The organism is Herminiimonas arsenitoxidans (assembly GCF_900130075.1).
Taxonomy (GTDB): Bacteria; Pseudomonadota; Gammaproteobacteria; order Burkholderiales; family Burkholderiaceae_D; genus Oxalicibacterium; species Oxalicibacterium arsenitoxidans.
On the sequence record NZ_LT671418.1, the window covers coordinates 3,684,816 to 3,784,322 of the forward strand.

The following is a 99,507-nucleotide window of genomic DNA, read 5'->3' on the forward strand; positions in this document are numbered from 1 at the left end:
TAGTGGAGAGTGGCAAACGAGGCATATCTTGCATCGCTAAAGTGACGGCACGATGACATCCCGTGTTCTGATCAAACTGTTTAGCGATGTTTTCATTGCGTCTTGTATGCGGTGTTTTATTGCGAGTGTGCAGCCGGCATGACTTTCGCCCATGGTGCTGCGACATCATGACGTCGCTCGAACTGCTCTATCTCCGGTAATAACTGCATGGTTGCACCGACCATATCCAGACCTTCGATAATCATCTTCTTGTGACGTGCGGCCAGAGTGAACGGGAAGATGTGCGTGGCGCTGCTCAGTGTCATCGCATGCAGATCGATCTTCAGATGAGTTTTGCCTTGTTCGATGTCCGATAAGAGCGCTGCGATTTTTTCCTGTTCCAGCACGATCAGCAAGAGACGATTGTTGAGTGCATTGCCGAAGAAAATTTCGCCATAACTTGGCGCCACGATGGCTTCTATGCCAAGTTGTTGCAAACCCCATACCGCATGCTCACGGCTGGAGCCGCAGCCAAAGTTGGGGCCGCCGATCAGGAAGGTGCTTGCACTGAAGGCTGGCTGATTCAGGACGAAATCTTCTTTCGGACTGCCATCAGGATGAAAGCGCAGGTCGTATAGAACACCTTTGCTCAAGCCAGCCTTGTCGATGATGCGCAAGAATTGCTTGGGCATGATTTGATCGGTATCGAGATTGTCGATCAACAGCGGTGCGGCAACGCCTTCTATCAATGTTTTATCAGACATGGTTATTCTCCAATTCGCGTACGTCCGAGATGCAACCTGTAATGGCGGCAGCAGCAGCCATCGCCGGGCTCATCAGATGGGTACGGCCATCGCGCCCCTGACGTCCTTCAAAATTACGGTTGGTGGTTGATGCACAACGCTCACCAGGACTGAGTACGTCATCGTTCATCGCCAGGCACATAGAGCAACCCGGTTGTCGCCATTCAAAACCGGCGTCGATAAAGATATCCGCCAAGCCTTCCTGTTCTGCCTGGCGACGTACTGTGCCGGAACCCGGCACGATCATCGCGCGCACGCTGGATGCGACATGCTTGCCTTTGACGATGGCTGCGGCGGTACGCAAATCTTCGATACGTCCGTTGGTGCATGAGCCGATGAAGACGCGATCTATCGGCAAGCCGATAAGCGATGCGCCGGCGGATAGCGCCATGTATTGCAGCGCGTTGCGTGTGGATTGATCTTCCTGTGTATTTGGAATAGCACCGTTGATAGGAATCGCTTGATCAGGGCTGGTGCCCCAAGTCACATACGGTGCGACTTCGTCAGCAAGGAAGTGATGTTCAGTCTCAAACGATGCTGCAGCGTCAGAATAAAGTTCAGCCCAATCCGTCATCGCTTTGGAGAATTCTGCGTCGCTGAGTTCAGGCGCATGAGTCTTGATGTAAGAGAAGGTTGTTGCATCCGGTTGTATCAGTGCTGCGCGTGCGCCAGCTTCAACTGCCATATTGCACAGTGTCATACGTGCTTCTGCCGACAGCGCTTCTATTGTCGTGCCGCAGAATTCAACCGCGTAGCCACGCGCACCTTGCGCGCCTATGCGGCTGATGATGAGCAAGACCAAATCCTTGACTGATGTGCCGACAGGTAACTGACCATCAACGCGTATGCGCATATTGTCGGCAAGTCGATACACCAGTGTTTGCGTCGCGAGGATGTGCTCGACTTCAGAAGTGCCGATGCCGAAACCCAATGCACCCAAAGCGCCGTAGGTTGTCGTGTGGCTGTCGCCGCACAGCACTACCATGCCCGGACGTACCCAACCATGTTCAGGCGCAATGATGTGTTCGATGCCTTGTTCCGCATCATTCGTGTCCAGCAAGGTGATGCCGAATTCTGTGCAATTTTTTTTGAGGTTGGTCGCTTGCAGTGCAGAAGGCGGATCGAAGATCACACGCTGTCCCACATTTACTGGATGCGTCGGAATGATGTGAGAGACAACCGCCAGTTGCTGATGTGGCCGCAAGACGGTACGACCTTTTTCACGCAGTCCCGCAAAAGCTTGCGGGCTGGTGTATTCATTCATGATGTGCAGGTCGACATAGAGCAAAACATGCTGCTCATCCAGTTTGCTGACTGTATGCGAGTCCACTAGTTTTTGATAAAGCGTGCGCGATGACATGAGAATTTCCAGTGGTAATCAGTTGGCGAGGAAGGGCAGAACTTCGTCCAGCAAGAGCTGTGGCTCATCTTCCGGTATGTAGTGACCACAATCGAGTGCATGACCGCGCACGTCGCTAGCAAGGAGCTGCCATTCTTCCAGCGGTTTGAAGCATTGTTCGATCACGCCATGTGCGCCCCACAAAGCGAGCATAGGACATTGAATCTTGTTGCCATCAGCCAGATCCTTGCGCTCATGATCCAGATCGATAGTGGCGCTGGCGCGATAGTCTTCGCATATGCCATGTATGGTCGCAGGGTCACGCAGACAGCGCAGGTATTCAGCGTAGGCTTCTGGCGTGAATGGCTTCATGCCGGCGCTGCGGCCAGCGATGGTGTGCTTCAGGTATTCCTCTGGATGCGAGTTGACCAGCGTTTCCGGGAAAGGAGTCGGACGTGTCAGGAAGAACCAGTGGTAGTAAGCGGTGGCAAATGCACGATTGGCTTTTTCATACATCGCCAGTGTCGGTGCGACATCGAGCACGACCAGTTTGGTGATAATTTCAGGATGATCGAGTGCCATGCGATATGCAACGCGGCCGCCGCGATCATGTGCCATCAGCAGAAACTGGTCGAAACCTAGTTTTGCCATCAGCGCAATCTGATCTTCGCCCATTACGCGTTTGGAGTAATTGCTGTGATCTGGCAAGCCGACAGGTTTGTCACTATCGCCGTAACCGCGCAGATCGCTCGCAATGACGGTGAAATGCTGGGCTAATGTTTCCGCAACCTTGTGCCAAATGACGTGCGTTTGTGGATGGCCGTGCAGCAAAAGTAGGGCAGGGCCGCTGCCGCCTTTTACATAGGCGATCTTGACGCCGTTCACTTCTGCTGTTTGTCGTTCGAATCCTGGAAACATGTCTTGCTCCTTTATTGACCCACTTCTATCTTGGTCTGAATTGTATAACTGTTAAACGAGCATATAATTCATCTTTATTGAGTCTATTGTTTCTTTAAATTGAATAATGAATGATCTTTCCGATTTGGCATTTTTCTCGATCCTGGTAAAGCAGGGCAGTCTGGCTGCTGTGGCTAGAGAGCTGGGCGTGACGCCACCAGCAGTCACCAAGCGCCTGGCCAATCTGGAACAGAGACTGGGCGTGCGCCTGCTGAATCGCACCACGCGCACCATGAGTGTGACCCATGAAGGCGAGATTTATCTGGCGGAAGGCGCGCGAATACTGTCCGAGATAGAAGAGTTAGAGCGCACAGTCAGTCGCAGCCGCGCTGTGCCCAAGGGTTTGTTGCGCATCAATGCGACGCTGGGCTTTGGCCGTAAGCACATCGCGCCGGCGGTTTCAGACTTTATTGAGAAATATCCTGAAATCGAAGTCCAGTTGCAGTTGTCTGATAGACCTCTGAATCTGGCCGATCAAGCCTTCGATGTCGGTATCCGCATCGGTGAGATGCCGGATGCTCGCATCATCGCGCGCAAGATTGCGTCCAATCGACGCATGTTGTGCGCCGCGCCTTCTTATTTAAAGCGCAACGGCGTGCCTTCCGCACCCAAAGATTTGCAAAAGCATCAATGCATAGTCTTGCGCGAGAACGACGCAGCTTATGGCACATGGCATCTGCATCGTGGCAAACGGCAGGAAACCGTCAAAGTGCGCGGCGTCGTCAGTAGCAATGATGGCGAAACGACTTTGGCCTGGGCGCTGGCCGGTCACGGCATTTTGATGCGTTCGCAATGGGATGTGGCGGCTTATCTGCGATCCGGGCGTTTGGTTGAAGTGCTGGATGATTGGTTGCTACCGCCATCGGATATCTACGCGGTTTACCCGGAGCGCCTCAATCTCTCCGCCAAGGTGACGGCTTTTGTCAATTTCATCAGTGAGCGCTTTCAATCCCGTATCGGCGAGCAGGGCGATCCTTGGTAGGGCTTTTTGCCATAACGGCGCAAACGTAGGGCTAGTTTGCCGGTAATCGCACAATTTGCCGGTCTGAAGGGCCTCAAATCCTTTAAAATAGCGGCCTACTCCGAGATTACCTATGTCCATTTCAACTACCCAAGAAATCGTTACAGAATTGCGTGCAGGTCGCATGGTGATTCTGGTCGATGAAGAAGACCGCGAAAACGAAGGCGACCTGGTGCTTGCCGCCGAGTTCGTCACGCCGGAAGCGATCAATTTCATGGCCAAATTTGGCCGCGGCCTGGTGTGCCTGACATTGACGGAAGAACGTTGCGATCAGCTTGAGCTGACGATGATGACGACACGTAATGGCACATCCTACGGTACTAATTTCACGGTATCGATCGAAGCGGCTGAAGGCGTGACGACGGGTATTTCTGCCGCTGACCGCGCCAAGACCATCCAGGTTGCCGTTGCCAAAAATGCCAAACCTACAGATATCGTGCAGCCGGGTCATATTTTCCCGTTGAAAGCCCAAAAGGGTGGCGTGCTAATGCGTGCCGGCCATACCGAAGCTGGTTGCGACTTTGCCGAATTGGCTGGCTTGACGCCCGCTGCGGTGATTTGCGAAATCATGAAGGACGACGGCACGATGGCGCGTCTGCCGGATTTGATTGAATTTGCAAAAGAACATGATTTGAAGATAGGCACGATAGCCGATCTGATTCACTATCGCAGCCAGAACGAATGCATTGTTGATCGCGTTGGTGAACGCACGATGGAGACGGTCTACGGCAGCTTCCGTACCGTTTTGTATCGCGACACGCCTAGCGGCGGCGCACACTTGGCGCTGGTGCATGGCGATATAGCAACAGATAAAGAAACCTTGGTGCGTGTGCATCAGCCGGTTTCCATCCTGGATTGGCTGGAAACCAAGGCAACGACGCACTCATGGAATCTGGCTTCGGCGATGGCTGCCATCAAGCAATCCGAGCGCGGCGTGATGGTCTTGCTCAATTGCGAAGAATCCGCTGATGAATTGTTTGCGCAATTTGAGGCATTGGCCAATCCTGATGTGCGTCCACAGCAGCGTGCGGCACACATGGACTTGCGTACCTACGGTATAGGCGCGCAGATCCTGAAGGATTTGTCGGTCGGCAAGATGAAGCTACTGGCTAATCCGCGCAAGATGCCATCGATGGCAGGTTTCGATCTGGAAGTAACCGGTTATCAGGCAACGCCAGAGAATTGAGCAGTCGTTCAGTTTTGTTGCAGTTGTACTAAAGAGAATCATTTGAATTAAACGCGCAGTCGCGCAAGAAGGGGAACACCATGACAGTTGGCGCCTACGATATGAATTTGGCAGGACAAGGTTTGCGCATTGGTATTGTGCAAGCACGTTTCAATCAAGATGTTTGTCACGGCTTGCTGGCATCATGCCTGGCCGAGTTGAAACATCTGGGCGTTGAAGACGAAGATGTCTTGCATGTCACGGTGCCTGGCGCACTGGAAATCCCGCTGGCCTTGCGCAAAATGGCAGAAACGCTGCAGTTCGATGCGTTGATCGCCATTGGTGCTGTCATTCGCGGCGAGACTTATCACTTTGAACTGGTATCGAACGAATCCGGCGCAGGCATCACGCGCGTGGGTCTCGATTTCGGTTTGCCGATTGCCAATGCAGTATTGACCACCGATACCGATGAGCAGGCTGAAGCGCGTATGGAAGAAAAAGGCGCGGATGCAGCACGCGTAGCGGTCGAGATGGCGAATCTGACGATCGCGCTGGAAGACTTGGCTGACGCAGCTGATAACCAGGAATAATTTTTAGCTGCTGTGTGATTGCAGCATATGTATTGTTATTAACCCTTTATGCGCGTTTTGCTTCTATATATGAAGGCGCGCTGTTTGTGAGCCATGACCCAAAAAACCGACCACGCTAATCCGAGCAAAAATCGCACGCCGCGCCACCGCGCACGTGAATTTGCCTTGCAAGGCCTGTATCAATGGCTGTTGAATAACGAAGATGTACGCGTGATTGAAACGCATATCCGTCAAGCCCACGGTTTCGACAAGGCGGATGCCGAGCACTTCGATGCTTTGTTGTACGGCACTGTTAAGCAAGTAACCGAATTGCGCGCTGGCCTGGCACCACTGATCGATCGCGAAATCTCGCAATTGTCACCAGTGGAACATGCAGCTTTGCTGATCGGCGCTTTTGAATTGAAGAACCACATCGAGATCCCATACAAAGTTGTCATTAACGAAGCGGTGGAATTGACCAAATCGTTTGGCGGTATCGACGGACACAAGTATGTAAACGGCGTGCTGGATAAATTTGCCATCGGCGTACGTGAAGTTGAAATCAACGCCGGACGCAGATCCTGATTCGATAATCTGTTTTTACGCAGTCTGAAAGACCTGCCGCCACCTGATCTCCGGTTTCATCAAGCCTAGCTTGAGACGGATGCAGGTGGCGGTTTTCATTGAGGAATTCGCTTGTCTTCGCATCTCACACAACTCGCTTCTCGTCTCGATAACATCGCGCCTTTTCATGTCATGGAACTGGCGAAGATGGCGGCCGACCTGGAGCGGCAAGGGCGCCACATCATACACATGGGCATAGGCGAACCGGACTTTACCGCTGCGCAGCCGGTGATAGAGGCGGCGACACGCGCGATGGCCGAGGGTAAGTTGCAATATACGTCGGCGACTGGCTTGCCGGAATTGCGCGCTGCCATCGCTGAACATTACCGTGCGGTCTACGGCGTGGAAGTCGCGCCATCGCGCATCATCGTGACGGCTGGCGCATCGGCTGCCTTGCTGCTGGCCTGCGCTGCTTTGGTGGAAAAAGGCGCGCAAGTGTTGATGTCTGATCCGTCTTATCCGTGTAATCGTCACTTTGTTGCTGCTTTTGATGGTCAGGCGAAGATGATTGCCAGCGGTCCTGAGCACCGTTTTCAACTATCCGCCGAAATGGTGGCGCAGAATTGGTGTGAGCAGACGTGCGGCGTCTTGCTGGCATCGCCATCGAATCCGACTGGGACTTCAATCACTGAAGATGAGTTGCGTAAGATCGTTGCGACCGTGCGGGAGAAGCAGGGCTTCACCATCGTTGATGAGATTTATAACGGCTTGCGCTATGATGCCGCGCCGTTCTCTGCCTTGTCCTTGGGTGAAGACGTGATCGTGATCAACAGCTTTTCCAAGTACTTCAATATGACGGGTTGGCGACTCGGCTGGCTGGTGGTGCCAGAAGCTTTGGTGCAGCCTATCGAGAAGCTGGCGCAAAACCTGTTCATTTGTGCGTCCAGTCTGGCGCAGCACGCAGGATTGGCTTGCTTCGAACCGGCAGCGCTGGCGATTTATGAAGAGCGTAAGGCAGAGTTTCAACGTCGACGTGACTATATAGTGCCGGCGCTAGAAAGCTTGGGCTTCAAGGTACCGGTGATGCCGGATGGTGCTTTCTATGTTTACGCCGATTGCAGCGCCTTGTCGGATGATGCGGATCGCATGACGGTGGATATATTGAACGAGGCGGGCGTGGTGATCGTACCAGGCTTGGATTTTGGGCCGTCTACGGCGCATCAGTATGTGCGCGTGTCGTATGCGACTTCGATGGAAAACTTGCAGGAAGCGGTGGCGCGAATGCGAACCTTCTTCGAAGGACGCGCTGCGCTAAAAGCACAGGCATAAAAAAAGGAGCCCTAAGGCTCCTTTTTTACGAAGGTGGTTTGTTTCACAGTGAAGTGAATTTTTCGCCATCTTGTCCGCTGCGAACTTCCAGTGCAGCAGATTTTTCTTGCGGTACTGTTGCTGGCTGAGCTTTTGGCGTAGCGCGGCTTGCCATCGTGGCAAAGGCCGATACACGTTTGCCGGCTGCAACAGCTTTCAGGCGGTCGTACTCGCCCAGGACTTTGGCACCGTAACCAGCGTCGTTATCCATGGCAGCTGCGCCCACATAGCGTTTCAAGCCTGCTTCAACCGAGCCGCCGCGTGCGACGTACTCTTTCAGGATCAGGGAGCCGACACGGATGTTGGCAACCGGATTCAAGGCAGCTTGTGTGCCACCCATTTCAGCAAACTTGTCATGATGCACTTTAGACATGACTTGCATCAGGCCTTGTGCGCCGACCGGGCTTTCCGCAAACGGGTTAAAGCGCGATTCGATTGCCATCACAGCCAGGATCAACAGCGGATCGAGGTTGATTTCCTTGGCGGTCAAATACGCAGCAGATACCAGCATATTGGTCGCATCGTTAGCTACGCGGTAGCGCTTGGAGATCCATTGCGTTACACGTTGCTGCTGGATGTCGGTGCCCAGCATCGCGGTATTGGCTACTGGTGTATCCGATTCGACGGCTGCCGAGGCAGGATCGTCCATCAGATTCGCCATAGGCGGCATGTCTTCATCCGATGGTGTGGCAGCTACGGCATCCGAGAACGGCGAGATAGCCTGGATTTTTTCCGCGACTTCCGGTTTGAAGAACATCAAGGCCAGTGTTGCGATTGCTGTCAGGCCCAGTGCCATCAATGCGTGGCGTGCGGTAGTGATGACTTTATTGTTGGTGGTGCGCATTGCATTCGAATGCGCGATCACCTGTCGTGCTGATTGCTTGGCGGCTTTACGCATCGCCGTGTTGATTCGATTTAACATTAAAAACTCCAGGATTGACGCGGCAAATAGAAGGCTCCACTACAAAACAAAAAAATTATTCTGTAGAACCCTGCACATGCCGTGAATCAGAGAAATCGTTTGCAGTCGCTTGGCGTACGGCAAACGTCGGAGTTGATTACTTTCAGGGTCGCGCACTATGCAGCGGTGCCCTTGGCAAACAACTTTTTCGGGGAGAAGGCGAGATGCCTTTTGAAAACACTCCTAAAATGTCATGTGGGACCCCGATCCCGTGAAATGAAGAGTGTTTCTTTTCTGGCCGGTTTGGTGTTCCAATACGGGGCCTGCTCTTCAAGTTGTGCGGATTGTAGGAGGCGGTTTATATCAAGTCAATACTATAAAAATAGATTTCTATAACTTATAAGTATAACGTTTTTGCCTCTGAACAAGTAAAAGCCAACAGAATCAAGTACTTGGGTGTTTTCTTTGAATAATCAAGTCCAATGTGCAAAAAGACGAAAAAAATATGAAATATTCTGATTTACGCGACTTCATTTCTCAATTGCAACAAATGGGCGAACTTAAGCGCATAAACGTGCCGGTTTCGCCTTATTTAGAGATGACGGAGATCTGTGATCGCACTTTGCGTGCAGAAGGACCTGCGCTGTTGTTCGAGAAGCCGACGGGGCACAACATCCCAGTGCTCGGTAATCTCTTTGGAACACCGCATCGCGTTGCGCTCGGTATGGGCGCGACGGACGTCAGTGAATTGCGCAAGATCGGCCATGTATTGGCAATGCTGAAGGAGCCGGAACCGCCTAAGGGTTTCAAGGACATGATGGGTTTGGGTTCGCTGGTGAAATCCTTGTGGGACATGGCACCCAAGGAGCAGCGCAGCGCCCCTTGTCAGGATATCGTGTGGGAAGGTAATGACGTGGATCTGGCGCGCCTGCCGATACAGCATTGCTGGCCGGGCGATATTGCGCCTCTTATTACATGGGGTTTGGTCATTACCAAAGGTCCGCACAAGAAGCGTCAGAATCTGGGTATATATAGACAGCAGGTAATCGGTCGCAATAAAGTCATCATGCGCTGGCTGGCACAACGCGGTGGCGCATTGGACTTCCGCGAGCACAGCATTGTTAACAAGGGCAAGCCATATCCGATCGCGGTCGCGCTTGGTGCCGATCCCGCTACTATATTAGGAGCAGTGACACCGGTGCCGGATAGTTTGTCCGAATACCAGTTCGCCGGCTTGCTGCGTGGCAGTCGGACTGAGTTGGTCAAGGCGCTGGGTAGTGAGTTGCGGGTGCCGGCTTCGGCCGAAATCGTGCTGGAAGGGCATATCTATCCAGACGAGTCGCATCCATCTGGCTATGAGCATGCACTGGAAGGTCCTTATGGCGACCATACCGGTTACTACAATGAACAGGATTCCTTCCCGGTCTTCACTATCGATCGCATTACGATGCGGCGCGATCCGATTTATCACTCGACCTATACCGGCAAACCGCCGGATGAGCCGGCTGTGTTGGGCGTGGCGTTGAATGAAGTGTTCATTCCTTTGCTGCAAAAGCAGTTTTCTGAAATCCTCGATTTCTATCTGCCGCCAGAAGGTTGCAGTTACCGGATGGCAGTGGTGCAGATGAAGAAGGCTTATCCGGGCCATGCCAAGCGCGTGATGTTTGGCGTCTGGAGCTTTTTGCGCCAGTTTATGTATACCAAGTTCATCGTGGTGGTCGATGAGGACGTCAATATCCGCGACTGGAAGGAAGTGATCTGGGCGATTACGACACGTGTCGATCCGATTCGGGATACGACGCTGGTCGATAACACACCTATCGATTATCTGGACTTTGCCTCACCGGTGAGTGGCTTGGGCAGCAAGATGGGCATAGATGCGACAAACAAGTGGCCGGGTGAAACCGATCGTGAATGGGGTCGCACGATCACGATGAGCGATGACGTGAAGAAACGCGTCGACCAGATCTGGCAAGAGTTGGGTATCTGATAGCAAAGATCGCAGCTTGCGTTGGGCAGTGAATAATGGTGCTTCTATATCTATATAGAAGCACCATTATTTTTTGAGTCGTGGTGCTGATCTTGCCCGGCGTGCCTCATGGAAAATTTATAAATCCATGCATTCTCAGAGCACAGACATCGCCTTTGCTGTTAAAATTCGTGTCGGCGGGCCCCTGCGCATTGTGGCATGGCCAACCTGGTCAGGTCGGGAACGAAGCAGCCACAGCCATTTCCTGCAAGTGCCGTAGACAAGGCTCGCCTCTTTCTGTCTCTATATATAACAGCTGCTGTTAAGTATTTCCCCACCGGCACTGCAATCCACCTTATTTCAAGACTGCGCTTCAATCAGCCAGCAGATTGCTTTTCATCTGACGCATCACTTGCGTACTGCTTTTAATATCCTCAACCGACAATCCCTGCATCATCTCCGCACGCAATTGCCTCGATAATTTTTCTATAATCTGAAGCTGCTCGTTGGCTTTTGGTGTCAAGACGGCATATTTGTGTCGCTTATCGCTCGCAGAGGTAATGCGCTGTATCCATTCTTTCTGTTCCAGCAAATCAAGCAGGCGTACCAGGGTAGGGCTTTCAATCCTGAGTTTGCGTGCCAGTTCGCGTTGGATCAGGCCGGCGGGATGTCTTTGTAATTGTATGAGTACCTGCCGGGTCGACAGATTCAGGCCGAATGGTTTCAGCCGTTTGTTCATCTGATAGCGCCACGCGCGCGAGATGTCGCCTATGGTCTGTCCCAATTCGAGCTGATAATCGGATAAATCGTAAGGCTGGTCGGGATTCATTTGTGGGGCGGCATGTTAAGCTTACTGGTTAGTATAGCTAACGAATTGATGCTTGGTAACGTTAAACTCCCGCATGCACTTTTCGCATTTACTTTATAACTTGCCGCCGGAAACGGCTGGCTCAGGATAAGCAGTCTCTATGCAAGCAAGAAAAAAATATCTGTGGATAGGTGCCGGCATCGTGGTGATAGCAGGTGCCGCCTATCTGGGACTGGGCAGCAAGGCGGAAAAAGGCAAGTCCGGTGATGGCACGCAATCGGTGAAAACCGTGATCGCCACGCAAAAAACCATACCGATTACGGTGACTGCCAATGGTTACGTGACTGCGGTCAGTACCGTCGATGTACGCCCGAAGGTACAAAATATCGTCCGCACCATACACGTCAAGGAAGGCCAGTTTGTCAAAGCCGGGCAACTCTTGTTTACGCTAGATGAACGCAGTGACCAATCCAATGTGGCCAGAACATCGGCACAACTGGCGGCGGGGCAGGCCGAGCTAGCCGATGCTGAGCAGATATTGAAACGTAATCAGGATTTGCTGTCGAAAAATTTCGTGTCGCAGGCCGTGGTGGATACTGCACGCAACAAGGTCGAAGCGCTGCGCAATACGACGCGGGCGAACCAGGCGGCAATCCAGTCGAGTGCTGTTGCCTTGAGCGACAATCAGATCAAGGCTGGTATTTCCGGTCGTATCGGCGTCATCAATGTGCATCCGGGCAGCCTCGCACAACCGACAGGTACCGTGATGGTCACCATCGTGCAGATCGATCCGATCATGATTAGCTTTACCTTGCCGGAGCGCGAGTTGATGAATATTCGCGCGACTTATCCGCAAGGAAATGCGCCGGTGCAGGCGCAATTGCCGGGACAGGAAGTCTTGACCGGCAAGCTGACCTTTATCGACAACCTGACCGATACGCAAAGCGGCACCATACGCATGAAGGCGCAATTTGCGAATGCTGACCAAAAGCTGTGGCCGGGCGCTTATGTCAATGTGAGTCTGGTGTCGCGCGAAGTACCGAATGCGGTGCTGGTACCGGCGCAGGCAGTGGTGACCGGACCCGTGGATAAATTGCTCTACGTGGTGCAGCCGGATGACACCGTGAAGGAACAAAAGATAGAAGTGCTGGCGATTGAAAACGGCCAGGCTGCAGTCTCTGGAGTAAGCGCCGGTAGCCGTGTGGTGGTGGAGGGAACCAAGAACCTTAGACCCGGCACCAAAATCCGCGAAGTAAAGAAAGAAGTGCTGCCGACGCCAGTAGCGCCGACTTGAATTCATGCCTGACTGTGGTCAGGCATTTTATTAAGCACATAGTGCAATACCTTCCTCCCATGACCTTGCCTGGGCAAAATACATAGTGAATATTTCCGAACTTTGCATACGCCGGCCAGTCATGACTGTGTTGCTCTCGATCGCAGTGGTCGTGCTCGGCGCTTTCTGTTATTTCAAATTGCCGATTGCGGCACTCCCTAGTTACGACACACCAGTCATTAACGTCACCGGTTCCTTGCCGGGTGCTAGTCCAGAAGTGATGGCGGCGTCGGTCGCTACGACACTGGAAAAACAATTCTCGACGATTGCGGGTTTGGCGACTATCAGTTCAAGTAGTACGCAGGGCAGCACCTCGATCACCTTGGAGTTTGACCAGAACCGCGATATCGATGCTGCTGCGGTCGATGTACAAGCAGCGCTCTTGCGTGCGCAACGCAGCCTGCCGATAGAAATGACAGCCTTGCCGGCTTATCGCAAAGTCAATCCGGCTGATGCGGCGATTCTCTTGCTGGCCCTGACTTCACCTTCGCTGTCCTTGTCGGAGTTGAACGACTATGCAGAAAACCTGATCTCGCCTTCGCTCTCGACCATCAATGGTGTGGCGCAAGTGCTGGTGTATGGGCAGCGTCGCTATGCGGTACGCGTCAAGGTCAAGCCGGATGAATTGGCAGCACGCAATATGACGCTGGATGAGGTTGCATTGTCCTTGCGCGCATCGAATGCGAACTCGCCGGTCGGTGTGCTGGATGGCACGCGCCAGACGTTGACGCTGCAAGCCAACAAGCAGTTGCGTAATGCAGAAGCCTTCAGCAATCTGGTCATCAGTAGTCGTAACGGCCAGACTACGCGCCTGAAGGATGTTGCGGTAGTAGAGGACAGTGTTGAATCGACCAAGAGCGGCAGTTGGGTCAATGGTGAGCCGTCTATCGTGCTGGCTGTACAGCGTCAGCCGAATGCGAATACGGTGGCGGTGGTCGATGCAGTGAAGCAGACTTTGCCGCAGTTCAAGAATCAAATGCCGGCTTCCATCAATGTGCAGGTTTTGAATGATCGATCCGTTTCCATCCGCGAAGCGATACATGATGTGAAGCTCACTTTGTTGCTGACGATCGCCTTGGTGGTGCTGGTGATTTTCCTCTTCCTCAAACGTTTGTCGGCGACCGTGATTCCAGTCTTGTCATTGCCGATTTCATTGATCGGTTGTTTCGCTTTGATGTATTGGCTGGGTTACAGCCTGGATAATATTTCGCTGCTCGGCATCACGATTGCAGTGGGCTTGGTGGTCGATGATGCGATCGTCATGCTGGAAAATATCGTCCGTCATATCGAAGACGGCATGGAACCGCTGGCCGCTGCGCTCAAGGGTTCACGTGAAGTCAGCTTCACGATTATTTCGATTTCGATTTCGCTGGTCGCGGTATTCATTCCTATCTTCTTCATGCCGGGCGTGATCGGTTTGCTGTTCTATGAATTTGCCGCTGTTGTGTCACTGGCGGTGATGGTATCGGCAGTGATGTCACTGACATTGGTGCCTATGCTGTGCAGCCGCTTTCTCAAGCATGAGACGCAGGCCGAGCATGAACAGGAAAACTGGTTGAGCCGCTCGTTTGAAAAACTCTTTAATCGGGTTTTGCAGGCTTATACGAATGGCCTGGACTGGTCGCTCGCACATCGCAAGATCATCTTGATGGTCGCAGTCGGCACTTTCCTTTTGACTGCAGTGCTCTTCATCACGATACCGAAAGGTTTCTTCCCGACTGAAGATATCGGCCAGATCAGCGTGACGATAGAAGGGCCGGAAGACGCGTCTTATCCGACCATGGTGAAACTGGTGTCGGCGGCGGCAGAGATCGTGCAAAACGATCCTAACGTAGCGACCACGACTTCACGTACGCGCGACAGCAATGTCGGCAATATGTTTATCGGCCTCAAGCCGCGCAGTGAGCGCGAATCCATGGATAAAGTCTTGCGCGATTTGCGCCGCAAGGTGAGTGGCATCCCGGGTTTGTCGGTGTATATGACGCCGGTGCAAAACTTGCGCCTCGGTGGCCGCAGCAGCAAGAGTCAGTATCAATATGTATTGCAAAGTGTGCGCGCTGACGAGTTGAATAGTTGGGCGGAAAAAATGCAGGCGCGCATGCGTGCTGATAGGGCTTTCATCGACGTCACCAGCGATTCACAGCTCAAGGGTTTGCAAGCGGTGGTGAATATCAATCGCGATCGTGCGAATGAAGCCGGCGTCAGCATTCAGGATATTCGTACCGCTTTATACAGCGCGTATGGCGATCGCCAGATATCAACGATATACACCAGCAACAACAGCTACTACGTCATCATGCAGGATATGAATGTCGGGCAGCAGGACGAAGCTGACCTGAACAAAATCTACCTGCGCAGCAAGACTGGCGTGCTGGTGCCTTTGCTCAGCCTGGCAACAGTAGAGCGTACCGCTGGACCGATCTCGGTCAATCATCAGGGACAATTGCAGGCGGTGACTATTTCCTTCAATCTGGCTCCCGGTGTACCACTCGGTGAGGCTACTGGAAAAATCGACCAGATCAGGAGTCAGATTGAACTGCCATCCAGCATCATTACTTCGTATGCTGGTGATGCGGCGGTATTCCAGTCCTCACAAGGTAGTCAGGTCGCTTTGCTGCTACTTGCAATCGTCGTGATTTATATCTTGCTCGGTGTGCTGTATGAAAGTTACATCCACCCGATCACAATTCTCGCCGGTTTGCCGTCTGCGGCAGTCGGTGCCTTGCTGACGCTGCGGATATTCGGTTTTGAACTGACGATGATTGCGACCATCGGTATTCTGTTGTTGGTTGGTCTGGTGAAGAAGAACGCGATCATGATGATTGACTTCGCACTGGAGGCACAGCGTAATCAAGGGATGACGCCGGCTGAGGCTATCCGTTCGGCCTGTATCTTGCGCTTCCGTCCCATCATGATGACGACGATGGCAGCGGCGGTTGGTGCATTGCCGATTGCATTGGGTTTGGGCGCTGGTGCCGAATTGCGCCAACCTCTTGGTTTAGCGGTGGTGGGCGGCTTGATGGTGTCGCAAGTGATTACCTTGTTTATTACGCCGGTGATTTATCTGTTCTTCGATAAATTCAGCGGTGATGGTCCCTTGCAGATTACGCCGGAACATGAATTGGCCAGTCGCTAAAATCAGACCGGCCAGGCACGAGCAAGAATTTCCTGTTGCAGTACCGATGGCGCGAGCGCATCGCTGAGTGTGCCAAATACGCGGCCACACTCAGCATCCAGTCTGCTATCGATAAATGCTTCGGCAATCGCCGGCGGTGCAGTTTGTAACATCAGGCAAGCTTGTGCCGTCAGCACCAAGCGTTGCGCAAAACGGCGTGCCAGCATCTCTTGTTGTGATGGCGACGCCTTCAAATCGCTGCGTAGTTCCGCTATACGCTCACGCAAGCCGGCATGTTCAACTGCTGTGTCGAGCAGAGATTCCAGTAGCAGGTTAAAGCTCTCCGGTTCTTTGGCAATCGCACGCAACACATCCAGAGACATCACATTGCCGGAACCTTCCCAGATCGAATTGACCGGCGCTTCGCGATACATGCGCGCCATAGGTGCATTTTCGACATAGCCGTTGCCGCCCCAGACTTCCATGCACTCGCCGGTAAATTCCAGCGCGCGTTTGCATGTCCAGAATTTGGCAGCCGGTGTGATGATGCGACGCCATGCGCGTTCCAGTGGATCATCCGGTGATTCAACCGCGCGTGCCAGACGCAGCATCAACAAGGTTGCTGCTTCGCTTTCCAGCGATAGATCTGACAAGACGTTTTGCATCAAAGGCTGTTCAGCCAAAGGCAGGCCGAATGCGCTGCGGTGTCGTGCATGATGTATCGCCTGTACCAAAGCATTGCGCATCAAACCTGCGCTGCCGATTACGCAATCGAGCCGTGTGTGATTGGCCATTTCTATGATGGTGGGTATGCCGCGTCCATCTTCACCAACCATTACGCCATAGGCATCCTGGAATTCCACTTCGCTGCTGGAGTTGGAGCGATTTCCCAGTTTGTCTTTCAGTCGTTGTATCAAGATTGTGTTCTTGCTGCCATCAGGACGCCAGCGCGGTACGAAGAAACAGGACAGACCGGCATCGGTGCGCGCCAGTACCAGATGCGCGTCGCACATTGGTGCTGAGAAAAACCATTTGTGTCCGGTCAACGCATATTCGGCACCGCGTCCGCTGCCATTCAGCGGCCGGGCGACGGTCGTGTTGCTGCGGACATCGGAGCCGCCTTGTTTTTCCGTCATGCCCATGCCGATCAGCATGGAATTTTTTTGCGCTAGCGGCAGATCGCGTACGTCGTGTTCGCGGGAAAACAGTTTTGCTTCTAATGTGGAAAACAGCTTGGTTTCCTTTTGCAGCAAGGGAATAGCGGCAAAGGTCATCGTGATCGGGCACAAGGAGCCGGATTCGACCTGTGCTTGCAAGTAATAAGCAGCAGTACGTGCGATGTGCGCGCCGGCTCGTGGTTGCGACCACGGCATTGCGTGCAGATTCTCGCGACGTTGCATGGCGAGCAATTGATGCCAGCTGGGATGAAATTCGACGGCGTCTATGCGATTGCCGAAGCGATCGTGGGTTTGCAGTTCGGGTAGGTGATGATTGGCGAGTTGGCCGAGTTGCAATGTTTCCTGCTTGCCTAGTTGTGCGCCCAGACGAATCAAATCCTGTTCAAACCAGGCGGCTTGTTCGCGTTGTACGCTGGTGACCAAGGCCTTATCGCTTGTGTACAGGTTGTAATCGTGCAGATCGGGTGCTTGATTGCTGACTTCATGGGTAGGCCATTGCATGGAAAACTCCTTTGCCGGCTGACGCTGCATACAGTTGCAAGATGGTTCAGTCTATAACCAGGTGCTGTCTGACGCCAATTTTTAATGGAGCGAGCCATAAATAGCCATTTATGGCTAGTCTGAACAGCTATTTTTTGGCGGATTAGCGCGCTCTACAGCGAGAAAGAATGAACACTGTAAATCCGGTGCCGGTGTCAGGTAAAATGCGGTTTGCCCTTATTCACGAACGGCCCTATGTCATATCAAGTTCTTGCCCGTAAATATCGTCCGAAAAGCTTCGACACTCTCGTCGGGCAAGAGCACGTCGTGCGAGCCTTGACGCATGCGCTGGATAATCAACGTCTGCATCATGCCTATCTGTTCACAGGTACACGCGGTGTTGGCAAGACCACGCTCTCGCGGATTTTGGCCAAATCGTTCAATTGCATAGGCCCGGACGGTAATGGTGGCATTACGTCAACGCCTTGCGGTGTGTGTGATGCATGCGTCGCGATTGATGCCGGCCGCTTTGTTGACTATATAGAGATGGATGCCGCGTCGAATCGCGGTGTCGATGAAATGGCGCAGCTACTGGAGCAGGCGGTGTACGCACCGTCGAATGCGCGCTTCAAGGTCTATATGATCGATGAGGTGCACATGCTCACCAACCATGCGTTCAACTCGATGCTGAAAACGCTGGAAGAGCCGCCGGAACACGTCAAATTCATACTGGCAACAACCGATCCGCAAAAAATTCCGGTCACCGTCTTGTCACGTTGTCTGCAATTCAATCTGAAACAAATGCCGCCCGGCCATATCGTCTCGCATCTGGACAATATCCTCGGGCAGGAAAATATCGAATTCGAAACACCTGCGTTGCGTTTGCTGGCGCAAGGCGCACACGGCTCCATGCGCGACGCCTTGTCATTAACTGATCAGGCGATTGCCTACGCCGCCGGTAAAGTCACGCTGGATGCAGTGCAGGGCATGTTGGGTGCGCTCGATCAATCCTTCTTGATACGCTTGCTCGATGCATTGGCTGAGAAAGATGGCGCGGGTTTGCTGGCAGTTGCTGATGAGATGGCAACACGCAGCCTGTCATATAACGCAGCCTTACAGGACCTGGGTTCTTTGTTGCATCGCATAGCCTTGGCCAAGACGGTGCCGGCTGCAGTACCCGACGATCTGCCGGAATACGATGACGTGCTGCGATTGGCCGCGCTGTTCGATGCAGAAGAAATACAACTGTTTTACCAAATTGCCGTGCATGGCCGTAATGAATTGGGCTTGGCACCGGATGAATATGCCGGCTTCTCGATGACCTTGTTGCGCATGCTGGCTTTCCGTCCGGGCTTTGGTCCGGCCGAAGCCAAACCTGCCGTCGCTGCTGCTCCTGCGGCACGTCCGGCTGCAACGGCAAGTCCAGCAGCGCCGGCACCAACTGCTGCCGCACCAGCTGCACGCTTGAGCGCAGCACCGCAAGCAGCCAGCACCAGTGCACCGGTTGCTCGCCCGACAGGAGCGATGAGCCCGGCGCGTGCTGCGCTGGAAGCAGCGCGTGCCGGCGTCAAGGGTGCTGCACCATCGGCACCTGCAGCGCGTGCGCCAGTTGCGCCTCCAGTTCCGGCCGCTCCTGCTGCTCCGGTGGCAACGGCAGTGGTAGATAGATCGCCGTCCATCGATATGGCACCGGCACCACCGTGGGATGATGAGCCGCCGTTTGCCGGCAGCAATGGTGAGCAAGAGTTTTCCAGCCCTGTGGCTCAAAAAAAAACTGAACCGGAATCTGCCGCAGTAGCAGAACCCGTAGTAATGCCAGCACCTGTGGTGGAAGCGCCGCGTGTTGCACGTGCGTTCACATTGCATCCGGTAGAGAGCCTGAAATGGGATGGCAACTGGCCTGCGCTGGCGGCTATCTTGCCGGTGCGTGGCGTCGCGCAACAATTGGCTTTGCAGAGCGAATTGCTCAAATGCGGACCAACTCCCGAGAGCGCGCAGATTACCTTTGACTTGCTGGTGGCGGTAGATGTCTTGCTGGCTAATGGCAGTGCAGAAAAATTGACGACTGTATTGTCCGAACATTTTGGCCAAACCATACGCGTGCAAACCACGATAGGTGCCGTAGAACACACCGCCAGTGCAGCTGCGATGGCAGACCGCGCCGAGCGGCAACGTGATGCAGAACAATCGATGCAGGAAGATCCCTTCGTACAAAAACTGATGCGTGAATTCGGTGCGACCATCGTGCCGGGATCGGTCAAGCCGGTTTGATCACGCAGAACTATCCATTTCTTCAATCCGAATTATTTAAAGGAGCAACATCATGATGAAAAACCAATTGGCTGGCCTGATGAAGCAGGCGCAAGCAATGCAAGACAACATGAAAAAGATGCAAGAGCAGTTGGCATTGATTGAAGTCGAAGGTCAATCTGGCGCAGGCTTGGTCAAGATCGTCATGTCGTGCAAAAACGATGTGAAACGTGTGTCCATCGATCCATCCTTGCTGGCTGACGACAAAGACATGTTGGAAGACTTGGTTGCTGCAGCATTCAACGATGCAGTGCGTAAAGCAGAAGCGACATCGCAAGAGAAAATGTCCGGTGCAACTGCTGGCATGCCTTTGCCTCCTGGCTTCAAAATGCCTTTCTAAGATTTAATTTTCGTAGCCTGTTGAAAGAAGCCGCTTTTTGAAAACGCCATCCAGTCTCGATTTTTTGACCGAAGCATTGCGCCGCCTGCCGGGTGTAGGCCCTAAGTCTGCGCAACGTATGGCGTATCACTTGATGCAGCACGACAGAGATGGCGCTGCCATGCTCGGTCGTGCCTTGTCGCAAGCGGTGGAGAAGGTGCAGCACTGTGCGATGTGCAATACCTTCACCGAACATGCAGTATGCGAAACTTGTCTTGATGCGGAACGCAATCCAGCCTTGTTGTGCGTGGTCGAAACGCCGGGCGATCAATTGATGATCGAACAGACGTTGACGTTCAAGGGCCTGTACTTCGTATTGATGGGACGTTTGTCGCCGCTCGATGGTATAGGTCCCAAAGATATACATCTGGAAAAATTGATCGGTCGTGCCACTGATGGCATCGTGCAGGAAGTCGTGCTGGCGACCAATTTCACCAATGAAGGTGAGGCAACTGCGCATTACATCAGCGAGACGCTGAAAGCGCGCGGCTTGAAAGTCAGTCGTCTGGCGCGTGGGGTGCCGGTTGGTGGTGAGCTGGAATATGTCGATGCCGGCACAATCGCACGTGCGATGCTGGATAGACGTACGACCTAATACCTAATGCCTGTAATATCGTCGTCATCAGGCGTCGATAGCATAGTTTGCAAACGGTACTACAGCTTGATGTTTCATCTTTTATAAAGGTGATCGCAATGTTTACCCACTCTCCAGAAAATCAAAGTTGGTTGCGCGCAAAATGGCAAACGCTGGTGACTTCAGTTTCTGCCGATCGTGCGGCATCCGATGCGGTATGGGATGAATTGATCCGGCATTATTCTGAGCCACATCGTACTTATCACAATCTATCGCATGTCATGGTCTTGCTACGCTATGCAGAAGCCCATCGCCATCAAATCAATCGACCAGAAATAGTGGAATTCTCTATTTGGTTCCACGACGTGATTTACGATACGCATCTGAAAGACAATGAACGGCGTAGTGCGGAATGGGCGCGTCGAGCCATGATTGCAATGCAAATCGATGAACACCATATTCCGCCAGTCATGGAATGCATCATCGCCACCGAGCGACATGAAATTACCTCGCCGCGCATCGTTGATCTGCCCTTGTTCCTCGATATGGATCTCACTATTCTTGGTGCAAAAGAAGCTGTCTACAAGGAATATAGCGAAGTCATACGGGCTGAATACAGTTGGGTGCCGATAGAGGAATATCGGATCGCGCGTGGTAAATTTTTGCAGCGCTTTCTGGAACGACCATCCTTATTTTTTACACCGACCATGGCAGCAACGCTTGAACATCAAGCGCGCTTGAATCTCGAGTCCGAATTACGCGAACTTGCACATATCTAAAAACACATGAAGAAAACAGCATCATCCGGCCCTTTGGCCGGCATCAAGGTTCTGGAGCTGGGCACATTGATCGCAGGCCCATTCTGCTCGCGCATGCTGGCAGAATTTGGCGCAGACGTTATCAAGATCGAATCGCCGGATGGCGGCGATCCAATTCGTCAATGGCGCGTATTGAAGGATGGCACTTCGTTGTGGTGGTCGGTGCAGTCGCGTAACAAGAAAAGTCTGACCTTGAATCTGAAAGATCCACGCGGACAAGAGATAGCCAAGAAGCTGGCGCTGGAAGCAGACATCATCATCGAGAATTACAGACCCGGCGTGCTGGAAAAATGGTCGTTAGGTTACGAACAATTGAAGGCGGAAAATCCGGCAACCATCATGGTGCGTCTATCCGGTTTCGGTCAGACCGGACCGTTGAAAGATCAGCCGGGCTTTGGCGCGATAGGTGAGTCGATGGGCGGATTACGTTATGTCTCCGGCTTCCCGGATCGGCCACCATTGCGTGTTGGGATTTCCATAGGCGATTCGGTGGCTGCTTTGCATGGCGTCATAGGCGCGATGATGGCGTTGCGTCATCGTGATACAACCGGCGGCCGTTGGAACGGCAAGAACGGCGATGAGTTGGTTGCTGGGCAAGGTCAGATGATAGATGTGGCTTTGTATGAAGCAGTGTTCAATATGATGGAATCGCTGGTGCCGGAATACGATTACGCAGGCGTGGTACGTGAACGTACTGGTGGTGCTTTACCTGGCATCGTGCCATCGAATACCTACAGGACTGGTGATGGTGAAAACATCGTGATCGCCGGCAATGGTGATGCCATCTTCAAGCGTTTGATGCTGGCGATGGGACGCGACGATCTGGCTAACGATACTCAGTTGGCACGCAACGATGGCCGTGTGCCACGTACTGCAGAGATAGATGCAGCAATACAAGCATGGTGCGCGACGCAGACTATAGCAAGCGCGCTTGAAATATTGCAAAAGGCCGATGTGCCGGTGGGTAAAATCTATTCGATACGCGACATGATGAGTGATCCACAATTTCTTGCGCGCAAGATGTTTGAGCAGCATGCATTTGCAGACGGCACACCTATCAAGCTGCCTGCCATCACGCCTAAATTGTCCGAAACGCCGGGTGAAACAAAATGGCTGGGCCCAGCTTTGGGTGAGCATACGGATGATGTATTACGCACACTGGGTTATGATGATGCGGGCATTGCCGAATTAAGACGCGACGGCGTAGTCTAAAAACGCCGCGAACAGAGGACGACATGAATAAAAATTTCTTTAAGCAGTTTGCCATTGCTTTGGTGCTTTTCTTACTTGGCTACTGGACGTTTAACGGTTTGCTTTTTAACTGATTTCCTCAATGGCAGAGCACACTCTATGTGTTCCTGTCTTGTTGAAACAGGATGATTTTTGTGTTGTCATGCTAATGAAGTAAATTCGCAAGGGAACTTCGCCGTATTGGTTTTATCGTAGCAAAGCTGTTTGCAGTATAGATTTCCATCGACTTTCCGATTTTTTCAAAGGAGGTACATCGTGGGTATTCTCAGTACTATTTTCAGCAAGATATTTCCATCCTCACACGCCGCTCCGGCTCCATCTACACCTGCGGCAACTACATCAGCAGCGCCTGCAGCACCAGCCACACCGGCTCAACAAGTCGATGTGGAAGCCATTCTGAATGGCTTGGCACAAAAAAATCCACAGAAGCTGAACTGGAGTACTTCTATTGTCGATTTGATGAAGCTGCTGGATATGGATAGCAGTCTGACTGCTCGCAAAACTTTGGCGCAAGAGTTGAATTACACCGGCGATACCAACGATTCGGCATCCATGAATATCTGGTTGCACAAGCAAGTGATGATCAAGGTATCCGAAAATGGTGGCAAGGTGCCGGATGCATTGAAGCACTGATAAGTTAGTTTTTATAAAAAATGCGGATCGTGTTTCACTGATGAAGTGAAATACGATCCGCATTTTTCATTCAAGGCAGGAAGAGCATGATTCGTGTCTTCTGCTTAAAGAATTTATTCTGTTCTTTCAAATACCCGCTCTATACGTTTGTCAGGTACCAGCCACAAGATAGCAACCAGCACATAGATGCTGATGGAAATCCATTCAAACCAGAAGGCAGCTGGAATGGCGATGGCATACAGAACGGGTGATATCTTGCCTTTCCAGTCCTTGCCAATCGCACGTTGCAAGAGAGAGTTCTTTCCTTGAGCGGAGATGATCAAACGTTCAAGCACCCAGTAGGCAAGGGAAGACATGAGCAATATCACGCCATAAATTGCCGACGGCATGGCACCGAAATGGTTTTCGCCCATCCAGCCAGTGACGAAGGGAATTAGCGATAACCAGAAAAGCAAATGCAGATTAGCCCATAGCATTGCACCACTGACCTTTTCAGTGGTGTGCAACATGTGGTGATGGTTGTTCCAGTAAATGCCGAGATAGATAAAGCTCAATACATAACTCAGAAATACAGGAATGAGCGGTTTGAGAGCTTCGATACTTTCGCCGTGAGGCACTTTCAATTCCAGCACCATGATGGTGATGAGTATGGCGATGACACCATCGCTGAATGCTTCGACCCGACTTTTTCCCATACTTGCCTCACGTTTTTAAGGGAGTGACCTTTTGTAAAAACTGCCAGCAAGTAAGACGGAAGAACGTAGCGTCTTCCGTCGCTTGGATTATTTCAACGCTTCAACCAATTTATCCAGTTTCACTGCATCCACACAGAATGCGCGTATGCCTTCAGCCAGTTTCTCAGTGGCCATTGCATCGTCGTTCAACATGCTGCGGAAGGTTTTTTCATCCAGCGTGAGTTTCTGGAGATCTGCATTTTTTGCTTCTGCCGGCACGAGCTTGCGTGTCAGCGGTGCATCGGATTCGGCTAGCTTCTGTAACAATTCCGGGCTGATAGTCAGCAGATCGCAGCCGGCCAGTTCGACGATTTGCGAAGTATTGCGGAAGCTTGCACCCATTACTTCAGTGGCGTAACCGAACTTGCGGTAGTAGGTGTAGATGCGTTTAACCGATTGCACGCCAGGATCGTCCGCGCCGGTGTAGTCGGTACCGTTCGATTTCTTGTACCAGTCGTAGATGCGGCCGACGAATGGCGAGATCAGTTGTACGCGTGCATCGGCGCAGGCAATGGCTTGCGGTAAGGAGAACAGCAGAGTCAGATTGCATTGTATGCCTTCTTGTTCCAATACCTGTGCGGCACGTATGCCTTCCCATGTCGATGCGATTTTGATCAGCACGCGATCGCGCGAGATGCCCGCTTCTTCGTACAGACGGATCAGCGTGCGGCCTTTTTCAATGGAGCCTTCAGTATCGAAGGACAGGCGTGCATCGGTTTCGGTTGAGACACGACCAGGAATGACTTTGAGGATTTCTTGCCCAAACGCGACTAGCAGATGGTCAATAATTTCGTTGGTGCTTTTGCCGGCATGGTCGCGTGCGACCTTTTCCATGATGGGCTTGTACTCATCCTTTTGCACCGCCTTCAGGATCAGCGATGGATTGGTTGTTGCATCTTGCGGTGCAAATGCCTTGATCGATTGAAAGTCGCCCGTGTCGGCAACGATAGTGGTGTATTGCTTCAGTTGTTCGAGTTGGTTCATGGCGCAATAGTGAGTTGTCTAGGAATGATCGGTATTGACACTCTTATTGTACGCAATGTTTCTGCATCTTTGCTGACACTAAAGAAAGCTAATTTTTCAGTGGTGCTTGCAGGAAGGAATCGAATTGCAGGTCGAATTTTTGTAGCGCTTTTTGCGCGTTGACCATTTTCTTGCGACGCTCAGGGCTTAAGCGTAGTGCCAGTCCGACTGCAAGTATGTCGATCACGACCAGATGCGCGAGGCGTGCAGATATCGGTGTGTAGGGGTCGGTGTGGAAGTGCAGGTCGATAGGAATCAATATCGTCGCCAACTCTGCCAATGGTGTGCCACTGGGTGCGAGAACGATGATGGCAGCTCCTGAACTACGTGCTAGCTGTACGCTGCGCAGCAGGGAGAGACTGCTGCCGCGCTGCGAGATGGCGACCACGACATCGCCTTTTTTCAACAAGGATGCGGCGATGCTGTGTATGTGCGGATCGGAGTAGGCGACCGTCGGTACGCCGGAACGAAAGAATTTGTGTTGTGCATCGGCAGCGATGATACCGGATGTGCCCTGACCATAAAATTCGATTGTGTTGGCGTTGCCTAAAACCTGCAGCGCTTTTTCGATAGCGTTGGCATCCAGACTGTTGCGCAGATCGAGCAAGGTGTTGATCGAGCGATTGCACACCTTGTCGACGATATCTGCCGCCATGTCTTCCAACATGGGTGATTCGCCAGTGCCGGGCGAGAGTGCCAGACCTTGCGCCAGCTTCAGCTTGAATGCTTGCCAGCCATCAAAGCCTATGGCGCGGCAAAAGCGCACGACCGTTGGTTCTGATACCTCGGCTTTTTTTGCCAATGCGGTGATGTTTTCTGCAATGGCGAGTTCGGGTTGTTCTAATACGGCGAGTGCGACTCTTTTTTCCGATTTGGAAAGTGAGTCGTACTGTGTGCGTATTGAATCCAGCAGCATGCGGGTGTACTCCGCTTATTCCGGCAAAGCTTCTTCGCGCCACTGCAGGCCGTCGCGGCCGATCAGCGCGCTCGATGCGGCTGGCCCCCAGGTGCCAGCTGCATACGGAAGTGGTTCGTTGCCGTCTTGTTCCCAGTGGCGCAGTACAGGCTCGACCCATTCCCACGCTGCTTCCAGTTCATCGCTGCGCATGAACAGCGTCAGTTGACCGCGCAATACGTCTAGCAGCAAGCGCTCGTAGGCATCCATGCGTGGTGCTTTGAAGGTCTCTGCAAAATCGAGTTCGAGTTCGACCGGTTTCAGACGCATGCCGTCGCCGGGTGTTTTTGCCATCAAGTTCAATTGTAGGCCGTCATCTGGTTGCAGACGAATGACCAGACAGTTCGGCTGGAAGCTGCTGGTCGATTGCGCAAAGATGGAGTGCGGAATTGCCTTGAAGCGCACGACGATTTCTGCCAATTGATCGGCCATGCGTTTGCCGGTACGCAAATAGAAGGGCACGCCGGCCCAACGCCATGTATCGATCTCGGCTTTGACTGCGACGAAGGTTTCGGTATTCGAATCCGGGTCGGAATTTTTTTCCTGTCTGTAACCGGGAACAGCTTTTCCATCGACATGACCTGCGCGGTATTGACCGCGGATGATGTTCTTGGCCAGTGCGTTTTGCGTGAATGGCTTTAGTGAGCGCAATACCTTCAGCTTTTCGTCACGGACTGCGTCAGGTGTAACAGATAGCGGCGGTTCCATTGCGACGATACATAGCAATTGCAGCAAATGATTTTGCAGCATGTCACGCAAGGCGCCAGATGTTTCGTAATAGCCCATGCGATTGCCGACGCCGATTTCTTCCGCGATCGTGATCTGTACATCGGAAATCCATTCGCGGCGCCACAGTGGTTCGAACAACACATTGCCGAAGCGCAGTGCGAGTAGATTTTGTACCGCTTCCTTGCCGAGGTAATGATCGATCCGGTAAATCTGCGATTCTTTGAAGACCAGGCTGACTTCCTGATTGATCTGTTTGGCGCTGGCGAGATCGCGGCCTAGCGGTTTTTCCAGAACGACGCGGGAATTCTCGGTTGCCAATCCACGTGCGGATAGATTGTGGCAAATCTTGGCGAACAGGGTAGGCGGTGTCGCGAGATAAAAGACGCGTGTGAGCGCAGGATTATCGCGCAAGGCATCATTCAGCGTTTGATAGGTATCAACATTGCTCGCATCCAGCGAAACGTATTTGATACGGGCGCAGAATTTTTCCCATACCGCTGGCGTTAAGGTTTTTTCGTTGATATGCGGCTTGGCATTTTCATTTAGCGTATTAACAAACTCTTCCTGGCTCCAGCTATGGCGACCGACGCAAATGATCTGTGCCGCAGGAGGCAAATCCCCGGCGCGGTCACGAGCATACAGCGCAGGAATGAGTTTGCGCATCGACAGGTCGCCGCCGCCGCCAAACAAGACAAGATCAAAATCGGTGAGAGCCATGGTAGTGAAGAAGGTTGTATGAGTAAGTGTTCGTTAGAACGTTATTGTTTGTTTTGTAGTGCAGTCTTGGCGCGTGCAATCAAACCATTGGTCGAGCTATCGTGTGTCTCAGGTTTTGTTTGATTACTCAATTCGGCCTGAATGTTTTTTGCCAGTATTTTGCCCAGCTCAACACCCCATTGATCGAAACTGTTAATACCCCAGATTGCGCCTTGTACAAACACCTTGTGTTCATACAGTGCAATTAACGCACCCAGTGTGCTCGGGGTTAACGCATCCATCAAAATAGTGTTGCTTGGGCGATTGCCGCGGAAGATGCGATGTGGCAGCAGTTTTTCGATTTCTGCTGCTGGTAATCCTTGTGCCTGCATATCGGCGCGTACTTCATCGGCATTTTTGCCGCGCATAAAGGCTTCGGATTGCGCGAAGCAATTGGCCAGTAACAAGACCTGGTGTTCTTTCATCGTATGCGATGGTGTCAGCGCAGCGATGAAGTCGACCGCCATGATGTCGGTGCCTTGATGCAGCAATTGGAAATAGGCATGTTGGCCATTGGTGCCGACATCGCCCCAGATAACTGGGCAGGTTGCGACTTCTACTTTTGTACCGTCAACCTGAGTGCTCTTGCCATTGCTTTCCATTTCCAGTTGTTGCAGATAACCGGGGAATAGACGCAAATCCTGATGATAAGGCGCGATTGAAATGGATGTGCTGCCGATAAAGTTACGGTTCCAGATGCCGATCAAGGCGAGGATGACAGGCAGATTTTTTTCCAGTGGCGCATCTTGGAAGTGCTGATCCATGGCATGCGCGCCAGCAAGAAATTCTTTGAAGTGTTCGATGCCTATCGAGAGTACTAGTGCCAGGCCGATAGCAGACCACACTGAATAGCGGCCACCCACCCAATCCCAGAAAGGAAACATATTTTCTGGTGCGATGCCGAAGGCTTTTACTGCATCCAGATTGGTAGAAACGGCGACGAAGTGTTTGGCGAGATCTGCCTCACTCGCGTGCTTCAAGAACCATGCGCGTGCTGATTGCGCATTCATCATGGTTTCTTCGGTATGGAAACTTTTGGAAGCGATGATGAATAAAGTCGTAGCGGGGTTGACGCGCGACAAAATGGCATCCAGATCATGCCCGTCTACATTGGAGACGAAATGCGTGATCAGGCGAGGGTGTGCGAAGGAACGTAGTGCCTGGCATGTCATCTTTGGACCAAGGTAGGAGCCACCTATGCCGATGTTGACAATGTCGGTAATCTCGCGACCATCGAAGCCGCGCCATTCGCCGGAACGCACGCGTTCGGCAAACACGCCCATCTGATCCAGTACAGCTTGTATATCGGGGACGATGTCCTTGTTGTCCAGCATCAGCTTTTCGTTACGCGGTTTGCGCAAGGCAGTATGCAGGACTGCACGGTGTTCTGTGCGATTAACTTCTTTGCCGGCGAACATGTCGTCACGTAGCGCCTCTACCTGCGTATCGCGGGCGAGTGCGTACAGCAATGTCATAGTCTTGTCATCGACAATATTTTTGGAGTAATCAAGGAACAGACCTGCGCCTTCAGTGGATAATTTGGCGAAGCGAGCAGGGTCCTGTGCAAACAAGTCACGGACTTGTCGGTCTTTGGTCTCGGTGTGATGCTGTTGCAGCGCCTTGAAGGCGATGGTGGCAGTAAGCGGTATGCGCATGGGCAGTAGATGCGATCTAAGGTTGGTTGAAACTATACATCAATTTATGGTAATTTCACTACAAATAAATTTACTGTGAGCAATGCAAACAACGAATGTGCATGGCCGATTATTTGTAGCACGCCTGTAACGGATACTTGTTCCGATGGAAAGTTCAATCGAATGTCACATTTCGATGGTTTGTAATGAAACGGTCATTGAGTGAATTTCTTGCGCGATAAGGAGTCTTACGTTTTCGCAGGAAAGTAAAAGATGATGGTAGTTCGATACAATTTGTTGTAGTAAAATTTCAAAACTGTTTTTCAAGGAATTTATATGTCGCTCCATCCTGTTGTGACTGCCGTAACCGCAAGGATCGTAGAGCGTAGCCGGCCTTATCGCACTGCTTACCTGCAGCGTCTGGAACATGCGCGTCAAAAGGGTGTGCAGCGCAGTACACTTTCCTGCACCAATCTTGCCCACGGTTTTGCTGCGTTTCCGCAGAACGACAAGCTGGTGCTGAAGCAGCAAACCAATCCATCCATCGCGATCATCTCTGCCTATAACGATATGTTGTCGGCGCATCAGCCGTTTGAGCGTTTTCCACAAATCATCAAGGATGCAGTGCGCAAAGCGGGTGGTGTTGCGCAATTTGCCGGCGGCGTGCCTGCGATGTGCGACGGCATTACGCAAGGTCAGCCGGGTATGGAGTTATCGCTGTTTTCGCGCGATACGATCGCCATGTCTACTGCGATCGCCTTGTCGCACAATATGTTCGATGCCGCCTTGTATCTCGGCGTATGCGACAAGATCGTGCCGGGACTAATAATCGGCGCATTGCACTTCGGACATTTGCCAGCGGTATTTGTGCCGGCTGGACCGATGACGAGCGGCATGTCGAACCCGGAAAAAGCCAGAATACGTCAACTGTATGCACAAGGGAAAATCGGGCGCGATGCCTTGTTGGACGCAGAAGGGCAGTCGTATCACGATGCCGGCACCTGTACTTTCTACGGTACAGCTAACAGTAACCAAATGTTGATGGAAGTGATGGGCCTGCATTTGCCAGGCGCTGCCTTCATCACGCCGAATACACCTTTGCGCGATGCCTTGACCGCAAGCGCAGCACAACGCGCGGTAGAAATCAGTGCACAAGGTAAAACTTACACACCTATCGGCCGTTTGGTCGATGAAAAGGTCATCGTCAACGCCGTCGTAGCCTTGCTCGCGACTGGTGGTTCTACCAATCACACTTTGCATCTGGTCGCGATGGCGAAGGCGGCTGGGATAGTGATCGATTGGGACGATTTCGATGCCTTGTCTAGTATCGCGCCTTTGGTTGCACGTATTTATCCGAATGGCGACGCCGATGTGAATCACTTCCATGCTGCAGGCGGCACCGGCTTCGTAATCCGTGAATTATTGGATGCAGGTTTATTGCATGACGATGTGACGACGATTCTTGGCCGTGGTTTGCGTGCGCATGCGACCGAACCATTCTTGCAGGATGACAAAGTAATCTGGAAATCTGCGGCAGCGGTCAGTGGCAATACAGATGTGTTGCGCACTGCAGGTCAGCCATTTTCGACGGATGGTGGCATGAAGCTGATGTCAGGCAATCTCGGTCGTGCGGTGGTGAAGGTATCGGCCGTCAAGGTGCAGCATCGCATCGTGGAGGCGCCGGCCATCGTGTTCGATTCGCAAGAAGCTTTCATGCATGCTTATCAGGCCGGTGAATTGAATCGCGACTTCATTGCCGTATTGCGCCATCAAGGCCCACGCGCGAACGGTATGCCGGAATTGCATGCGCTGACACCAGCGTTAGGCAGTTTGCAGGATGCGGGACGCCATGTCGCCTTGGTTACCGACGGTCGCATGTCTGGTGCTTCGGGCAAAGTGCCGGCAGCCATTCATGTATCGCCGGAAGTATTGGCTGGCGGTCCATTGGGACGTGTGCGTACTGGTGACATCATTCAATTGAATGCGGAAACCGGCGTGCTGCAAGCGCTTGTGCCTGAAGCAGAATGGGTGGCTCGCGGTGCAGAACCGGCTGACCTATCGCAAAACGAAATCGGTATGGGACGTGAGTTGTTTGCGATGTTCCGTCACTCAGTAAGTGCTGCAGAGGAAGGGGCAACAACCTTTGGTCTGCCACCACCTTTGTTGGAAACTGACGAGGACAAAACGAGCAATACGCTTGCAGTGCCGGACGATGAACCGTTTGTCGATGAAGATAGTTTGATTGAGCGCCCAATAGGAAACTGACATGAATCTGCTGGAAATAATGCGTGCCTCGCCGGTCATCCCGGTCATTGCCATCGATGATTTGAAGCATGCAGTGCCGCTGGCGCGTGCGCTGGTTGCAGGCGGCATACGCGTATTGGAAGTGACTTTGCGTACGCAGCACGGTTTGGCTGCGATCCGCGCAATTGCAGAACAAGTGCCGGAAGCTATTCTTGGTGTGGGGACTTTGACGCGACGTGAAGATTTTGTGGCCGCACGTGATGCTGGTGCGGTTTTTGGTGTTTCGCCGGGATTGACGATGGAGTTGATCGAAGGTTCACGTTCTAGTGGTTTGCCTTTGTTGCCGGGCGTGATGACACCGTCGGAAGTAATGTCGGCACGTGAAGTCGGTTTTCATCAATTGAAGTTGTTTCCTGCTGTGCCGGCTGGTGGCGTCGGGATGCTGAATGCGATTGCTGGGCCGTTGCCGGATGTGTTGTTTTGCCCGACGGGTGGGATTTCGCAGGAGACTGCGGCGCAGTTCCTTGCATGTAAAAATGTCGCGTGTGTGGGTGGGTCTTGGTTGACGCCTAAGGATGCGTTGGCGGCTGGGGATTGGGCGAGGGTTGAGGCCTTGGCGAAGGCGGCTTCTGGGTTGAGGTGATGTTTAGGGTGTTTTGATAAAGAGGCCGCTTTGAGCGGCTTTTTTATTGGTGTTTGATTTTGGTTTGTTTTTGTTGATGTGGTTCTTTCTTCGAGTTGGCTCAGCATGCCGGGGGTAGCCCGGCGGCTACTCACTTTCTTTGCTTCGCCAAAGAAAGTAAGCAAAGAAAGGCGACCGCGGAGCCGCTGCCCTTCGGGTTCCCGTTTGCGCAGAACAAAAAATGGGAAGTGAACGAAACTCGCTAACGCTCAGACAACGTTCACTTCTTTATCCATTTTCTGCCCCACACAAACGGCAGCGTCAGAGCGGACTTACTTCTACAGCCTCTTTGAGTCATCTATCTAGTTTGAATTTACAAGGCTGTTGTCGTTCCGCATGTGACGTTGCCAAGACAAGCCATCGTCTGGCGGAGTACGGGCGCAAACATGTTTGAGCGTAGCGAGTTGGTTTGCGCCCTCGACTGATGATGGCTTGCCTTGGGTACCCGCTTTAGCGGGCAGCGGCTTCGCGGTCGCCTTCTTTTGCTTACTTTTCTTGGCGAAGTAAGAAAAGTGAGTAGCTGCCGGGCTACCCCCGGCAATCCAACTCTCCAAGGAGAGAGAACAGCATCAGCAATAAAAAGAAGAAAATCTCCCTAAAATCCAGCATAGACACATCTTTCATCTATGTGTAAGGTTTAACCATCAGCTGTACGTTCCACGCCCATCCGTCGTCAATAAAAACAATCCGGGGCCACCCTATGCATGGAGCTGAATTCATTCAGGATCTGGCAGTGATCATGCTGATCGCCGGCATAGTCACGATTTTGTTCCATCATTTCAAACAGCCTGTCGTCCTTGGCTACATTCTTGCTGGCGTGATCATAGGCCCGCATACACCACCTTTTGAACTGATTCACGACGACAGGACGATCAAGATCGTGGCTGAGCTTGGTGTCGTGTTCTTGATGTTTTCTCTTGGCCTTGAATTCAATCTGAAAAAACTGAGTAGCGTCGGTGTGACTGCTTTCATCGCGGCATTTGGGGAAATCGTTCTGATGACCTGGATAGGTTATGAAATCGGGCAGTACTTCAAATGGAATACGATGGATTCGCTGTTCCTTGGTGCGATGCTGGCGATTTCTTCGACGACGATTATCGTCAAGGCGCTGGATGAGTTGGGAATGAAGAATGAGCGTTTTGCTCAGCTTATTTTTGGCATTCTGATCGTGGAAGACATTCTGGCCATCGGCATGATTGCGCTGTTGTCTGGTATCGCAATGAATGGTTCGGTCGATGCCGGCGACGTGTTCGTTACTGTCGGCAAGCTATCACTTTTCATGATCGTGGCACTGGTGCTGGGCTTGTTGATGGTGCCGCGCTTGTTGGCTTATGTAGCGAAGTTCAAGAGTAATGAAGTTTTCCTGATCACGGTGCTGGGTTTGTGTTTCGGTTTCTGTCTGCTGGTTTTGCAATTGGAATACAGCATTGCGTTGGGTGCCTTCATGATAGGCGCGATCATGGCAGAGGCGCGGCAGTTGCATTTGATTGAGCGCTTGATTGCACCTATCCGCGATATGTTCAGTGCCTTGTTCTTCGTCGGTGTGGGTTTGTTGTTCAATCCTACTGTGTTGGTAACGTATGCATTGCCGATTGCCTTGATCACGGTCGCGGTTGTCCTCGGTAAGGTATTTGCCTGCGGACTCGGTACCTTTGTTGCCGGTAACGATGGCAAGACTTCGCTGCGTGTTGGTATGGGTTTGTCGCAGATTGGAGAGTTCTCTTTCATCATTGCATCGCTTGGTTTGACCTTGCAGGTCACCAGCGATTTCCTGTATCCGATAGTCGTGGCGGTCTCGGCTGTGACGACCTTGTTGACGCCGTATTTAATCAAGCTGGCTGATCCTTTATCGCAGCGTGCGGCATCGGCCATGCCGAGTAATATCAGTCGCGTCGCCAATCGTTATACGTCGTGGCTGCAAAGCAATCAACTTGAAGGCGACCGCGCGATGCTGGCCAAGATAGTGATGCGCATAGTGGCGCAAGTAATCGTCAATTGCGCGATGACGGCTGCGGTCTTTCTGGCTGGGATTTATATCTTTGGGGCGATTGAAAAAAGTCTGGCTTCATCGATTGCTGATGAACATATTCAAAAAGCCATTGTATTTGGCGGTGCATTAGCCGTTTCTTTACCGTTCTTGATTGCGACTTATCGCAAATTGAATGCATTGAGCTTGCTGCTGGCGGAGATCATCATTGGCGATGGCGGCAAGTTTGTACATGGCTTGCGTCGCGTGATTGCCGAGGTGATTCCGGCGCTATCGATAATTGGGATTCTTCTTTTGATAGGCTTATTGAGCGCGAGCATACTGCCGCCGACCAATGTGCTGATCGTACTGCTGGTTGCAGCCGCGATATTGACGGCTGTACTGTGGAAGACTTTTGTACGCTGGCATTCCAGCTTGCAAATCGCGCTTTTCGAGACCTTGGAAGAGCATGTGGACGAAAAAGCTTGATATGAAGGCAACGATATAGTCATTTTTACCGTGTAGACGGGATGCTGATGCGGGCATCCGTTAAAATAGCGGACTTCCAAATTCCTTTTTCTGTGTATAGCCATGACCCAAGACGAAATGAAGCAAGCAGTCGCCCGCGCTGCCATCGATTATGTAGTGACAGGCGAAATTATCGGCGTCGGCACGGGTTCTACGGCCAATTTCTTCATAGACGAGTTGGGCAAGATCAAGGATCGCATCAAGGGTGCGGTTGCATCGTCCGAGGCGACGGCAGAGCGTTTGCGTGCGCATGGCATTACCATTTTTGATTTGAACGATATCGACTCGATGTCGGTATATATCGATGGCGCGGATGAAATTACATCAGATGGTGCGATGGTCAAGGGCGGCGGTGCGGCATTGACACGCGAAAAAATCGTTGCTTCAGTTGCCAAACAATTTGTTTGTATCGCTGATGGTTCCAAGCTGGTGGATAAGCTGGGTAACTTCCCGTTGCCGGTAGAAGTGATTCCGATGGCACAAGCAGTTGTTGCGCGTAAACTGGCTGCGCTCGGTGGTGAGCCGCGCTTGCGTGTGAAGGATGGCAAGCCAGTGGTGACTGATAACGGCTGTTACATCATTGATGTGCTGGGTTTGCAGATACAGAATCCCGCAGAGCTTGAAGCGCAGATCAACGATATCGTCGGCGTAGTGACGGTGGGCTTGTTTGCACGACGTGGCGCGAATGTTGGCTTGCTGGGAACTGCCGATGGTGTGAAGCGCTTGAGCTTCTAATTGCAGCAACAACAGCTTATTCAAACAGAGCAGCTTATTTCTTCAACAAATCCAGAAAGTTTTTGTTCGGAATAGGCTTGCTCATCAAATATCCCTGACCTTCGTTACAGCCGTTTTCCAGTAAGAACTGGAATTGGTCTTCGGTTTCTATACCTTCTGCCAGCACGGTCAGATTCAAATTCCGCCCCAGTGAAATGATGGCTTTGACGATGGCGGCGCTGTCCTGATCGGTTGCGATGTCGCGCACGAAGGATTGATCTATCTTCAAAGTATCGACCGGAAAGCGTTTCAGATAACTCAGGCTGGAATATCCGGTACCAAAATCATCCAGCGAAATTTTCACGCCGAGCGCACGTAGCTGCGTCAGCATGGCAAACGATTTCTCGACATCGGTGGTCATCACGCTTTCTGTAATTTCCAGTTCCAGATACTGCGGTTCCAGATCGGTTTCGGTCAGGATGCGCTCCACCATTTCAACGATATCGCCTCGCGCTAGCTGGCGTGGCGACAGGTTGACCGAAATCGGAATTGGCGGATAGCCGGCTTTTTGCCACGCGCGATTCTGGCGGCAGGCTGTACGCAAGACCCATTCACCTAATGGAATAATCAAGCCGGTTTCTTCCGCTAGCGGAATAAAACTGGCTGGCGAAATCATGCCGGAGTGTGCGCTGTTCCAGCGTATCAAAGCCTCTACACCGATGATTTTGTGTGTGGCGAGGCTGACTTTGGATTGGTAGTGCAATACAAAGTTTTCGTTAGAAATGGCCTGGCGCAAGTGGTTTAGTAATTCCAGCCTGTCGGTGACGGAATTGTTCATTTCTGCCGAGAAGTACTGGAAGTTATTGCGGCCCAAATCCTTGGCCTTGTACATCGCGGAATCGGCATTCTTCAACAGTGTCTCCACATCGCGACCATCGTCGGGGCAGAGTGTGACGCCTATGCTGCAAGTAATTTGGAATTCCAGATCATTGGCTTTCCATGGTTGCGCCACTTCATGCAACACGCGTTGCATGGTGTGCGAAATCGCTTCCTCACTCGGCTGGTCAGTGAGCAAGAGGACGAATTCATCGCCGCCTTGACGTGCCACGGTATCGCTTTCGCGCAGACAGGAAGTCAGGCGATGTGCGGTAATGCGCAATAACTCATCACCGACTTGATGACCAAGGCTGTCATTGATGAATTTGAATTGATCCAGATCGAGGAAGGCAATTGCAGTCAGATTGCCATAGCGCGCGGAATGCAAGACCGCTTGTTGCATGCGATCGTAGAGCAGCGTTCTATTTGGTAGGCCGGTGAGTGCATCGTGTGTTGCCTGGAATTGAATTTCCGCTTCATGCAGTTTTCGCTCGGTGATGGCTTCTACCGTGCCTTCAAAGAAGAGCAGGGTACCCGCGCTGTTATGGACGGCGCGGGCGTTTTCTGAAATCCAGATCACGTCGCCATTGCGTCTATGCACGCGAGATTCAAAATTGGTCACAACACCATGCTTGGCCATCAGGCGCATGAATTCGGTACGGCGTTGCGGATCGACATAAACCTGATGATCAATGTCGCGCAGTGTGGAGATCAACTCCTGCGGCGTATCGTAACCATACATGCGCGCGAGCGCAGGGTTGACCGCAAGATAACCGTCGTTGGGGGTTGACTGATAAATGCCTTCGATCGCGTTTTCAAAGATGCTGCGATAGCGTCGTTCTGCTTCGCGCAAGGCCTCATCCGCTTGCTTGCGTTCGGTTATGTCCTGGATAAAACCTTCCAGAATGTCGCGTGATTCACTGTCGTGAGTGATGTTGGTACCACGTTCCCAGACATGCCGAATCGTGCCATCGGCACGCACGATGCGATATTCGATGTCGAAGCGCCGGTTATTTCTGACTGCTTCCAGAACGGTCTCGTGCACATGCTGGCGGTCATCCGGATGTGTGATCTGGTCGTAGGAGATGCGGCTGTTGAACAGAATATCTTCTTCGGTATAACCCGTCAGTGCCAAGCATCCTTCGCTGACGAATTCCATGGTCCAGTGTTCATCCAGGCGGCATCGATAGACCATGCCTTCTAAATTGGCAAGTAGGGTACCCAGCAAGCGCGCTTGCAAGGTTGGATCGGCAGGATGGGATGGCATGGAGAGCAACATGATTGGATGCAGTATTTTAAATCACGAACGTCACCCAGTTTTCCCAGCCTCTGGGTGGTGCAAGCGTATCGCTCAGGCAAATGCCTACTTTCCATGAAGCAATAATGGTGCCATCTGAATTGCTTATTTTTGCACCTGAGTGGTGCAATTCCCTATGAGGGAAAGGTTGTCAGCTTGCTAGTGTATTGAGTGGGATTTTTAGATAGCGCACACCGTTGTCATCGGCTGGAGGCATATTGCCGGCGCGGATATTGATTTGAATTGCCGGCAAAATGAGTGTGGGCATGCCCAGTGTTTTATCGCGTGCGGTGCGCATGGCGACGAAATCGTCTTCGTCTATGTCTTTGCGTATATGGATGTTTGTGGTGCGCTGTTGGGCGACCGTGCTTTCCCAAGCGGGAGCGCGGCCATTGGGCGGATAGTCATGACACATGAACAAGCGTGTTGTGTCGGGAAAGCTGAGGATTTTTTGTACTGATTGATACATCGTATGTGCATCGCCACCGGGGAAGTCGCAGCGTGCGGTGCCGGCATCCGGCATGAACAAGGTATCACCGACAAAAATGGCGTCGCCAATGTGATAGGCCATATCGGCAGGCGTATGGCCCGGCACATACAGCGCCTTGGCAGTCAGATTGCCAATGTGGAATTCTTCGTCTTCATGAAACAAGTAATCGAATTGCGAACCATCGAATTTGAATGAATCTTCCAGATTGAAGATGTCATCAAAGACGCGTTGTACCTTGGTGATCATCTGGCCGATGGCAATCTTGCCACCTAAATGATTTTTGATATAAGGCGCAGCGGATAGATGGTCTGCATGTGCATGCGTCTCCAATATCCATTCGACGATCAGTTTCTGTTCTTGAATGAAGTTGATCAGCTTGTCGGCAGAGGTAGTGCTGGTGTGACCTGACTTGGGATCGTAATCGAGTACCGAATCGATGATGGCGCAGGCTGATCCGCGTGCTTCGTACACCACGTAGCTGACGGTTCCTGTTTCTGCATCAAAGAACGGTTGCACGATAGGTGGCATGGGCGATTCCTCGATTAAGCTTGTGCGTGATGGGGACGGTAGCGTGCGGTGTGCCGCAAGAAGGCAACACTTGAATGACAAGAGAAGCATTCATCATCGATGAAGGTTGGCTGTCATAAACCTCGATGTGGAGTTGGCAGGACTGTGGCGCGCATTATATTGCGTGCCACAGTCTGCCTTGTGCATCAGCGTGGTTTGTCGGCGATTTCTCGCGCCATGCGATCTTGTCTGTCGTAGAAATCCAGCGTACCGATATCGCCGCTATTGCGCTGTCTGGATGGGATCAGATGTTCGATATCGGGCATCAGCTCGTCATCGATTTCCATATCCTCTTCGCTACCCCAACTCGTATTCATAAATCCTCCGTAAGCCGGTATTTTACGATGCTGATACGTAAAGGGCCAGCACCCAGAATCAGCCGAGAGAATCAGGCACTTCACCGCTGCCGGGTAATTTGGCAACTAGCACGGTCAGCTTTTCAATGACGGGAGGTTTTGCCAGCAAATCTGCAGCGACTTCGCCTAATGCTTTGGCAATTGCGCCATCGAGATGCGCTTGCTGACCCGATTCGTTGACGAAGGCGTCGAAGATGCCGAAGGTATTGGCATTCAATTTGATTGCAAACCAGGCAACTGTTGCCGGTTCACCTAGTGCATAAGGCAGTTGAGCACGCAGAAATTCTTCCAGCTCTTTTTCCTTGCCTGGTTTTGCTTCCAGGCGAACTTGCAATCCGACGTTAACCATGATGTGTCTCCTTTATCGTTGGCGATTGAGTACCCATGTGGTGCAGACAGCGTTGTAGAGAACGACGATTGATTGTAATCCTCATTATCGATTCTTGAACAGGCGAGCTATTTCGCACGATTTGGTTCCGTGAGTTGTTGATGGATATGTGTTTCCAGAAAAGTGACGTTATCAAGTTGCAGCGCATCGTATTTGAGGCTTCTTCATGACAGGACAAATTGTCCTTCAGGCAAACTCGATTAGTATGTTTGTTTATATTTTGAGTGCAACAACAGATGTTGCCCACGGAAAGTGACATGGAGCAGAGTAGTTTTGGCCGCGCCTGGATGGTGTTTCTGATCTTTTTGCGTTTGGGGCTGACGTCATTCGGCGGCCCTATCGCGCATCTGGGCTACTTCCGTGATGAATTTGTCACGCGTAGGCGTTGGCTCAGTGAGCGTAGTTACGCCGATCTGGTCGCCTTGTGTCAATTTCTACCAGGTCCAGCCAGCAGCCAGGTTGGCATGGCGCTTGGCTTGTCGCGTGCTGGGTTTTCTGGTGCGCTGGCCGCTTGGGCAGGATTCACTTTGCCGTCGGCGATGCTGCTGGTTTTATTTGCGCTGGGCTTATCTGCCTTGGGCAGTACATTTCCCGTCGGTGTACTGCACGGTTTGAAAGTGGTGGCCGTCGCTGTTGTCGCGCAAGCGGTGTGGGGCATGGCGCGTAATCTGTGTACCGATATTCCCAGAATTTTCATCGCCTTAATATCGGCAGCCATTGTGCTCATGTTGCCGAATGCCTGGAGCCAGATTGGTGTGATTGTGCTTGCCGGCCTTACGGGATTGTTGTTGTTCAAACCAGCTAAGGACTTGCTGCATGAGCCACTTTCAATTCCGCTCAGTCGACGCGTGGGTGTAGCGCTAATTATTACCTTTTTGGTTTTGCTGATTGGCTTGCCTATAGCTGCGCAAGTGTGGAGCAATCAGACATTGGCCATCATTAATGCTTTTTACCGGGCAGGTTCATTAGTCTTTGGTGGCGGTCATGTTGTCTTGCCCTTGCTGCAAGCCGCGACAGTGCCGAATGGCTGGGTATCAAATGAAACTTTTCTGGCGGGTTATGGCATGACGCAGGCAGTGCCGGGACCATTGTTTACCTTCGCTGCTTTTCTTGGTGCATCGATGAATCTGGCACCTAATGGCTGGATCGGTGCTGCTGTGTGTTTGCTCGCCATTTTCGTGCCGTCGTTTTTGCTAGTGGCCGGTGCGTTGCCTTTCTGGGAACAATTACGTAGCAGCGTGCGTATTCAGGCGGCGTTCGCTGGTGTCAATGCTGCTGTCGTCGGTTTGCTGCTGGCAGCGTTGTATCAACCAGTGTGGACCAGCGCGATATTCACGCTGGCAGATTTCGGTTTGGCACTTGTTGCACTTGTCGCTCTGATGTTCTGGAAATTGCCGCCTTGGTTGGTCGTCATTGCTTGCGGTGCAATAGGCTGGTTGTTGAGTATTGCTGCTTGAAAGGCTGATATTTAATGAGCGTATGACAACATCGTATTGCAGCGTACAGACGAGAAAATACACACATCCTGCGGTCTATGACTTATCATCGTGGCCCATTTCATTTTCAGAGGTTTTTCCATGACAAACGCGTGCGGCGTCGATTTTGGGACGTCGAATTCGACAGTCGGCTGGAGCCGTCCCGGCACCTCGGCATTACTGCAACTGGAAGATGGCAAAGTTACATTGCCGTCCGTTGTTTTCTTCAATGCGGATGAAGAGCAGGTCTATTACGGTCGTGCTGCATTGACCAATTACCTGCAAGGTTATGAAGGTCGCTTGATGCGCTCGTTGAAGAGCATGCTCGGCACCAGCTTGATCGATGATCAGACCGAGGTGATGGGCAAGGCCTTGCCGTTTCGTACCTTGCTGACACAATTTATCGGCGAGTTGAAGCATCGCGCAGAAAAAGCGGCAGGGCGTGAATTCAGCAGTGTTGTTCTCGGCCGTCCGGTGTTCTTTGTCGACGGTAATGAAGAAGCCGATATTCTCGCTGAAGATACCTTGTATGAAATCGCGCAATCCGTCGGTTTCAAGGACATTGATTTTCAATTTGAACCGATTGCAGCAGCTTTCGATTACGAATCGCAGATCACAAAAGAAGAACTGGTATTAATCGCCGATATCGGTGGTGGTACTTCAGATTTTTCGCTGGTACGACTGTCACCTGAGCGCGCGAAAAAAGTCGATAGACGCGACGACATTCTGGCGACTGGTGGTGTGCATATCGGCGGTACCGATTTCGATAAATATTTAAGTTTGACCAGCATCATGCCTTTGCTCGGCCTCGGCAGTCGCTTGAATAACAATGCGGAAGTGCCATCCAGCTATTACTTCAATCTTGCTACCTGGCACACGATCAACCTGGCTTATACGCAGAAGACCTGGTTGCAGATCAAGGATATCTATCGTGATGCCCGAGAAAAGGACAAACTCGATAGCCTTTTGGATTTGATTGAAAATCGCTCAGGTCACTGGCTGGCATTGAAGGCAGAAGAGGGCAAGATTGCATTGTCGTCAGAGCTGGAAACAGAACTGTTGCTGGATCGTCTATCTCCCCGTCAGACCTTGACCTTGCGCCGTGATGAGTTTGACGATGCAATTGGCAAGATGGTTTCAACTATCGAAGGCACGGTAGCTAGTCTGCTTAACGATGCGGGTATCGAGGCCAGTGATGTGGATACCGTTGTGTTTACCGGCGGATCGAGTGGCGTGAATTTGTTGCGTGAAAAAATCAGTTCCCTGTTGCCTGAAGCGCGGCGTGTGGAAGGTGACTTATTTGGCAGCATAGGCGCAGGACTTGCGCTCGATGCAGTCAGAAAATTCGGTTAAAACCGGAGATTCATTCCTACCTTCAAATCTTTCTTGTCGATCAGTATTTGGAAATGGTATAAACAATTTGCGCATTTACGATGCGCAATTTTTTTATGTGCGTGGAAATGCGAAGGGCGATGGCAATCTTGCAGGTGAGAATTGTCATGACGCGGTAATAATGCGGGCTTATCGTCACGAGCTTTTCACGCGAAATCGCATGATGCCACTGCACAGTTCAAGCTACGAAACTGGTGCGTGATCGAGAGGATGGAATGTTTGCAGCAGTAGATCTAGGCTCCAATAGTTTTCGCCTGCATATCGGGCGCCATGATGGCGACACGATACGCATCATCAAGAGCGCGCGCGACCCGATACGCCTTGGTGCTGGCTTGGACAGCAAAGGCAATCTCACTGCAGCAGCAATGGAAAGCGCGATCGAATCGCTCGGGCGCTTCAATTCAATTTTAAGTACTTATCCGCTGAACGCCGTGCGCGTGGTGGCGACCAATACGATACGTATCGCGAAGAATGCCGCAGTCTTTCTGCCTGCCGCTGAGGCCGCAATTGGCTATCCGATTGAGATCATTTCCGGCGAAGAAGAAGGCCGCCTGATTTATATGGGCGTGGCCAGTACGCTCTCGCAAAATGAACGTCGTCTGGTGCTGGATATCGGTGGTGGTTCGACTGAGCTGATACTGGGCAAGGGGCCGAAGATAGAGCAGGTGGAATCGTTCAGCATCGGTACCGTGCCACAAAGTCTGACGTTCTTCCCCAATGGCGTGATTGAGGCAGCTGCATTTGATGCAGCGATTCTTTCTGCTCGTTCGCGTTTTGAAGATGCTGTGCCTTTATACAAATCTGATTTGTGGTCGAATGCGTATGGCTCGTCTGGCACCATGCGTGCAATTGCCGATGCAGTTGGCAAGAATGGTTTGGGTGATGGCTTGCTGACGCTTAAAAGCCTGGAGGCGCTTAAACGTCGTTTGATTCAGTTTGGTCACGCGAGCAAGATCGATTTGATCGGAATGAAAAGCGATCGCGCTGCGAGCATTACCAGCGGTCTGGCCATACTGATTGCGCTGATGCAGGAATTTGGTATCAAGGAAGTCAAACCGATCGAAGCTGGCCTGCGCATGGGCGTACTGTGGGATTTGCATTTGCGTGCGACCAAGCGCGACCGCCGAGACGAATCGGCACGCGATTTTCTGCAGCGTTTTAAAGTGGATGAAGCGCGTGCAGAACGCGCGGCACAAGTAGCGAGCGCAATTTTGACCTTGCTCAAGCCTAGCGATGAGACTTACGCCAAGCTGCTGTACTGGGGCGCCTTGTTGCATGAAGTCGGCTTGATGGTGTCGCATAGCGGCTATCACAAGCATGCGGCTTACATGATAGAGAATGCCGATTTACCGGGTTTTACCACGCGTGAGCAACGCGTGATGAGTCGTCTGGTATTGGCGCAAAAAGGCAATTTACGTAAAGTGGCGGACAGTTTGTCTGACGCCAATTTTGCCAAGGCGGTATTGGCTTTGCGTTTGGCGGTGATGTTCATGCATGCGCGTCTTAATATCGGTATTGACGAGGTGCGTCTGAAAATGAAAAACCGGATAGAGCTGGAAATCGGTAAGGAATGGGTGACTGGCCATCCGACGGTTTCTTACTGGATGGATAAAGAAAAAGAATGCTGGAGTGAAGTTGGCATTGATTTTTCTATCAAATTGACTAGCTGAGTCAACGTAGCTGTCGTGAGCTACTCTAGTGCGATACTCGTAGCGTCTCTTTAAGCGATATTTTTCGCTTTTCGACTCGGTTTTAATTTCAAAATGGTATCGGGAAAGTTCTGAGGCGACTGCAGTATTTCTAATACGTGCCTTCCTATTTCCAGGTCTGTTATCCAGTTTGGTTCTGCGATGTGCTGGCGACTGTGGCCATTCACCATAGACATGATCATCAATTCTTTGATGATGAGATTCTTACCCCTGCATTCCATATCGAGCGACTGATACATCATTCGTAGCGATGCTTGGCACATTGAGATATGAGCCGAATTAGGCGCTATAAAATCAGCCATACCCCCACCTATTCCGATGAAGGTTCCTCCAGATATTAGTTCTGGGATGAGACATTTAGCTGCATTAAAGTGGGTGATGACATTGTCTCGCATGAGCTGAAGCAGCGCATCTTCATTCCAGCTAAATAGTGGACACTCACTTGCGGGAGCACTCGCGGCAACGATCACGGCATTTATGCTGCCGACTGTTGCAGATGCATCCTGCCAAAGTCGACGCGTTCCCTGTTCCGTAGAAATATCCCCTTGAATCAGCTTTAAACGATTTGACGCGAATGCCGCACGTAGTTCTTCCAGTCGGGATGACGTGCGAGCAGAGGCAATGACGTTCCATCCGGCTTCTAGTAAAACACTGGTAATCCCGCGTCCTACGTCTCCTGATGCTCCAATGACAAGAACATTGCGCATGATGCTCTTACTCCCTTTTTGTTTTGTTGTTTTTACTGTCACTCATAGGCTGTAAACTTCCATCAGTTAATAACTGATAATACATTAGTTATTAACTGATAACTCTCCTTATGCAAAAAAGCCCTCGTTTGGAACAGTGTTGCTAACTATTCATGAGATGTGTTGTTTTCATTCGTGTAATCAAACTCTGGATGCTTTTATGTTTGCCAGTGTTGAGAAAACTTAAAAACTGATATATAGTCAGTTATAAGAATTACCCCAAGAGATATTTCAGTTTCAGTTGGGTATGTCAGACGTCACCAGGCTTGAGGAGTCCATATGAAAGCACTTGTAGCAGTGAAGCGAGTTGTTGATTACAACGTCAAGGTCCGTGTCAAGTCGGATGGGAGCGGTGTCGATATCGCCAACGTCAAAATGTCGATGAATCCATTTGATGAAATTGCAGTGGAAGAAGCAATCCGACTGAAGGAACAAGGATTAGTGCAGGAGGTCGTCGTGGTGTCCGCAGGTCCGGCAGCTTGCCAGGAAACCTTGCGTGTAGCGCTGGCAATGGGGGGCGATCGTGCAATTCTGATCGAGAGCGACGTTGAACTGCAAGCGCTGGCAGTTGCAAAATTGCTTAAGGCAGTATGCGATAAGGAACAGCCGCAATTGGCGATCTTGGGAAAACAAGCCATCGACGATGATGCCAATCAAGTTGGTCAAATGCTGGCGTCGCTGACTAAGTGGCCGCAGGCTACGTTTGCGTCAAAGCTGGAAATCAGTGGCAATGTTGCATCAGTTATCTGCGAGATCGATGGCGGTTTGCAGACAGTCTCTTTTGAGTTGCCTGCGGTTGTGACGACAGATCTGCGTTTGAATACACCACGCTACGTGACCTTGCCCAACATCATGAAAGCCAAGAAAAAGCAATTGGACATCGTCACTCCAGAAAGTCTGGGTGTCGATGTAACACCGCGCTTGAAAACCATCAAGGTGAGCGAACCTGCAACACGTAAGGCGGGCGAGATGGTGAAGGACGTTGCCGAACTCATTCAAAAACTCAAGACAGAAGCGAAGGTAATTTAAATATGGCCGCACTCGTCATTGCCGAACACAACAACGCGCAACTCGGCGGCGCGACGCTCAACACGATCACAGCCGCGCTGGCTTGCGCTGGTGAGATTCACGTTCTAGTCGCTGGCCACGGTTGTGAGGCAGTGGCAAAGCAAGCCGCTGCGATCGCAGGCGTCAGTAAAGTGCTGTTAGCTGACTCAGTGCAGTTGAAAGATGGCTTGCCGGAAAATCTGGCGGCACAGATTCTGGCGTTGGCCTCGGGATATACCCATCTTGTTGCTGCGGCGACCGCAATCGGCAAAAGCGTCATGCCACGTGTAGCAGCGCAGTTGGATGCATCGCAGATATCAGAGATTTCAGCAGTCGTCAGTGCGGATACGTTTGAACGGCCTATCTATGCGGGCAATGCTATTGCAACTGTTCAAAGCAGTGATGCTGTGAAAGTGTTGACTGTTCGAACTGCGGCTTTCAACGCAGCGCCAGAAGCAGGTGGTAATGCTGAAATAGTCGGAGTTGCTATCACTGAGGATGCCGGTAAGGCACGCTTTGTGTCGCGAGAAGTTACCAAATTGGATCGTCCTGAACTAAGCGCTGCAAAGATTATTGTTTCCGGTGGTCGGGGCCTTGGTAGTGGTGATAATTATCGTGCTGTTCTGGAACCACTGGCCGACAAGCTTGGTGCCGCACTCGGTGCTTCGCGCGCGGCGGTTGATGCAGGCTTCGTGCCGAATGATTATCAGGTCGGCCAAACAGGTAAGATCGTCGCACCACAATTGTATTTTGCAGTCGGTATCTCTGGTGCAATTCAGCATCTGGCCGGTATGAAGGATTCCAAGATCATTGTTGCGATCAATAAGGATCCGGAAGCTCCGATTTTCCAGGTGGCTGACTATGGGCTTGTCGGTGATTTATTCCAGGAAATTCCACAACTGGTAGAGCAGCTATAACAACGGCAGTGCCTGACGTCACGGATGTCAGGTAAATGAAGGTCCAGCGAGTATTCAATCAGTATCCAGTGTCGTAACGGTAAACGGGAGAATGTAATGGGACGTGAAGTTGTCATAGTCAGCGGTGTTCGCACTGCTATTGGTGATTTCGGCGGCGGGCTGAAAGATTATTCGCCGAGCGAATTAGGTGCTCTGGTAGTACGGGAATCGTTACGTCGTGCTGGCGTTGGTGGTGATGAGGTTGGGCATGTGGTCTTCGGTAATGTTGTTCATACGGAAGCCAAGGACATGTATCTGTCGCGTGTAGCGGCAATCAACGGTGGCGTGTCTGAACACACACCTGCGCTAACGCTCAATCGTCTGTGCGGTTCAGGTTTGCAGGCGGTTGTGTCAGCGGCACAAAGCATTTTGCTGGGAGATGCTGATATCGCGATTGGTGGTGGTGCTGAAAGCATGAGTCGTGCACCGCATCTGTCACAGGCCTTACGCTGGGGCACGCGCATGGGCGACAGCAAGCTGGTCGACATGTTGCTGGGTGCGCTGCACGATCCATTCAATGCTATTCACATGGGTGTGACGGCAGAAAATGTTGCTGAACGTTATGGTGTCAGTCGTGAAGCGCAAGACATTCTGGCAGCGGAATCGCATCGTCGCGCTGCGTTGGCGATCGCCAACGGCTACTTCAAGGATCAAATCCTGCCGATCACATCGGAGTCACGCAAAGGGCCGGTGGTCTTCGATACAGACGAACATGTACGCGGTGAAACAACGGTCGAGGAATTGGCGCATATGCGCACGGCATTTCAGAAAACCGGTGGCACCGTGACGGCAGGTAATGCTTCAGGTATCAATGACGGTGCAGCCGCACTGGTATTGATGGAAGCTGGTGTGGCACGACAGCGTGGTCTAAAGCCACTGGCGCGTCTGGTCAGTTATGCCCATGTGGGTGTTGATCCAAAGTACATGGGTATTGGTCCGGTGCCGGCTACACGCAAGGCGTTGGAACGCGCAGGTCTTAAAGTCAGCGATCTGGATGTTATCGAATCCAACGAAGCATTTGCCGCACAAGCTTGTGCTGTGACCAAGGAGCTGGGCCTGGATCCGCTTAAGGTAAATGCCAATGGTTCCGGTATTTCGCTCGGACATCCAATTGGTGCTACTGGTGCCATCATTGCTGTCAAAGCGGCTTATGAGTTGCAACGTACCGGTGGACGTTATGCCTTGGTGACGATGTGTATCGGCGGTGGGCAGGGCATTGCTGCAATTTTGGAGCGCGTGTAATCACGATGAAACCTGGGCTAAAGCCGTAGCGGAGCAGTCAGTGACTGCTCCGCTTTTTTACGGCCATACGATCAAACTCGTTTTGCTAATACTTCCCAGTGTGTCGGTGTATTCACAAGTGTTTCGCGAGCGATAAAACAATTTTTTGGAAGGTCAGACAATGTCGGCAGACCAATCATATTCGTCACAATATGTTATGACTGGGGCACTGCAGCAGCGCTGGGATGGCGTTAATCTCAGTACGCTACTTGCACTGGAGCGCATCGAGGATGGCCTGAGTCGTAGCCGTTTTTGTGAGGACAATCGCAATGGACGCGTATTCGGCGGCCAGTTGCTGGGACAGGCATTGATGGCAGCACAAGGTAGCGTTGATGCCCGACGCACACCGACTGCGCTGCGCGTTCTGTTCATGCAAGGAGCGTTGTCGAATTGGGGCATTGATTACCACACGGAGATACTGCAGGAAGGGAAGCGTTTTTCCAGTCGACGCGTTACCGCACGTCAAGAAGGGCGTCTGCTGATCGATGCCAACGTGACGTTCCAGTTACCTGAAGACGGTTATGAACACGTTCTACCTGCATTTGATGCAGTTCCCGGGCCGGAAGAATTGCAATCGATGTCGGAATTGAATACGACGGGGAATCTGTTGGCTGACGGAGTCGCAATCAACTGGAGCTCTTTCGAAAAATCCTGCCTGGAACTGAAAGTCGTTGCGCCAGAGCAGCACCTGAATCATTGCTCCAGCGCACCGAGAATGTCGTTCTGGGTCAGGCTGCGTCAGCGTTTGAATGACGATCCTGTCATCCATGCTGCGGCGCTGGCCTACTTGAGCGACTACTGGGTCAATAGTGCCGCTGTAACGCAGCATGTGCCAGCAGGTCTTGCGCACGGACAGTTATATATCGCCAGCCTTAACCATGCGTTATGGCTGCATCGTTTCGGCCGTGCCGACGAATGGTTGCTGTTTTCTACCGAAAGCCCAAGTGCGCAAGGCGGTCGGGCGTTGACCAATGGCCGTATCTATAGCCGCGAAGGTGTCTTGTTGGCATCACTGGCGCAAGAATGTTTGATGACGCGTCGTTGAAGTGCTGTCGTACTTGACGCCGAGTCAAAATCGGTTCAAAGTCTTAAAAACTGACTGATTAACAGTTTTATAGATTTCTGTTTTTCGGCTTAATTGCCGGAATGAGCGAAGCACATGAGAGAACCCGAGGAGATAGCGATGGAAATGAATGACCTGATACTGATCAGCGTGGATGACCACGTGATCGAACCACCGGACATGTTCAAGCAGCATTTATCGGCAGCGGATTTTTTGCGCGCGCCGAAGATGAGCACGATGCGCAGCGGTTCAGACTCATGGATCTACGAAGGACGCTCGGTACCCAACTTTGGTCTGAACGCCGTGGTCGGTCGACCACCTGAAGAATACGGCATGGAGCCAGCTTCCTACAGCCAGATTCGTAAAGGTACCTACCTGGTCAAGGACCGCATCGACGACATGAATGTCAACGGCGTCCTGACCTCAATCAACTTCCCAACCTTTCCTTCTTTCGCCGGTACCTTCTTCCTGCAAGCCACCGACAAGGAATTCACCAAAAAAATCATCAGCGCCTACAACGACTGGCACATAGACGAATGGTGTGGTGCGGCACCGGGCCGCTTTATCCCGCTCGCCATCCTGCCACTGTGGGACATCGACGCCTGCGTTGCCGAAGCCAGACGTGTCGCCGCCAAAGGCTGCCGCACCATCAGCTTCCCCGACAACCCCGTCGCCAAAGGCCTGCCTAGCGTCCATAGCAACCACTGGGACCCACTCTGGCGCGTCATGGAAGACAACAACATCGTCATCAGCATCCATATTGGTTCCGGCGCCCAAGTTCCATACTCCTCACTGGACGCACCGATCGACACCTGGATCGTCAACATGCCGATGTACATCGCCAACGCCACCACAGACTGGCTGTTCTCACCGGTATTCAAGAAATTCCCGACACTCAAGATCGCGCTGTCCGAAGGTGGCATAGGCTGGATTCCATATTTGCTCGAACGTGCCGACTTTACCTACGGTCACCACAAAGCCTGGACCAACAGCAACTTCGACGGCATGCTCCCAAGCGACCTATTCAAACGCAACTTCATCACCTGCTTTATCGACGACGTATTTGGTTTGCACAACACCCAATTCATGAACGTCGACAAGATCACCTGGGAAACTGACTACCCGCACTCAGACTCTCTGTGGCCGAATGCGCCGGAAAGACTATGGAATACAGTCCAGCATTTGTCGAAAGAAACGATAGACAAGATTACCTATCAGAACGCGATTCGTGAATTTGGCTACGACCCGTTCAAGTTCCTGCCGAAGGCAGAGTGCACGGTAGGTGCATTGCGAGCGAAGGCTGCGCATGTAGATACACGTCCGGTGGCGAATATGGGTGGTCAGGATCCGTCGAATCGTGATGGCAAGCCCGTCACTAATGGTGAAGTTATGAAGCTCTTCGCTTAAGCACGATCACCACTTAGCACATTTCAGCAACAGCAATCTGGATCGCCTTCCGTTATATCGGAAGGTGCAGGGACTCTTGCGCCGACGAATTTGTTGTTGCTCTATCTTCACTGCCTTACGGAATAACGATATGGATCTCTGTCCCGACGCTGAATTCAAAACGCACCTGCAAGAAGGACGCTTCATGTTGCTGCGTAGCCGCAGCAGCGGACACTGTTTTTTCTATCCACGCGTGCTCGAACCGGGTAGCGGAAACACTGATCTGGAATGGGTAGCAGCCAGTGGTCGTGGCAAGGTTTACTCAGTCACGATCGTACGTGCCAAGCCGCCGCAGCCGTTTTACAACGTTGCTTTGGTCGATCTGGAAGAGGGACCGCGCATGATGACACGCATCGATGGCATTGCACCTGAAGACGTCCGTATCGGGATGGAAGTGCAAGCCAGAATCGTTACAGAGGATGACTTCCCATTTGTCGTGTTTGAACCGCAAGCGCAACTCGTCTGACGAATGTCGCATCAGCGCAAGCACTAGTACTTATCAATAGAAAGAGAATTCATGAATCCAATGTCATTAGAAGGCCGGACGATACTCGTCACCGGCGCCGGTCAGGGAATTGGCCTGGCGATCAGCAAGCTTGCTATCGAGTTGGGTGCCAATGTTGCTGGTGTTGATATGAATCCGGAGGGCATGCAGCAAGCTGCTGACACGCTGGGTGCAAGCTTTCTACCTTTGGTTGGCAGCGTCGCCGACGAACAGTTTGCGCACAGTGCGGTAGAGCAAACGGTTGCCAAATTCGGCGCGGTGCATGGCTTGGTCAATAATGCCGGCATCGGTCGTCCGGCGATGATAGAGAAAATGACTGCGCAGCAATGGCAGCAAGTGATCGATGTACATCTGAACGGTTCTTTTTATTTCACGCAGGCAGTCGGACGTCAAATGATCGCCAATGCCAAAGAAGGTGAAAAGCGACCAGGTGCAATCGTCTTCATTTCCTCGGATGCCGGTCGTCGCGGCAGCTTGGGCCAGATCAATTATTCAGCAGCCAAGTCGGGCATGTTCGGCATGGCAATGACCGCTGCACGTGAATGGGCTAAGTACAACATACGCTCCAATGCGGTTTGCTTTGGCATGGTCGAGACTGCGATGACGGAGAAGGTGCGCAGCGATGAACGATTCCTGGAAACGTATATGAACCAGATTCCACTTGCGCGTTTCGCCACGCCGGAAGAAGTGTGTGTGCCAGTGTGCTTCCTGCTATCGGAAGGTGCTTCGTATATCACCGGTCAGGTGATGTCGGTCAACGGTGGCTATACGATTGCAGTATGAATATGCCGACCATACCTAAAGGCGCACTCGACGGTATTCGTGTGCTCGACATGACCCGTGTCATCGCGGGACCGTATGCAGGACAGATACTTGGCGATCTTGGTGCTGAAGTGATTAAGATAGAACGGCAGGGCGAGGGCGATGATATCCGTCGTCTTGGTCCACCTTGGTTGAAAGACGACAAGGGCGAGGACAGAGAAGATGAATCTACTTACGGTCAGTCGGTTAACCGTAACAAGCTGTCGCTGACCATCGATTATGCACAAACCGAAGGCGCGCAATTGATCCGCGATTTGGCCGCGAAGTCGGATGTGTTGCTGGAAAATTACCGCACTGGCACGCTATCCAAATACGGCCTCGATTATGAAGAACTGCGCAAGATCAATCCGCGTCTGATTTATTGCTCGGTGACCGGCTTCGGTCAGACTGGACCGTATGCCGGACGTTCAGGTTACGACTATCTGGTGCAGGCTATGGCCGGGGTGATGTCGGTGACGGGGCCGCGCGATGGTGAGTCTGGTGCGGGTCCTACGCGCGTTGGTGTGCCGATTGCTGATGTATGCGGTGGTTTGTATGCTGCCATCGGTATTCTGGCTGCGCTGAATCATCGCAATGTCAGTGGTGAGGGCCAGCATATCGATATCTCGCTGTTCGATGCGCAAGTGTCCGCGCTGATGAATACTTTTTCATCCTACTTCAATAGTGGCAAGGAGCTCGGACGTACAGGCAACGATCATCCTAGTGCTGCGCCTTACGGCGTGTATCCGGTGGACGATGGCTTCATCTTGATTGCAACCTTCAATGATAGAGAGTTCAGCCGTCTGGCGCGTCTGGTCGGACATGCTGAATGGATAGAGGATCCACGCTTTGCCAAGAACGGTGCGCGTGTAGCCAATCGTCAGGCGCTGGCGGACTTGCTGACTGCTGCACTCAAAGGCAAGAGCAAAGCCGAGTGGGAAAAATTGTTTAACGACGGCACGGTTTCTTGCGGGCCGATTAACGGTATGCCAGATCTGGAACGCGATCCGCATGCGCTGGAACGTGGCACCGTGGTCAATATGCATCATCCAATTAACGGCACCATACGCACTGCTGCCAGCCCTTTGCGCTTGTCGGCAAGTCCTGTCAGCTATCGCAGCGCACCACCGACCATAGGTGAACACACCGATCAGATTCTGCAGGATTTGATGGGGTTGGATCATGCCGCCATCGCTGGACTGCGTGAGCGCAATATCATTTAAGGAGGCAGCGTGACATCGCCGTTCAATTTTCAACCGCTGGAACTACCAGCGTCGCTGGCACCACTGAGGCGCGAAGTACGCGCTTTTCTGAAAGATGCATCGACTGCCTGGTCAGGTCGTGACATTGGCCATTCCTGGACTGGATTCAATCGTGAATTCAGTCTTGAAGTTGGACGCCGTGGTTGGATAGGCATGACGTGGCCCAAGCAGTATGGCGGCCATGAACGTTCGGGGCTGGAGCGTTATGTGATGGTTGAGGAAATGCTGGCTGCCGGCGCACCGGTTGGTGCGCATTGGTTCGGCGACCGACAAAGCGGTCCCTTGCTGCTACGCATGGGAACGGATGCACAGCGCGCACGTTTTCTTCCATTGATTGCACAAGGCAAGGCGGCATTTTGCATAGGCTTGAGTGAACCCGATTCCGGTTCTGATCTGGCCTCGTTGCGTTCACGTGCCATGCGCGCAGATGGAGGCTGGCATTTGAATGGACGCAAGGTGTGGACCACTAACGCTCATTTATGCGATTTCATGATAGGTCTGTTCCGCACTGGCGGTCCGGCGGAAACGGAAAAGCACAAGGGTTTGTCGCAATTCCTGATCGACATGCGCTCATCTGGCATCGAAGTACGACCGATACGCGATCTGACTGGTGAGGCACATTTCAATGAAGTGACTTTCGATAATGTCTTCGTTCCTGATGACATGCTGGTTGGTGGCGAAGGCGAAGGCTGGGCACAGGCGACTGCCGAACTCGCATTCGAACGCAGTCAGCCGGATCGCTACATGAGTTGCTTCCCTTTGTTGCCGCTGACTATCGATACATTGAAAAAAACAGGACAGGATGATCGTTTGGCTGAGCGCCGCATTGGCGAAGCAATTGCCGAAATGGTGGTACTGCGCGAAATGTCGTTGTCCATACTCGGTCAGCTTGAAGCCGGTCATTCGCCCGGACAGGAGGCTGCCTTGGTGAAGGACATTGGCAACACCTATGAACAGCGCATGCCAGAGTTGGTGCGTGAATTATTGGATACGCCATCGGCTATCGATCCTGATAACAAGTTGAGTGATTTGATGGGTTTTCTAACTCAGACCGTACCGACTTTTTCCTTGCGTGGCGGCACGCGCGAAATATTACGTGGGATCATTGCGAAAGGCTTGGGACTGCGATGAGCGAAGACATGAACATCAGCGACATGCTGACCGAACAGCTGGAGCGTTTGCTGTCCAGAGAAGTCAATCAACAGGTGCTGGCTGCAGCTGAACAGGGACAGTTTGCAGCATCGCTATGGCAGGAAATTGCAGACATGGATATTGCTTCGGCATTGGTGCCGGAAGCTGCAGGTGGCGCAGGATTGTCGTGGTCCGAGATTGAATCAGCCTGGCGCACCTGCGGCCGTCATGTTGCTCCTGTCCCTTTGGGTGAAACTATGATTGCGGCTTGGGCGCTGGGGAAGGCGGGATTGGGCGTTCCACAAATACCTTTGACGATCTCTACGGCTATCTGGGAACTGGATGGCGCAGGCAAGCTGAGCGGAAGCGATCCCATGCTGGCTTGGGGCGGACAGGTCGAAGGCATAGTCGGCATCGCCAAGAAAGATGATCGTTATTATGTGTGCCTCCTACGTGGTGCTGATGTACATCTTGATGCTGTGCAGACCTACGAGCGTACTCCGATGGCGCGTGTAAGTTTTTCAGGTGTGACGCCGCAACAATTGGGAGAAACCGACGCCGTCGGTGAGCTTGGCTTGCAAGCGCATCTTGCAGTCTTGCGCGTGGTGCAGATGGCCGGTGCGCTGGATCGCATTCTTTCCCTCTGTATTGAATACGGTAATACTCGCGTCCAGTTCGGCAAGCAGATCGGTAAGTTTCAGGCAATTCAGCACATGATCGCCGAGCTGGCTGGCCATGCGGCTGCCGCACAGGTTGCGGGATTATATGCATGCCGTCAGATAGATGGCGGCACGGTAGAGGAAGTGACCTTCGGTGCGGCGGTTGCCAAGACGCGACTCGGCAGTGCAGCCACACGTGCGACGGCTATTGCTCATCAGGTGTTCGGCGCTATCGGTGTTACCGACGAACATCAGTTGCACTATTTCACACGGCGCTTGTGGCAGTGGCGTGCTGATGCGGGTAGTGAACATAGCTGGTCGGAATATCTCGGTCGTCGCGCACTGAAAGATGGTGGTGATGGCTTATGGGATAAGCTTGCCCGTCACGGGCGATAATACGACTTCGGCATGCAGATCAGACGGAGCTGCATACCAGCTTTCAATTAAGCAGGGGAGCATGATGAGCGCATCACTGTATGACATTCCTTTTCATCGTATCAACGGTGATAAAAGCTCGCTGGCCGAGTATCGTGGAAAAGTTTTGCTACTGGTCAATGTCGCGTCGAAATGTGGTTTGACGCCGCAATACGACGGCCTCGAAAAATTATATGAAGACAAGCGCGAAGCCGGATTGGTAGTAGTAGGCTTTCCCGCCAATAATTTTGGCGAGCAAGAACCAGGAAGTAATAACGAGATACTTGATTTCTGTCGAGGAAATTTTGGCGTCAAGTTCCCGCTGGCGGAGAAAATTTCAGTGAAAGGGTCAGATCAGCATCCCTTGTATAGCTATCTGACTGCAGCACAACCAAAGTTGCAGGAAGACTCGCCGGCGCTGCGTGAAAAGCTGGCCGGATACGGTTTCACGCAAGAGAAGCCGTCCGATGTGTTGTGGAATTTTGAAAAGTTTTTGATTAGCCGTGATGGCCAAGTTGTTGCTCGTTTCGCACCAGATGTTGCGCCGAATAGCCAGCTCTTGCTGAGAGCTATAGACAAAGAACTGTCCTGATTATTTGATCGTTCGCAAGTAGACCATGCTGCCATTCAGATGAAGGCGGCATGGTCTATTTTATTTCTCGACCGCGTATTCCTGACGCAATACGATCTTGTTTACCTTGCCGGTAACCAGCTTTGGCAGACTATCTACCGTAACCACACGCTTGGGTTTTTTGTAGCTGGCGATTTGAGTGCGGGTGTGTTCGATCACTTCCTTTTCTGTTACTACCTGCCCGCTCTTCAGTGTGATAACCGCACATACTGACTCACCCCATTTCACATCTGGAATGCCGATGACGGCACATTCGGACACGGCTGGGTGACGCAGAATCGCTTCTTCCACTTCACGCGAATAGATGTTCTCGCCGCCGGAGATGATCATGTCTTTCTTGCGGTCGACCAAGTACAGAAAACCATCTTCATCGATCTTGCCCATATCGCCGGTGTGGCACCAGCCATCGCGCAATGTAGCGATAGTGGCGGGATGGTTGTTCCAGTAGCCACGGAACATGGCGCTGCTGCGTGCAACGATTTCTCCAGGTATATTTGGCCCACATTCGTTGCCATCATCGTCAATGATCTTGGCGCGTAAATTGGGATAAGGATTGCCGACGGAGGTCAGACGATTGCGCTGACGTTCATCGCCATCCGGCTGATGCTGGGTCGGCGATAAGCAGAACATGCAAATTTCAGTCTGGCCATACAGATTGACGAAACCGCAATTGAAGATGTCGATTGCCTGTTTCAGTACCTGCAGTGGCATCGGTGCTGCCGAATACATGATAGTGCGTACACTGCTGGTATCGACGTCGGCCAGACTTGGTTCGTTCAGCACCATCTGTACCATGGTCGGTGCCAGTAGCAGGAAGCTCAATTGATCGCGTGCAATGGCTTTCACGACTTCTACTGGTTCGAACTGACGATGCAAATAAACTGAGGCGCCACGGAAATGTAGCGACAGGCTGATGACCAGACCGCCGATATGGAACATCGGCATGACGATCAGGCCGCGATCATTTTGTTCCATATTGGACAACCAGTTATCGATCTGTGCCAGTTGGCGCAGTTCGCGGTGCCCCCAGATACATCCTTTTGGACGGCCAGTGGTGCCGCTGGTGTAGATCAGGCAGGCGATGTCTTCTTCGCGTGCGCGTATCGGTGGGCCGTCGCTGTTGCCGCTGGCGATGAAACTATCATAGCTTTCTGCCCATTCGGTTTCTCCACCGATGCAGACGTATTTTTGTACGCTGTGCAAGATTGGACGCAATTGTGTCATCAAATCCAAATACTGCGCTTCGAAGATCATGATGCATGGTGCACTGTCGTTGATGATGAATTCCATCTCAGGTGCAGCCAAACGGAAGTTGACCGTCGACATGATGAAACCTGACCATTGCGTCGCCGCCATGACTTCGCCGTATTCGATCGAGTTCATCGATAAGATGCCGACGCGATCCTGACGTCGTGCGCCAGCCTGATAGAGCGCCGAACCTAGTTGCTTGCCGCGTGCTAGCAATTCGGCATAGGTGATTTGACGATCATCCATCACATATGCAGCAAGCTTGCCGTACCACCGTGCGTTATGTTCCAGATCGTCGGCGAAAGACAAGGGGAGATAGGAATGCATGAAATTTTTCTCGTAGAAATTTAAACGGACGCCGGAACAAGTCCGGCACTGCGGTCGAGATGAAAAGCTGCTTCGCCGAAACGGTAGTCGTACATCAACATGGCACGATAGTGATGTCCGACTGCATACTCTTCCGTGGTGCCGATGCCGCCATGCAGTTGGATGCCTTGAGCAGTAACAAATCGGGCGGCGCGCACTACCAGCGATTTTGCAGATGACACGGCACGGGAACGTTGATCGGCATCACCGGATTCCATCGCTGCCAATGCGCGGACAATGATGGAACGCGCCTGATCTGTTTCCACGAACATCTCAGCCATGCGGTGCTGCAGCGCCTGAAATTTGGCCAGCGTTTGGCCGAATTGAACGCGCGTCTTGAGATACTCGGCAGTCATTGCCATCACGGCATCCATGGAGCCAACCGCAGCTGAACTCATTGCCAGCACGGCTCTGTCGAGTGCATCGGTGAGTGCGATCTTGGCTTTGTTGCCACGCAAAATAAGCGCAGTGTTGTCTAGTGCGGTTGCATGGAAAGTGATATCTGCTGCGCGCGTGCCATCCAGCATTTCATAGATAGTCAGCGTTACGTCATCGGCACGGGGATTGACGATGAATACACCAAGCTCCTGTTCACCGTTTGTGCCATCGTCCAATGCTACAGTGACGAGAAGATGATCAGCGATGCCGCCATGTATCACGCGATGTTTGATGCCGTTTAGCTGCCAGCCGCTGGCGGTTTTGCTGGCGCGCGCGCGCAGAGGTGTGTCGTATTCGCTGCGGCCATCTTGCTCGACATGCGCCAGTGCGACGATGCTTTCACCGATGGCGACGCTTGCTAATAAATCTGCGGAAGTGGATGCGTCTGTTGCATGCGATAACAGTGTTCCGCATAGTACGGCGCTATCGATTACCGGTTCCACTACCAGGGCGCCGCCTAGTTGTTCCATCAGTAGTGCGACATCAACGGCACTACCGCCCATGCCACCATGTTCTTCTGCTATAGGCAAGGCCAGCCAGCCGAGTTCGGCAAAGGTTTTCCAATGATCGTGCGAGATACCGTCATCGGTACGTGAAGTAGCACGACGTGCTTCCAGACTGTAGCGTTCGCGCAGATAGCGTTGTGCGCCGTCGACCAGCATTTTTTGTTCGTCAGAGAGAGCGAAATCCATACTTAAAGTCCGAAGGCGAGTTTAGCGATAATGTTCTTTTGTACTTCCTTTGCGCCACCGAAGATGGTGCAGGCGCGCAAGTACAAGAGGTCGGCGTTGACGCCCGGCGTATATGCCGGCCATAAAGGATTGTCGGAAGGTGGGGCATAGGCCTCGTCACGGCGATACATGCGCAGACTGCGTTGGCCGAGTGCTTCTACAGCCAGTTCTGTCAGGCGTTGTTGCAGTTCCGAGCCGCGCACCTTGAGTACTGAGGCGCAGGCTGCGATGGGATAGTCGCTGGGTGCTTCGAACAATACGCGCAGCACTGACCAGTTCAGCGCTTCGACTTCGACTTCCAGTTCGGCCAGTCGTCGCGCGAAGAGTGGATCTTCGATGATGGGGCGGCCATTTTTCAGTTCGTGCTGCGCGATGTGGCGGATGCGTGCGAGATCGCTGAAGGCTTTGTAAATGTCGGCGCTGGAAGTACGTTCGTTGGAGAGCAGAAACTTGGCTTGTGTCCAACCAGCGCCGAGTTCGCCGATGATGTTTTCGCGTGGCACACGCACATTGTCGAGGAAGACTTCGCAAGTCGAGCCTTCGCCATTGATCATTGGGATCTGGCGTACCGTCACGCCGGGTGTATCCATAGGGAACACGATCATGGAAATGCCACGTTGCGGCTTGACCGTATTGTCGGTGCGCACCAGGAAGAATCCCTGTTCCGAATAATGGCCTTCTGTAGTCCACAGTTTTTGGCCGTTGACGATGTAGTGATCACCATCCAGTACTGCAGTGGTTTTGAGCGAAGCCAGGTCGGAGCCGGCACCTGGTTCAGAGAAACCTTGCGCCCACATTTCTTCACCCTTGAGGATGCCGGGCAGGTAGCGCGCTTTTTGTTCCGGGCTGCCGAAGGTATACATAACCGGGCCCATCAGACGCAGACCTTGCCAGCGTAGTTCAGGGGCACCAGCCATGCGGCATTCATATTCGAAGATATGTGCTTGCAGATGCGTCCAACCGGGGCCGCCGTATTCTTTTGGCCACAAAGGGGCAGACCAGCCTTTATCAAACAACACTTTGTTCCACCAGCGGCGGTCGTCCTCATTGGGCGGATGCATGCCGGTCATTGTGCGACGCGCGACATCGTCGGGCAGTGCGTCGCGCAGGAAGACTTGGATCTCTTTCCGAAACGCTTCGTCGTCCTTGCCGTAGTTCAGGTTCATTACAGTTTCCTTGTGGTGAATTCAGCAGGCCAATTGTTTGACTTTTGCTTGCGTAGCGCAGAGCGCATGCACTGCATCGTAGGCGTGATGAACGGCATCGCCGATGCGTCCACCCTTGCGTGCATCGCCGATGGCGGTGACGGGGATGCCGGCATCAAGTAATTGCTGTGTCATGGCAACGTCGGGACGGCGGCCTTGTGCGATCAGTACACCGCTGGCCCGGACGATGGTGAGTGTGGTTTGTTCGCCGATGGTGGTTTGCAGACTTACATCGCCGTTCTCCGCAATTGCCGTGATCGTGGTGTTGTCGGCGATACGGATATTGGGATTATCAGTCAGGCGGTGCATCAGCACGCTGCGGTAGATCATCTCGGCCGCGCGCGCCAGATGGCGCGCAGGTGAACGCGATACCAGCACTACTTCGTGACCACGTTCGGAGAGGTATTCGGCTGTTTCGCAACCAGTCTCACCACCGCCGTAGACCACCATAGGCGCACCGCCGACAGGAGGCAGCCAACTGCTGTCGCCCATCAGGACTTCATACGCGTCGTGAACGATATCGTTATTGATGCCTTCGACTGGCAAGGCAAGGGCATTGCCACCGACGGCCATGACGACGATGACCGGTTTTTCACCATTGAGTGTCGTCATGTCGGCTCTAGTGTTGAGATGTACGCTGACATTGCTTTGCTTGAGTTGCTCTTCCAGATAGTTCTGATACCAGCCTAACTTTTCCTTGAAAGGTGGTGCGGCAGATGCGATCAGTCCACCACCCAATGTGGCGCGTGCTTCATACAACTCTGATTTAAAACCAGCCTGATCCAGCATAAGAGCCGCCGCCATGCCGCCGGGGCCGCCACCGATCACGATGGCGCGCGTCCCGCGTAAAGCACCAGCATCTGGCATCGAATCCAGTTCATGACCAGTACGTGGATTTTCAGCGCAGCCGATGTAGCCGTGTATGCCAGAGCTGAGCGTGACGCAGTAGTTGCAGGAGGTGCATGGACGGATCGCTGCATCATTGCCGCGTTGCGCCTTATTCGCCCATTCCGGATCGGCTAGCAAGGTACGACCCAAGGCGATCAAGTCTGCATCACCATCGGCGACCGCGCTCTCTGCGGTAGCTGGCCAGCGGATTTGGCCGACGCCGATCACCGGCACGTCAACCATATTGCGTATGCGGCGCGCATACGGCAAGCGCCAGCCTTCCGGCATCGACATCGGTTCTACCACCTTGTCAAAACTAGTCCAGCCGGTACCGATGGAAACATGTAGTGCGTCGGCACCGGCTGCGACCAGCTTGGGAGCAATGCGTTCCATGTCGTCGATACTTAGTCCCTTGGGACTGAATTCATCGGCGGAGAAACGATAGATCAATGGCCGATTGCCGATCGCTTGCTTGACGCGTTGAATGACGCGGCGTGAGAAGTTCAGCCGACGATCTTCATCACCACCCCAGGCATCGTCGCGCTGATTGGTCATAGGCGAGATGAATGAAGTCAGCAGATAGCCGTGTGCACCATGCAATTCAATGGCGTCGTAACCAGCTTTCACAGCTAGTTCCGCAGTGCGACCGAAGCATTCGATCAGGTATTCGATTTCTGCTTCGCTGAGTGCGCGTGCGCTCAATTTGGATGGGTCCTTGCGTGAAGGTACATCGCTAGGTGCAACGGCTATGCCATCTTTGAGCAATTCACGCTTGGCTCCCTGACCTCCATGCTGCAGTTGCAGGCAAGCTGCGGCACCGGCGCCTTTAATTGCCTCTACCAGACGCTGATGACCGTCCAGATGTGTTGGTGCCTCCAGGCTTAGCTGTCTATGTTCGGAACGGCCGGTAGCGGCATCAACGCAGCAGAATTCGACAATGATCATGCCGGTGCCACCTTCAGCACGGGCGCGATAAAACGCAACTTGCGCTGGTGTGACGCTGCCATCGTCGGCACTCAGATTGGTCGACATCGGTGCCATGACAACGCGGTTGCGCAAGGTCAGCGGGCCGAGTTTCAGTGGGCTGAATAAATGAGGGTAGCTTTTAGTTTGCATCGTCTGACTTTGCGCAGTAAGGATGCACCGTATGCCGGATCGCTAGTTTGTTGCTCATCAGAGTCTCCTTGTTATTCTCGGCTTGTTGCCGTCATGCGCTGTACATTTCTGATGCCGCTTGCCGATATTGCTGTTGACATGGCTAGCAAACCGGATCAAGATTAAATGACGATGTGTCAGTTTTATATAAAACGGTGCAAACGTCAACTAAAAAAGGCGTGCATATACAAAGGAGACAAAGGAATGACGGAGCAACAGAAGCAATATGCCGGCAAGGTGGTCTTGGTTACCGGCGGTGGCCGCGGCATGGGCAAAGCAATTGCAGTGGCGTTCGCTGCGCAGGGTGCGACTGTTGTAATCGCAGCCCGTACTTCGAAGTATGGTGAGCAGGCAGTTGCAGAGATTCGTGCTGCCGGTGGCAAGGCAGAGTTGGTCGGTGGTGATATTTCCGAGCGCGCAGCAGTCAAAAAAATGATCACGGATGCAGTCAAGATTTGTGGACAACTCGATGTTATCGTTCATTGCGCTGCCGACAACGCACATGGTCGTATAGTCGATATGGAAGATGATGCTTTTGACTATCTGATCAAGAGCAATGTGCATTCTCTATTCTGGATCGCAAAAGATGCAGCACCACATCTTTCAAAGGCCGCCGACAAGGGGAGACTGATTTACATTTCCTCAGGTTCTGCAAATCGCAATTACATCCCGGGTTTAATTCCTTATGCGTCTACTAAGGCTTACATGAATGCATTTGCACGCGGACTGGCAGTTGAATTCGGTTCGCTGAACATTCTTGTCAATGTGATCGAACCGGGGATGATTGCTTCCGACCGCATGAAGAGCGCGCTGAATGAGGCACAGACGGCAACGATTGCTGCCAATTTTCCAGTACCACGCGCAGGCCTTCCAGAGGAAATTGCAGCGGCGGCAGTGTTTATCGCTTCGCCACAAGCTGCTTACATCACAGGCGCATCCTTGCTGATAGATGGCGGTGCCAGCATGGTTCCATTGGTAGGGTTGTCGGCTACTTTGACTAAAGATTGATATGTCTGCAAAAGCAGAATCCGTGATTACAGACCAGCACCTGATATTGACGGAGCGAGTAGGCAGGCATGTGTTGCTCGTCACCATCAATCGTCCTGACAAGCGCAATGCCATTAATGTCGCTGCTTCGCACAGATTGGCGGCCGTGGTGCGGGAAGCCGAGTTGGATGACAGCGTGCGGGCTGTGGTGCTGACCGGCGCTGGAGGTAAGTGTTTTTCTGCAGGCGCTGATCTTGAGGACATTGCAAATGGTCGCGGCAACGATATCGCCATCGGTAATGCTGGCATGGGTGGCTTCATTCATGCGCAACGACGCAAGCCATGGATCGCAGCGGTACGCGGTGCAGCGCTGGGCGGCGGTATGGAATTCGCATTGGCGTGCGACATGGTAGTCGCAGGGGAGAGCACCTTATTTGGCTTGCCTGAAGTGAGCTATGGTTTGCTGGCTGCCGCTGGTGGTGTTTTCCGGGCAGTGCGTAGCTTGCCACGGGCGTTGGCAATGGAGTTGCTTCTGACTGCTAAACCTATCACTGCAACGCTGGCACATACACATGGCATGATCAATCACGTAGTTGCCGATACGGAAGTGCTGACGCGTGCCATCTTACTGGCTGAGGCGGTTGCAGCCAACGCACCGTTGGCTGTGATGGAAAGTCTGGCTATTGCACGAAAAGCGGCGGATAACAATGAACATGAGTTGCGCGCCATGATGATGGCTGCAGGTGAGCGATTGATGCAAAGCACGGACTTGAAAGAGGGCTTGCTGGCTTTTCAGGAAAAGCGCACACCGTCCTGGCGTGGGCGGTAATTTATAGAGATTGCAGCAACAGCCGTAGCGCACATCTTCGTTCGTGTTGTTTCTTGATGCAGATTGCATATTGTGACCGTAAAGATCGTGGTATTATAAAAACTGACGATATGACAGTTTTTAAATGATTCAGCTTGAACAAGTCTTTTCAGGATATTTCCGATTCAACTTTTTTGAAGAACATACGCGATGACTTCCTTCCGGCCTCTTCCGCAGTTGAATGAACTTAATACCTTTTTCTGGACCAGCGGCGCCGATGGCAAGTTGCGTATGCAACGTTGCCAGGATTGCCGCAAATGGTTGCATCCGGCAGGCGTCAATTGTCCACACTGCATGAGCCGCAATATTGCTCCTGAAGCATTGTCAGGCCTAGGCACCATTGCGGCGCTGACGATCAATCACCAGCCTTGGTTGCCTGGTGTCGAGGTGCCATACGCTGTTGCGATCGTTAATTTGGATGAACAAAAGGGATTGAACCTGACGACCAATATTGTTGGAGTGCCGATAGCTGAAATACATATCGGGCAACGTGTGCAGGTGAAATTCGAACATATCGAAGATGTTTTCCTGCCTTTGTTTACACCGATTTCCGGCGGCTCGGCAGTCGCTGCGAAATGAGGGGATAGCATGAACGAACATCAAGATGAGCTCGACATCATCCGAGATCAGGCGCGACGTTTTCTCGATGATGCCGCTCAGCCGGAATATCTGAAAAAGTTACTGGAGCAGCCCGGCACTCTGGATCGCCAAACCTGGCAAAGCGCAATTGACTTGGGTTGGCCTGCCATCTTGCACGCAGAAGAGCACGGCGGTATCGGACTTGGATGGAGTGGCCTGTGTGTACTTGCCGAAGAACTGGGACGAAAAGCAGTTTCCTTGCCGTTGTTAATGTCAGCCAGTGTCGCTCGATTGGTGCTGAACAGTGGTACTAGCAATGAGCAAAAAGAAGTCGCTTTGTCGCTGGTTAGTGGGGAACAACAAGCCTGTTTGATTGTGCAAGAAGAGGGCGATGTCGGACTGGCGCTGCATCCTGTGATTGCATACAAGGACGGAAAGCTGAACGGACAGACGACAATTACTGCTTTTGCGGCAAGTGCAGATTATGCATTGGTGCCGGCGCAGCAGGATGGAGTGCTGCATCTGATTCTCGTTGCTCTGAATCAGTCTGGCGTTACACGCACGCTGGAAGCGACGATCGACAACAGCCGTGCTTACGCTGCGTTGCGATTTGATGCTGCGGCAGCGTACAGCTTGGTAAGCGGCGATGCTGCTGTTGCTCAGTTATGGGAAATCGCTAGTGCCGCTGCGCTGGTGACAGCGTTCGAACAGTTGGGCGGTGCGCAGATTTGTCTTGAGATGGCGCGTGATTATGCGCTAGAGCGCAAGGCATTCGGGCAGCCTATTGGTCGCTTCCAATCGATCAAGAGCAAGCTGGCAGATATGTACGTACGTATCGAAATTGCGCGCGGCTGCGCCTTGGATGCGTTGGCTGCTTTGGAGCATGGCGATGTGTCGTGGAAGGCTTTGGCTGCAGCCGCACGAGTCGGTGCAATCGACGCTTACGAAATCGCTGCACGAGAAAATATTCAAACACACGGTGCCATCGGGGTTACCTGGGAAGCCATGCCGCATCATCACTATCGTCGTTCGCGCGCGTTGGCGGTGGAGCTTGGTTGCGCAGTCGTTTGGCGAGAGCGTCTACTGAGCGAATCAGGAATCGGAAATCTTGCGTGATTTGTATCAGGCAGATCTATAAGCGCAAGTAACGAGCAAAAACCACAAGTAAAAACAACGAGTATAAAAATGGGAGGAGACCAATGAATCCATTGGATGGCACAGATGGTCTGCATCTTCAGATTTATCGGGAAAACGCGATCACTTGGCTGGCGCAGCATGCGCCACGTTATTCCGGTGCTGCCCGCGAGGGATTGAGTTTTGATGAAGATGTCGCATTGGCACGGGCCTGGCAAGCATGCAAGGCTGAGCATGGCTATGCAGCGTTAACCTTGCCGAAGCAATACGGTGGTGGTGGTCGCAGCGAACTTGAAAAAATAGTCTTCTGTGAAGAAGAGATGCGCTATGACTTACCTCTTCTCTACTTCAGCATCAGCCTGAGTAATCCTCTGCCTATCATGTTGCGTTATGCGCCTGAAGAGGAGCGTCTGCGATTGGCGCCACCAGCGATTCGTGGCGAACAGATCTGGTGCCAATTGTTCTCCGAGCCCGCTGCAGGGTCTGATCTTGCGGCCTTGCGTTTGAAAGCAGAGCGCAAAGATGATGGCTGGCTGCTGAATGGGCAGAAGGTCTGGACCAGTTGGGCGCAACTCGCTGATTGGGGCGTCATTATCGCGCGTACCGATCCAACTGTTCCCAAACACTCGGGGCTGACTTATTTTTACGTTGATATGAAATCACCCGGCGTCACTGTGCGCGGTATACGCCGCATGGTAGATGAAGCTGATTTGAATGAGGTGTTTTTCGATAACGTGTTTATCCCGGATAGCCAACGCTTGGGTGCTGTGGGTGGCGGCTTCAAGGTAGCGGTCGAAACCTTGATGATAGAGCGTTATGCGGTCACCGATGAATCGGGTTATGGACCGACGCTGGAGGCGTTTGTCGAACTTGCGGCCAAATCACGTATCAATGGTGTCTCTGCATTGCAGGATGGAGAAGTGCGCGCTGCGATTGCTCAGGCTTTCATCGAACGTCAAGGTTTGCGTTCTATCCATCGCAGGGCGATCACCGCGATGGCGCAGGGCAAGATGCCCGGACCGGAAGGCGCGATCCGCAAATTATTGCTGGGACGTACACGGCAGCGTCTCGGCGCATTGGCAGTCGACTTGCTCGGCGCTGGTGGTGTCTCTATGCCGGAAGAAGTTTCTTCCACGCGAAATTTCACTCGCGCTTACATGGATCCGATTTTGCGTATTGCCGGCGGCACTGACGAGGTACTGATCAATACCTTGGCTGAACGCATACTCGGATTGCCTCAGGATTATCGACCTGATAAGGGTTTGCCTTTCAATCAAAGCTGAGCGCCACAGTATCGGCATGTACACGAAATAGGTAACGGATATGGCTTGCATATCCGCTAGATTAATTTTGTCTTTTGGAGTGTTCCATGAATTTTGACATCGATCCCGCCGATGTTGCCTTTAGAGAAGAAGTGCGCAGTTTTCTGCGTGAAAATTTGTCTGCGGATATGGCCGAACGCAATTCACGCGGCTTTCATTTCTTGCGTGATGATATGCGCGCATGGACCAAGGTACTTAACAAAAAAGGTTGGTCGGGGCCGAACTGGCCGCGCGAATGGGGTGGACCAGGCTGGTCGCCAGTGCGTCAATTCATCTTTGACGAAGAGTGTTTCATGGCGGGTGCGCCGACAGTTGATACCGCCGGTTTCAAAATGATAGGCCCGGTCATCATGACTTTCGGCAGCGAGGAAATGAAACGGGAATTCGGGCCACGCATACTTAATGGTGATGTGTACTGGGGGCAGGGTTTTTCAGAACCTAACGCTGGTTCAGATTTGGGTTCGTTGTCGACTCGTGCGGTGCGTGATGGCGATGACTACGTCATCAATGGTCAGAAGATATGGACATCTTTCGTCGAGTCGGCGGACATGATTTTCATGTTGGTCAAGACAGATCCGGAAGCGCGTCAGCGCGGTATTTCCATGTTGCTGGTGGATAGACATGCGCCAGGCATCACGATCCGTCCCATCATTGATATCGGCGAAGGCTATAGCTTGAATGAAGTCTTCTTCGACGATGTGCGTACTCCTGCGAAATACTTGGTCGGGGAAGAGGGTAAAGGCTGGAGTTACGCCAAGCATTTGCTTGATCTGGAGCGTGCCTTTAGTGCCGAATGGCCGCGCAACAAGCGCAATCTGGAGCAGCTGCGCACAATGTCGAACAAGGCCAATGCGCAGGGGCAACGCTTGATCGATACACCGGGTTTTGCAGCACGCCTAGCGCAGTTGGATATAGATTTGCAGGCACTGGAGTGGTTGACGCTGCGCGCCCTGTATGAGCGCAAGGGAGGCAGCACCGCATTACCGGTCGGATCGCTGTTGAAGGTGCGCGGTTCTGAGTTGTTGCAAAAAATAGGCGAGATGCAGGTCGAGGCCTTGGGTGATTACGGCGCATATTTTTATGAACATCCGCATGATGCTGCGCTGGAAGTCGCAAGCTGGCCGCCAGGGCCGGCGCATGCTCCCGGTGTACTGGCCGACTATATGTATCGTCGCGCTACGACTATCTATGGCGGTGCCAACGAAGTACAGCGCACCATCATTGCACGTTCATTCCTGGAGCTTTAAGCATGGACTTTCAACTGACGCAAGAACAGCAAATGCTGCAAGACAGCGCGCGACGCTTTTTGGAGGATCATTGCGCCTTTGACAGCCGATCATCTTTGATTGCACGCGGTAGCTTCGATGTGACGCACTGGAATACGTTCGCCGAACTAGGTTGGTTGGGCATGTCCTTGCCGGAAGAATATGGTGGCTTCGGTGGTTCAGCGATTGAGACAGCGATCTTGATGGAAGAGCTTGGTCGTGCTTTGTGTGTGGAACCGTTCTGGGCGATTGCAGTATTGACCGCACAAACCATCATGGCTAGTGGAGACGATAGAGCCGCAGATATGTTGTCCGAACTGGCCGAAGGTCAGGCGCGCCCAGTGTTAGCGCACGGTGAGGCAGGAGCTCTCGGCATGATTGAACATGTCGCCACAACAGCAATATTTACAGACAAGAAATGGCACCTTAATGGCAACAAGTCATTAGTGATAGGTGGGAATGCTGCTGATCGATTTATCGTCTCGGCACGCACGTCTGGCGCAACGTCTGATCGCTCTGGTATCAGTTTGTTTGTAGTCAAACGCGACGCGCCGGGCTTGAGTGTGCATGCAACACGTCTTATCGATAATCGCTGGTGTGCGGATATCGATTTGAATGATGTGGAAGTATCCGGATTTGATGTCCTAGGTGAGATCGGAGCAGCTTTTCCTGCAGTGGAGAGTGGTTATGCACACGGCATGCTGGGACTATGCGCCGAAGCCATAGGTTTGATGGAAAAATCCTTATGGATAACGCGGGACTATCTGCGGACGCGCAAACAATTCGGCGTCGCACTCAGTACCTTTCAGGCATTGCAACATCGCATGAGTGAGATGCTTACTGAGCTTGAATTATCACGCGGGATGGTACACAGAGCGCTGGCGTCTATGAATGCTGATCCGGTGTTGCGGGGGCGAGCCTTGTCGGCGGCCAAAGTGCATGTCGGTCGTAGTGGCAAGTTTGTTTGCGGTCAGGCCATACAACTGCACGGTGGAATTGGTGTGACTGAAGAGTATGTCATTGGTCACTACTTCAAGAGAATGACTGCGATCGAGTATGCGCTGGGCAGTTCGCATTTTCATCTGGAGCGCCTAGCAGAAGCCGAGCGTCTGCAAGTGTGTTAATTCCCAGAGACGCCAAACCTTTGAAAGGTTTGGCGTCTCTGGGAGTACTGCAAGTTTATTAGCGTGGCTTTGCTTTGGCGCGAGTTATTGGTATTGCCTTGACAGGTTCTAGTACTTCGAGCGGGATGCCTGAAGACAGTACGAGCGCCGCAATGCGTGCCAGATTGTTGGTAATGCGTTTGAGGCCCAGGCCTTTCTCCATGACCGATGGTTCGGTTGCTGCGAGGCGCTCCATCGCAGCGTGCAAGATGGTTGCCTCTGCATAGATGTCGGCGCGACGGCGAGTGCCTTGCGCAGGGTTGAACGCCATGATGCGCTGAGCAAAGCGTTCGATGAAGGGCACATAAGTATTCATGCGCAGTTCTTCGAAACGTGGATCGCCGCGGTCTGCTTCCATGTTGCGGAACTGTAGTACTTCGCGATGATTCGACCAAACCTCATTGACCGAATTGACGACTTTGATCATTTGTCCTTCGATGTTTTCGGCAGACCACGGTTCATCGAAAATCGAATGGATTGCAGCCATGTCTTCTCCGGCAATTTCACTTAGAGCAAACAGGATGTCTTTGGTGTCGTCGAAGTACATGTAAAAACTGGCCGGAGAAGTGCCGGCGGCGGCGGCGATGGAGACAGCAGTTAGTTCGACTGGTGATTGGATGGAGAGCAATTGACGTGTTGCTTCCATCAGTTTGGTTCGAGTTTCTTGCCCTTTACGTCCTAGTGTTTGGCCTTGTTTGTTTTTTGTTACTTCAATGTTCATGGGGCTTCCGCTATGTTTTTAGTTGTGGGTTTGACGTTGAGACTGCTTTGAAACGAAGCTGACTATGATTTATTTATAACGTAATGGCGTTGGCAAGGCAAGGGTTTGGTGCAAGCGCCTCACTTTTTGCCCGTATCAGCCACTGAACTTTATATCAGAAAGCATTTTCGGCACAAATATCCTGTGCCGATTAAAGATGGAGCGATAGCTTGTCAGGGCAATGCGCGTCAATAAAAGTAGCGAATAAACCAATAAAGCAGCAGGAGAGCAGACTGTGAGTACGGAACGAGATAAGCGCCTATGGAGTGCCCTGAGTAGTACCAGCTTTCGCTGGTTATGGCTGGCGAGCGTAGCGGTCAATCTGACAATCTGGATGCATAGTGTTGCGGCGGCATGGTTGATGGTTTCCTTGCATGCTTCACCGCTGATGGTGGCATTGATTCAAACGGCCAGCGCTCTGCCGTCATTTATCTTTGCATTGCCGTCGGGCGTCATGGCTGATCTGATTGATCGTCGTCGCTATCTGATTGCCGTTCTTGGCTTCATGGTTGCGATTGCAGCTGCACTCTGCCTGTTGTTCTGGTCGGGGCAGATGGGGCCTTGGTGGCTATTGTTTTTCACTTTCTGTCTTGGTACCGGCTTTGCTCTGCAAGGACCTGCCTGGTACATCTCGCAAACTGAAGCCGTGCCACGCCCGCTGCTGCTATCGGCTATGTCTTTAACGTCGGTGTCGTACAGTTCTGCGCGTGCGGTGGGGCCGGCCTTGGCTGGCGTCGTGGTGGCATCACAGGGTGTGCAACTGGTGTTTATCAGCAGTGTGCTCTTGTTGTTGGCTGCGCTGGCAGTACTGTTGTTCTGGAAAAATACACAACGGCGCAGCAATCTCCCACCGGAAAACTTGTGGTCTGGATTGCATAGCGCTGTGCGTTATGTGCGTCATTCAGACGTGGTTAAAACACAGGTCTTACGTACTGCCGCATTCGTTGGTGTATCGAGTTCTTTATGGGCGTTATTGCCATTGATTGCCATTGGTGAGCTTGATAGTGGTGCCAGCGGCTACGGTTTGTTGCTGGGCAGTATGGGCGTTGGTTCGGTAGTTGGCGCAGTGATGTTACCGCGTTTGCGTTCATTGCTGGAAATGAATCGCATGATGGCCATCGCTGTCGTGCTGTATGCCGCTGCCATGCTGACGGCAGCATTAGTAGCGAACATGATCATCGTCTGCATTGCATTGTTCGTGGCTGGCGTCGCCTGGTTGTGTGTAGGTAATACCAACATGATTACCTTGCAATCCTCGGTGCCGCTTTGGATACGTGCACGTGTTCTTTCCATTTATATGCTGGCGTTTCAAGGAGCGATGGCGATAGGCAGTGCATTCTGGGGAGGCGTCGCTGATAAATTGGGAGCCTCGCATACGCTGCTGGCTAGTGCCGCGCTGATGGGTTTGGTGTTATGGATCATGCAGCGTCGACCGGCACGCATCGTCAATGATGCAGAGGCAACGCAGTCAGAAGATGTATCAATGGCGAGCGATATCGCGTTGGCTGATGTGCAGGTACCGACTAATGCTCCGGTTGCGATTCAGGTGCGGTATCAGATCGCAGCAGCCAGTCGTGTCGATTTCCTGCGTCGTTTACATGCGTTTGGCAAAGTGCGGCGCCGCGATGGTGCCAGCTTTTGGCGGGTCTATCGCGATCTGGAGCAGGAAGACGTATATGTCGAACGTTTTTTGGTCGACTCCTGGGATCAGTATTTACGACAACGCAATCGCGCCACGGTAGCTGATATCGAAACCGAAAAACAATTGTGGGCGATGCATGAAGGAAATGCTGAACCGCTGGTTTCATATTTTGTTGCTGAGCCAGAGCCTACATAGAAATATTCCAAACAAGGGAAAGCGTTTCGTGCTGGTCCCACAGTTTTCAGCTCATGCATCACTTACTAGCTATTCATAAGACGATAGTAAAAATAAGGAGAGACATAATGATTCATGCAAGTTTGAACATGAAGTTGACGGGCTGGTTTCAGGTTGGCTGGTCTGCCGATTTTGTCATTGGCACAGTAAAGCCATTACGTTATTTTGGTGAAGATCTGGTTGCGTTTCGTTGCAAGCAGGGAAAGCTCCGCATCATGGAGGCGCATTGCAAGCATCTGGGCGCGCATCTTGGACATGGCGGCTGTGTAGTTGATGATGGGATAGCCTGTCCTTTCCATGGCTGGGTATGGCGGCCGGATGGTCGTAACGCACGCATTCCTTATCAGGAAGATGCGCCCAATCGTACACGGCAGTTGAAGGTCTGGCATGTCCTTGAAAAAAACGATTCCATCTATCTTTGGCACGATGTGCAAGGTCGCGACCCGCTGTGGGAAGTTCCTGATGCCTTGAATGATTTTGGTGATCATGTGCAGCAATTCAAGTTTGATCCGCCCGGTGTAGAAGCACGCAGTCACTGGCCTAATCTGCATTTGCATCCGCAGATGTTGCTGGAAAATATCGTTGATCCTCACCATTTTAAATTCACGCACCATACCAAGGATTCGCCTACGGTATTGTCGGAGCAGATCGGGAAATGGGAGTGGCGTGCCAAGGTTGGTTTCGGCCGTCGCTGGGCAGAAGGGCGGATGCCGGCAGATGCAACGCTCAATACCATCATCATTCACTGGTCTGGCATGGGCGTCAGTATTAATGTCGAGCATACGCCGGTAGGTGTTCGTGTGGTCTGCATTAACTCTACGCCGGTTGATGAAGACACTGCAGAGATTTTTGCTACTTACTGGATCAGTCAGACCGAGGATAATCCGGCGGCTTACGAAGAGCGCTTGAATGAGGCAAAAATAGCGTTGCCGCAGGACGTTAATATCTGGCACAACCAGATTTTCAGAGAAGATCCGGCACTGACGGCAAGCGAATGGCCGGGCTGGCGCAAGGCACGTACCTGGTCCAAACGATTTAATCCTGATGCCACGATTGAACAGCAGGAATGGGTGCCGCCGACATCGCCCTTGCGTCAAGCGACGACATAAACGAAGCTGGGTTGCAGTAAATTCAGCTCAAGTCATTCAAGCGAATGACAAGCTTGCCCTTGCCGACAGCGGCAGGCTTGTCGCTTCAAGAAGACAGTTTATTCGGCTGCGATGAAAATTCTTGTAGAAGAAATTCTGGTCTGATAGTGAAATCACGTATCGAACCCTTGGCGCGTTTTGCCAAGGGAATACGTTCTGGCTGGAAGGCAAAGCAGGCGCCAGTCATGCGTTCTGCAAATATGCTCATATCTTCCAAACGATCAAAGTTGAAACGGCGACCACCGGCAATCATCACAGCGCGACGCAATAGCCCCAGTTCCTGTACCGCGTCTATATCGTGCAATGCCATAGCTGCCATGTTGATCTTGCGCAGATTGAGTCCTGCCTGTGCCGCTGGGGCGATGATGGTGCTGCCATCCAGCGTCCATTCAAGAGTTGTTAGCCCATCCACACTGAGCACTGCCGTACAGCGTTCTCCCTGTGCGTCGCTGACTACAGCATCGTACTGCCGATGACCGCCGCGTACCGCTTGCGTAATGGCTGCTACTGCAAGGTCCAGCTGATGCGTGCACTGCGTGTGTGCGTCGAGACCGGCTTGTGTGAGCAAAACTTCATGCGACAAGGGAGCGCCTATCAATTGCTGGAGTTTGGGTGACGCAGATGGGCAGGTGCTCCATGGAAAGCGTTTCGCATCGGATGTGATGCCGGTGACATGGCTGCCATCGTGATGCAACTGCAAGACAAAGTGATGGTAGTCGTCTTCCAGTGCCGCCGTGACTACATGTTTATCGGCAATCAGGATCACGCGTCGGCGATAGCAGCCACTGCCGAATGTAGGGGAAAGGAAATTCTCAGAAATAGTCATACTTCCAATTGCTCTACTAGCATGATGGCTTTTGCCAACTGCGCGGCATCTACCTTGGGAGTGAAGCGCGCAGCGCTAGGGCTCAGCATGGAGCTGTCGGCGAGCAGTTGGATTTCATTCGCATCTGGTTCGCCTTTGCAAAAATGCGCGAGCCGATAAGGTAGGCCGATGTCGCGATAAAACGCCAGTAAGTCTTTCAGCATCGCGGGCTCTCTTTGCTCCAATGCCAGCTGTACCAGCAAGCCGTAGGCGACGTGATCGCCGTGCAGCGTACCTGCTGCGCGCGGCAAGTGTGAATAACCGCGTGCGATGGCATGTGCGATCGACAAACCGCCATTTTCAAAACTCAATGTGCTGAGCAAGACAGTGGCTTCAATGACGGATTCAACTTCCGGTGTAACGCGTTGTTCACGCACTGCTGTCACCGCTGCCTGTGCGTGCTCGCGTATCAATCGATAGCAAGCGTCGGCCACTGCCATGCCGGTATGAGAAACCTGCGCGCCGAATAAAGTTTTTGCTCCGGCTTTAGCGCAAGCTTCAGCTTCAAATTTTTTGGAAATGGCATCACCGATACCCGCCAGAAAAAAACGTAATGGCGCTTGCGCAATGATGGCGCTGTCTACCAGCACCAGATCAGGATTTTGTTTTAATTGCAGTACATCGACCATTAAATGCTGATCGTCATACACGGCAATCGATGCACTGGCAGGCCCGTCATTGGATGCAATCGTCGGCACACTAATCATGCGTATGTCGAGTGATAAGGCAACGCCTTTGGCTGCATCGATGGCCTTGCCGCCACCGACACCAATGACGACATCCGAGCCATGAGCGTGCGCTTGTTCAGTCAGATCAGCAATGATTGAGTGCGTAATTTCACCAGGAAATTCTGCGATGCTAAGTGACATGCCTGCAGAACTAATGGCGGATTTCACTTGTTTTCCTAGCAGCGTCAATACGGCGCTATCGGCAATTAGAAACGGTTGTTGCCCTAATCGCGAAGTGTGCTTACCAAGATCGGATAGAATCCCAGCGCCTTGAATGTATCTAGGCGTCGCTGCAAAAATTCGCATCAGCGTACTTTCTTAGAGTGGTTAATAACAGACATATTATCAGTTATTAAATCATCAAAGATCATCCTCTGATGGTTAAATTATTTTTGTTCGGCGATGATTTATGTTGCTATGCACAAATTGCATTGGCTTTGTGAAGAGCAAGTATACAAGCAGTTTTTTTGTTTTTATGAGGGAAAATATATGCAGAAAATGCTGCGATATTTTTTCTTTTTTCGGGATTTATTTTCTTTTTTTTGGATGTCTCAATTATTGAGAATTTCCTATTGACGCAAATTTCGATCTGTGGCTTACTACAAAAACTGATGATGTGTCAGTAATTAAAAATGAAAAAAGTAAGCCTGACAAGCGAAGCTGGTCTTGAAATTCCCGATGCGTTGATAACCATAAAAAGGAGTCGGAGGAGAATGAAAAAGGACATGAATAAAGGACTGATGCCCACCAGAATTGCACTATCAATCTGGTCGGTATTTGCGGTAGCAGCAGCGGTAAGTGGAGTTGCCCAAGCTGCTGCCATAACGACAGACAATACCGATGTTGAAATGCGTTGGGATAACACGGTACGTTACAACGCTGGTTGGCGTGCGGAGAATAGTAATCCCGCTTTCTACAAAAGTTCTGGATACGATGAAACGGAAGGTGGCGGTAAAAGCGGTGACATGATGGCGAATCGCCTCGATATTCTTTCGGAGTTCGATTTTACGTACAAGGGAAAATACGGTTTTCGCGTCAGTGCGGCAGGCTGGGCAGATGGTGCTTACGGTAGTCGCTCGTGGCCCAATCCGGCATTGGGACTTCCGAGTAATTATCGCGGCGGAGAATACAACGGTTATGCCAAGCGTTATGTAGTTGGTCCGTCGGCTGAGTTTCTTGATGCATTTGTGTTTGGTCGTTTCGATTTGGGATCGACATCGCTGAATGTCAAAGCCGGTCAGCACAATGTGTACTGGGGTGAATCGCTGTACTCGCTCGGCAATAGTATCGCTTATTCACAAGGCCCGGTAGACACCATCAAAGCAGCATCCAGTCCTGGCGTGGAAGCGAAAGAAACCTTCTTGCCACAGAAGCAGATTTCGGGGCAATGGTCCTTAACCGACGAAGTGTCGGTTGGCGCGTATTACGCGTTTGCATGGAATCCTTACCGCCTCGCTCCTGGTGGTACCTACTTCGCGACTGGCGATGCGACTAGATCTGATTTTGCGAATGTGGCACCTCTGATTCCGAATGGGCCTGATATCCGTCCAAAGAATCGTGGCGATTTTGGTTTGAACACGCGATGGAGTCCGGAGTGGATGAATGGTACGGTAGGCCTGTACTACCGCAAGTTCGATGAAAAACTGCCTTGGGGAGTAACCCAAGCGCAGCCACTTGCAGCACCTTCCGCAATACGTCTGGCATTTGCACGTGATACGGAATTGTATGGTATGAGTTTTACCAAGAACCTCAATACTTTGAGTTTAGGTTCGGAAATTTCCTATCGTAAAAATACGGCGTTGAATTCGAATATTAGTGTTGTACCGGCGAATGGTACCAGCCTGACTTATGAAGAGGCGGAAGGTGCGCGCGGTAATACCTTGCACGCCTTGGTCAACGGCGTGTATCTCTTGCCTAAGAGCGCACTATGGGACGGTGGTACGCTATCCGTCGAATTGAACTATAGTCGTTTGCTGTCGGTAACATCGCATGCCGACCGTTTTAACGGTATTGGTTATGCTTGTTCTAAAACGCCTAGTGGTGTTCCAGGGGGTATTTGGTCAGGATGTTCCACCAAAGATGCTTGGGGTACCAACATCAACTTCACACCGTCGTGGCCACAAGCCATGCCAGGTTGGGATCTGTCGATGCCGACTACCGTTGCGTATCAGATCAAGGGTAATGGTGCTGCACTCGGTGGTGGTAATGAAGGCGCTCTTTCCTATTCCATCGGTGTTGCAGGTACGCTGTATTCACGTTACGATTTTTCCTTACGTTACGTGGATTCGTATGCGCAGTATGCAACCAATGCTTTAGGAGTCATGTCGACACAGAATGGCGGCGCGGTTCAAAACAATCACGGTTGGCTGTCTTTCACGTTTAAGACAACCTTCTGATAATAAGAAATTTATAACGACGGGTGGTAATTTCACCCGCATCCCACCTTGCAAAGTAGGAGACAGCTCATGCAGCATGCAAAGCGTTTGATCGTCATTGCCGCGGCTTTGGTCGCCGGCCATGTATTTGCCGCGCCCACCGCGGAAGAAGTGAAGCAGCTTGGTACGACACTGACACCTATTGGTGCAGAGAAGGCAGGTAATAAAGCAGGAACGATTCCAGCATGGGACGGCGGTCTATGCAAACCACCGGCCGGATATAAACCGACCCGCGGTGATGCTGGCGGCGCACCTTATGTTGATCCGTATGCGAGCGACAAGCCTTTGTTCCGCATCACGCCAGCCAATGTGAGTCAGTATGCAGACAAGCTGGATGAGGCGACCAAGGAATTGTTCAAGCGCTACCCGACCATGGCGATCGATATCTATCCAACACGTCGTTCGGTGTGTTTCCAGGATTGGGTATATGAAAATACCATCAAGCGCGTCATGAATCCGAAGTTGGTCGGTACTGCTCCGGGGCTTGCCGACGCGCATGCACAGGTACCGTTTCCAATCCCGAAGAACGGTTACGAGGTGATGTGGAATTCGTTTGTTAAATTCGAACCAGTCCACATGACGGGCAATATCGACGCGGGTTTGATGGATACATCGGGTACCTATACACGTACGTCTTACCAAACTATCGAGAACTGGACGCCATACTGGGACAATACGCTGACATCGATCCCGGATGGCAAGCCGTTCTGGGTGTTGATCGCTTCGACTACCTATCCGGCATCTCAGATGGGTGGCAAGCAGATGCGTTATCAGTATCTTCGTACTGATTTGAAAGATGCCGCTGCATGGAGCTATGTGCCTGGACAGCGCCGTGTACGTATGGCACCTGAGTTCAAGTACGACACGGTATCGACCACATCGGGCGGCATTCTGATTTTCGATGAAATCAACGGCTTTGACGGCAAGATGGATAAGTTCGATTTCAAACTGATAGGCAAGAAAGAGATGTACGTTCCATATAACTCTTACAAGTTCATCAGTGCTGCGACTGAAGACACGATGAAAAAAGGTCATGCGAACCCGGATCTTTTCCGCTGGGAATTGCATAGAACCTGGATGGTCGAGGCAACTTTGAAAGCTGGTGAGCGTCATGTGCAGAAAAAGAAAGTTTTCTACGTTGACGAAGATAGCTGGATTCCAGTCATCTACTATAGTCTGGATCAGTCCGACAAGGTACATCACTTGATGCATTTGCCGGTATGGCAGCAATACGACTGGCCAGGCCCGCGCGGTGGCAATTATGTGCTCTACGATCTGAACCGCGGCATTTACGGTAATCAGTCCAAACCTTCGGGAAATCGTCCTGAGGATACCGGCTGGTACAAAGTGCCACCACGCCCAGCGAATTACTTCACACCGGACGCGATGGCTGGTAGCGGAGTGCGGTAATTTACTGAATCAGGAAGGCGCGCCGGATTCGGCCGCCTTCTCTGATCGCATTAAGAGAGCAAGTAAGAACGCAAGTGTCAGACTGAGCAGTATTGGATGTTCAGCTTGTTCGTGCTGTACCTGGCAAGGAGTTATGGAATTGCGTAAATTCGTATTAGCAGCCGCGGTTGTTCTTTCAGTAGTACACACTTATTCCATCGCAGACAGTTTCAAGGATCCTCTTGATGTCGCTGCTCCTGCTACCCATCTGATCACGAGCACACCGCTGTCGGGAATAGCCGCAGCCGGCAATCGTCTTATTTCGGTTGGTGTACGTGGTCTCATTATTACTTCCGAAGATGCGGGTACGACTTGGGTGCAGCGAGGCTCCCCGGTATCTTCTGATTTACTGGCAGTGAATTTTCCTACGGCGTTGCAAGGCTGGGCAGTAGGGCATGACGGCGTCGTGTTACATAGCGAAGACGGCGGGAAAAATTGGAACAAGCAGTTTGACGGCCGTATGGCCGCTACGCAGTTGATCGCACGCTTCCAGAAACTTGTCGATGGCGGCGATGAAAGTAGCAAGCATTTGCTGCAGGACATGAAACTGAATTATGAAAATGGACCGGAGCAGGCCTTGCTGGATGTCTGGTTTGAGGACGCGCAGCACGGTTTTATCTGTGGTTCCTTCGGTACCTTGCTATCGACCGCGGATGGCGGCAAGAGCTGGCAGTCGCGCATCGAGGATGTCGAATATGGTGAGCTGCTGCATTTCAATGCTATCCGCTCTGATGGTAAAAATATTTATATCGCGTCGGAAAAGGGGATTGTGTTTCGCTTTGATCGCGAGCGCAAACGCTTCGTTCCGGTACAGACTGGTTACCAAGGTAGTTATTTCACCCTGGCGATCGATGGCGACACTGTGGTCGCGGCTGGTCTGAAAGGCAATGCCTATCGTTCGGTCGATGCCGGGAAAACATGGAGCAAAATCGACACTGGTGTGATGTCGACGCTGACTGCTGCAGCTTCTGCTGGACGCGGGCGCATGCTGCTGACCAGTCAGGCCGGCAATCTTTTGATTAGCGACGATGCTGGTCGCAATTTCAAGTCCATACGTGTCCCACGTCCTACTTTGCTGTCGGGCGTTGTGCCGACGGGAACAGATAACGTAGTGGTGGTCGGCCTGTCCGGCGTACAACAAGTCAAGCTGAAATAACGGCCTGTCATCCATACAGTATCAACTTATACGGAGCACCAAATGGCAGTATCGGACCGGTCAATTGACTTGCCAGTGATTACGGACTTGAGCAAGTTCGACCGTAATAGCGGATCGTGGCTTGAGCGATTTATTTTCAATCATCGTGCCATCATGGTTGGCATTTGTGTGCTGATGACGGCATTTCTCGGATGGCATGCTTCCAAGCTGCCGGTCAATGCCAGCTTCGACAAAATGATTCCGGGCTCGCATCCGTATATCAAGAATTACATGGAGAACCGCGAATCGTTGCGCGGCATGGGCAACTCGATTCGTATCTCCCTGGAAAATACCAGTGGCGATATCTTCGATAAAGATTATCTGGAAACCTTGCGTAGCATTAACGACAAGGTATATCTGATGCCTGGCGTTGATCGCGCGTTCATGCGCGGGCTCTGGACTTCAAGTCTGCGCTGGACAGAGATTACGGAAGAGGGCTATCGCGGTGGTGCCGTCATGCCGGAGCGCTGGGACGGTAGTGAAGACTCGACCAAGCAATTGCAGATCAATATCGCACGTGCCGGTATCGTCGGTAGTTTCGTTGCTGACAATCTGAAATCCTCGGTGATCTTTGTGCCGCTGGTCGAGAAAAATCCGGAGACTGGTGCGCAACTGGACTATGCAGAATTCTCGCGTCAGTTGGAGCGTGAAGTCCGCTCGATGCAGACCGACAAGTTCAAGGTTCACATCGTCGGCTTCGCCAAATTGGCCGGCGATCTGATTGATGGTCTGTATGACGTGATGATGTATTTCGGCTTGTCCGCCCTGATTGCTGCCGTGTTTGTGTTGCTCTATACGCGCTGCATACGCAGTACCGTTTTGCTGGTGGTGATGGCATTGCTCGGTGTGGTGTGGTTGCTAGGCTTGCTGCAATTGATGGGCTATGTGCTTGATCCGTATTCGATACTGGTACCGTTCCTGATCTTTGCCATCGGTTTGTCGCACGGCGCGCAAAAGATGAACGGCATCATGCAGGATGTCGGGCGCGGCACTCATAAATATGTTGCCGCACGCTATACCTTCCGACGTTTGTTTATGGCCGGACTTGCTGCATTGTTGACTAATATCGTCGGTTTTGCCGTGCTGATGATTATTGATATTCCGGCGATACGTGAAATGGCACTGACCACCAGCGTCGGCGTAACAGTGTTGATTTTTACCAAGTTGGTGCTGATCCCGGTGATGTTGTCTTATACCGGCGTGAGTGAAAAGGCGGCAAAACGTAGCGTGATGAATGAGGACAAGGCCGCGACGACAGGCATTTTCCGTTTCATACGCGCTGGTCTGATCAGCTTGTGCGAACGGCGCAATGCCATCATTGTTATTCTGATAGCAATCGGCCTGGCTAGCATGGCGATGGTGGTGCGTAAGGATATTCAGATCGGCGATCTGGATCCCGGCGCACCGGAACTACGGCCTGACTCACGATACAACAAAGACGTTGCGTTCATTACTGCCAACTACGGTCTTTCTACTGATCAGTTTGTGGTGATGCTGAAGACCAAGCAGGGCGAATGCTATTCCTATCCGACGCTGGTCGAAGCGGACCGTTTGGGCGCTGCACTGCGTCAGGTACCTGGCGTGCAAACTACATTCTCCTTGGCTGACGGTATCCGCCGCGGAACTTCGGGCATGTTTGAAGGCAGTCCTAAATGGCAGGCGATTTCTCGCAATGCAAACAATCGCGCTCAGGCATTCAATATTTTCCAAGGGGATAGACCTGATCTGGCTGACCGTACTTGTGCCGTCACGCCACTGATTGCGTATCTGAGCGATCACAAGGCTGGGACGCTAACTCGCGTAGTGCAGGAAGTGGAAGCTTTTTCTGCCGCACACGGTTCTCCTGATCGCGAATTTTTGCTTGCTGCGGGTAATGCCGGTATTGAAGCGGTGACCAACATCGTAGTCAAGAAGAGTTTTTGGACCATGCACTTTGTGTTGTACGGTGCAGTGACTCTGTTGTGCTTGATTACCTTCCGTAGTTGGCGCGCAACCCTGGTGGCGATCATTCCACTGCTGTTGACATCCATTCTGTGCGAAGCGCTGATGGTCTGGCTCAATATTGGTATCAAGGTCGCTGTACTGCCGGTGATTGCAGTCGGCGTTGGCGTTGGCGTCGACTATGCCTTGTATCTGTTGAGCATCCAGTTGGCGATGCAACGTCGCGGGGCAACGCTGGCAGAGGCTTATGCGCATTCGCTGGATTTCACCGGCAAGATTGTTGCGTTGGTCGGCATGACGATGGCTGCCGGCGTCATCACCTGGGCTTGGTCACCGATCAAGTTCCAGGCTGATATGGGAATCTTGCTGACCTTTATGTTCATCTGGAATATGGTCGGTGCGCTGCTCCTGATTCCTGCCTTGTCTTATTTCCTGTTGCGCACTAGCGCTGATCGCGACAATGCCAAGGCTGCGAAAGGCGTCAAGGCGGAGGATGCCAAGACCGAAGAATCCGTCCGCTCGGCAATGATATCGGGCCTCTCTGTGAATAACTAATAATAACGATCTAGTTCAGGGAATTAACAGCCGCATTTGCGGCTGTTTTTTTGTCTGCGACTTTTGTTGTGTGCCGACGGCAGCCAATGCACTGCTCAACAATTCATGCATTTAATTTATTAAAAACTGATGAAATGTCAGTTATAATAAATCGGCGTCGCGGCACCTTGAAGTTGATGGTTGTGCCGAAGACCTGAGTGCGCCCAGCGATCTACCATTTTGGGACATGCAAACAGCATTTTCGTTGACATACTTTTCGATTAGGAATCACGATGAAATTATCTGAATACAAAACTATTAGCTTTGAACGACGCGGCAAAGTGCTGTACTTGACATTCAATCAGCCGGATACGCTGAACAGTTTTCATGGCGAGTCACATACCGAGTTGTCGCATATTTTCTACGACGTGGTGGAAGATCCAGAGAGCGAAATCATCGTTGTGACAGGTGCAGGTCGTGCCTTCAGCGCTGGCGGGGATATTGAGTACATGCAGTGGTTGTACGACAATCCGAAAGAGTTCTATCGTTGCGTGCGTGAAGCCAAACGCGTTGTCATGGGCATGCTGGAATGTGACAAACCTATCATCGGTAAGATCAATGGCGATGCTATTGGTTTGGGCTCAACCGTCGCCTTGTTCTGCGACATGATCTTTGCAGCTGACACTGCTCGCTTCGGTGATCCACACAATAACGTTGGCCTGACATCGGGTGATGGCGGTCAAATCATTTGGCCGCATCTGATTGGCTATGCACGTGCCAAACACTATTTACTGACTGGTGAAAAGATTGATGCCAAGGAAGCGGCCAAGATCGGCCTGATCAACGGTGCTATGCCGGCTGCTGAGCTGGATGCTTATGTCGATCAATACGTGGATAAACTGGCGGCGTTACCGACGCAATCTTTGCGCTGGAGCAAGTCGACCATCAATGTGCCGTTGCGCCAGATGGCTGCGAGCATGATGGATGTTGGCATGGCATACGAAAATGTTGCTGCACGTACCGCAGATCACGTAGAGGCGATTTCGGCATTCCGCGAAAAACGTAAACCGGCTTTCACGGGCAAGTAATCTGATTTACTTTCTATTTGATGGAAATTGCCGCAAATGGAGAGTAATTGGAGCGGACTTTGCCACAGATCACTATGTCTATTTTGATATGGTGATTGTCAATTGACAGTGGTAGGTCCGTGTGCTTTAATAAATGATGAGTTGTCATTTATTGTGCTCTGTACAACCATCAATCAGCACACATAAAGAAGTGTATGGTGGTATGAATACCGGTTCCGCCTGCGTTGTTATGCGCGACGGTCAGATGAATTCAGAAAATAATAATTATTTTTTGCACGGCATCGCGTCATATCGGATGACTGTTGCAGGAGACAGAAATGAAAGTACGCTTCCCCAAGCTGGACTTCTCCAAGGTGCGTGCCCATTGGGCCAGCAGCATAGAGTTCTCGCAGCGCTATAACTCAGCATCCACAGTGCCCGCTCATATCGAACCATATTTGGTCAAGGTCATGATACAGGCCAAGAAGGTCCTCGATCCCAAACATAAAAAGCTGCATGAAGATCTGGATATCTTCATCAAGCAGGAAGTCCAGCATTGCAAGCAGCATCTGGCATTCAATAATTCCCTGTATGCCCAAGGCTACGAAGGAATGAAAGCGATCGAAGATGTTTATCGCGCTGACTACGATCGCTTCCTGAAAGAGAAATCACTGCGTTTTAACCTGGCCTATGCCGAAGGTTTCGAGGCCATGGGCTCTGCATCTGCTCTGGTGTTCTTTGAAGATTTGGGTGATCTGTTAGATGGGGCCGATAAGGAAGCTGTCGATCTGTGGAAATGGCATCTGGCAGAAGAATTTGAACATCGGGAAGTTGCATTCCAGGTGTATCAGGCTATCTGTGGTCGTGGCTTCTTTGCCTGGCTGTATCGCTTGTATGGTCTGTTTTATGCCGTCAAACATATCCGTACCCATACGACGATATTGGAAGAATTCCTGATCAGTCAGGATCGCAAAGGTATGACACCTGAACAGGTGGCGCAATCCATCGAGCGTCAGAAGGAAGTTGCCAAGCGCGTCTCCAAAGCATCCTTGCCACGCATGCTGGGTACTTTGTCACCATTCTACGATCCGGGCAAAAAAGTCGCGCCAGCTGGTATGGATGCGTATTTGCAGCAGTTCTAATAATTTAAGCCAAAGATATCCATGATAAGAGGGTTGAACAAAGGGCAGAAGGCAGCTTTGCTGATCAGTGAGTGCCAGCGTGGTGTGATCGAAGCAGAATTGTCATCGTTCCCCGGATTGGTTGAACAAGTCAATACGCGTGGCATCGTCAAGAAAATTTCACGACTTGCAGATGAATTTCGTGCAGCCGGACTGCCTGTTGTGCATCTGCATGTGGTGCATAGGACAGACTATGCGGATTTGCCGGTGACCAGCGTCATCATGGGTATGTCGGTCAAGAATGGCCGCATGAAAATCGGTAGTGTGGATGTCGAATCGGTGCCGGAACTGCCGGTACAGCCTGGTGACATTCTGCACGCCAGAAGCTACAGTCTGGTTGCATTTCACGGCACAGATCTCGATCAAATTCTGCGTAATATGGGTGTGCAGACGGTGGTTCTTGCTGGTGTTTCTACCAACGTCGCCATAAATGGTTCGGCGCTTTGTGCATCTGATCTAGGTTATCAAGTGGTCGTGCCGGAAGATTGCATTGCCGGTGCATCGGCCGAGTCGCATGCTTTTTTATCAAAGCAACTTTTGCCGCTATATACGACAGTGACAAACAGCGATACGGTGATAGAGGTTATTGGCCAATATCATCCTGCTTGAATTAACCGCTAATATTTCAGATAGAAAAACGGGAGCTCACTGCCGTGAAGCTGACGCAGTTTTGTCAGCCTCAGGCGGAGAGCGATTCCAGTAAAGACTTCAGCGGCAGATTTTCATCTGCCAATTGTGCCGGATCAACAGCGCGGCGTAGCGCGACCAGTTTTTTCGCCAGCATGAATTCTTGAGGGCGATTAAGACAGTCAGCCGAAATCACAACATCGTTTTGCAGATAAAAAACGGCAAAGGATTTATCCTCTGGCGAACCACGCGTCACGGTGCGATCGTATCCCTGCGACAGGCCGGTCATTTGCAGCTTGGTTTCGTACTGGTCGGACCAGAACCAAGGGATCGATGCATATGGCTGCGGTTTCCCGCAAATGACAGCTGCAGCGACGCGTGCCTGTTCCAGTGCATTCGGCACTGATTCCAGGCGTATGCGACGCGCATAGATGGGATTCGGATGATTGGAGCAATCGCCTATGGCAAGAATGTCCGGATCGGACGTGCACATGAATTCATCGACCACGATGCCGTTATCGACTTCAAGACATGCATTGCTGGCCAGTTCACAATTGGGAATGACACCGACGCCCGCAATGATCAGATCGACGGCAATTTCGCTGTCGTCAGCGAGGTTGACCGACTGGATGTTGCCGTTCTTGTCTAGTTGGATATTTTCAATTTGAGCATCAACACGTATCTCGACACCCGCATCGCGATGCAACTTTTCGAAGAAGCTCGAGATGGCAGGCGCTGCCACACGCGCCAGCACGCGTGACTGCGTTTCTAACATGCTGACTTGCAAGCCGGATTTGATCGCGACGGCAGCGACTTCGAGGCCGATATAGCCGGCACCGATGATCAACAGTCGTGCTCCTGCGACGAAATGTTCGCGCATGCCTTGTACATCGTTCAGCGTACGCAAATAAAAAAGATTAGACGGTTTGACGTCGGCATTGAGTCCGGCAGCACTTAGCGGACGCGGGCGACTGCCGGTGGCGAGTACCAGCTTCGAATAGACGATTTGAGTGCCGTCAGACAATGTTGCCGTTTTGGTCGCTCGGTCTATGCTTTCGACACGTATGCCGGATAGGATTTCGATGTCGGCTTTTTCGTAAACAGCAGGAGCTTTGAGCAACAAAGTCTCGGCAGTGGCGGTTCCGGCCAAATAAGCTTTTGATAGCGGCGGACGATGATAGGGGAGAGAGTTTTCTTCTCCTACCAGTACGATGCGACCGACATGGCCAGCCTGACGTATTGCGGTTGCCGCTTCAGCTCCGGCATGTCCGGCACCGACCACCAATACTGTTGTGTTGTCGACTGTCACGCGACTTCTATCATGGCAAAATCGTTCTTGGTCGCGCCGCATTCAGGACAAGCCCAGTTTTCGGGCACATCTTCCCAGCGAGTACCGGGTGCGATGCCTTCGTCAGGCAAACCGGCCGCTTCGTCGTAAAAAAATCCGCAAAAAAAACATTGCCACTTCTTCACTCTGTTCTCCTTAAAAATATTATTTGCAGCCTATTAAACGAGAGCCTTTATCCATGGCTCAGAGTTCGCGTTGGAGTTTGCCATAGGCGCGTGCCGAAAGGATGAAATGTACAGCGGCCCAAGGGCAACTAATACAGATCACGGTGGCGATGGCATAACGCAGTGATTGATCGCCGCCGTAAAAGTCACTCAGTATGCCGACCAGGAATGGTCCCATGCCGTAGCCGATCAGATTTGTGCAGACTTGCATGGTGGCCGACGTGGTGCCGCGCATATTTGGTTTGGCTAAGCTCAGCATGCTGCCGAAAGCGGCTGGAAAAATCGCAAACGCCACAAACATTGCGAAACAGAACATACCCATCGCCAAAGATGTGTGCTTGAGCAGCGCGCCGCCACAACCCAATAGCAAAATGCCGAAGCAAATGAAAAAACAGAGGTCGATGCGTCGTCTTGCACCACCTTTGCCGAGCTTGTCGCTAAGCATGCCGCCGAGTACTGATCCGGCTGCAGCGAAGAAGCCACCGGCCAGCGCGGCCATGATGCCGGCTTCCTTGATCGACAGGCCGTGGAAACGCATGCCAAAAGAAGGTAACCATGCACCGATGGTGGCAATCGCCGCAGTAATGAGAGCTACGCCGGCCAGCAAGTGCAGCATAGCTTTGTTATTTGCTATGAAGTAAATCACTTCGCGGGGGGAGGCAGCCGCTTCCTGTGGAATGCCACTGGTGTCGGTAGCACCGCGTTTTGGGTTACGTACAGTCAGTATCAACACTGCGGCCAGAATAATGCCAGGTATACCAGCCAGCAGCATCGCGGTGCGCCAGCCGTATTGTGCGGTAACAAAGCCGCCGATGATGATGCTCAGGGTAGCGCCAATGGCATTGCTGAGAAAGAAATAGCCAACCGCAGTAGAACGTTTGCTAGGCGGGAATAGATCAGAAATAAGCGAGAGACTGGCTGGGGAACCGCCAGCTTCTGAAGCGCCGACACCCATGCGCGCAAGCAACAGATGGATGTAACTGTTTGCTATACCGGACAAGATGGTCATGCCGCTCCAGATGGTCACCAGAATGGCAAGCAATTTGATGCGATTGACGCGATCAATCAGTAGCCCGATCGGGATGCCGGCGATGGCGAAAGTCGCACCGTAGGCGAGGCCAGTTAGTAGGCCGATCTGGCTGTCGTGTAAATGGAATTCTGCTCGTACCGGTTCGACAATGATAGAGATCATCGTGCGGTCAAGAAAGTGGCAGGAGTAAATCATGGTGAGGATGCTGAGGGCGTACCAGCTTTTGGCAGGTACGGCATCTTCTGTGACTTGTATTTTCGTTTCGTCGCCGACAACAGGATCGTTCAGTTTCATTTGCAAGGTCTCCTGGATGCAATGAATAAACATGGTTTTGCCGGCGCTTGTTTTTTTGTCTTCCGGGTCGATCTGATAATGCCATATAAATTTAAAAAATGATATAGTGTTAGTTATTGATCTGTGTCATGCGCGAATTCGGTGCAGCACGTATAAAAAAATGACGTGAAAAGTTTGCTGGAGTGACTTTTACGCATATAGAGGAGAGCATTGAAATGGATGTGGCAGACGATATTTCCAGCATCTTGCGGGATGCAGCCAGTACCTATATTGCAGGTCGCTACGACCCTGCGGATTTGCAGAAGGATTCGCTGAAACCACGGCTGGTCGATCGCCGTTTGTGGCGAGAGATGGCGGAAATGGGCTGGTTGGGCATCTGCCTGCCGGAATCAGTAGGTGGTTCTGAGTTGGGGCTGGATGGTGCGGTCGTGCTGTCGGAAGTTTTCGGAAGGACTTTATTCCCAGTTCCTTTTGCAACTGCTGTCTGTATGCCATCGGAACTGATACGTGTTGCGCTGAACGACGGCGTTTCTGATGCCGCTGCGGCGATTGAATTTTCTCAGTGGATCATCGCCGGGGAACGACTTCTTACCTTGGCATGGCAGGAGCGTCCAGGACAGATGTTTGTGGAACAGGCGGAAACAGTATTGAAGGACGGTAAAGTTTCTGGCCGAAAAATTTTCGTTCCAGCATTGGAAGAAGATTCTGTATTGCTGGTACAGGTAAGCAATGACGGTGAATCCGCTGTCGTCGCCGTTGCTGCAGATGCACCTGGTGTCAGCTACGAGCTGTTCGCGTCCGGCCTTGGCAGTTATGCCACTGTGACTTTCGACGCTGCTCCGATTTTGCATACGCGCCCCTTGTTGCAAGGACGGTCGGCGGAGGCCGCGCTCAGACGTGCTCTGGCGGCAGGCCGTATTGTGCTGTCTGCGCAACTGGCAGGACTAGCGTCCGGCTGCCTGGAAAAAACCATCAAGTATGTCGGCGAGCGTGTGCAGTTCAATCGTCCTATCGGGAGTTTTCAGACGATACAGCATCGTTGCGTCGATTTGCATATAGATACCTTGCTGGCGGCTGCGAGTTGGCGCAATGCAGTGCACTGCTGGCCTCAAGATGAATCTATCGACATTTCTCATGCAAGCGACGCCGCAATCAGTGCCGCTAAAGCACGCTGTGGCGATACTGCAATGAAGGTTGCAAAACAAGCGGTACAGATGCACGGTGCGATGGGTTTCGCGGAAGAGGTCGATGTCGGGTTTTATCTGCGTGCGGCCATGCAGTCAGCTTCCATTCTTGGTGATGCACATGCGCATCGTCGACATTTTGTCCAGGCCAGTGCGGCCCTTGTTGCAGGAGTAGCCCATGTCTGAACTTATTGCTGATGATCTGGTTACCAATCTTGCTGCGACACCATTGCAGCGTCAGACGCTGGCTGATCTGCCCGATGATGTTTTTCGTAGCACATTCAGAAACTGGCTAGAGACGCATTATCCGCACGAGTGGCGACAAAATCATCGCCGACCGTTTCTGCGTTTGCGCGGTGAAGATTTGCGTTACTGGTTGCGTTTGCTCAATCAGCATGGCTGGCGTGCGCCGGCATGGCCGCACGAATATGGTGGCATGGGTCTGAGTTTTCGCAAGCAACTGATCTATTACGAAGAAATCGAAAGACTCGGTGTGGCGCGCATTATCGATAATGGCGAGACCCAACTTGGACCGACGTTGATTCATTGCGGTACCGATGAACAGCGTAGCTATTATCTGCCACGCATTTTGGCTTGCGAAGATGTCTGGTGCCAGGGTTATTCAGAGCCAGGTGCCGGTTCTGATCTTGCGAGCTTGCGTACGCAAGCATTGCGCGATGGCGACAGCTTTGTCGTGACAGGACAAAAAATATGGACCACGCATGCCACCGAAGGTACACATATCTTCACGCTGGTTCGCACCGGCCGCTACGAAAAAAAACAGCAAGGCATCAGCTTCCTGTTGATCGACTTGAAAGCACCTGGCGTCACCATCCGACCGATTGCGAACATCGCTGGTGAGGATGAATTCTGCGAAGTCTTCTTTGATGCAGTGCGCGTACCGGCCGAGAATCTGGTCGGGGAGCTGGATCAAGGTTGGAATGTTGCCAAGGCCTTGCTCGGCCACGAGCGAGTGTGGCTAGGCAGTCCTGCATTGGCGTCAAAAGCACTGACTTTGGCGGAGTCGCTGGTAGAGCAACGTGGACTCTCTAACGATCTGGGTGTGACTGATCGACTGTCGGTTTTGCAGGCTGATCTGCATGATTATCGTTTGCTGTACGCAGAGATATGTAACCGCATCGCGGATACCGAAGGCCAGCCTGGTGCTGAGGTATCAGTGCTGAAGGTATATATCTCCGAGCTCTTGCAGCGTATTACCGAATTCAACGTCGAAATAGCGGCGGAATATGGTGGTGTCATCGGTGATGTACGGATTGCCGATCTGCATACTGATTTGCATTGGCAATTGATGATGGCACGACCGGCGACGATTTATGCGGGTGCCAACGAAGTACAGCGTGACATCCTTGCAAAGGCGGTGCTGCACATGCCAGCAGAGATACGCAAGACGGTTTGAAGCAATGAAAAGTAAGGAAAGGCAGGGAAAAAAGTAAGACATCATAATGACTAAAAGGAGACAGCATGGATCTGGGAATCAGAGGAAAGGTAGCTTTCGTATCTGGTGGTAGTAAAGGCATAGGTCGACAATGTGCGGAAATGCTGGGCCGCGAAGGATGCAAGGTGGTGGTTGCAGCACGTGGTCAGGAGGCCATCGACGAAGCTGTTGCCAGCATCAAGAAAGCGGGCGGCGAAGCGATTGGTATTTCAGTCGATCTGACTAAAGAAAAAGATGTCAAACGTGCCTTGTCCGTTGTAAAGGAAAGCTTCGGTTCACCTGACATTGTGATCACCAATGTTCACGGACCAGGACCTGGCGACTTCTTTGATCATGATGGCGAAGACTTTGTCGATGCGTTTCGTGATCTCACCTTGAGCGTCGTCTTTCTGGCGCGCGAAACCTTGCCTGACATGAAAAAGAAAGGCTGGGGACGACTGGTAACGATAGGTAGTGGTGCCGCCAAGGAACCGCCGTCTGAACTCAAGCACATCCTTGCCAATACCGCGCGCGCATCTGTGGTGTCACTCAATAAGTCACTGGCGAACGAATTTGGGCAATACGGTATTACTGTCAATACGCTGGGTACCGGCTGGATCGGTAGTGAGCGCATGTATAAATATCTGGAGCATGTGGCTGAAGAAAAAGGCCTGTCGCCAGATGGTGCAATGGATATGTTGAAGGGGCTTATTCCGGTTGGACGTCCAGGCAAGCCGGAAGAGATGGCGTCGCTGGCGGTGTTCCTTTGCTCGGCACAGGCGTCTTATATTACCGGCAATCTGATGGCGGTAGACGGCGGCTTGCATCGTTCGGCCTGGTAATAAGAATGCGTCGCGAGTGGGTTTGATATTCGCAGCGTATTGATATTGATGTAAAAAATAGTCAGCCGAATCGGCTGACTATTTTTTTGTCGGCATGTGTCGCGCAAGAAAATCGCGTACTGCCGCATTGAAAGCATCATTGCGGTCGCCGGCGATCATGTGGCCTGCACCTTGAATATTGGCCAGTTCTAGCTGCGGTATATGTGTCCGTAATTCGGCCGCGCCTTCCGGACTGACTACATCGCTTTCCTTGCCACGCACCAGTGCCACTGGAATCTTGATGCGATCCGATGCTGCCAGCATTTGCGTCGAAATGTTGGATAACTTGGCGTTGCGATCGCCTCCGATGATCTTCGGATCCCAATGCCAATACCAGCGACCGTTGTCGTGTAGCCGCAGGTTCTTGCGTAGACCATCCAGATTGCGCGGTCGTGGTCGTGCCGGGTTATAGGCAGCGACAGCATCTCCAGCTTCTTCGATACTAGCGAATCCATCCGGATTGCCGGCCATGAATTTATGGATATGTTCCACACCTTTCGGTTCCAGCTTGGGCGTGACATCCACCAGGATGAGGCAGCTTGCCAAATCCGGATGGTTGCCACAGGCGATCAGTGAATTGACGCCACCCATCGATGCACCGACCAAGGCAGGTTTGCCACCGACTGCTCGGGCGACAGCGATGACGTCGCCTACCTGTCCTTCTAGTGAGTAATCAGCATCGCTCATCCAGTCCGATTCGCCGTGACCGCGCGCATCGAACAAGATCACACGGTAGCCGGCGTTGATTAGTTCACGTTGTGCCTGTCCCCAGGAGTGGCGAGTCTGACCGCCACCATGAAGCAGAATCACAGCTGGTGCAGATGCATCACCACCGACGTCGGCAACAAGTCGATTGTTGCCAGCACCGATGAAGATTTGCTGCTGGATTGCTTCGTGCATGGTGGCCTTGTCGGTGATCAACGCTTCTGCAGGACAACACCAGCTTTTTCACGATCCCAGGTTGTTGGCGTGATGCCTTGATCGCGCAGCTCATACTTGAGAATGCGACCAACTGGACTGCGTGGGAAGTCCGTGCGGAACTCGAAGTAACGAGGCACCGCATAGTAGGGCAGGTGATCGACCGACCAACGGCATAGGGTTTCTTCATCGAGTTGAGTGCCGGCCTTGAGCACGATAGTCACCTTTAATTCATCCTCGCCGAGCTGATCATGGACCGCGTGTGCAGCAATGTCTTCGATGGCTTCATGTGCGCGGAAAGCATTTTCCACTTCGAAGCTGGAAATGTTTTCACCGCGACGACGCAGATAATCCTTCTTGCGATCGACAAAATAGAAATAGTCGTCTTCGTCGAACATGCCGATATCGCCAGTATGGAACCACATGTTCTTCATTACTCGCAACGTCTCTTCCGGACGGCGCCAGTAACCTTCGAACATGATGTGCGGCATGCGCGGGCGTACGATGATTTCGCCTGCTGTGTTGGGAGGCAGCTCGATATCGTTTTCATCGACGATGCGCACATCGAATTCTGCGTTACGCAATCCGGAACTGCCTGGTTTAGCTGGTGTGCCAAATGGCAGTGTCGACACGATAGAGCATTCCGTCAGACCAAAGCCACCAGCGACCGTATGTTTGACGCCGAAACGTTCTTTCCAGATCGCCTGGATATCAGGTGGGAACGGTGCGCCCCATGCTGCAAACAATTGGCCTTTGCAGCGCTTCATCGCGTCATTGTCTGGAGCCTTGGCCAGCATCGGGAACATCGCTGCCAGCATCGCAACATCGGTTGCCTTGGTGCGTTCGATTTCAGGCCAGAAGTTGGAGACGGAAAAGCGGGTATAGATAGATACGCGCGCGCCTATCATCATATTGACGAGGACGGTCGAGACAACGGCATTCTTGTGGAATAAAGGCAATGGCGTCCAGGTAATTGCATCCTTGGTACGTGCTGTCAGCGTGATCATTTGCCCGGCGAAGTTGCAGCAATAGTTGTGGCTGATCATGCATCCCTTGGAAGGGCCGGTAGTGCCGCCGGTATAGACCAGCATGGCCAGGTCACCCGGTTTGACTTCGACAGTCTGATCCGCAGTGTTGTCGCTGAGAATTGCTGACCATGGTAGTACCGGCAGCTTGAAGTTTTTCAGCTCAGGTTTTTGGCCGCGATAAACCAGTGTTTGGAGTTCCGGCAGACGGTCGGCAATCGCAGCGACGCGTTCTGCATAGTCATGCTCGGCAATGATCACTTTAGCGCCTGCATCTCCAACCTGATGCCGCAGGAACTCTCCCTTCAATGCTGTATTGATAGGCACGCTGATCGCACCGAGCTTATTGATAGCCAGCCAGATCAAGACGGTGTCCACCGAGTTGTCCATGAGAGTGACGACGGTGTCACCTTTCTGGATGCCTAGACCGTTGAGACCGTTCGCCAGCCGGCAGGCGAGGCGGTTGACATCAGCAAACGAATATTCCTCACCGAGGAACTCCAGAAAAATGCGGTCCTGGTGGCGCTCCGCCGATTGCCTCAATACCTGATTGATCGTGTTTTGCGAACCGGATGTCCAGGCATTCAATGTTTCGGTGCTCATTCCATATCTCCTTAGTTGTTATCGAATTGCTCGGGTAAGCCCGGCGATCGGCCTCTGCGAGCACGTCGTGTACTTCTATCGTTTTACTGCTGTCTCGTTCTTGTCCTTACCGCATTTCAATGCAACTTCGGGTGGCGGTATTGAAGACCGTCGCCGATGTTGCTCTTGACGCGATAGTGAAACCGCTTCATAGTTTAGTCTAAAAACTGACACTATGCCAGTTTTTGAATTATGATGTTTTCTTGATACATCAGCATCGCTTCAACAGACCTGAAAACAGGCTGGATGCGAGGCATCAAGAAGTATTGCACAGCTTTTTGTGGTGGCGCGATGGCGTTGCCCTAAACTTTTTTCAACCGAAAGAAAGTCATTTATGCGTGAAGCACTGATTGTATCCACCGCGCGAACACCGATTGCCAAAGCACATCGCGGCGCTCTTAACAATATCAAGTCGCCCACCATGACTGCGCACGCCATCAGTCATGCCGTGCAGCGTGCAGGTATTGATGGTGGGGAGGTGGAAGATGTAGTGATCGGTTGCTGCATGACAGCAGGAACTTCCGGCCGCAATCTGGCCAGAGCTGCTGCCTTGACCGCTGGATTGGGTGTAACAGTGGCAGGTTCGACAGTCGACCGCCAGTGCGCTTCTGGCTTGATGGCAATCGCAACCGCCGCCAAGCAGATCATTGTTGATGGCATGGAGATAGTGATAGGTGGCGGTTCGGAAAATGTCAGTGCATTGGCACCGAGTTATGGTGAATGGTCCTTGCGTGAAAAAGATCCGCGCCTGGTAGAGCAGGTGCCGCATGCGTATATGCAGATGATAGATACCGCCGAGTTTGTCGCCAATAAGTACAAGATCAGTCGCGAGGTTCAGGATCAGTTTTCGTTGATCTCACAGCAACGGATTGCAGCTGCGATGGCGGCTGGCCGCTTTGCAGATGAGATCGCACCGATCACGACGCAGATGAAAATCTTTGATAAGGACACAAAAGAAGTCAGTTATCGCGATACCACCTTATCCGTAGACGAATGTCCGCGCGCGAGTACCACCTTGGAAGGGTTGGCTGCGCTTCGTCCGGTTCTTGAAGGTGGTAGTGTGACGGCCGGGAATGCCAGCCAGTTGTCGGATGGTGCTTCGGCTTGTTTGATGATGGAAGCGAAGCTGGCCGAGCAGCGCGGTCTGACGCCGCTCGGCGCTTATCGCGGTTTGATGGTGTCGGGTTTGGCACCGGAGGAAATGGGGATAGGGCCTATCTATGCCATTCCAAAACTTCTATCCAAGCACGGGCTTAAGGTTGGTGATATTGGCCTGTGGGAGTTGAATGAGGCCTTTGCTTGTCAAGCCTTGTTTTGCCGCGATTACCTTGGTATCGATCCGGAATTATTCAACGTCAACGGCGGTTCGATTCCGTTAGGCCATCCTTTCGGCATGACTGGTTCGCGTTTAGTCGGGCATGCCTTGATCGAAGGTAAACGTCGTGGCGTCAAGCATGTCGTTGTCAGTATGTGCGTTGGCGGCGGTATGGGCGCGGCCGGTTTGTTCGAAGTTCTGTGATCTGATTGTCGCAGGTTGACAACATGCTGTCATGCTGGCAACCTGCGCAACTATGGAAAAAAAATTAACGACATCGACTGGTCGTCTGGTCGAACTCTTGGTGGACGAGACGTTGCGTCTGCGTGGACGTATCTTGTCGGCCTCGCGCGAAGCCAATGAGAAGCGTGGCCTGCAAAGCCATTCACAAGGTTTGATTTTGACTGCTGTCGTGCGGGCAAGTGAGCCGCCGACAGTCGCGAAGATTGCTCGTAGTCTCGGCCTGACGCGACAATCCGTACAACGTACCGCTAACGAACTGGCCGCAACTGGCCTGGTCATCTTCGAAGATAATCCGCATCATAAAAGAGCAAAGCAATTGGCGCCAACCAAGGCAGGCCTGAAGATGCATGCGCAAAATGCAGATTCTCAAGGCAAGTGGACGGATCGTGTTGGCACCGCGGTCAGTGCCGCGGATCTTGAGCATGCAGTAAACGTACTGCGTAAAGTGCGACGCTATCTTGAGCATCCTGAAGCAACGCACGAGGAGCTTGATGCGCCGCCAGAGAAAAGTACTGTAACTCGGCGCAAAATCAAGCAGACCTGAACGACAAGCGATCAAGTTTGCTTGAAGGATTGTTATTAAGCGCTTTCCACCCCAAACTTTTGCAACATTCCCTGCAAGCGTTCCTCTTCAGTAGTGGCATCGATATGTGGAAGCCCGTTGACTGCATTAGGATCGCAAGCACGTCGTAACGGACCCGGACGGAACATTTCATCGACCACATTGCGCGCTGCGATCTCTGGTGCTAGCGCATTGGTGCGTGCCGTTTCGGACATAGCAGCTTGCGATTGCGCCATCGGTCGATAAAGTTCATATTCGATTGCTTCCGGTGGTCGATGTGCGATGCCGGTGCGCAGCATGTCGGTATCGACTCCGCCGATCGGAATCTCGATCACACGCACACCGAATGGCGCCAGCTCGATACGCAAGCCTTCCGATAGCGCAGCCACCGCAACCTTGCTGGTGCGATAAATCGAATAAAAGGGCAACGGCACATACGCACCCAGCGATCCGATATTGCAGATCAGTCCGTGACCATGATTACGCAGTGCTGGTATGGCTCTACGTGTCAGATCGATCAAGCCAAAAAAATTGGTGTCAAAAGTCCTGCGCCACTCATCCATGCCTGCTTCCTCTATCGGCAGGTAAGGGCCGCGGTAACCAGCGTTGTTGACCAGTATGCGCAAGTCGGCTGGAGGTTGATAGTCGCCCAGCGCAGCCATATCCATGCGTTCAAGGACAAGTGTGCCGGGCAGGCTGCGCGCTTGTTCCAATAGATCGATTGCTGTATCAGGATTGCGTACGCCAGCAATCACGTCGAAGCCACGAGAGACTAATTCCAATGCAATTGCCTTGCCTAGACCGCGATTCGCACCGGTGACTAGCGCCTTGCCTTTCTTGTCCATATTTACCTTTCATGATTGGCCTGCAAGCGGCCGTCAGCAGTTGACCCGATGCGGGTAATATTGCACATAAATAATACATCGTCATTTTTAATTATTGACAGCATTCTGTCAATATGACATATTTGTGTCAATTGTTCGGTGGTTGTCGTGCCGGCTATTACAGCAATGACATTAACGTGCGGCGTAGCCGCCTCATCAAAATCAAGGAGATGATTCAAATGTGGGATTTTTCGACTGATGCTGAATTTCAAAAGAAGCTCGACTGGATCAAAGTGTTCGTTGAGGCCGAGTGCGAACCGCTGGACCGTTTGTTCCCAAGTGCAGGTGATTGCTATGACGTTGGCAACAAGAAAGCACGTGCCATTGCCAAGCCGCTGATGGAAGAAGTCAAACGTCAGGGATTGTGGGCTTGTCACCTTGGACCGGAACTGGGTGGTCAAGGTTATGGTCAGGTCAAGCTGGCCTTGATGAATGAAATTCTCGGTCGTTCGCTGTGGGCTCCGACAATTTTTGGTACTGCCGCTCCTGATACCGGCAATGCGGAAATCATCGCCATGTTTGGCCACTGATGAACAAAAAAGCGCTATTTGCAGCCTTTGCTGGATGGCGATATCGTCTCCTGTTATGCGATGACAGAGCCACAGGGCGGCGCCGATCCTGGTGTGTTCGAATGTAAGGCAGTGCGTGATGGCGATGAATGGGTCATCAGCGGCGAGAAATGGTTTGCATCGAATGCTCGCTATGCCGAATTTCTTATTGTGATGTGCGTTACCGACAAGAAAGCACCAATCTACAAAGGAGCATCGATGTTCCTGATGCCGACGAATACGCCTGGTATCAATATTTTTGCGCAATACCGGCATACACGGTGAGCCTGGAGGTATAGGTTCGCACGGCTATATTCGTTTTGAGAATGTGCGTCTGCTAGCCGATGCCTTGCTGGGCGGCGAAGGCGAAGGCTTTGCTGTAGCGCAGGCGCGTCTGGGCGGTGGCCGTGTGCATCATGCGATGCGTACTGTCGGTCAGTGCCAGATCGCCATCGAAATGATGTGTGAACGCGCAGTCAGCCGTAGCACCAAAGGCAGCATGTTGGGCGACAAGCAAACTGTTCAGGGTTATCTCGCCGATTCATGGATAGAACTTAAACATTCCGCTTACAAGTCTTGCAGACTGCCTGGTTGATTGACCAAGGCCACGATTACAAATCCAATCAAATTTCGATTGCCGGCATCAAGGTGATGGCTGCGAAAGTTTTCCACGACATCGTGCAACGCGCGATTCACATGCACGGCGCGCTTGGTGTATCTGACGAAATGCCGCTCGGTCATATGTGGTTGTACGCTGTGATGATGGGCATCATGGATGGCCCAACCGAAGTGCACAAGGCGACAGTTGCCAAGACGATGCTGAAAAATTACAAGCCTGCAGCGGGACTGTTCCCTAGCGCACATCTGATTCCACGCACACAGGCTGCTCGTCAGAAGTACGAAGGGCAGTATTGAAAACATACGTCAGGAAATCATGAAGCGCTGGCTATTGGCCGGGCTAACTGGAAGAGGCGAGCAGCGCCGCTTCTTCTCTCTTCATTTGAATTGATTGAAGGTGCATGCACATGACAGATTCTCTTTCGGATTTTGACGGCTTGCTCAATTGGCCATCCTTGCAAGACTGGGTGGCGACGCAGTCGTTACCGGGAACCGGACCGATCACTGCCGTGAATAAACTATCAGGCGGCTCGCAGAATAATATTTTCCTGCTCAGTAGAAAAGACGCTAGCTTCGTACTGCGCCGTCCGCCCAAGCATTTGCGGCCCAACAGTAACGAAACCATGTTGCGTGAAGCACGTGTTCTGGCGGCGCTGAAGGCAGCGCTGTACCGCATCCGGAGTTTCATGCCGCTTGCGCTGATGAGTCTGTTATCGGCTCAGCGTTTTATGTGATGGCGGCCTTGGATGGTTTCATGCCGATAGGCGCTTTACCCGGTAACTACGCCACCGATCCGCAATGGCGTCGAGCGATGGGACCAGAAATGGTTAAAGCAGCAGCGGCATTGGCGGCGGTTGATTATCAAGCGGTTGGATTGTCCGATTTCGGCAAGCCTGATAATTGGCTGGAACGCCAGGTATCGCGCTGGCGCACGCAATTGGACGGTTATCGCGAGATGCCGAACTATCCTGGTTCTTCCTTACCGTACATTGATGAAGTAGGCGATTGGCTTGAACGTAATCGTCCGGAAAAAGCGCATATCGGCATCATTCATGGCGATCTGCAATTCGCCAATGTCATGTTTCGCAAGGATGAGCCACGCATGGCTGGATTGATCGATTGGGAGCTATCGACGTTAGGCGATCCCTTGCTTGATCTGGGCTGGATATTGACTAGCTGGACCGAGCCGGGCGATCCAGATATGGGGCGCAAACCAGCGGTAGAGCCGTGGGATGGTTTCGTCTCACGTGCCGATTTAATCAAGCAGTACGGCGAGATCAGCGGCCGTGA

General features: G+C 52.1%; 88 protein-coding genes and 1 other RNA gene. 60 read left to right on the forward strand and 29 right to left on the reverse strand.

The annotated features are described in order from the left end of the window. Positions 1–116 precede the first annotated feature (116 nt). Genes leuD through BQ6873_RS17430 form a run of 3 tightly spaced genes read right to left on the reverse strand, consistent with a single transcriptional unit; the run spans position 117 to position 3,039 of the window. On the reverse strand, positions 117–743 hold the full coding sequence (gene leuD, locus BQ6873_RS17420) for a 3-isopropylmalate dehydratase small subunit (protein WP_076593788.1): 627 nt from the start codon (positions 741–743) through the stop codon (positions 117–119). Continuing rightward, the gene (gene leuC / locus BQ6873_RS17425) at positions 736–2,142 is read right to left on the reverse strand and encodes a 3-isopropylmalate dehydratase large subunit (RefSeq protein ID WP_076593789.1); all 1,407 of its coding nucleotides are present in this window, start codon (positions 2,140–2,142) and stop codon (positions 736–738) included. Before leuC ends, leuD begins: the two co-directional genes overlap by 8 nt. An 18-nt stretch (positions 2,143–2,160) precedes the next feature. Further along, positions 2,161–3,039, reverse strand: coding sequence for an alpha/beta fold hydrolase (locus BQ6873_RS17430; protein WP_076593790.1), 879 nt, complete (start codon positions 3,037–3,039; stop codon positions 2,161–2,163). Between the two features lie 106 nt (positions 3,040–3,145). On the opposite strand from BQ6873_RS17430, the gene BQ6873_RS17435 reads away from it, so the two are divergent. The 5 genes from BQ6873_RS17435 (at position 3,146) to BQ6873_RS17455 (ending at position 7,726) form a co-directional block, all read left to right on the forward strand. Beyond that, the gene (locus tag BQ6873_RS17435) at positions 3,146–4,060 is read left to right on the forward strand and encodes a LysR substrate-binding domain-containing protein (RefSeq protein WP_076593791.1); all 915 of its coding nucleotides are present in this window, start codon (positions 3,146–3,148) and stop codon (positions 4,058–4,060) included. A gap of 112 nt (positions 4,061–4,172) precedes the next feature. Then, positions 4,173–5,285: a bifunctional 3,4-dihydroxy-2-butanone-4-phosphate synthase/GTP cyclohydrolase II gene (gene ribBA, locus BQ6873_RS17440; RefSeq protein WP_076593792.1), complete on the forward strand. Its 1,113-nt coding sequence runs from the start codon at positions 4,173–4,175 to the stop codon at positions 5,283–5,285. Positions 5,286–5,365: 80 nt separating this feature from the next. Beyond that, positions 5,366–5,854, forward strand: coding sequence for a 6,7-dimethyl-8-ribityllumazine synthase (ribH, locus tag BQ6873_RS17445; protein ID WP_076593793.1), 489 nt, complete (start codon positions 5,366–5,368; stop codon positions 5,852–5,854). A 93-nt stretch (positions 5,855–5,947) separates the two neighbouring features. Next, entirely contained in the window at positions 5,948–6,418 is a 471-nt protein-coding gene (nusB, locus tag BQ6873_RS17450; protein ID WP_076593794.1) for a transcription antitermination factor NusB, read from the forward strand. A 111-nt stretch (positions 6,419–6,529) separates the two neighbouring features. Further along, a complete protein-coding gene (locus BQ6873_RS17455; RefSeq protein WP_076593795.1) occupies positions 6,530–7,726 on the forward strand; it encodes a pyridoxal phosphate-dependent aminotransferase in 1,197 nt (398 codons plus the stop codon). 43 nt (positions 7,727–7,769) lie between these two features. Here BQ6873_RS17455 and BQ6873_RS17460 read toward each other — a convergent pair whose 3' ends face one another. Beyond that, positions 7,770–8,687: a lytic transglycosylase domain-containing protein gene (locus tag BQ6873_RS17460; protein WP_076593796.1), complete on the reverse strand. Its 918-nt coding sequence runs from the start codon at positions 8,685–8,687 to the stop codon at positions 7,770–7,772. A 484-nt stretch (positions 8,688–9,171) separates the two neighbouring features. Between BQ6873_RS17460 and ubiD the strand changes: the two genes are divergently transcribed. Beyond that, positions 9,172–10,656, forward strand: a complete 1,485-nt coding sequence (gene ubiD / locus BQ6873_RS17465) for a 4-hydroxy-3-polyprenylbenzoate decarboxylase (protein WP_076593797.1) — start codon at positions 9,172–9,174, stop codon at positions 10,654–10,656. Positions 10,657–10,831: 175 nt separating this feature from the next. Next, positions 10,832–10,930: signal recognition particle sRNA small type (gene ffs, locus BQ6873_RS17470), an RNA gene on the forward strand. A 78-nt stretch (positions 10,931–11,008) separates the two neighbouring features. On the opposite strand, the gene BQ6873_RS17475 is transcribed toward ffs, so the two are convergent. Further along, a complete protein-coding gene (locus BQ6873_RS17475) occupies positions 11,009–11,464 on the reverse strand; it encodes a MarR family winged helix-turn-helix transcriptional regulator (RefSeq protein ID WP_083664508.1) in 456 nt (151 codons plus the stop codon). A gap of 139 nt (positions 11,465–11,603) precedes the next feature. Between BQ6873_RS17475 and BQ6873_RS17480 the strand changes: the two genes are divergently transcribed. Further along, on the forward strand, positions 11,604–12,737 hold the full coding sequence (locus BQ6873_RS17480; protein ID WP_076593798.1) for an efflux RND transporter periplasmic adaptor subunit: 1,134 nt from the start codon (positions 11,604–11,606) through the stop codon (positions 12,735–12,737). Between the two features lie 85 nt (positions 12,738–12,822). Further along, entirely contained in the window at positions 12,823–15,912 is a 3,090-nt protein-coding gene (locus BQ6873_RS17485; protein ID WP_076593799.1) for an efflux RND transporter permease subunit, read from the forward strand. Positions 15,913–15,914: 2 nt separating this feature from the next. On the opposite strand, the gene BQ6873_RS17490 is transcribed toward BQ6873_RS17485, so the two are convergent. Then, a complete protein-coding gene (locus tag BQ6873_RS17490) occupies positions 15,915–17,570 on the reverse strand; it encodes an isovaleryl-CoA dehydrogenase (RefSeq protein ID WP_157889189.1) in 1,656 nt (551 codons plus the stop codon). Positions 17,571–17,804: 234 nt separating this feature from the next. On the opposite strand from BQ6873_RS17490, the gene BQ6873_RS17495 reads away from it, so the two are divergent. The 6 genes from BQ6873_RS17495 to BQ6873_RS17520 all read left to right on the forward strand — a co-directional run bounded on the left by BQ6873_RS17495 (position 17,805) and on the right by BQ6873_RS17520 (position 23,514). Beyond that, positions 17,805–19,820: a DNA polymerase III subunit gamma/tau gene (locus BQ6873_RS17495; protein ID WP_076593801.1), complete on the forward strand. Its 2,016-nt coding sequence runs from the start codon at positions 17,805–17,807 to the stop codon at positions 19,818–19,820. Positions 19,821–19,872: 52 nt separating this feature from the next. Then, positions 19,873–20,199, forward strand: coding sequence for a YbaB/EbfC family nucleoid-associated protein (locus tag BQ6873_RS17500; protein ID WP_076593802.1), 327 nt, complete (start codon positions 19,873–19,875; stop codon positions 20,197–20,199). A 37-nt stretch (positions 20,200–20,236) separates the two neighbouring features. Continuing rightward, positions 20,237–20,833 (forward strand): recombination mediator RecR, encoded by a 597-nt coding sequence (gene recR / locus BQ6873_RS17505; protein WP_076593803.1) that lies wholly within the window; start codon positions 20,237–20,239, stop codon positions 20,831–20,833. Between the two features lie 98 nt (positions 20,834–20,931). Next, positions 20,932–21,591, forward strand: a complete 660-nt coding sequence (locus BQ6873_RS17510) for an HD domain-containing protein (protein ID WP_076593804.1) — start codon at positions 20,932–20,934, stop codon at positions 21,589–21,591. Between the two features lie 6 nt (positions 21,592–21,597). Then, the gene (locus BQ6873_RS17515) at positions 21,598–22,842 is read left to right on the forward strand and encodes a CaiB/BaiF CoA transferase family protein (RefSeq protein WP_076593805.1); all 1,245 of its coding nucleotides are present in this window, start codon (positions 21,598–21,600) and stop codon (positions 22,840–22,842) included. 294 nt (positions 22,843–23,136) lie between these two features. Further along, positions 23,137–23,514, forward strand: a complete 378-nt coding sequence (locus BQ6873_RS17520; RefSeq protein WP_076593806.1) for a DUF3597 domain-containing protein — start codon at positions 23,137–23,139, stop codon at positions 23,512–23,514. A gap of 113 nt (positions 23,515–23,627) precedes the next feature. Here BQ6873_RS17520 and BQ6873_RS17525 read toward each other — a convergent pair whose 3' ends face one another. The 5 genes from BQ6873_RS17525 to pgi form a co-directional block, all read right to left on the reverse strand. Continuing rightward, the gene (locus tag BQ6873_RS17525) at positions 23,628–24,209 is read right to left on the reverse strand and encodes a TMEM175 family protein (protein WP_076593807.1); all 582 of its coding nucleotides are present in this window, start codon (positions 24,207–24,209) and stop codon (positions 23,628–23,630) included. 87 nt (positions 24,210–24,296) lie between these two features. Next, positions 24,297–25,232, reverse strand: a complete 936-nt coding sequence (gene tal / locus BQ6873_RS17530; RefSeq protein WP_076593808.1) for a transaldolase — start codon at positions 25,230–25,232, stop codon at positions 24,297–24,299. Between the two features lie 88 nt (positions 25,233–25,320). Continuing rightward, positions 25,321–26,187 (reverse strand): MurR/RpiR family transcriptional regulator, encoded by an 867-nt coding sequence (locus BQ6873_RS17535; protein WP_076593809.1) that lies wholly within the window; start codon positions 26,185–26,187, stop codon positions 25,321–25,323. A gap of 15 nt (positions 26,188–26,202) precedes the next feature. Further along, positions 26,203–27,672 carry a glucose-6-phosphate dehydrogenase gene (gene zwf / locus BQ6873_RS17540; RefSeq protein ID WP_076593810.1) on the reverse strand — a complete coding sequence of 490 codons (1,470 nt, stop codon included), beginning with the start codon at positions 27,670–27,672 and terminating at the stop codon, positions 26,203–26,205. 41 nt (positions 27,673–27,713) lie between these two features. Then, the gene (gene pgi / locus BQ6873_RS17545) at positions 27,714–29,366 is read right to left on the reverse strand and encodes a glucose-6-phosphate isomerase (RefSeq protein WP_076593811.1); all 1,653 of its coding nucleotides are present in this window, start codon (positions 29,364–29,366) and stop codon (positions 27,714–27,716) included. Positions 29,367–29,681: 315 nt separating this feature from the next. Between pgi and edd the strand changes: the two genes are divergently transcribed. From edd to rpiA, 4 genes are all read left to right on the forward strand, one after another. Beyond that, positions 29,682–31,610 carry a phosphogluconate dehydratase gene (edd, locus tag BQ6873_RS17550; RefSeq protein WP_076593812.1) on the forward strand — a complete coding sequence of 643 codons (1,929 nt, stop codon included), beginning with the start codon at positions 29,682–29,684 and terminating at the stop codon, positions 31,608–31,610. A 1-nt stretch (position 31,611) separates the two neighbouring features. Next, positions 31,612–32,232, forward strand: a complete 621-nt coding sequence (eda, locus tag BQ6873_RS17555; RefSeq protein WP_076593813.1) for a bifunctional 4-hydroxy-2-oxoglutarate aldolase/2-dehydro-3-deoxy-phosphogluconate aldolase — start codon at positions 31,612–31,614, stop codon at positions 32,230–32,232. A gap of 739 nt (positions 32,233–32,971) precedes the next feature. Continuing rightward, positions 32,972–34,726 (forward strand): cation:proton antiporter, encoded by a 1,755-nt coding sequence (locus BQ6873_RS17560; RefSeq protein ID WP_076593814.1) that lies wholly within the window; start codon positions 32,972–32,974, stop codon positions 34,724–34,726. Between the two features lie 102 nt (positions 34,727–34,828). Beyond that, positions 34,829–35,500 (forward strand): ribose-5-phosphate isomerase RpiA, encoded by a 672-nt coding sequence (gene rpiA / locus BQ6873_RS17565; protein ID WP_076593815.1) that lies wholly within the window; start codon positions 34,829–34,831, stop codon positions 35,498–35,500. A 34-nt stretch (positions 35,501–35,534) separates the two neighbouring features. On the opposite strand, the gene BQ6873_RS17570 is transcribed toward rpiA, so the two are convergent. The 4 genes from BQ6873_RS17570 to BQ6873_RS17580 form a co-directional block, all read right to left on the reverse strand. Further along, positions 35,535–37,634, reverse strand: coding sequence for a putative bifunctional diguanylate cyclase/phosphodiesterase (locus BQ6873_RS17570; protein WP_076593816.1), 2,100 nt, complete (start codon positions 37,632–37,634; stop codon positions 35,535–35,537). Between the two features lie 169 nt (positions 37,635–37,803). Then, on the reverse strand, positions 37,804–38,670 hold the full coding sequence (locus tag BQ6873_RS17575; protein ID WP_076593817.1) for an MBL fold metallo-hydrolase: 867 nt from the start codon (positions 38,668–38,670) through the stop codon (positions 37,804–37,806). A gap of 185 nt (positions 38,671–38,855) precedes the next feature. Then, positions 38,856–39,026 (reverse strand): hypothetical protein, encoded by a 171-nt coding sequence (locus BQ6873_RS18090; protein WP_157889190.1) that lies wholly within the window; start codon positions 39,024–39,026, stop codon positions 38,856–38,858. Positions 39,027–39,084: 58 nt separating this feature from the next. Next, entirely contained in the window at positions 39,085–39,414 is a 330-nt protein-coding gene (locus BQ6873_RS17580; protein WP_076593818.1) for a putative quinol monooxygenase, read from the reverse strand. A gap of 296 nt (positions 39,415–39,710) precedes the next feature. Here BQ6873_RS17580 and chrA point away from each other — a divergent pair, with 296 nt between their 5' ends. The 3 genes from chrA (at position 39,711) to BQ6873_RS17595 (ending at position 43,990) form a co-directional block, all read left to right on the forward strand. Continuing rightward, entirely contained in the window at positions 39,711–40,910 is a 1,200-nt protein-coding gene (gene chrA, locus BQ6873_RS17585) for a chromate efflux transporter (RefSeq protein WP_076593819.1), read from the forward strand. A 120-nt stretch (positions 40,911–41,030) separates the two neighbouring features. Next, the gene (locus tag BQ6873_RS17590) at positions 41,031–42,281 is read left to right on the forward strand and encodes an Hsp70 family protein (RefSeq protein WP_076593820.1); all 1,251 of its coding nucleotides are present in this window, start codon (positions 41,031–41,033) and stop codon (positions 42,279–42,281) included. Positions 42,282–42,535: 254 nt separating this feature from the next. Beyond that, a complete protein-coding gene (locus BQ6873_RS17595) occupies positions 42,536–43,990 on the forward strand; it encodes a Ppx/GppA phosphatase family protein (protein ID WP_076593821.1) in 1,455 nt (484 codons plus the stop codon). Positions 43,991–44,040: 50 nt separating this feature from the next. Here the strand turns inward: BQ6873_RS17595 and BQ6873_RS17600 are convergent, their stop codons facing one another. After that, entirely contained in the window at positions 44,041–44,778 is a 738-nt protein-coding gene (locus BQ6873_RS17600; RefSeq protein WP_157889191.1) for an SDR family NAD(P)-dependent oxidoreductase, read from the reverse strand. Between the two features lie 276 nt (positions 44,779–45,054). Here BQ6873_RS17600 and BQ6873_RS17605 point away from each other — a divergent pair, with 276 nt between their 5' ends. From BQ6873_RS17605 to BQ6873_RS17655, 11 genes are all read left to right on the forward strand, one after another. Then, positions 45,055–45,804, forward strand: coding sequence for an electron transfer flavoprotein subunit beta/FixA family protein (locus BQ6873_RS17605; protein ID WP_076593823.1), 750 nt, complete (start codon positions 45,055–45,057; stop codon positions 45,802–45,804). A 2-nt stretch (positions 45,805–45,806) separates the two neighbouring features. Continuing rightward, entirely contained in the window at positions 45,807–46,739 is a 933-nt protein-coding gene (locus BQ6873_RS17610; protein ID WP_076593824.1) for an electron transfer flavoprotein subunit alpha/FixB family protein, read from the forward strand. Between the two features lie 96 nt (positions 46,740–46,835). Further along, positions 46,836–48,020, forward strand: a complete 1,185-nt coding sequence (gene bktB, locus BQ6873_RS17615) for a beta-ketothiolase BktB (protein ID WP_076593825.1) — start codon at positions 46,836–46,838, stop codon at positions 48,018–48,020. Between the two features lie 196 nt (positions 48,021–48,216). Continuing rightward, positions 48,217–49,104 carry an acyl-CoA thioesterase gene (locus tag BQ6873_RS17620; RefSeq protein WP_076593826.1) on the forward strand — a complete coding sequence of 296 codons (888 nt, stop codon included), beginning with the start codon at positions 48,217–48,219 and terminating at the stop codon, positions 49,102–49,104. Between the two features lie 138 nt (positions 49,105–49,242). Beyond that, positions 49,243–50,529 carry an amidohydrolase family protein gene (locus BQ6873_RS17625; protein ID WP_076593827.1) on the forward strand — a complete coding sequence of 429 codons (1,287 nt, stop codon included), beginning with the start codon at positions 49,243–49,245 and terminating at the stop codon, positions 50,527–50,529. Positions 50,530–50,659: 130 nt separating this feature from the next. Beyond that, positions 50,660–51,034 (forward strand): Zn-ribbon domain-containing OB-fold protein, encoded by a 375-nt coding sequence (locus BQ6873_RS17630; protein ID WP_076593828.1) that lies wholly within the window; start codon positions 50,660–50,662, stop codon positions 51,032–51,034. 51 nt (positions 51,035–51,085) lie between these two features. Continuing rightward, entirely contained in the window at positions 51,086–51,856 is a 771-nt protein-coding gene (locus tag BQ6873_RS17635; protein ID WP_076593829.1) for an SDR family NAD(P)-dependent oxidoreductase, read from the forward strand. Beyond that, on the forward strand, positions 51,853–53,097 hold the full coding sequence (locus tag BQ6873_RS17640; protein WP_197685184.1) for a CaiB/BaiF CoA transferase family protein: 1,245 nt from the start codon (positions 51,853–51,855) through the stop codon (positions 53,095–53,097). Before BQ6873_RS17635 ends, BQ6873_RS17640 begins: the two co-directional genes overlap by 4 nt. A gap of 9 nt (positions 53,098–53,106) precedes the next feature. Further along, entirely contained in the window at positions 53,107–54,267 is a 1,161-nt protein-coding gene (locus tag BQ6873_RS17645) for an acyl-CoA dehydrogenase family protein (RefSeq protein ID WP_076593831.1), read from the forward strand. Beyond that, complete coding sequence (locus BQ6873_RS17650) at positions 54,264–55,322, forward strand: acyl-CoA dehydrogenase (protein ID WP_076593832.1); 1,059 nt, start codon at positions 54,264–54,266, stop codon at positions 55,320–55,322. Before BQ6873_RS17645 ends, BQ6873_RS17650 begins: the two co-directional genes overlap by 4 nt. Positions 55,323–55,386: 64 nt before the next feature. Then, entirely contained in the window at positions 55,387–55,932 is a 546-nt protein-coding gene (locus BQ6873_RS17655) for a glutathione peroxidase (protein ID WP_076593833.1), read from the forward strand. A 60-nt stretch (positions 55,933–55,992) separates the two neighbouring features. Here the strand turns inward: BQ6873_RS17655 and BQ6873_RS17660 are convergent, their stop codons facing one another. The 4 genes from BQ6873_RS17660 to BQ6873_RS17675 are packed head-to-tail and all read right to left on the reverse strand — an operon-like array spanning position 55,993 to position 61,963. Further along, complete coding sequence (locus BQ6873_RS17660; protein ID WP_076593834.1) at positions 55,993–57,546, reverse strand: long-chain-fatty-acid--CoA ligase; 1,554 nt, start codon at positions 57,544–57,546, stop codon at positions 55,993–55,995. Positions 57,547–57,566: 20 nt separating this feature from the next. After that, positions 57,567–58,715, reverse strand: a complete 1,149-nt coding sequence (locus tag BQ6873_RS17665; protein WP_076593835.1) for an acyl-CoA dehydrogenase family protein — start codon at positions 58,713–58,715, stop codon at positions 57,567–57,569. 2 nt (positions 58,716–58,717) lie between these two features. Then, a complete protein-coding gene (locus BQ6873_RS17670) occupies positions 58,718–59,920 on the reverse strand; it encodes an acyl-CoA dehydrogenase family protein (RefSeq protein WP_076593836.1) in 1,203 nt (400 codons plus the stop codon). Positions 59,921–59,941: 21 nt separating this feature from the next. Beyond that, on the reverse strand, positions 59,942–61,963 hold the full coding sequence (locus BQ6873_RS17675; RefSeq protein WP_076593837.1) for an oxidoreductase: 2,022 nt from the start codon (positions 61,961–61,963) through the stop codon (positions 59,942–59,944). Between the two features lie 243 nt (positions 61,964–62,206). On the opposite strand from BQ6873_RS17675, the gene BQ6873_RS17680 reads away from it, so the two are divergent. The 7 genes from BQ6873_RS17680 (at position 62,207) to BQ6873_RS17710 (ending at position 69,281) form a co-directional block, all read left to right on the forward strand. Then, complete coding sequence (locus BQ6873_RS17680; protein ID WP_076593838.1) at positions 62,207–63,010, forward strand: SDR family NAD(P)-dependent oxidoreductase; 804 nt, start codon at positions 62,207–62,209, stop codon at positions 63,008–63,010. A 1-nt stretch (position 63,011) separates the two neighbouring features. Next, positions 63,012–63,818 (forward strand): enoyl-CoA hydratase-related protein, encoded by an 807-nt coding sequence (locus BQ6873_RS17685; RefSeq protein WP_076593839.1) that lies wholly within the window; start codon positions 63,012–63,014, stop codon positions 63,816–63,818. A 189-nt stretch (positions 63,819–64,007) separates the two neighbouring features. Further along, positions 64,008–64,436: a Zn-ribbon domain-containing OB-fold protein gene (locus BQ6873_RS17690; protein WP_076593840.1), complete on the forward strand. Its 429-nt coding sequence runs from the start codon at positions 64,008–64,010 to the stop codon at positions 64,434–64,436. A 9-nt stretch (positions 64,437–64,445) separates the two neighbouring features. Then, positions 64,446–65,552 (forward strand): acyl-CoA dehydrogenase family protein, encoded by a 1,107-nt coding sequence (locus tag BQ6873_RS17695; RefSeq protein ID WP_076593841.1) that lies wholly within the window; start codon positions 64,446–64,448, stop codon positions 65,550–65,552. Positions 65,553–65,635: 83 nt separating this feature from the next. Then, positions 65,636–66,853 (forward strand): acyl-CoA dehydrogenase family protein, encoded by a 1,218-nt coding sequence (locus BQ6873_RS17700; RefSeq protein WP_076593842.1) that lies wholly within the window; start codon positions 65,636–65,638, stop codon positions 66,851–66,853. An 86-nt stretch (positions 66,854–66,939) separates the two neighbouring features. Continuing rightward, entirely contained in the window at positions 66,940–68,139 is a 1,200-nt protein-coding gene (locus BQ6873_RS17705) for an acyl-CoA dehydrogenase family protein (protein WP_076593843.1), read from the forward strand. 2 nt (positions 68,140–68,141) lie between these two features. Next, complete coding sequence (locus BQ6873_RS17710; protein ID WP_076593844.1) at positions 68,142–69,281, forward strand: acyl-CoA dehydrogenase family protein; 1,140 nt, start codon at positions 68,142–68,144, stop codon at positions 69,279–69,281. Positions 69,282–69,339: 58 nt separating this feature from the next. On the opposite strand, the gene BQ6873_RS17715 is transcribed toward BQ6873_RS17710, so the two are convergent. Then, positions 69,340–70,041 carry a TetR/AcrR family transcriptional regulator gene (locus BQ6873_RS17715; protein WP_076593845.1) on the reverse strand — a complete coding sequence of 234 codons (702 nt, stop codon included), beginning with the start codon at positions 70,039–70,041 and terminating at the stop codon, positions 69,340–69,342. A 274-nt stretch (positions 70,042–70,315) separates the two neighbouring features. Here BQ6873_RS17715 and BQ6873_RS17720 point away from each other — a divergent pair, with 274 nt between their 5' ends. Both BQ6873_RS17720 and BQ6873_RS17725 read left to right on the forward strand, forming a co-directional pair. Beyond that, positions 70,316–71,917, forward strand: a complete 1,602-nt coding sequence (locus BQ6873_RS17720; RefSeq protein WP_076593846.1) for an MFS transporter — start codon at positions 70,316–70,318, stop codon at positions 71,915–71,917. 107 nt (positions 71,918–72,024) lie between these two features. Continuing rightward, positions 72,025–73,065 carry a Rieske 2Fe-2S domain-containing protein gene (locus BQ6873_RS17725; RefSeq protein ID WP_076593847.1) on the forward strand — a complete coding sequence of 347 codons (1,041 nt, stop codon included), beginning with the start codon at positions 72,025–72,027 and terminating at the stop codon, positions 73,063–73,065. Between the two features lie 85 nt (positions 73,066–73,150). Here the strand turns inward: BQ6873_RS17725 and BQ6873_RS17730 are convergent, their stop codons facing one another. Together BQ6873_RS17730 and BQ6873_RS17735 are read right to left on the reverse strand one after the other, a co-directional pair. Continuing rightward, on the reverse strand, positions 73,151–73,930 hold the full coding sequence (locus tag BQ6873_RS17730) for a DUF2889 domain-containing protein (RefSeq protein WP_076593848.1): 780 nt from the start codon (positions 73,928–73,930) through the stop codon (positions 73,151–73,153). Next, positions 73,927–75,003 (reverse strand): glycerol dehydrogenase, encoded by a 1,077-nt coding sequence (locus BQ6873_RS17735; RefSeq protein ID WP_083664512.1) that lies wholly within the window; start codon positions 75,001–75,003, stop codon positions 73,927–73,929. Before BQ6873_RS17735 ends, BQ6873_RS17730 begins: the two co-directional genes overlap by 4 nt. Before the next feature lie 419 nt (positions 75,004–75,422). Here BQ6873_RS17735 and BQ6873_RS17740 point away from each other — a divergent pair, with 419 nt between their 5' ends. The 7 genes from BQ6873_RS17740 (at position 75,423) to BQ6873_RS17770 (ending at position 85,108) form a co-directional block, all read left to right on the forward strand. Next, positions 75,423–77,093, forward strand: coding sequence for a DUF1302 domain-containing protein (locus BQ6873_RS17740; protein WP_076594211.1), 1,671 nt, complete (start codon positions 75,423–75,425; stop codon positions 77,091–77,093). 69 nt (positions 77,094–77,162) lie between these two features. Continuing rightward, the gene (locus BQ6873_RS17745) at positions 77,163–78,542 is read left to right on the forward strand and encodes a DUF1329 domain-containing protein (protein ID WP_076593850.1); all 1,380 of its coding nucleotides are present in this window, start codon (positions 77,163–77,165) and stop codon (positions 78,540–78,542) included. A 139-nt stretch (positions 78,543–78,681) separates the two neighbouring features. After that, the gene (locus BQ6873_RS17750) at positions 78,682–79,737 is read left to right on the forward strand and encodes a WD40/YVTN/BNR-like repeat-containing protein (protein ID WP_231949399.1); all 1,056 of its coding nucleotides are present in this window, start codon (positions 78,682–78,684) and stop codon (positions 79,735–79,737) included. 42 nt (positions 79,738–79,779) lie between these two features. Beyond that, on the forward strand, positions 79,780–82,272 hold the full coding sequence (locus tag BQ6873_RS17755; protein WP_076590817.1) for an efflux RND transporter permease subunit: 2,493 nt from the start codon (positions 79,780–79,782) through the stop codon (positions 82,270–82,272). 272 nt (positions 82,273–82,544) lie between these two features. Then, on the forward strand, positions 82,545–83,339 hold the full coding sequence (locus BQ6873_RS17760; protein WP_076593852.1) for an enoyl-CoA hydratase/isomerase family protein: 795 nt from the start codon (positions 82,545–82,547) through the stop codon (positions 83,337–83,339). A gap of 317 nt (positions 83,340–83,656) precedes the next feature. Further along, positions 83,657–84,460 carry a metal-dependent hydrolase gene (locus tag BQ6873_RS17765; protein WP_076593853.1) on the forward strand — a complete coding sequence of 268 codons (804 nt, stop codon included), beginning with the start codon at positions 83,657–83,659 and terminating at the stop codon, positions 84,458–84,460. Positions 84,461–84,481: 21 nt separating this feature from the next. Further along, positions 84,482–85,108, forward strand: coding sequence for a cysteine hydrolase family protein (locus BQ6873_RS17770; RefSeq protein WP_076590818.1), 627 nt, complete (start codon positions 84,482–84,484; stop codon positions 85,106–85,108). 70 nt (positions 85,109–85,178) lie between these two features. Here the strand turns inward: BQ6873_RS17770 and BQ6873_RS17775 are convergent, their stop codons facing one another. Genes BQ6873_RS17775 through BQ6873_RS17785 form a run of 3 tightly spaced genes read right to left on the reverse strand, consistent with a single transcriptional unit; the run spans position 85,179 to position 87,962 of the window. Next, positions 85,179–86,435, reverse strand: a complete 1,257-nt coding sequence (locus BQ6873_RS17775; RefSeq protein WP_231949401.1) for an NAD(P)/FAD-dependent oxidoreductase — start codon at positions 86,433–86,435, stop codon at positions 85,179–85,181. Further along, the gene (locus tag BQ6873_RS17780) at positions 86,432–86,599 is read right to left on the reverse strand and encodes a rubredoxin (RefSeq protein ID WP_076593855.1); all 168 of its coding nucleotides are present in this window, start codon (positions 86,597–86,599) and stop codon (positions 86,432–86,434) included. The genes BQ6873_RS17775 and BQ6873_RS17780 overlap by 4 nt, the downstream gene beginning before the upstream one ends. Before the next feature lie 58 nt (positions 86,600–86,657). After that, the gene (locus BQ6873_RS17785; RefSeq protein WP_157889192.1) at positions 86,658–87,962 is read right to left on the reverse strand and encodes a spinster family MFS transporter; all 1,305 of its coding nucleotides are present in this window, start codon (positions 87,960–87,962) and stop codon (positions 86,658–86,660) included. A gap of 215 nt (positions 87,963–88,177) precedes the next feature. On the opposite strand from BQ6873_RS17785, the gene BQ6873_RS17790 reads away from it, so the two are divergent. From BQ6873_RS17790 to BQ6873_RS17800, 3 genes are all read left to right on the forward strand, one after another. Beyond that, positions 88,178–89,332: an acyl-CoA dehydrogenase family protein gene (locus BQ6873_RS17790; RefSeq protein ID WP_076590822.1), complete on the forward strand. Its 1,155-nt coding sequence runs from the start codon at positions 88,178–88,180 to the stop codon at positions 89,330–89,332. Further along, positions 89,325–90,563, forward strand: a complete 1,239-nt coding sequence (locus tag BQ6873_RS17795; RefSeq protein ID WP_083664338.1) for an acyl-CoA dehydrogenase family protein — start codon at positions 89,325–89,327, stop codon at positions 90,561–90,563. Before BQ6873_RS17790 ends, BQ6873_RS17795 begins: the two co-directional genes overlap by 8 nt. A gap of 65 nt (positions 90,564–90,628) precedes the next feature. Then, entirely contained in the window at positions 90,629–91,423 is a 795-nt protein-coding gene (locus BQ6873_RS17800; protein WP_076590823.1) for an SDR family oxidoreductase, read from the forward strand. Positions 91,424–91,501: 78 nt separating this feature from the next. Here BQ6873_RS17800 and BQ6873_RS17805 read toward each other — a convergent pair whose 3' ends face one another. Together BQ6873_RS17805 and BQ6873_RS17810 are read right to left on the reverse strand one after the other, a co-directional pair. Continuing rightward, complete coding sequence (locus BQ6873_RS17805) at positions 91,502–92,362, reverse strand: alpha/beta fold hydrolase (RefSeq protein ID WP_076593859.1); 861 nt, start codon at positions 92,360–92,362, stop codon at positions 91,502–91,504. A gap of 17 nt (positions 92,363–92,379) precedes the next feature. Beyond that, positions 92,380–94,008 carry an AMP-binding protein gene (locus BQ6873_RS17810; RefSeq protein WP_076590824.1) on the reverse strand — a complete coding sequence of 543 codons (1,629 nt, stop codon included), beginning with the start codon at positions 94,006–94,008 and terminating at the stop codon, positions 92,380–92,382. A gap of 373 nt (positions 94,009–94,381) precedes the next feature. On the opposite strand from BQ6873_RS17810, the gene BQ6873_RS17815 reads away from it, so the two are divergent. Beyond that, positions 94,382–95,566 carry an acetyl-CoA C-acyltransferase gene (locus tag BQ6873_RS17815; protein ID WP_076590825.1) on the forward strand — a complete coding sequence of 395 codons (1,185 nt, stop codon included), beginning with the start codon at positions 94,382–94,384 and terminating at the stop codon, positions 95,564–95,566. 52 nt (positions 95,567–95,618) lie between these two features. Then, entirely contained in the window at positions 95,619–96,149 is a 531-nt protein-coding gene (locus tag BQ6873_RS17820) for a MarR family winged helix-turn-helix transcriptional regulator (RefSeq protein WP_076590826.1), read from the forward strand. Positions 96,150–96,184: 35 nt separating this feature from the next. On the opposite strand, the gene BQ6873_RS17825 is transcribed toward BQ6873_RS17820, so the two are convergent. Beyond that, positions 96,185–97,012 (reverse strand): SDR family NAD(P)-dependent oxidoreductase, encoded by an 828-nt coding sequence (locus BQ6873_RS17825; RefSeq protein WP_076590827.1) that lies wholly within the window; start codon positions 97,010–97,012, stop codon positions 96,185–96,187. A gap of 113 nt (positions 97,013–97,125) precedes the next feature. On the opposite strand from BQ6873_RS17825, the gene BQ6873_RS18160 reads away from it, so the two are divergent. The 6 genes from BQ6873_RS18160 to BQ6873_RS17935 all read left to right on the forward strand — a co-directional run. Further along, entirely contained in the window at positions 97,126–97,581 is a 456-nt protein-coding gene (locus tag BQ6873_RS18160; protein WP_197685186.1) for an acyl-CoA dehydrogenase family protein, read from the forward strand. Positions 97,582–97,599: 18 nt separating this feature from the next. After that, positions 97,600–97,884 carry an acyl-CoA dehydrogenase family protein gene (locus BQ6873_RS18165; RefSeq protein ID WP_197685187.1) on the forward strand — a complete coding sequence of 95 codons (285 nt, stop codon included), beginning with the start codon at positions 97,600–97,602 and terminating at the stop codon, positions 97,882–97,884. Continuing rightward, positions 97,859–98,194, forward strand: a complete 336-nt coding sequence (locus BQ6873_RS18390) for an acyl-CoA dehydrogenase family protein (RefSeq protein WP_197685188.1) — start codon at positions 97,859–97,861, stop codon at positions 98,192–98,194. The genes BQ6873_RS18165 and BQ6873_RS18390 overlap by 26 nt, the downstream gene beginning before the upstream one ends. Further along, a complete protein-coding gene (locus BQ6873_RS18175) occupies positions 98,176–98,514 on the forward strand; it encodes an acyl-CoA dehydrogenase family protein (protein ID WP_269457249.1) in 339 nt (112 codons plus the stop codon). Before BQ6873_RS18390 ends, BQ6873_RS18175 begins: the two co-directional genes overlap by 19 nt. A gap of 110 nt (positions 98,515–98,624) precedes the next feature. Next, positions 98,625–98,951, forward strand: a complete 327-nt coding sequence (locus tag BQ6873_RS18180) for a phosphotransferase family protein (protein WP_197685190.1) — start codon at positions 98,625–98,627, stop codon at positions 98,949–98,951. Beyond that, positions 98,930–99,507 (forward strand): phosphotransferase family protein (locus tag BQ6873_RS17935; protein ID WP_231949459.1); only part of this gene is annotated, 578 nt, incomplete at its 3' end. The genes BQ6873_RS18180 and BQ6873_RS17935, both read left to right, overlap by 22 nt.

What these genes read in the sequence shown, in the direction of transcription:
- BQ6873_RS17815 (WP_076590825.1), top strand. Translation starts at nt 94,382, where the DNA reads ATGCGTGAAGCACTGATTGTATCCACCGCGCGAACACCGATTGCCAAA.
- BQ6873_RS17730 (WP_076593848.1), bottom strand. Translation starts at nt 73,930, where the DNA reads ATGACTATTTCTGAGAATTTCCTTTCCCCTACATTCGGCAGTGGCTGC.
- BQ6873_RS17670 (WP_076593836.1), bottom strand. Translation starts at nt 59,920, where the DNA reads ATGAACCTGAACTACGGCAAGGACGACGAAGCGTTTCGGAAAGAGATC.
- BQ6873_RS17635 (WP_076593829.1), top strand. Translation starts at nt 51,086, where the DNA reads ATGAATCCAATGTCATTAGAAGGCCGGACGATACTCGTCACCGGCGCC.
- BQ6873_RS17500 (WP_076593802.1), top strand. Translation starts at nt 19,873, where the DNA reads ATGATGAAAAACCAATTGGCTGGCCTGATGAAGCAGGCGCAAGCAATG.
- BQ6873_RS17765 (WP_076593853.1), top strand. Translation starts at nt 83,657, where the DNA reads ATGAAAGTACGCTTCCCCAAGCTGGACTTCTCCAAGGTGCGTGCCCAT.
- BQ6873_RS18180 (WP_197685190.1), top strand. Translation starts at nt 98,625, where the DNA reads ATGACAGATTCTCTTTCGGATTTTGACGGCTTGCTCAATTGGCCATCC.
- BQ6873_RS17660 (WP_076593834.1), bottom strand. Translation starts at nt 57,546, where the DNA reads ATGCATTCCTATCTCCCCTTGTCTTTCGCCGACGATCTGGAACATAAC.
- BQ6873_RS17655 (WP_076593833.1), top strand. Translation starts at nt 55,387, where the DNA reads ATGAGCGCATCACTGTATGACATTCCTTTTCATCGTATCAACGGTGAT.
- BQ6873_RS17605 (WP_076593823.1), top strand. Translation starts at nt 45,055, where the DNA reads ATGAAAGCACTTGTAGCAGTGAAGCGAGTTGTTGATTACAACGTCAAG.
- BQ6873_RS17490 (WP_157889189.1), bottom strand. Translation starts at nt 17,570, where the DNA reads ATGCAATGGCCTACCCATGAAGTCAGCAATCAAGCACCCGATCTGCAC.
- ribH (WP_076593793.1), top strand. Translation starts at nt 5,366, where the DNA reads ATGACAGTTGGCGCCTACGATATGAATTTGGCAGGACAAGGTTTGCGC.
- BQ6873_RS17820 (WP_076590826.1), top strand. Translation starts at nt 95,619, where the DNA reads ATGGAAAAAAAATTAACGACATCGACTGGTCGTCTGGTCGAACTCTTG.
- ribBA (WP_076593792.1), top strand. Translation starts at nt 4,173, where the DNA reads ATGTCCATTTCAACTACCCAAGAAATCGTTACAGAATTGCGTGCAGGT.
- leuC (WP_076593789.1), bottom strand. Translation starts at nt 2,142, where the DNA reads ATGTCATCGCGCACGCTTTATCAAAAACTAGTGGACTCGCATACAGTC.
- BQ6873_RS17725 (WP_076593847.1), top strand. Translation starts at nt 72,025, where the DNA reads ATGATTCATGCAAGTTTGAACATGAAGTTGACGGGCTGGTTTCAGGTT.
- BQ6873_RS17435 (WP_076593791.1), top strand. Translation starts at nt 3,146, where the DNA reads ATGAATGATCTTTCCGATTTGGCATTTTTCTCGATCCTGGTAAAGCAG.
- BQ6873_RS17710 (WP_076593844.1), top strand. Translation starts at nt 68,142, where the DNA reads ATGGACTTTCAACTGACGCAAGAACAGCAAATGCTGCAAGACAGCGCG.
- eda (WP_076593813.1), top strand. Translation starts at nt 31,612, where the DNA reads ATGAATCTGCTGGAAATAATGCGTGCCTCGCCGGTCATCCCGGTCATT.
- BQ6873_RS17790 (WP_076590822.1), top strand. Translation starts at nt 88,178, where the DNA reads ATGGATGTGGCAGACGATATTTCCAGCATCTTGCGGGATGCAGCCAGT.
- BQ6873_RS17640 (WP_197685184.1), top strand. Translation starts at nt 51,853, where the DNA reads ATGAATATGCCGACCATACCTAAAGGCGCACTCGACGGTATTCGTGTG.
- BQ6873_RS17525 (WP_076593807.1), bottom strand. Translation starts at nt 24,209, where the DNA reads ATGGGAAAAAGTCGGGTCGAAGCATTCAGCGATGGTGTCATCGCCATA.
- BQ6873_RS17580 (WP_076593818.1), bottom strand. Translation starts at nt 39,414, where the DNA reads ATGGTTAACGTCGGATTGCAAGTTCGCCTGGAAGCAAAACCAGGCAAG.
- BQ6873_RS17495 (WP_076593801.1), top strand. Translation starts at nt 17,805, where the DNA reads ATGTCATATCAAGTTCTTGCCCGTAAATATCGTCCGAAAAGCTTCGAC.
- BQ6873_RS17700 (WP_076593842.1), top strand. Translation starts at nt 65,636, where the DNA reads ATGAATCCATTGGATGGCACAGATGGTCTGCATCTTCAGATTTATCGG.
- BQ6873_RS17785 (WP_157889192.1), bottom strand. Translation starts at nt 87,962, where the DNA reads ATGAAACTGAACGATCCTGTTGTCGGCGACGAAACGAAAATACAAGTC.
- BQ6873_RS17595 (WP_076593821.1), top strand. Translation starts at nt 42,536, where the DNA reads ATGTTTGCAGCAGTAGATCTAGGCTCCAATAGTTTTCGCCTGCATATC.
- BQ6873_RS17460 (WP_076593796.1), bottom strand. Translation starts at nt 8,687, where the DNA reads ATGTTAAATCGAATCAACACGGCGATGCGTAAAGCCGCCAAGCAATCA.
- BQ6873_RS17745 (WP_076593850.1), top strand. Translation starts at nt 77,163, where the DNA reads ATGCAGCATGCAAAGCGTTTGATCGTCATTGCCGCGGCTTTGGTCGCC.
- BQ6873_RS17805 (WP_076593859.1), bottom strand. Translation starts at nt 92,362, where the DNA reads ATGCACGAAGCAATCCAGCAGCAAATCTTCATCGGTGCTGGCAACAAT.
- BQ6873_RS17715 (WP_076593845.1), bottom strand. Translation starts at nt 70,041, where the DNA reads ATGAACATTGAAGTAACAAAAAACAAACAAGGCCAAACACTAGGACGT.
- BQ6873_RS17685 (WP_076593839.1), top strand. Translation starts at nt 63,012, where the DNA reads ATGTCTGCAAAAGCAGAATCCGTGATTACAGACCAGCACCTGATATTG.
- BQ6873_RS17740 (WP_076594211.1), top strand. Translation starts at nt 75,423, where the DNA reads ATGAATAAAGGACTGATGCCCACCAGAATTGCACTATCAATCTGGTCG.
- BQ6873_RS17825 (WP_076590827.1), bottom strand. Translation starts at nt 97,012, where the DNA reads ATGGACAAGAAAGGCAAGGCGCTAGTCACCGGTGCGAATCGCGGTCTA.
- BQ6873_RS17695 (WP_076593841.1), top strand. Translation starts at nt 64,446, where the DNA reads ATGAACGAACATCAAGATGAGCTCGACATCATCCGAGATCAGGCGCGA.
- BQ6873_RS17795 (WP_083664338.1), top strand. Translation starts at nt 89,325, where the DNA reads ATGTCTGAACTTATTGCTGATGATCTGGTTACCAATCTTGCTGCGACA.
- tal (WP_076593808.1), bottom strand. Translation starts at nt 25,232, where the DNA reads ATGAACCAACTCGAACAACTGAAGCAATACACCACTATCGTTGCCGAC.
- BQ6873_RS17630 (WP_076593828.1), top strand. Translation starts at nt 50,660, where the DNA reads ATGGATCTCTGTCCCGACGCTGAATTCAAAACGCACCTGCAAGAAGGA.
- nusB (WP_076593794.1), top strand. Translation starts at nt 5,948, where the DNA reads ATGACCCAAAAAACCGACCACGCTAATCCGAGCAAAAATCGCACGCCG.
- BQ6873_RS17590 (WP_076593820.1), top strand. Translation starts at nt 41,031, where the DNA reads ATGACAAACGCGTGCGGCGTCGATTTTGGGACGTCGAATTCGACAGTC.
- BQ6873_RS17430 (WP_076593790.1), bottom strand. Translation starts at nt 3,039, where the DNA reads ATGTTTCCAGGATTCGAACGACAAACAGCAGAAGTGAACGGCGTCAAG.
- BQ6873_RS17475 (WP_083664508.1), bottom strand. Translation starts at nt 11,464, where the DNA reads ATGAATCCCGACCAGCCTTACGATTTATCCGATTATCAGCTCGAATTG.
- BQ6873_RS18090 (WP_157889190.1), bottom strand. Translation starts at nt 39,026, where the DNA reads ATGAATACGAGTTGGGGTAGCGAAGAGGATATGGAAATCGATGACGAG.
- BQ6873_RS17675 (WP_076593837.1), bottom strand. Translation starts at nt 61,963, where the DNA reads ATGCAAACTAAAAGCTACCCTCATTTATTCAGCCCACTGAAACTCGGC.
- BQ6873_RS17510 (WP_076593804.1), top strand. Translation starts at nt 20,932, where the DNA reads ATGTTTACCCACTCTCCAGAAAATCAAAGTTGGTTGCGCGCAAAATGG.
- ubiD (WP_076593797.1), top strand. Translation starts at nt 9,172, where the DNA reads ATGAAATATTCTGATTTACGCGACTTCATTTCTCAATTGCAACAAATG.
- BQ6873_RS17665 (WP_076593835.1), bottom strand. Translation starts at nt 58,715, where the DNA reads ATGGATTTCGCTCTCTCTGACGAACAAAAAATGCTGGTCGACGGCGCA.
- leuD (WP_076593788.1), bottom strand. Translation starts at nt 743, where the DNA reads ATGTCTGATAAAACATTGATAGAAGGCGTTGCCGCACCGCTGTTGATC.
- zwf (WP_076593810.1), bottom strand. Translation starts at nt 27,672, where the DNA reads ATGGCTCTCACCGATTTTGATCTTGTCTTGTTTGGCGGCGGCGGCGAC.
- BQ6873_RS17810 (WP_076590824.1), bottom strand. Translation starts at nt 94,008, where the DNA reads ATGAGCACCGAAACATTGAATGCCTGGACATCCGGTTCGCAAAACACG.
- BQ6873_RS17705 (WP_076593843.1), top strand. Translation starts at nt 66,940, where the DNA reads ATGAATTTTGACATCGATCCCGCCGATGTTGCCTTTAGAGAAGAAGTG.
- pgi (WP_076593811.1), bottom strand. Translation starts at nt 29,366, where the DNA reads ATGCGCATACCGCTTACTGCCACCATCGCCTTCAAGGCGCTGCAACAG.
- edd (WP_076593812.1), top strand. Translation starts at nt 29,682, where the DNA reads ATGTCGCTCCATCCTGTTGTGACTGCCGTAACCGCAAGGATCGTAGAG.
- BQ6873_RS17760 (WP_076593852.1), top strand. Translation starts at nt 82,545, where the DNA reads ATGAAATTATCTGAATACAAAACTATTAGCTTTGAACGACGCGGCAAA.
- rpiA (WP_076593815.1), top strand. Translation starts at nt 34,829, where the DNA reads ATGACCCAAGACGAAATGAAGCAAGCAGTCGCCCGCGCTGCCATCGAT.
- BQ6873_RS17515 (WP_076593805.1), top strand. Translation starts at nt 21,598, where the DNA reads ATGAAGAAAACAGCATCATCCGGCCCTTTGGCCGGCATCAAGGTTCTG.
- bktB (WP_076593825.1), top strand. Translation starts at nt 46,836, where the DNA reads ATGGGACGTGAAGTTGTCATAGTCAGCGGTGTTCGCACTGCTATTGGT.
- BQ6873_RS17570 (WP_076593816.1), bottom strand. Translation starts at nt 37,634, where the DNA reads ATGTTGCTCTCCATGCCATCCCATCCTGCCGATCCAACCTTGCAAGCG.
- BQ6873_RS17650 (WP_076593832.1), top strand. Translation starts at nt 54,264, where the DNA reads ATGAGCGAAGACATGAACATCAGCGACATGCTGACCGAACAGCTGGAG.
- BQ6873_RS17770 (WP_076590818.1), top strand. Translation starts at nt 84,482, where the DNA reads ATGATAAGAGGGTTGAACAAAGGGCAGAAGGCAGCTTTGCTGATCAGT.
- BQ6873_RS17735 (WP_083664512.1), bottom strand. Translation starts at nt 75,003, where the DNA reads ATGCGAATTTTTGCAGCGACGCCTAGATACATTCAAGGCGCTGGGATT.
- BQ6873_RS17480 (WP_076593798.1), top strand. Translation starts at nt 11,604, where the DNA reads ATGCAAGCAAGAAAAAAATATCTGTGGATAGGTGCCGGCATCGTGGTG.
- chrA (WP_076593819.1), top strand. Translation starts at nt 39,711, where the DNA reads ATGGAGCAGAGTAGTTTTGGCCGCGCCTGGATGGTGTTTCTGATCTTT.
- BQ6873_RS17625 (WP_076593827.1), top strand. Translation starts at nt 49,243, where the DNA reads ATGGAAATGAATGACCTGATACTGATCAGCGTGGATGACCACGTGATC.
- BQ6873_RS18160 (WP_197685186.1), top strand. Translation starts at nt 97,126, where the DNA reads ATGACATATTTGTGTCAATTGTTCGGTGGTTGTCGTGCCGGCTATTAC.
- BQ6873_RS17575 (WP_076593817.1), bottom strand. Translation starts at nt 38,670, where the DNA reads ATGCCACCTATCGTGCAACCGTTCTTTGATGCAGAAACAGGAACCGTC.
- BQ6873_RS17535 (WP_076593809.1), bottom strand. Translation starts at nt 26,187, where the DNA reads ATGCTGCTGGATTCAATACGCACACAGTACGACTCACTTTCCAAATCG.
- BQ6873_RS17610 (WP_076593824.1), top strand. Translation starts at nt 45,807, where the DNA reads ATGGCCGCACTCGTCATTGCCGAACACAACAACGCGCAACTCGGCGGC.
- BQ6873_RS17620 (WP_076593826.1), top strand. Translation starts at nt 48,217, where the DNA reads ATGACTGGGGCACTGCAGCAGCGCTGGGATGGCGTTAATCTCAGTACG.
- BQ6873_RS17680 (WP_076593838.1), top strand. Translation starts at nt 62,207, where the DNA reads ATGACGGAGCAACAGAAGCAATATGCCGGCAAGGTGGTCTTGGTTACC.
- BQ6873_RS17560 (WP_076593814.1), top strand. Translation starts at nt 32,972, where the DNA reads ATGCATGGAGCTGAATTCATTCAGGATCTGGCAGTGATCATGCTGATC.
- BQ6873_RS17800 (WP_076590823.1), top strand. Translation starts at nt 90,629, where the DNA reads ATGGATCTGGGAATCAGAGGAAAGGTAGCTTTCGTATCTGGTGGTAGT.
- BQ6873_RS17755 (WP_076590817.1), top strand. Translation starts at nt 79,780, where the DNA reads ATGGCAGTATCGGACCGGTCAATTGACTTGCCAGTGATTACGGACTTG.
- BQ6873_RS17690 (WP_076593840.1), top strand. Translation starts at nt 64,008, where the DNA reads ATGACTTCCTTCCGGCCTCTTCCGCAGTTGAATGAACTTAATACCTTT.